This window comes from Brevibacillus sp. AF8, from assembly GCF_021270385.1.
Classification (GTDB): Bacteria; Bacillota; Bacilli; order Brevibacillales; family Brevibacillaceae; genus Brevibacillus.
In genome coordinates this window covers 1-115,343 of sequence record NZ_JAGQDN010000006.1, presented here as the reverse complement: position 1 = coordinate 115,343, position 115,343 = coordinate 1, and the positions used below count along the sequence as shown (strand labels likewise).

General features: G+C 46.6%; 120 protein-coding genes, 2 riboswitches and 1 other annotated feature (1 of these 123 running past the window's edge). Of the genes, 44 read left to right on the top strand and 76 right to left on the bottom strand.

The genetic code is table 11. The features are described 5' to 3' along the window. Window positions 1–142: the start of a cytochrome aa3 quinol oxidase subunit II gene (gene qoxA, locus KB186_RS11075; protein ID WP_173609010.1), read on the bottom strand. 845 nt of this gene lie to the left of the window's left edge; the window shows 142 of its 987 coding nt (coding positions 1–142); the start codon lies at window positions 140–142; the stop codon falls past the left edge of the window. A gap of 543 nt (window positions 143–685) precedes the next feature. Continuing rightward, window positions 686–898, bottom strand: coding sequence for a hypothetical protein (locus KB186_RS11070; protein WP_173609011.1), 213 nt, complete (start codon window positions 896–898; stop codon window positions 686–688). Between the two features lie 266 nt (window positions 899–1,164). Here KB186_RS11070 and KB186_RS11065 point away from each other — a divergent pair, with 266 nt between their 5' ends. Together KB186_RS11065 and KB186_RS11060 are read left to right on the top strand one after the other, a co-directional pair. Further along, window positions 1,165–2,772, top strand: a complete 1,608-nt coding sequence (locus tag KB186_RS11065) for an ATP-binding protein (protein ID WP_221867483.1) — start codon at window positions 1,165–1,167, stop codon at window positions 2,770–2,772. A gap of 14 nt (window positions 2,773–2,786) precedes the next feature. Then, window positions 2,787–3,506 carry a response regulator gene (locus tag KB186_RS11060; RefSeq protein ID WP_173609013.1) on the top strand — a complete coding sequence of 240 codons (720 nt, stop codon included), beginning with the start codon at window positions 2,787–2,789 and terminating at the stop codon, window positions 3,504–3,506. A gap of 27 nt (window positions 3,507–3,533) precedes the next feature. Here KB186_RS11060 and KB186_RS11055 read toward each other — a convergent pair whose 3' ends face one another. The 14 genes from KB186_RS11055 to KB186_RS10990 all read right to left on the bottom strand — a co-directional run bounded on the left by KB186_RS11055 (window position 3,534) and on the right by KB186_RS10990 (window position 15,581). Then, entirely contained in the window at window positions 3,534–4,499 is a 966-nt protein-coding gene (locus KB186_RS11055; RefSeq protein ID WP_232773605.1) for an EamA family transporter, read from the bottom strand. Window positions 4,500–4,518: 19 nt separating this feature from the next. Further along, on the bottom strand, window positions 4,519–4,971 hold the full coding sequence (locus KB186_RS11050; protein WP_173609015.1) for an Lrp/AsnC family transcriptional regulator: 453 nt from the start codon (window positions 4,969–4,971) through the stop codon (window positions 4,519–4,521). A gap of 235 nt (window positions 4,972–5,206) precedes the next feature. After that, on the bottom strand, window positions 5,207–5,989 hold the full coding sequence (locus KB186_RS11045; RefSeq protein ID WP_232773604.1) for a class I SAM-dependent methyltransferase: 783 nt from the start codon (window positions 5,987–5,989) through the stop codon (window positions 5,207–5,209). Window positions 5,990–6,004: 15 nt separating this feature from the next. After that, window positions 6,005–7,528: a tripartite tricarboxylate transporter permease gene (locus KB186_RS11040; protein WP_173609017.1), complete on the bottom strand. Its 1,524-nt coding sequence runs from the start codon at window positions 7,526–7,528 to the stop codon at window positions 6,005–6,007. A gap of 12 nt (window positions 7,529–7,540) precedes the next feature. Further along, entirely contained in the window at window positions 7,541–8,002 is a 462-nt protein-coding gene (locus KB186_RS11035; protein ID WP_173609018.1) for a tripartite tricarboxylate transporter TctB family protein, read from the bottom strand. A gap of 81 nt (window positions 8,003–8,083) precedes the next feature. Further along, entirely contained in the window at window positions 8,084–9,118 is a 1,035-nt protein-coding gene (locus KB186_RS11030) for a Bug family tripartite tricarboxylate transporter substrate binding protein (protein WP_173609019.1), read from the bottom strand. A gap of 201 nt (window positions 9,119–9,319) precedes the next feature. Continuing rightward, entirely contained in the window at window positions 9,320–10,387 is a 1,068-nt protein-coding gene (locus KB186_RS11025) for an AbrB family transcriptional regulator (RefSeq protein ID WP_173609020.1), read from the bottom strand. Window positions 10,388–10,567: 180 nt separating this feature from the next. Then, window positions 10,568–11,440, bottom strand: a complete 873-nt coding sequence (locus tag KB186_RS11020; protein WP_173609021.1) for a LysR family transcriptional regulator — start codon at window positions 11,438–11,440, stop codon at window positions 10,568–10,570. A 2-nt stretch (window positions 11,441–11,442) separates the two neighbouring features. Beyond that, window positions 11,443–12,144, bottom strand: coding sequence for a TerC family protein (locus KB186_RS11015; protein ID WP_173609022.1), 702 nt, complete (start codon window positions 12,142–12,144; stop codon window positions 11,443–11,445). A gap of 103 nt (window positions 12,145–12,247) precedes the next feature. Next, window positions 12,248–12,547 (bottom strand): hypothetical protein, encoded by a 300-nt coding sequence (locus KB186_RS11010; RefSeq protein WP_232773603.1) that lies wholly within the window; start codon window positions 12,545–12,547, stop codon window positions 12,248–12,250. Between the two features lie 12 nt (window positions 12,548–12,559). Continuing rightward, window positions 12,560–13,015 (bottom strand): hypothetical protein, encoded by a 456-nt coding sequence (locus KB186_RS11005; protein ID WP_221867477.1) that lies wholly within the window; start codon window positions 13,013–13,015, stop codon window positions 12,560–12,562. A gap of 85 nt (window positions 13,016–13,100) precedes the next feature. Beyond that, complete coding sequence (locus tag KB186_RS11000) at window positions 13,101–13,928, bottom strand: hypothetical protein (protein WP_221867476.1); 828 nt, start codon at window positions 13,926–13,928, stop codon at window positions 13,101–13,103. A 23-nt stretch (window positions 13,929–13,951) separates the two neighbouring features. Next, window positions 13,952–14,482 (bottom strand): hypothetical protein, encoded by a 531-nt coding sequence (locus KB186_RS10995; RefSeq protein ID WP_221867475.1) that lies wholly within the window; start codon window positions 14,480–14,482, stop codon window positions 13,952–13,954. 838 nt (window positions 14,483–15,320) lie between these two features. Then, window positions 15,321–15,581, bottom strand: a complete 261-nt coding sequence (locus KB186_RS10990; protein ID WP_221867474.1) for a hypothetical protein — start codon at window positions 15,579–15,581, stop codon at window positions 15,321–15,323. Window positions 15,582–15,734: 153 nt separating this feature from the next. Here KB186_RS10990 and KB186_RS10985 point away from each other — a divergent pair, with 153 nt between their 5' ends. Beyond that, window positions 15,735–16,004 (top strand): hypothetical protein, encoded by a 270-nt coding sequence (locus KB186_RS10985; protein ID WP_064201727.1) that lies wholly within the window; start codon window positions 15,735–15,737, stop codon window positions 16,002–16,004. A 67-nt stretch (window positions 16,005–16,071) separates the two neighbouring features. Here the strand turns inward: KB186_RS10985 and KB186_RS10980 are convergent, their stop codons facing one another. The 4 genes from KB186_RS10980 to KB186_RS10965 all read right to left on the bottom strand — a co-directional run bounded on the left by KB186_RS10980 (window position 16,072) and on the right by KB186_RS10965 (window position 20,314). Then, window positions 16,072–16,413, bottom strand: a complete 342-nt coding sequence (locus KB186_RS10980; RefSeq protein WP_173609025.1) for a GRAM domain-containing protein — start codon at window positions 16,411–16,413, stop codon at window positions 16,072–16,074. Window positions 16,414–16,508: 95 nt separating this feature from the next. Beyond that, a complete protein-coding gene (locus KB186_RS10975) occupies window positions 16,509–17,045 on the bottom strand; it encodes a GNAT family N-acetyltransferase (RefSeq protein ID WP_173609026.1) in 537 nt (178 codons plus the stop codon). A gap of 114 nt (window positions 17,046–17,159) precedes the next feature. Then, window positions 17,160–19,139 carry a methyl-accepting chemotaxis protein gene (locus KB186_RS10970; protein ID WP_232773602.1) on the bottom strand — a complete coding sequence of 660 codons (1,980 nt, stop codon included), beginning with the start codon at window positions 19,137–19,139 and terminating at the stop codon, window positions 17,160–17,162. 242 nt (window positions 19,140–19,381) lie between these two features. Continuing rightward, on the bottom strand, window positions 19,382–20,314 hold the full coding sequence (locus tag KB186_RS10965; protein ID WP_232773601.1) for a 3-hydroxyacyl-CoA dehydrogenase family protein: 933 nt from the start codon (window positions 20,312–20,314) through the stop codon (window positions 19,382–19,384). 201 nt (window positions 20,315–20,515) lie between these two features. On the opposite strand from KB186_RS10965, the gene KB186_RS10960 reads away from it, so the two are divergent. The 3 genes from KB186_RS10960 (at window position 20,516) to KB186_RS10950 (ending at window position 22,862) form a co-directional block, all read left to right on the top strand. Next, window positions 20,516–21,217: an SDR family oxidoreductase gene (locus KB186_RS10960; RefSeq protein WP_232773600.1), complete on the top strand. Its 702-nt coding sequence runs from the start codon at window positions 20,516–20,518 to the stop codon at window positions 21,215–21,217. Window positions 21,218–21,245: 28 nt separating this feature from the next. Continuing rightward, a complete protein-coding gene (locus KB186_RS10955; protein ID WP_173609030.1) occupies window positions 21,246–22,013 on the top strand; it encodes an SDR family NAD(P)-dependent oxidoreductase in 768 nt (255 codons plus the stop codon). 474 nt (window positions 22,014–22,487) lie between these two features. Then, window positions 22,488–22,862 (top strand): hypothetical protein, encoded by a 375-nt coding sequence (locus tag KB186_RS10950; protein ID WP_173609031.1) that lies wholly within the window; start codon window positions 22,488–22,490, stop codon window positions 22,860–22,862. 180 nt (window positions 22,863–23,042) lie between these two features. Here the strand turns inward: KB186_RS10950 and KB186_RS10945 are convergent, their stop codons facing one another. Next, window positions 23,043–24,464, bottom strand: a complete 1,422-nt coding sequence (locus tag KB186_RS10945; RefSeq protein WP_232773599.1) for a SpoVR family protein — start codon at window positions 24,462–24,464, stop codon at window positions 23,043–23,045. Window positions 24,465–25,294: 830 nt separating this feature from the next. Between KB186_RS10945 and KB186_RS10940 the strand changes: the two genes are divergently transcribed. Beyond that, window positions 25,295–25,870, top strand: coding sequence for a hypothetical protein (locus KB186_RS10940; RefSeq protein ID WP_232773598.1), 576 nt, complete (start codon window positions 25,295–25,297; stop codon window positions 25,868–25,870). A gap of 503 nt (window positions 25,871–26,373) precedes the next feature. On the opposite strand, the gene KB186_RS10935 is transcribed toward KB186_RS10940, so the two are convergent. Next, complete coding sequence (locus KB186_RS10935; protein ID WP_173609033.1) at window positions 26,374–26,556, bottom strand: hypothetical protein; 183 nt, start codon at window positions 26,554–26,556, stop codon at window positions 26,374–26,376. Between the two features lie 197 nt (window positions 26,557–26,753). On the opposite strand from KB186_RS10935, the gene KB186_RS10930 reads away from it, so the two are divergent. The 6 genes from KB186_RS10930 to helD all read left to right on the top strand — a co-directional run bounded on the left by KB186_RS10930 (window position 26,754) and on the right by helD (window position 32,942). Beyond that, the gene (locus tag KB186_RS10930; protein WP_173609034.1) at window positions 26,754–27,128 is read left to right on the top strand and encodes a DUF423 domain-containing protein; all 375 of its coding nucleotides are present in this window, start codon (window positions 26,754–26,756) and stop codon (window positions 27,126–27,128) included. A gap of 133 nt (window positions 27,129–27,261) precedes the next feature. Further along, a complete protein-coding gene (locus KB186_RS10925) occupies window positions 27,262–27,831 on the top strand; it encodes an RNA polymerase sigma factor (RefSeq protein WP_173609035.1) in 570 nt (189 codons plus the stop codon). Continuing rightward, on the top strand, window positions 27,800–28,930 hold the full coding sequence (locus tag KB186_RS10920; RefSeq protein ID WP_232773597.1) for a DUF4179 domain-containing protein: 1,131 nt from the start codon (window positions 27,800–27,802) through the stop codon (window positions 28,928–28,930). Before KB186_RS10925 ends, KB186_RS10920 begins: the two co-directional genes overlap by 32 nt. 12 nt (window positions 28,931–28,942) lie before the next feature. Next, the gene (locus KB186_RS10915) at window positions 28,943–29,578 is read left to right on the top strand and encodes a hypothetical protein (RefSeq protein WP_173609037.1); all 636 of its coding nucleotides are present in this window, start codon (window positions 28,943–28,945) and stop codon (window positions 29,576–29,578) included. Between the two features lie 125 nt (window positions 29,579–29,703). Beyond that, complete coding sequence (locus KB186_RS10910; RefSeq protein ID WP_173609038.1) at window positions 29,704–30,327, top strand: DUF6143 family protein; 624 nt, start codon at window positions 29,704–29,706, stop codon at window positions 30,325–30,327. Window positions 30,328–30,581: 254 nt separating this feature from the next. Continuing rightward, window positions 30,582–32,942 (top strand): RNA polymerase recycling motor HelD, encoded by a 2,361-nt coding sequence (gene helD, locus KB186_RS10905; protein ID WP_232773596.1) that lies wholly within the window; start codon window positions 30,582–30,584, stop codon window positions 32,940–32,942. 46 nt (window positions 32,943–32,988) lie between these two features. On the opposite strand, the gene KB186_RS10900 is transcribed toward helD, so the two are convergent. The 7 genes from KB186_RS10900 to KB186_RS10870 all read right to left on the bottom strand — a co-directional run bounded on the left by KB186_RS10900 (window position 32,989) and on the right by KB186_RS10870 (window position 41,531). After that, window positions 32,989–33,327: a DoxX family protein gene (locus KB186_RS10900; RefSeq protein ID WP_173609040.1), complete on the bottom strand. Its 339-nt coding sequence runs from the start codon at window positions 33,325–33,327 to the stop codon at window positions 32,989–32,991. Window positions 33,328–33,380: 53 nt separating this feature from the next. Further along, window positions 33,381–34,553 carry a bis-aminopropyl spermidine synthase family protein gene (locus tag KB186_RS10895; RefSeq protein WP_232773595.1) on the bottom strand — a complete coding sequence of 391 codons (1,173 nt, stop codon included), beginning with the start codon at window positions 34,551–34,553 and terminating at the stop codon, window positions 33,381–33,383. A 371-nt stretch (window positions 34,554–34,924) separates the two neighbouring features. Beyond that, window positions 34,925–36,172, bottom strand: coding sequence for an MDR family MFS transporter (locus KB186_RS10890; RefSeq protein WP_232773594.1), 1,248 nt, complete (start codon window positions 36,170–36,172; stop codon window positions 34,925–34,927). A 51-nt stretch (window positions 36,173–36,223) separates the two neighbouring features. Next, window positions 36,224–37,144, bottom strand: a complete 921-nt coding sequence (locus KB186_RS10885; RefSeq protein WP_232773593.1) for an ArsR/SmtB family transcription factor — start codon at window positions 37,142–37,144, stop codon at window positions 36,224–36,226. 386 nt (window positions 37,145–37,530) lie between these two features. Then, window positions 37,531–38,493: a metal-dependent hydrolase gene (locus tag KB186_RS10880; RefSeq protein ID WP_173609043.1), complete on the bottom strand. Its 963-nt coding sequence runs from the start codon at window positions 38,491–38,493 to the stop codon at window positions 37,531–37,533. 180 nt (window positions 38,494–38,673) lie between these two features. After that, complete coding sequence (locus KB186_RS10875) at window positions 38,674–40,464, bottom strand: M3 family oligoendopeptidase (RefSeq protein ID WP_232773592.1); 1,791 nt, start codon at window positions 40,462–40,464, stop codon at window positions 38,674–38,676. Between the two features lie 125 nt (window positions 40,465–40,589). Beyond that, complete coding sequence (locus KB186_RS10870) at window positions 40,590–41,531, bottom strand: MBL fold metallo-hydrolase (protein ID WP_221867770.1); 942 nt, start codon at window positions 41,529–41,531, stop codon at window positions 40,590–40,592. A 165-nt stretch (window positions 41,532–41,696) separates the two neighbouring features. Here KB186_RS10870 and KB186_RS10865 point away from each other — a divergent pair, with 165 nt between their 5' ends. Then, window positions 41,697–42,206: a Crp/Fnr family transcriptional regulator gene (locus KB186_RS10865; protein ID WP_173609045.1), complete on the top strand. Its 510-nt coding sequence runs from the start codon at window positions 41,697–41,699 to the stop codon at window positions 42,204–42,206. A 27-nt stretch (window positions 42,207–42,233) separates the two neighbouring features. On the opposite strand, the gene hmpA is transcribed toward KB186_RS10865, so the two are convergent. After that, window positions 42,234–43,451, bottom strand: coding sequence for an NO-inducible flavohemoprotein (hmpA, locus tag KB186_RS10860; protein ID WP_232773590.1), 1,218 nt, complete (start codon window positions 43,449–43,451; stop codon window positions 42,234–42,236). A 232-nt stretch (window positions 43,452–43,683) separates the two neighbouring features. Here hmpA and pdxR point away from each other — a divergent pair, with 232 nt between their 5' ends. Next, window positions 43,684–45,126, top strand: coding sequence for a MocR-like pyridoxine biosynthesis transcription factor PdxR (pdxR, locus tag KB186_RS10855; protein WP_173609047.1), 1,443 nt, complete (start codon window positions 43,684–43,686; stop codon window positions 45,124–45,126). On the opposite strand, the gene KB186_RS10850 is transcribed toward pdxR, so the two are convergent. The 7 genes from KB186_RS10850 to KB186_RS10820 all read right to left on the bottom strand — a co-directional run bounded on the left by KB186_RS10850 (window position 45,104) and on the right by KB186_RS10820 (window position 52,481). Continuing rightward, window positions 45,104–45,640 carry a pyridoxamine 5'-phosphate oxidase family protein gene (locus tag KB186_RS10850; RefSeq protein WP_173609048.1) on the bottom strand — a complete coding sequence of 179 codons (537 nt, stop codon included), beginning with the start codon at window positions 45,638–45,640 and terminating at the stop codon, window positions 45,104–45,106. The genes pdxR and KB186_RS10850 overlap by 23 nt on opposite strands. Window positions 45,641–45,802: 162 nt before the next feature. Then, window positions 45,803–46,291: a DUF2199 domain-containing protein gene (locus KB186_RS10845; RefSeq protein ID WP_173609049.1), complete on the bottom strand. Its 489-nt coding sequence runs from the start codon at window positions 46,289–46,291 to the stop codon at window positions 45,803–45,805. 130 nt (window positions 46,292–46,421) lie between these two features. Then, complete coding sequence (gene mobB, locus KB186_RS10840) at window positions 46,422–46,937, bottom strand: molybdopterin-guanine dinucleotide biosynthesis protein B (RefSeq protein ID WP_173609050.1); 516 nt, start codon at window positions 46,935–46,937, stop codon at window positions 46,422–46,424. Between the two features lie 3 nt (window positions 46,938–46,940). Next, window positions 46,941–48,200 (bottom strand): molybdopterin molybdotransferase MoeA, encoded by a 1,260-nt coding sequence (locus tag KB186_RS10835; RefSeq protein WP_173609051.1) that lies wholly within the window; start codon window positions 48,198–48,200, stop codon window positions 46,941–46,943. Window positions 48,201–48,242: 42 nt separating this feature from the next. Further along, window positions 48,243–50,591 carry an FdhF/YdeP family oxidoreductase gene (locus KB186_RS10830; protein WP_232773589.1) on the bottom strand — a complete coding sequence of 783 codons (2,349 nt, stop codon included), beginning with the start codon at window positions 50,589–50,591 and terminating at the stop codon, window positions 48,243–48,245. Between the two features lie 196 nt (window positions 50,592–50,787). Then, entirely contained in the window at window positions 50,788–51,153 is a 366-nt protein-coding gene (locus tag KB186_RS10825; protein ID WP_012684864.1) for a Na-translocating system protein MpsC family protein, read from the bottom strand. Window positions 51,154–51,206: 53 nt separating this feature from the next. Continuing rightward, window positions 51,207–52,481 carry an L-lactate MFS transporter gene (locus KB186_RS10820; protein WP_285862619.1) on the bottom strand — a complete coding sequence of 425 codons (1,275 nt, stop codon included), beginning with the start codon at window positions 52,479–52,481 and terminating at the stop codon, window positions 51,207–51,209. Between the two features lie 403 nt (window positions 52,482–52,884). Between KB186_RS10820 and fdhD the strand changes: the two genes are divergently transcribed. After that, window positions 52,885–53,682 (top strand): formate dehydrogenase accessory sulfurtransferase FdhD, encoded by a 798-nt coding sequence (gene fdhD, locus KB186_RS10815; protein ID WP_173609054.1) that lies wholly within the window; start codon window positions 52,885–52,887, stop codon window positions 53,680–53,682. A 154-nt stretch (window positions 53,683–53,836) separates the two neighbouring features. Beyond that, complete coding sequence (locus KB186_RS10810; protein WP_232773587.1) at window positions 53,837–54,298, top strand: hypothetical protein; 462 nt, start codon at window positions 53,837–53,839, stop codon at window positions 54,296–54,298. Window positions 54,299–54,394: 96 nt separating this feature from the next. On the opposite strand, the gene mobA is transcribed toward KB186_RS10810, so the two are convergent. Further along, window positions 54,395–55,027, bottom strand: coding sequence for a molybdenum cofactor guanylyltransferase (gene mobA, locus KB186_RS10805; protein WP_173609056.1), 633 nt, complete (start codon window positions 55,025–55,027; stop codon window positions 54,395–54,397). 87 nt (window positions 55,028–55,114) lie between these two features. On the opposite strand from mobA, the gene KB186_RS10800 reads away from it, so the two are divergent. After that, a complete protein-coding gene (locus KB186_RS10800) occupies window positions 55,115–55,552 on the top strand; it encodes a Dps family protein (protein ID WP_232773586.1) in 438 nt (145 codons plus the stop codon). 97 nt (window positions 55,553–55,649) lie between these two features. On the opposite strand, the gene KB186_RS10795 is transcribed toward KB186_RS10800, so the two are convergent. The 6 genes from KB186_RS10795 to KB186_RS10770 form a co-directional block, all read right to left on the bottom strand. Continuing rightward, complete coding sequence (locus KB186_RS10795; protein WP_173609058.1) at window positions 55,650–56,111, bottom strand: hypothetical protein; 462 nt, start codon at window positions 56,109–56,111, stop codon at window positions 55,650–55,652. Between the two features lie 414 nt (window positions 56,112–56,525). Then, a complete protein-coding gene (locus tag KB186_RS10790; protein WP_232773585.1) occupies window positions 56,526–56,915 on the bottom strand; it encodes a hypothetical protein in 390 nt (129 codons plus the stop codon). A gap of 188 nt (window positions 56,916–57,103) precedes the next feature. Continuing rightward, a complete protein-coding gene (locus KB186_RS10785; RefSeq protein ID WP_232773584.1) occupies window positions 57,104–58,270 on the bottom strand; it encodes a dicarboxylate/amino acid:cation symporter in 1,167 nt (388 codons plus the stop codon). A 190-nt stretch (window positions 58,271–58,460) separates the two neighbouring features. Then, window positions 58,461–59,393: a hypothetical protein gene (locus KB186_RS10780; protein ID WP_221867458.1), complete on the bottom strand. Its 933-nt coding sequence runs from the start codon at window positions 59,391–59,393 to the stop codon at window positions 58,461–58,463. 94 nt (window positions 59,394–59,487) lie between these two features. Next, window positions 59,488–60,465: a homoserine kinase gene (locus KB186_RS10775; RefSeq protein WP_173609062.1), complete on the bottom strand. Its 978-nt coding sequence runs from the start codon at window positions 60,463–60,465 to the stop codon at window positions 59,488–59,490. 192 nt (window positions 60,466–60,657) lie between these two features. After that, a complete protein-coding gene (locus KB186_RS10770) occupies window positions 60,658–60,852 on the bottom strand; it encodes a BhlA/UviB family holin-like peptide (RefSeq protein WP_012684855.1) in 195 nt (64 codons plus the stop codon). Window positions 60,853–61,032: 180 nt separating this feature from the next. On the opposite strand from KB186_RS10770, the gene KB186_RS10765 reads away from it, so the two are divergent. The 3 genes from KB186_RS10765 (at window position 61,033) to KB186_RS10755 (ending at window position 62,510) form a co-directional block, all read left to right on the top strand. After that, on the top strand, window positions 61,033–61,479 hold the full coding sequence (locus KB186_RS10765) for a helix-turn-helix domain-containing protein (protein WP_173609063.1): 447 nt from the start codon (window positions 61,033–61,035) through the stop codon (window positions 61,477–61,479). Between the two features lie 72 nt (window positions 61,480–61,551). Further along, window positions 61,552–62,076: an ImmA/IrrE family metallo-endopeptidase gene (locus KB186_RS10760; RefSeq protein WP_173609064.1), complete on the top strand. Its 525-nt coding sequence runs from the start codon at window positions 61,552–61,554 to the stop codon at window positions 62,074–62,076. Window positions 62,077–62,111: 35 nt separating this feature from the next. Next, window positions 62,112–62,510 (top strand): hypothetical protein, encoded by a 399-nt coding sequence (locus KB186_RS10755; protein WP_232773583.1) that lies wholly within the window; start codon window positions 62,112–62,114, stop codon window positions 62,508–62,510. Here the strand turns inward: KB186_RS10755 and KB186_RS10750 are convergent. Beyond that, window positions 62,488–63,240, bottom strand: a complete 753-nt coding sequence (locus KB186_RS10750) for an alpha/beta fold hydrolase (protein WP_173609065.1) — start codon at window positions 63,238–63,240, stop codon at window positions 62,488–62,490. The two genes, KB186_RS10755 and KB186_RS10750, sit on opposite strands and share 23 nt — an antisense overlap. Before the next feature lie 264 nt (window positions 63,241–63,504). Between KB186_RS10750 and KB186_RS10745 the strand changes: the two genes are divergently transcribed. Next, complete coding sequence (locus KB186_RS10745; protein ID WP_173609066.1) at window positions 63,505–64,305, top strand: inositol monophosphatase family protein; 801 nt, start codon at window positions 63,505–63,507, stop codon at window positions 64,303–64,305. 32 nt (window positions 64,306–64,337) lie between these two features. Here KB186_RS10745 and KB186_RS10740 read toward each other — a convergent pair whose 3' ends face one another. Further along, a complete protein-coding gene (locus tag KB186_RS10740; protein WP_173609067.1) occupies window positions 64,338–64,895 on the bottom strand; it encodes a CGNR zinc finger domain-containing protein in 558 nt (185 codons plus the stop codon). A 168-nt stretch (window positions 64,896–65,063) separates the two neighbouring features. Here KB186_RS10740 and KB186_RS10735 point away from each other — a divergent pair, with 168 nt between their 5' ends. The 6 genes from KB186_RS10735 (at window position 65,064) to KB186_RS10710 (ending at window position 70,216) form a co-directional block, all read left to right on the top strand. Then, a complete protein-coding gene (locus KB186_RS10735) occupies window positions 65,064–65,558 on the top strand; it encodes a DinB family protein (protein WP_173609068.1) in 495 nt (164 codons plus the stop codon). 84 nt (window positions 65,559–65,642) lie between these two features. Continuing rightward, a riboswitch (Lysine riboswitch) is annotated at window positions 65,643–65,828 on the top strand. A gap of 112 nt (window positions 65,829–65,940) precedes the next feature. Next, on the top strand, window positions 65,941–67,389 hold the full coding sequence (locus KB186_RS10730; protein ID WP_173609069.1) for an amino acid permease: 1,449 nt from the start codon (window positions 65,941–65,943) through the stop codon (window positions 67,387–67,389). 218 nt (window positions 67,390–67,607) lie between these two features. Then, window positions 67,608–68,480, top strand: coding sequence for a hypothetical protein (locus KB186_RS10725; RefSeq protein WP_173609070.1), 873 nt, complete (start codon window positions 67,608–67,610; stop codon window positions 68,478–68,480). Window positions 68,481–68,616: 136 nt separating this feature from the next. Beyond that, window positions 68,617–68,808 carry a hypothetical protein gene (locus KB186_RS10720; protein ID WP_173609071.1) on the top strand — a complete coding sequence of 64 codons (192 nt, stop codon included), beginning with the start codon at window positions 68,617–68,619 and terminating at the stop codon, window positions 68,806–68,808. Beyond that, window positions 68,801–68,947 (top strand): hypothetical protein, encoded by a 147-nt coding sequence (locus KB186_RS10715; RefSeq protein WP_173609072.1) that lies wholly within the window; start codon window positions 68,801–68,803, stop codon window positions 68,945–68,947. Before KB186_RS10720 ends, KB186_RS10715 begins: the two co-directional genes overlap by 8 nt. 213 nt (window positions 68,948–69,160) lie before the next feature. Then, window positions 69,161–70,216: a TolC family protein gene (locus KB186_RS10710; protein WP_173609073.1), complete on the top strand. Its 1,056-nt coding sequence runs from the start codon at window positions 69,161–69,163 to the stop codon at window positions 70,214–70,216. Between the two features lie 71 nt (window positions 70,217–70,287). Here KB186_RS10710 and KB186_RS10705 read toward each other — a convergent pair whose 3' ends face one another. The 5 genes from KB186_RS10705 to KB186_RS10685 all read right to left on the bottom strand — a co-directional run bounded on the left by KB186_RS10705 (window position 70,288) and on the right by KB186_RS10685 (window position 75,815). Then, entirely contained in the window at window positions 70,288–71,199 is a 912-nt protein-coding gene (locus KB186_RS10705; protein ID WP_232773582.1) for an aminoglycoside phosphotransferase family protein, read from the bottom strand. 347 nt (window positions 71,200–71,546) lie between these two features. After that, window positions 71,547–72,725, bottom strand: a complete 1,179-nt coding sequence (locus KB186_RS10700; RefSeq protein ID WP_173609075.1) for an aminotransferase — start codon at window positions 72,723–72,725, stop codon at window positions 71,547–71,549. Next, complete coding sequence (locus KB186_RS10695) at window positions 72,722–73,222, bottom strand: Lrp/AsnC family transcriptional regulator (protein WP_232773581.1); 501 nt, start codon at window positions 73,220–73,222, stop codon at window positions 72,722–72,724. The genes KB186_RS10700 and KB186_RS10695 overlap by 4 nt, the downstream gene beginning before the upstream one ends. Before the next feature lie 125 nt (window positions 73,223–73,347). Next, window positions 73,348–73,589, bottom strand: a binding site (T-box leader). Window positions 73,590–73,638: 49 nt separating this feature from the next. Beyond that, complete coding sequence (locus KB186_RS10690; RefSeq protein ID WP_232773580.1) at window positions 73,639–75,135, bottom strand: sensor histidine kinase; 1,497 nt, start codon at window positions 75,133–75,135, stop codon at window positions 73,639–73,641. Next, on the bottom strand, window positions 75,132–75,815 hold the full coding sequence (locus tag KB186_RS10685) for a response regulator transcription factor (RefSeq protein ID WP_221867450.1): 684 nt from the start codon (window positions 75,813–75,815) through the stop codon (window positions 75,132–75,134). The genes KB186_RS10690 and KB186_RS10685 overlap by 4 nt, the downstream gene beginning before the upstream one ends. Window positions 75,816–76,094: 279 nt before the next feature. Between KB186_RS10685 and KB186_RS10680 the strand changes: the two genes are divergently transcribed. The 4 genes from KB186_RS10680 (at window position 76,095) to nadD (ending at window position 78,961) form a co-directional block, all read left to right on the top strand. Continuing rightward, window positions 76,095–76,781: a YceI family protein gene (locus tag KB186_RS10680; protein ID WP_232773579.1), complete on the top strand. Its 687-nt coding sequence runs from the start codon at window positions 76,095–76,097 to the stop codon at window positions 76,779–76,781. Between the two features lie 149 nt (window positions 76,782–76,930). Then, window positions 76,931–77,719, top strand: a complete 789-nt coding sequence (locus KB186_RS10675; RefSeq protein ID WP_232773578.1) for an NUDIX hydrolase — start codon at window positions 76,931–76,933, stop codon at window positions 77,717–77,719. Window positions 77,720–77,747: 28 nt separating this feature from the next. After that, complete coding sequence (locus KB186_RS10670; protein WP_173609081.1) at window positions 77,748–78,293, top strand: cysteine hydrolase family protein; 546 nt, start codon at window positions 77,748–77,750, stop codon at window positions 78,291–78,293. A gap of 29 nt (window positions 78,294–78,322) precedes the next feature. Then, a complete protein-coding gene (nadD, locus tag KB186_RS10665) occupies window positions 78,323–78,961 on the top strand; it encodes a nicotinate-nucleotide adenylyltransferase (RefSeq protein WP_232773577.1) in 639 nt (212 codons plus the stop codon). A gap of 59 nt (window positions 78,962–79,020) precedes the next feature. On the opposite strand, the gene KB186_RS10660 is transcribed toward nadD, so the two are convergent. The 6 genes from KB186_RS10660 to KB186_RS10635 form a co-directional block, all read right to left on the bottom strand. After that, the gene (locus tag KB186_RS10660) at window positions 79,021–79,926 is read right to left on the bottom strand and encodes a DMT family transporter (RefSeq protein ID WP_173609083.1); all 906 of its coding nucleotides are present in this window, start codon (window positions 79,924–79,926) and stop codon (window positions 79,021–79,023) included. 112 nt (window positions 79,927–80,038) lie between these two features. Beyond that, the gene (locus KB186_RS10655) at window positions 80,039–82,165 is read right to left on the bottom strand and encodes a bifunctional diguanylate cyclase/phosphodiesterase (protein WP_173609084.1); all 2,127 of its coding nucleotides are present in this window, start codon (window positions 82,163–82,165) and stop codon (window positions 80,039–80,041) included. Window positions 82,166–82,377: 212 nt separating this feature from the next. Next, window positions 82,378–83,523, bottom strand: coding sequence for an alpha-hydroxy-acid oxidizing protein (locus KB186_RS10650; protein ID WP_232773576.1), 1,146 nt, complete (start codon window positions 83,521–83,523; stop codon window positions 82,378–82,380). A 124-nt stretch (window positions 83,524–83,647) separates the two neighbouring features. Then, window positions 83,648–83,917, bottom strand: a complete 270-nt coding sequence (locus tag KB186_RS10645; protein ID WP_232773575.1) for a spore germination protein — start codon at window positions 83,915–83,917, stop codon at window positions 83,648–83,650. Between the two features lie 153 nt (window positions 83,918–84,070). Beyond that, complete coding sequence (locus tag KB186_RS10640) at window positions 84,071–84,814, bottom strand: SDR family NAD(P)-dependent oxidoreductase (RefSeq protein WP_221867447.1); 744 nt, start codon at window positions 84,812–84,814, stop codon at window positions 84,071–84,073. 41 nt (window positions 84,815–84,855) lie between these two features. Next, window positions 84,856–85,611, bottom strand: coding sequence for an SDR family NAD(P)-dependent oxidoreductase (locus KB186_RS10635; RefSeq protein WP_232773574.1), 756 nt, complete (start codon window positions 85,609–85,611; stop codon window positions 84,856–84,858). A 136-nt stretch (window positions 85,612–85,747) separates the two neighbouring features. Between KB186_RS10635 and KB186_RS10630 the strand changes: the two genes are divergently transcribed. Continuing rightward, complete coding sequence (locus tag KB186_RS10630; RefSeq protein ID WP_173609089.1) at window positions 85,748–86,674, top strand: LysR family transcriptional regulator; 927 nt, start codon at window positions 85,748–85,750, stop codon at window positions 86,672–86,674. A gap of 52 nt (window positions 86,675–86,726) precedes the next feature. Here KB186_RS10630 and KB186_RS10625 read toward each other — a convergent pair whose 3' ends face one another. The 3 genes from KB186_RS10625 to KB186_RS10615 all read right to left on the bottom strand — a co-directional run bounded on the left by KB186_RS10625 (window position 86,727) and on the right by KB186_RS10615 (window position 90,243). Continuing rightward, the gene (locus KB186_RS10625) at window positions 86,727–89,021 is read right to left on the bottom strand and encodes a glycoside hydrolase (protein ID WP_173609090.1); all 2,295 of its coding nucleotides are present in this window, start codon (window positions 89,019–89,021) and stop codon (window positions 86,727–86,729) included. A gap of 138 nt (window positions 89,022–89,159) precedes the next feature. Next, a complete protein-coding gene (locus KB186_RS10620) occupies window positions 89,160–89,912 on the bottom strand; it encodes a VanZ family protein (protein WP_221867444.1) in 753 nt (250 codons plus the stop codon). A gap of 4 nt (window positions 89,913–89,916) precedes the next feature. Then, window positions 89,917–90,243 (bottom strand): PadR family transcriptional regulator, encoded by a 327-nt coding sequence (locus KB186_RS10615; protein WP_088906130.1) that lies wholly within the window; start codon window positions 90,241–90,243, stop codon window positions 89,917–89,919. Between the two features lie 465 nt (window positions 90,244–90,708). Here KB186_RS10615 and KB186_RS10610 point away from each other — a divergent pair, with 465 nt between their 5' ends. Beyond that, entirely contained in the window at window positions 90,709–90,972 is a 264-nt protein-coding gene (locus KB186_RS10610; RefSeq protein WP_173609092.1) for a KTSC domain-containing protein, read from the top strand. Window positions 90,973–91,036: 64 nt separating this feature from the next. On the opposite strand, the gene KB186_RS10605 is transcribed toward KB186_RS10610, so the two are convergent. From KB186_RS10605 to KB186_RS10585, 5 genes are all read right to left on the bottom strand, one after another. Further along, window positions 91,037–91,783 (bottom strand): amino acid ABC transporter ATP-binding protein, encoded by a 747-nt coding sequence (locus KB186_RS10605; RefSeq protein WP_255688650.1) that lies wholly within the window; start codon window positions 91,781–91,783, stop codon window positions 91,037–91,039. A gap of 14 nt (window positions 91,784–91,797) precedes the next feature. After that, on the bottom strand, window positions 91,798–92,457 hold the full coding sequence (locus KB186_RS10600) for an amino acid ABC transporter permease (RefSeq protein WP_173609093.1): 660 nt from the start codon (window positions 92,455–92,457) through the stop codon (window positions 91,798–91,800). Between the two features lie 73 nt (window positions 92,458–92,530). Next, window positions 92,531–93,307 (bottom strand): amino acid ABC transporter substrate-binding protein, encoded by a 777-nt coding sequence (locus KB186_RS10595; protein WP_173609094.1) that lies wholly within the window; start codon window positions 93,305–93,307, stop codon window positions 92,531–92,533. A 160-nt stretch (window positions 93,308–93,467) separates the two neighbouring features. Next, entirely contained in the window at window positions 93,468–94,175 is a 708-nt protein-coding gene (locus tag KB186_RS10590) for a DNA alkylation repair protein (protein WP_232773573.1), read from the bottom strand. A gap of 122 nt (window positions 94,176–94,297) precedes the next feature. After that, window positions 94,298–94,483 (bottom strand): hypothetical protein, encoded by a 186-nt coding sequence (locus KB186_RS10585; RefSeq protein ID WP_173609096.1) that lies wholly within the window; start codon window positions 94,481–94,483, stop codon window positions 94,298–94,300. Window positions 94,484–94,588: 105 nt separating this feature from the next. On the opposite strand from KB186_RS10585, the gene KB186_RS10580 reads away from it, so the two are divergent. The 7 genes from KB186_RS10580 to KB186_RS10550 all read left to right on the top strand — a co-directional run bounded on the left by KB186_RS10580 (window position 94,589) and on the right by KB186_RS10550 (window position 102,525). Beyond that, on the top strand, window positions 94,589–95,428 hold the full coding sequence (locus KB186_RS10580; RefSeq protein WP_232773572.1) for a DNA alkylation repair protein: 840 nt from the start codon (window positions 94,589–94,591) through the stop codon (window positions 95,426–95,428). After that, window positions 95,428–96,105 (top strand): Crp/Fnr family transcriptional regulator, encoded by a 678-nt coding sequence (locus KB186_RS10575; protein WP_173609151.1) that lies wholly within the window; start codon window positions 95,428–95,430, stop codon window positions 96,103–96,105. The genes KB186_RS10580 and KB186_RS10575 overlap by 1 nt, the downstream gene beginning before the upstream one ends. An 84-nt stretch (window positions 96,106–96,189) precedes the next feature. Further along, window positions 96,190–96,852, top strand: coding sequence for a peroxiredoxin-like family protein (locus KB186_RS10570; protein ID WP_232773571.1), 663 nt, complete (start codon window positions 96,190–96,192; stop codon window positions 96,850–96,852). A 181-nt stretch (window positions 96,853–97,033) separates the two neighbouring features. Continuing rightward, window positions 97,034–97,117, top strand: a riboswitch (cyclic di-GMP riboswitch). A 189-nt stretch (window positions 97,118–97,306) separates the two neighbouring features. Next, the gene (locus tag KB186_RS10565; protein WP_173609099.1) at window positions 97,307–97,861 is read left to right on the top strand and encodes a GNAT family N-acetyltransferase; all 555 of its coding nucleotides are present in this window, start codon (window positions 97,307–97,309) and stop codon (window positions 97,859–97,861) included. Continuing rightward, on the top strand, window positions 97,854–99,344 hold the full coding sequence (locus KB186_RS10560) for a methyl-accepting chemotaxis protein (RefSeq protein WP_221867440.1): 1,491 nt from the start codon (window positions 97,854–97,856) through the stop codon (window positions 99,342–99,344). Before KB186_RS10565 ends, KB186_RS10560 begins: the two co-directional genes overlap by 8 nt. A gap of 113 nt (window positions 99,345–99,457) precedes the next feature. Further along, window positions 99,458–100,507, top strand: a complete 1,050-nt coding sequence (locus tag KB186_RS10555) for an alpha/beta hydrolase (protein ID WP_232773570.1) — start codon at window positions 99,458–99,460, stop codon at window positions 100,505–100,507. A gap of 293 nt (window positions 100,508–100,800) precedes the next feature. Continuing rightward, window positions 100,801–102,525 carry a GMC family oxidoreductase gene (locus KB186_RS10550; protein WP_232773569.1) on the top strand — a complete coding sequence of 575 codons (1,725 nt, stop codon included), beginning with the start codon at window positions 100,801–100,803 and terminating at the stop codon, window positions 102,523–102,525. A 171-nt stretch (window positions 102,526–102,696) separates the two neighbouring features. On the opposite strand, the gene KB186_RS10545 is transcribed toward KB186_RS10550, so the two are convergent. From KB186_RS10545 to KB186_RS10535, 3 genes are all read right to left on the bottom strand, one after another. Then, window positions 102,697–102,984 carry a YiaA/YiaB family inner membrane protein gene (locus KB186_RS10545; protein WP_173609103.1) on the bottom strand — a complete coding sequence of 96 codons (288 nt, stop codon included), beginning with the start codon at window positions 102,982–102,984 and terminating at the stop codon, window positions 102,697–102,699. A gap of 93 nt (window positions 102,985–103,077) precedes the next feature. Further along, window positions 103,078–104,235, bottom strand: a complete 1,158-nt coding sequence (yhbH, locus tag KB186_RS10540) for a sporulation protein YhbH (protein WP_017251936.1) — start codon at window positions 104,233–104,235, stop codon at window positions 103,078–103,080. A gap of 70 nt (window positions 104,236–104,305) precedes the next feature. Then, window positions 104,306–106,204, bottom strand: a complete 1,899-nt coding sequence (locus tag KB186_RS10535) for a PrkA family serine protein kinase (RefSeq protein WP_173609104.1) — start codon at window positions 106,202–106,204, stop codon at window positions 104,306–104,308. A gap of 360 nt (window positions 106,205–106,564) precedes the next feature. On the opposite strand from KB186_RS10535, the gene KB186_RS10530 reads away from it, so the two are divergent. Beyond that, complete coding sequence (locus tag KB186_RS10530) at window positions 106,565–106,765, top strand: hypothetical protein (RefSeq protein WP_173609105.1); 201 nt, start codon at window positions 106,565–106,567, stop codon at window positions 106,763–106,765. A gap of 238 nt (window positions 106,766–107,003) precedes the next feature. On the opposite strand, the gene KB186_RS10525 is transcribed toward KB186_RS10530, so the two are convergent. From KB186_RS10525 to trmL, 3 genes are all read right to left on the bottom strand, one after another. Further along, a complete protein-coding gene (locus tag KB186_RS10525) occupies window positions 107,004–107,576 on the bottom strand; it encodes a hypothetical protein (protein ID WP_221867438.1) in 573 nt (190 codons plus the stop codon). 145 nt (window positions 107,577–107,721) lie between these two features. Then, the gene (locus tag KB186_RS10520) at window positions 107,722–108,447 is read right to left on the bottom strand and encodes an HAD family hydrolase (RefSeq protein ID WP_173609107.1); all 726 of its coding nucleotides are present in this window, start codon (window positions 108,445–108,447) and stop codon (window positions 107,722–107,724) included. 25 nt (window positions 108,448–108,472) lie between these two features. Further along, window positions 108,473–108,943 carry a tRNA (uridine(34)/cytosine(34)/5-carboxymethylaminomethyluridine(34)-2'-O)-methyltransferase TrmL gene (gene trmL / locus KB186_RS10515; protein ID WP_173609108.1) on the bottom strand — a complete coding sequence of 157 codons (471 nt, stop codon included), beginning with the start codon at window positions 108,941–108,943 and terminating at the stop codon, window positions 108,473–108,475. Between the two features lie 138 nt (window positions 108,944–109,081). On the opposite strand from trmL, the gene KB186_RS10510 reads away from it, so the two are divergent. Continuing rightward, a complete protein-coding gene (locus KB186_RS10510) occupies window positions 109,082–109,789 on the top strand; it encodes a ferric reductase-like transmembrane domain-containing protein (RefSeq protein WP_173609109.1) in 708 nt (235 codons plus the stop codon). On the opposite strand, the gene KB186_RS10505 is transcribed toward KB186_RS10510, so the two are convergent. The 4 genes from KB186_RS10505 to rnhA all read right to left on the bottom strand — a co-directional run bounded on the left by KB186_RS10505 (window position 109,790) and on the right by rnhA (window position 113,028). Continuing rightward, complete coding sequence (locus tag KB186_RS10505; protein ID WP_232773568.1) at window positions 109,790–110,758, bottom strand: amidase domain-containing protein; 969 nt, start codon at window positions 110,756–110,758, stop codon at window positions 109,790–109,792. It abuts the gene before it with no gap. A gap of 127 nt (window positions 110,759–110,885) precedes the next feature. Then, complete coding sequence (locus tag KB186_RS10500) at window positions 110,886–111,419, bottom strand: methylated-DNA--[protein]-cysteine S-methyltransferase (RefSeq protein WP_173609111.1); 534 nt, start codon at window positions 111,417–111,419, stop codon at window positions 110,886–110,888. A 26-nt stretch (window positions 111,420–111,445) separates the two neighbouring features. Next, on the bottom strand, window positions 111,446–112,597 hold the full coding sequence (queG, locus tag KB186_RS10495; protein ID WP_173609112.1) for a tRNA epoxyqueuosine(34) reductase QueG: 1,152 nt from the start codon (window positions 112,595–112,597) through the stop codon (window positions 111,446–111,448). Next, window positions 112,594–113,028, bottom strand: a complete 435-nt coding sequence (gene rnhA / locus KB186_RS10490; RefSeq protein ID WP_173609152.1) for a ribonuclease HI — start codon at window positions 113,026–113,028, stop codon at window positions 112,594–112,596. The genes queG and rnhA overlap by 4 nt, the downstream gene beginning before the upstream one ends. Before the next feature lie 115 nt (window positions 113,029–113,143). Here rnhA and KB186_RS10485 point away from each other — a divergent pair, with 115 nt between their 5' ends. Further along, on the top strand, window positions 113,144–113,815 hold the full coding sequence (locus tag KB186_RS10485) for a B3/B4 domain-containing protein (protein ID WP_173609113.1): 672 nt from the start codon (window positions 113,144–113,146) through the stop codon (window positions 113,813–113,815). 17 nt (window positions 113,816–113,832) lie between these two features. Here KB186_RS10485 and KB186_RS10480 read toward each other — a convergent pair whose 3' ends face one another. Next, window positions 113,833–115,164 carry a purine/pyrimidine permease gene (locus KB186_RS10480; protein WP_173609114.1) on the bottom strand — a complete coding sequence of 444 codons (1,332 nt, stop codon included), beginning with the start codon at window positions 115,162–115,164 and terminating at the stop codon, window positions 113,833–113,835. Window positions 115,165–115,343 lie beyond the last annotated feature (179 nt).

Below are 115,343 nucleotides of genomic sequence, written 5' to 3'. Positions count from 1 at the left end.
TAATGAGATTGTACTGCGTTTCTGCTACAGGTCCTTTTGGATTCAAGACGAGGTATTCGCTACCACAGCCTGTCAGCAGAACGGTGCCCAACACTGCCAAGATCCAAAACTGGATATGCCTCAGCATTTTTCCTCCGCTCATTCTCCTAATCCCTCCTAGTCACAAACAACGAGCATGTAATACTTTGAGAGCGCAGTTCTTTTCGGGTGAACTTTGCCTCACGTTTGTCGATAGTGCAGTCACTCTCTATGGAGAGGTCTCGAACGAGGTTTTGGAAAACCTTCTTTTTTTACGTGCATTCACACTTTTCGAGAGTTCCTCACAATAGGGGTTTTTTAACACAAGTGAACTTCACTATTTGCCGCATATACATACTATCAGAGTCTGCGAGCTTTTGTACTTGTTTTTAACGACGTTCAATATTTCGTAGCTTTTCTGTTACAAAGTGTTCACATACCAGTCACGAGTTGATCATATTCTTGTTAGGATTCTCCTGTAATGATCTTCAACACCCATTTTTGGTCATACCACCCAATTTGGATTGTCAAGATTTCTTTTCACTTTCAATAAAAAAAACAAAAAAACGCCAGCCTTATTTGGCTGACGGCAAATTTCCGTATAAATAAAAAACCTCTCATTATAATGAAGAAAATGAGAGGGATTATGGGACTATTTTTAACTAACTTAAGCGTCAGTTCTTTTTAGTGTCATCAAGCGAAACACCGTGCTCATAATGAAGATATTCATGCCAGCGATCAAAAATCCGATCGACACCATCAACGGCAAGTTCTCTGATCTGAAATCGTTTGCAGTGAAAGCCATAATAACGGCACCTACGAATAATACTGTCCAAGCCATCCATCTTAATACATCTGCTGCTTTTCGATCGTTATTCATAACACAAAACCCCTATCATCATAGATTTTTTGCGTGACCGTTTTTGTTTTATGCTCCTATTGTAACATAATATTCACTTGTTGTTCATATTTTGTTCAATTTTTTATAAAAAATTTGTCAAAACTTTTTTCATAAACCTATTGGCTATCGTATTGTTACAAATTTACTTTGTGTCACAAATGTGAAAGCGTTATTGTTATAATGAATAGAGTAAACGGTTTCATTCATTTATCGCATCTTGATCTGTCATCGAAGGTGGTTTGCCCATGGTTCATACACCAAAAAAAGCCCGCATCAGCCTCTTGACCCAAATGGTTCTCCTCATTTCCATCGTTGTCCTGATCAGCATGGGGATAGGAACTGCCTTATTTTCCCTCATATTAGATGACATTTTGGATCGCTATATTGGACAGCAAGCCATGACGGTCGCCAAGCTATCTGCCATGGACGAACGCATCATTGCAGCCTTTGGGACCGATCATCCTTCCAAGGTGATACAACCGATAGCCGAAACCATTCGAAAGGAAACGGGCGCCAGCTATGTTGTGATTGGAAACAAGGACGGTATTCGGTACTCTCACTACGACCCAAAGCAGATTGGATTACCAATGGGAACCAGCAATGACCCCGTCTTTTTAGAAAATCGATCGGTCATTTATCGTGGGACAGGCATTTCAGGTCCAGCTATCAAAGCGAAAACACCGATCGTCAACAAGAAAGGCGAAACCATTGGCGTCTCCTCTGTCGGCTATGTCATGAGTGATGTAGAGAAAAAGGTCGCGGAATACAAGGAAAGGGTCGTCGCCTTGTCTCTTATGCTGCTGGTTATCGGAATGATTGGCGCTTTTATCATTGCCAGAAGAGTCAAGCGTTTGATCTTTGGTCTTGAGCCAGAAGAAATCTCATTTTTGTTTACGGAAAAAGCAGCTATTCTTGAATCGATTCGCGATGCTACGGTAGCAGTCGATATGCAAGGGCGTGTCGTCTCGATGAATAAACGCGCACGTTCCCTCCTCCAAGAGGATTTGGCCGTAGGGAAATCGATTGCTAGCCCGCAATTGCGCGACATCATTCATTCTGTCAATCGAAATACACAAGAAATGAACTACAAAATTTTGCTGGGACACGAAATTTTTATAACCGACTACTCTCCTATTTTGAGCAATAATGAAATCAGAGGCGTGGTCTTCACATTTCGTCCAGAGTCTGAAATCGAGCAGCTGACCGAAGAAATTACCAAGATCAGTTCCTTTTCGGATAATATGCGTGCGCAAAATCACGAATATTTAAATCGTTTGAACACCATTTACGGTCTCCTCAAGCTAAAGGAGTACGACAAAGCAATCGAACTCATCACCGATGAAGTAAAAGAACGGCAGGATATTCTCGCCTTCATTATGAGTTCAGTCAAAGAGCCCTTCATCGCAGCTTGTCTGCTAGGGAAAATCAATCGTTCCAAAGAACTGAAGGTATTACTCGAAATTGATCAGGATAGCTATTTGGGAAATGTACCTGACAGCTTGGATACAAAGGTATTGGTCACTATTCTCGGCAATTTGATCGACAACGCGATGGAAGCTGCCCTCGAATACAAAGGCTCTGACGCAATGGTTCATGTGTCCTTTACTGATTTGGGTGGCGATATCATTTTCGATATCGAAGACAATGGACATGGGGTATCAAAAGAATTGGAGCCCCGCATCTTTGAAAGCGGTGTCACTACGAAATCAGGTGAAAATCGAGGACTCGGTTTGGCTATTGTGAAAAACGCCATCGAGCTGTTAGAGGGGCAAATCTCACTCGGGAAAAGTGATCTTGGCGGAGCGCGTTTCACCGTAGTCGTCCCCAAGAAATGGGACAAAGCAAGTAGATGAGGAGGCCATCCACCATGTCTGAGAAACCTATTACCGTCATGATCGTGGAAGATGACGAAATTGCAGCTAGAATCTATGAACAATTCACAAGTAAACTGGAAGGATTCCAGATTATTGCCACGGCCACGACCGGAAAACAGGCGCTGGAGATGCTTCACGTCGTTACGCCAGATGTGCTGCTCTTGGACATTTATTTGCCGGATATGAACGGGATTGACCTGTTGCGTGAAGTTAGGAAGCATTTTCGCGGGATCGATGTCGTGATGATCACAGCCGCAAACGATGTGGAAACCGTGAGAGAAGCGATACGTGGCGGTGCATATAGCTACATCATCAAGCCGATTATGATCGATAAATTCATGTCTACCTTGGAGCAATATGCAAATACGAGACGTCAGCTGCAGCAGCATACAACCATTGATCAGACAGCAGTGGACAAGCTGTTTACGAAAGCCGCACACACTCCTGCTGCCAAAACCGTTGAGACTGTCACTACGCTCCCGAAAGGCATCGACAAGCTGACATTAAAGCTAATCCGGGACAAAATGCAGGAGACCACCCAAAGCATGAATGCCGATGATCTGGCTGCACTGGCTGGCATGAGTCACTCGACCGTGCGCAGATACCTCGAATTTCTCGTCTCTATTAATGAAGTGACTGTCGAGACGTTCTATGGAACAGTCGGGCGTCCGGAACGAAAATACCGCTGGGTTCCGCAAAAAACGGCAAAATAATGCCAGATGGCAAAAAGAAGGGAAGCCTCATTTATGAACCTGAAGCTTCCCTTTTTCTTTTCTTGCTACCGGTTGTGTCGCACCTGGACTCTTTTCCCGAAACATCGTGATGATGGCAACGGATGCGATGATCATGACAGCAGCAATCAAGGTTTGGCTTGTCAATTGTTCATCAGCGATCAGCCAACCTAGAAATACTGCGACAATCGGGTTCACATAAGCGTACGTGGAGACCAGGGAAGGCTCTGCATTTTTCAAAAGCCAAATGTACGACGTGTAAGCGACAATGGAACCAAATCCAACTAAGTAGCCAAAGGCAATCCAGGAACGAAGGGTAATCTCCGATAGATGCAGCTTCGTCCAATCGTCGAGAAACAGCGACACGATCCCCAACAAAATTCCCCCGATGATCATTTGCAAGGCCGTTGCCATTACCGGTGATGCTGGGAGCTTTGCATGGCGCGAATACAGCGATCCCACTGCCCAACTGATTGAGGCAAACAGGAGCGCCAAGATTCCAATGGTATCGATCCCTTGATTGCTTGTGCTCTCGGGATGGATAACCATCACAGCGATCCCCGCCAATCCAAACAGGATTCCTCCCATGACTCCAACTGTTGGCTTTTTCTTGCTGCCACCGATCCAGTTGAAAACGAGAATCCATAATGGAACCGTAGCGATCAGCAAGGACGCGATTGCTGACGGTACCTTGAGTTGTGCCCATGCTACTACACCGTTACCCCCGAGAAGCAGCAACGCCCCAACAATTCCCGCTCCTCTCCATTCTGCAACACTGGGTAGGTCTGCCCCTTTCCAACGCCCAATCAGGAACAGGATCGATCCCGCCAGAAAAAATCGCGCACCAGCCATAATAAAGGGTGGCATCGACTCAATGGCGATCTTCATTCCAAGATACGTGCCTCCCCAAAACAGGTAGACAGCTAGCAACGCAATCGTAACGACAAATAATTTTGAATCTTTTTTTCCTGTCATTGTGTTTCCACCTTGGTTGTCAAATTTCTTTCCAGCCATCCTCGTAGATCGTCGACAAGATGAAAGTCGTAGATGTTTCCAGTATTTCGTCATACTGAACCATTTCATCGATCAGATTGGTGATATCTTCCGGTGCCGTCGCACGTACTTTTAGCATCATACACCACTCTCCAGCGAGCCGCTGGCATTCGATGATGGTCACGTTCGGTACCTGAACGTTCATAATCTTTGCGGTGATTCCTTTGAAGTCCTGACATCTTGCTTTGACGAAGATCAATACCTTGAGCCTTTGCTCTAATTTTCTCCAGTCAATGATGCCACGGTATCCCTTGATAACGCCATTCTTTTCAAGCTTGGCAACCCGTTGGTGGACAGCTGGTCGCGAGATGTGCAGCAGCTTGCTGATTTCCTCATGAGATATCCTTCCGTTTTCCTCGAGCAATTGAACAATTCTCAGGTCAACCTCATCCATCACATACCTCCTGTGGTTATAGTAGCATATTTTCCTTCATATAGACCATTCGTACTTTATATTGACCGAATTCAAACGAATAGTAAATACAGATGCAAAAAATTAAAAATATAATGCCAAAAACCGTCTCGAAAACCTCTTTATCATTACGAATCGTTACTTAGGTACCCATACAAAAAAAGAAAAAGCCCCCGCTTGATTGTAAGCGGGGACCAGCTTGGAAACATCGTCCGTATCATTCTGGTTTCTCAAACAACGCCATCCACTCATCAACTTGAATGGAAACGACTTGCTCTCCTTCTTTTTCAACCGCGAAGTAGGCTTGGATTACCTCATCAGCACTAGTGATATGGGCGGTTACTTGCTCAACCTGCTCCTCAGTCTCAGTCGTACGTCTGACCCAAGTCGCATACGGGAACGTCTTTTTACGGATGCGCGAATGACTCTCCACCAATCCCTCTTGCTCGATCCACGTTAACCATTCGGACCGTGAGTAGCTTCGTACATGACTGTGATCCCGAAGTTTCTCCAGCGTATTGACAAATCGATCGAGCTTTTCATCCTCTGCTGCGATATTGTCGATCAGCACGAATTTTCCACCCGGCTTCAGGACTCGGGCCACTTCTTTTACAAACGCCTCTGGGTTCGGGAAATGATGGGCCGCGATTCTGCACCCGACTGCATCAAAGGATTCACTCAAAAACGGAAGTGCCTCCGCATCCGCAACCACATAGAAGACATTGCTTGTGTGGGATCTCAGATGGTTTCGCGCCGCTGCAAGCATCGGCTGTGTCAAATCAGTCGCAAAGACTTGACCGACATGTAGAGCGATTGCCTTGGAAAGATGACCGCCGCCCGTTGCCACATCAAGAAACACCCAATCTGGCGAAGGATTCAGCCAAGGCGTGAGGAGAGAGAGATCCTCTCCCGTAGCATGCGTCTGGCTATTCACATATTTTTCAGCATTCGTACCGAACTGCTGTTTGACTTCCTCTTTGATCTTTTTGTCATCGCGCATGAGAATCTCCCTCCTCTATTCTTCGTTCACGATTACTTTCTTCCCTCTCATTTTCATGATCAAGGGAACGGTGATCCAGAGAACCGCAATGATCAGAAACACTAGCGAAACTGGTTTTTGAATAAAGATAGAAAAATCACCATTGGACGTCGTCAGCGCGCGTCGCAAATTATTTTCAATCATCGGACCCAAGACCAAGCCAAGAACGAGTGGAGCCATTGGGAAATCGTTTTTCGCCAAAAAGTAACCCACGAGTCCACAAAGGAGCAGCAAGACCAGATCAAAAACGGAGACACGGACTGCGTAAACACCGAACACGGAAATGGCAACGATCATCGGGATCAAATATTTAGGCGGCGTCTCAATCAGCTTCGCAAACACCTTTACGAGCGGCATATTGAGGATCAAGAGCATCACGTTTCCGATGAACATACTGGCGATCAAGCCCCAAGCGATGTTCGGATGGTCTTCAAACAAGAGCGGACCTGGCTGCACGTTGTACATAATCAGTGCGCCCATCAAAACCGCTGTCGTCCCTGTACCCGGAATCCCCAAGGTCAGAAGTGGGATCATCGCCCCGCCAGATGCTGCGTTGTTCGCTGACTCTGGAGCCGCTACCCCAGCGATTGCTCCTTTGCCAAATTTTTCAGGCGTTTTACTGATTTTCTTTTCCAGCAAATAAGCAAGGAAGGATGCCAGTGTTGCACCAGAACCAGGAACAATACCTTTAAAGAATCCAACCAGTGATCCACGGAGAATCGGTCCAGCACTTTCCTTCAAGTCTTCCTTGGTCGGTATGATTCGGGAGATTTTGGCGATCTCTCCCTCATTCACATCGCGCTCGAGGATCGTCTTGAACACTTCTCCAAGCGCAAATACCCCTACGGCGATCGTCAAAAATTCCAAACCGGAATATAGCTCAGGCATATCGAAGGTAAAACGCGCCACGCCAGATACATTGTCCAGCCCGATCGTCGCGATCAATAAGCCAAAAACCGTCATCATCAATGCTTTGGTCACGGACTTGCCTGCCAGCCCGCTCAGTGCACATAGCCCCAGGATCATCAGCGAAAACTCATCTGCCGGACTGAGCTTGAGCGCTACTTCTGAGAGTGGCTCTGCCAAAAATACCAGACCGATAAGCGAGACAAGCCCTGCAAAAAAAGAACCAATCGCAGCAATGGAGAGAGCGACTCCCGCTCTTCCTTGCTTCGCCATCGGGTATCCGTCCAGTACGGTAACGACAGAAGATGACTCACCAGGTGTATTCAACAAAATCGAAGTGGTAGAGCCACCGTACATCGCTCCGTAGTATACCCCTGCCAGCAAAATAATGGCACTGGTCGCCGCTGCTTCTGGCGGCAGTCCACTCGTCAACGAAGCTGTCACCGGAATCAACAAGGCCACGCCGCTGATTGGCCCAATCCCTGGCAATACACCGACTACTGTCCCGATCAAGACGCCGACAAACGCAAAGATGATATTTTGCCATTGCAGGGCAGTGGCAAATCCGTTCAGCAAATAGTCAATCGCACCCATTTCATCCACCTCCTACAAGCCTAACCATGTTGGTAAACCGGGCAATGTGCCATCGAGAACTTCCACGTACAACAAGTAGACACCGAACGAAAACGCACTGGAAATGATCACGCTGTTGAGCCATTTCCCTTTCTGCATCGTCTGGAATCCAACGAAAAGGAACAGGAAGGTGCTGATCACGTAGCCGATTTCCTCCATAAGCAATACGTAGAATAATGCCGCGACAAGAACGATGAGGAACCGTTTGTAATCGAGCTTTTCCTTCTCTTTCTTGCCCTCTTGCTTGTATTTGAACGTCTCATAAAATAATCGCAAGCTGAGCAGGATCAGAAGACTTCCAAGTCCCATCGGAAAAATGTTTGGTCCGACATTGCTGCCGTAAGCGCTCGCCGAGATGTTTTGGCTCCCGACCACAAATGCTACGCCCAACACGAGAAAAATCAGACTGGCGAAGCGGTCAAATGTTTTGCTCACGTATGTTCCCTCCTGTTCGTACAAGAATCCAGAATGAAGGAGGAGAAGAATCGCTCCTTCTCCATCCCCCAGCAAAACTTTTTATTTCGCCATTCCGAGCAAGCCCAGGATTTCCTTGAACATTTTTTCTTGCTCACCCAGGTAGCTCTTGAAGTCTGCACCGTTTTTGTAGCCATCGTCCCAGCCATTTGCCTCCAGCTCTGCTTTCCACTCAGGAGTCTCTGTCATCGCTTTCAATTTTTGCTCCCAGTAAGCAACAGCATCTGGCGTCATGTCTTTTGGTCCAAATACACCGCGCCAGTTGATCAGCTCCGTGTCATAACCGGATTCTTTGTACGTCGGGATGTCCTTGAACATACCTTTCAAGCGCTCAGGGGAAGATACACCCAGGATTCTTACTTTGCCGGATTTCAAGTATTCACCCGAACCGGATACATCTGTAGCCAGTACATCAGCATTGCCACCCAAGAGAGATGCGATCGCTTCCCCACCGCCATCGTAAGAGATGTATTTCACTGATTTCGGATCAATTCCCGCTTTAACAGCAGGCATCAAAAAGGTCAAGTGATCAAGCGAGCCAGGAGCAGAACCGCCTGCAACCGTTACTTTGGTTGGATCAGCTTTGATGGCATCCATTAACGATTTCAGATCCTTGTATGGAGAATCGGCAGCTACTACGATCGCGCCGTAATCTTTCGTCAATTGTGCCAACGGAGTCATATCATTGTAAGAATGCGGGCTGTTTCCTTCTTTTTTCACATTGTTGATGACGATTGGTGTAGAGGGAAGCAGGAGCTTGTAGTTGTTTTTCTTGTCCTGCGTTACGAAATCAGCCAAGCCTACTGCCTGTCCGCCACCTGGTTTGTTTTCGACCGAGATCGTCTTGTCTACCAGCTTCGTTGCTGACATCACCTTTGCGAGAGAACGCGCTGTTTTATCCAAGCCTCCGCCTGCGCCCGATGGTGCGATAACCGAGATAGGTTTTTCTGGGTAGGTAGAAGCTTCTCCAGAGGAAGCCGTCTGCCCACCGCCGCCTCCACAGGCTGCGAGGCTAAGTGCCATTGCCGTAGTGAGGAGTACTCCGCTCCACTTCGTCCATTTGTTTGATTTTTTCATCTTTATGACCCCCTCTGTTGATAGCGTTTTCAATTATGGTAAGGAGATCATAGCATCCGATGAAAACGCTTCCTAGTTTGTTCAGATAATTTGGATAAACGCTATATTTATGATTATTTTCATTTTTTTCACACCAAAAAGACCTGCCGTTCCGATCAGGGAACGTACAGGTCTTGCTATTAATTTGACTGTAATACTGTCTCAGGCGCTGGTCTCCTTTGGCTGTTTGATCCTGCTGTGGCGGTTCGTCCATGCACGAGCGCCGAAGGAAAACAGCGTAAGGACAAGGACCAAACGAAACAGATGAAACGCCGTCACTAAGAGCGGATCGGCTCCTGTCGCCAAGGCAGTCAAGCTCATTTCGGCGAGTCCACCTGGCACCGTCGCCAAAATCGCCGTCACGATATCGGTAGCAGACACGTAAGAAATGCCGATGGCAAGCACAATCACCATGACGAACAAGAACAGGGAATGCAGAAGACCGAAGAGAAAGAATCGGCGGTTTTTGGCGATGTCCTCTCGTTTGAAGCCAAGACCGATGCTGACCCCGATGAATATTTGAGCTCCTTGGACCAAGATGCTTGGCAACGCAGGACTCTCTCCCACAAGCGATGTATTCATCGAAATCAAAGCGGTCACGAGCAAGGCACCTAGCAAGAACGGGGCGGGTATATAACAGCGTGACGCAATCAACGCTCCAATGAGACCAGCCACAAGAATCATGACTGTCTGCCCAATCCCCAGCATGTGTTCTGTAGTAGCCGTCTGTATGGCAGCATGCGTAGGTAGAAATGTCACTAGATAAGGGGTACAAAGCACGACGCTGATCGCACGGATCGAGTGAAAAATCGTGATGACTTGTTGATTTCCTCCCGCCATTTGCCCCACCGACACCATTTCCGATAAACCACCTGGAATATTGCTGAAAATCGCCGTTATTCCGTCTACCCGGCAGACCTTGTAAAATATCCAAGCGTTCACCAAACTGATCAAGATGGTCAAAATCGTGGTGATGAGCATCAAACCAATGTGTCCCGTCATCGTCTCGACGATTTCAGCTGTCATTCGCAGACCCAGGGTGATCCCGATTACTGTCAATCCCGCTTGACGAAACCAACGGGGAATCCAAAGATTTTTGACCCCAAGCATATTACAGATCACTGTCATAACTAGCGCTCCGAGCAGCCAAGGAAGTGGGCTGTGAATGGTAGCAAACAGCCAGCCTCCCAGTGATCCGAGCAGCAATGTAAACAAAATGCGTAACAGCATAAGCGTTCCCTCTCCTACTATCCGACGTTGTATGAAGCTTCTAGGGTGGGGGTACACCTAGTGTAAAACAATTGTTCTCGCAGAAAAAATACAAAATGGTTATCGTTGGCGATTCCTTGTGTGAATAATAAAAACTGCTGGCTCCCATTCAGGAATTCCCAGCAGTTCCTTTTTCCTTGCTTAATCGATGAATGCTATCTCACCCTGCTCTATGAAGCGCACAAATGCCTTGACCATTTGCAATTCCATCGAGTCGGCATGATAAAACATCCAGGTACTTCGTTTGATCGGCTCCCCCTCGGCTGTGGTCAGCTCGATCATGTGCAGATCGTCTTTGCCATTCAGCACGCCTCGTGGAAGGATGGCGTACCCCAAACCGTTTGCTACCATTTCACTACATGTATCCGCTTTGTCGACCTCCATGCCGATCAGTGGTGGTTGAGAAAATCGTTCCGTCCACCAGCTGTCCACTAATGCCAGCAGCATAGGATCCGTCTCATAGTCGATTCGTGGCAGAGTGGGCAGGTCGTCGATATGAATACGTTCCGTGGAAACGACATAGACCGATTCCTCGAACAGCAAGTGCTTTTGATCGGACCAGTTGTAGCTTCCCCGGACGAAGCCTACGTGCACGTCCTGATTATACACGGACTTGTAGACGTCTTTGCTCCATCCGGTCATTACCTTGTACTCGACATTCGGATAAGCTTCCTTGAACTTTTTCAAGATCATCGGGAGCTTGTACCGTGCAAAATAGTTGGAAACCCCCAACCGGAGCGTCCCATTGACCTCGTTGCCCATGTTCAAGACATGCTCCTTGATATTGCGCAGTCTAAGGAGCATTTCATCCGCACATTTGGCCAAATACTCGCCTTGAGGAGTGAAATGAACGCCTCTGCTCCCCCGTTGCACGATCTGTACGCCAAATTCTTTTTCAATCTGCCGCAATCTTTTGGTCAGCGCAGGCTGGGACAAATACAGGCTTTCGGCTGTCTTTGTAATGTTTTGTTCCTGGTACAAGGTTTGGAGAATATACCAATCTCGATATTCCATAGCTATAGTGTCTCCGCATGGTTATTTGTCACTTCTTTATTTAATACATTTTTCCCCTTTCTTTTCAAATAGTTTCCAATCACAATGACCAGAAGTGCCAATGCTACCGGCAAAATCATATGCAGCGAAGGCATTACCCCCTCGAGGAAGCTGCCAACTGCTTTGTCTCCTACAATCATTTCTCCTGCTGTATATCCGAGCAAAGCCGCCCCCAACAATACGATGATGGGAAAACGGTTCATCAGCTTCATCAGCAACTGGCTTCCCCAAATGATGAGCGGAATGCTGATGGCAAGACCGATGATGACCAAAACCAGGTTCCCGTTCGCTGCCCCGGCTACAGCGATGACGTTGTCCAGACTCATAATCAGATCGGCAAAAATAATGGTTTTGAGTGCCTCAACAAAACTCGCTCCCCCACCAATGTGACTGTCCTCATCTTCACCTTTTAACAGCTTGACCGCAATCCAGATGAGCAAAAGCCCTCCGACGACCTGGACAAACGGAATTTTCAACAGCCAGATGGCAATGAAGGTAAGGATGATTCGCAATCCAATTGCACCGAAGCTCCCCCAAAAAGTAGCTTTTTTCTGCAGCTCTGGGCTCAGGTTGCGGCAGGCAAGAGCAATTACGACTGCATTGTCTCCGCTCAACACCAGGTTGATCATAATAATTTGTAGTAAGCTAAGTAAGTAATCTGTCATGATGTCTCCCTCCAAAATTGCTAATACTGACAATAATAGACCTATCTTTTCCTTCGTGCAGTATTATTTCTATTATTTGCATATATTTTTTTTGAAAGACAGACTACTTCTTGTATCCATACACCGAATAATCCGCCCGCACCTTTCGAATTGCCAGCCAAACCGGCAATCCTCTCGCTACCCAACGCAGGGCAGACATAATATTTTGTTCATTTTCAAACTGCTCGACAATGATGACGGTCTTTTCATTGATGTACGTCTGTAGCTCCTCCCATCCCATTGTCGAATAACGGTCATTTCCGTACGTTTTCAGCGCCAGAAAGTCTTCGCGTTTTGGGTCCTTCAGTTGGAGGAGATGTTGAATGGCTCTCGCGCATTCTGGATGAATGGTGTTATTCAACATAGATGCCATGCCTCACTTTGGAACTGGATGGCCTTTTTCCAGCACCTGATATTTTTTGCTTTCTTTCCTGACGATTTCAATTGCGATTTTGTTCTTATCTGGTATGCCTTTTATCGTGTAGTATGTACTGCCTGGGATGTAGTATGGAGTATCTCCCTCTTTGAACTCCTCCCATTCGCCTATTCTACTCACCGTTCCAAGTACTTTATCTATGTTGGTTTCAATAAGATCCTCATCAACCGGAAAATAGAAGTATCCATCATGGACAAGGTATTCATATGAATTGTCTTCCGATTTTTTGAGCCAATTCGGTTCTTCAGAATCAAATGCTGTATTCTCTATGGTGGAACGAGAACTTGTTGAATATTGAGCTCTAATTGAGTCTTCTATTTGAGAGATCCCCATACTGGCACTTAATATCCCAATAGCGCTCAACATTATGATAACAATAAGCCATTTTCTATTCATTAATCCCTCACCGCCTTGCAAAAAATAAAAAAACCTTACTCCATGTTATATGAATGAAGTAAGGTTTGCTATCCGGCATTTTATTCTATTTCTTGTCTTTCTTGTCGGATGGTTTTTTGTCATCAAATTTTATTTCTTTATACCCTTTGGTGTCGTCTGTATCAAATTTCCTGCTGGCGGTTTTCGCTAAATTAGTCTCAAAGTTTATATTTAAAACTTCAATACTGTTTTTTATATCCCCACCTTTATCTGTAGTTATTAATTTTAATAGAACCCCTGTTTTTTCATCTACCCACATTTCAAATGATGTTGAATTTAATTTCTTTGACAAATCCTCCGAGAGCTCACCCGATATAACTACTGCATTTCTTTCTAAAAACATTTCCTCACCAGTAATTTTGTAATTTTTGGCCTTGTCATCTAACCAAAAACCATACTCTTGTGGAAATGTTACTGTCTTTGCTATCAATGCCTTTGCGGGGTCTTGTCTGTAAATATATACATTTGCCTCTTTTCCATCAGGATCTTTTTCTTTTTTTACTCGTTCTCCTTTTGGTACTTCTACAGAACTTGAACTTTTCATTTTTAAATAAGTTTTGCTCGTATTATTTAACTGTAAAACAAATTCTTCATCTGCAACCAGTTCTTGGCTGGTTTTTCCAGAAGGATCTTTTAGGACTGTCCTACTTCCTGGATTTTTGCCCTGTTGCACCACAAATTCAGCCGTATATTTCTTTCCAGCGACATCATACTTAAATTCACCTTCTACATACTCGTAATAATCAATGGCATTTAACATTTTTTCTCGAATTGCCCCTTCGGGATTCTCGGCTTTCACTAATCCAGTCCCTAATTGAGAACTGATTAACATGAGCGCAAGAAAAGGAATAACTGAAGTAAATAATCGTTTCAAAATAATCTACCTCCTTGTTTAATCTATTCAAATGTTTCCTCTCTAACCTTAACGGCATCAGCACCTAGATTATCATTATCTACACCCGCAAACGCGTATACATATATAGTAGTAATATTGGAACCAAATCCAAGTTGCTCTCCTTCACCTATATAATTCCACCCCCCTGGTGCAGTATTTTGATCAATTGAACCTACCATTACTGTTCCAAAACCACTGTCGTCATATTTAGCCATATACATTGCATCAGCCCTAAATTTTGTTTCATTAAGGTAGACCCAAACTTCAGGGGACATTAATTGTATTGGTTCGTCCCATGTAAATTCCCACCAATATACACCTGCACCATCATAATTAATTCGGTAGTCATTCCCCCAAGAATCAGTATCATTTTCAAGATCAAAGTCTCCAGTAAACCAATCAGCACATTCAGCTTTTGTTGATCCATTATCACAAGTTTCCGACTTATATCCTGCACTCACAAGATTAACGTTAGAAAATACAATACATAGAAAAAGAACGAGATTCGTAAGGTAAATCCAACTTTTTTTCATAATTCTCCTCCGCATATAGTAGTAATAACATCAATTATTTATGTAAAAAAATGTTATTCCTACCTCCTTGTTTACTTGAAGTTCAGTCTTGCAGATTTGAATAGGTGTCATTTTCCTTTTGATGGAATATATTCAAATAATAACTTCTATATCTGCAAATTTCTACAATTTTCACTCAACACTTTTTGATATTACTCATATATCTAATTGTCGATCTACTATAATAATTGACGTATCTTATTCTTATATTAAGATTTCTTCACATGATTTCTCCCTTATCAAGAAGTATATGACCTTTCTTCCCCATTTTTAAATTCGTACTTCTAACGCAGTTTCAGTATCTTCACGAGGGGATTCGAGGAACTTGTAGCGATTTTTGAAACTAACCGATGAGCGGGCATTGAAACTGCTTCTAAAAGTAGTTCTTGCAGCGCATCAGGTCGCTTCTCTACTTCAATATATTGTTCCATAAGCTCCACATATCGAAATTCCCAAGATATCAGCAAATCACTTTAATTGTCATAAAATCTGGCAGTTTAATCTCCTTATTTCAATCCTCGAATCCGCCGCCTTACTAAGCCAGCCTTCCTTGCTAGCTCTGAAAGTGTTAAACCTGCTTGATCGCGGTAATTCTTTATACGTTCTCCCAAAATTGGATACCATAGTACTTTTTCTTTAACTTTCATACAGAATTACTTACTACCTTTATGCATCTTTTTTATAAATTTTCCATATGAAAAAATTTTATCACCAAGCTTTATTTTTAGAGCATTTGCATAAAAATTTCATTAATATGATTGATGATTTTAAATCATATTCTGCTGTTGAGCTCGGCGTACTAACCATCAGTTAAGTGATCGCTTACCAAAGATATATGAAGTAAGCTTTTACTAGAAGCTTTCATAAAATAAAAAAGGCCATCATCACTTTGGTAGGATAACGACCTTTTGTGCTTCTGCTGATTCAGTTTTTCTGTTCTCGTCTTCGTCGTCCGTTGTCTCATGTCTGCAAAAGCGAAAATGCTTCTGTTGAGCTCCGGGTTTCTTTTACCTTCACGAGCCAGTTTTTCCCGTTGCTTGCGTGCTGCGCTTTTTGCCATTGTCTTTCACTCCTTTTTGAATACCGTCCTTGATGTTATCATAGAATGCTTCCTCTGTTGTTGCAACGAAAATAGTAAAATCGCCTACAACTCTTGTCCATTCCTTTTTCTCTTCCATGAATAGGATAGATTGACAGGAGGTGTTGTTACTCGATGAAAAACAAAAGAATCACCGCGAGACGCGTAGAAAACCAAGTTTATTCCAATCGGGTTCTGCGCTCTGAATTCGATCGCAACTGGCGTACGGTAATCTCCCGAAGTGGTTACGTTATTTATATTGCAACAGCGAATCGGGCTAAAGTCACAGTACTGCTCTCAGATGGATCTAGGAAATTGCTCATCTTCAGACAAGGTGGAAGAGTTTTGGTTGGCGGTGGGGGTACCAGTCATTATAGCAAACCGCACATTGCAAGAAATTTGTAAGATGAGGGAATCGCCCTGCTCAGCTCAGGTATTGCTTGTGACAGGGCGATTTTTATTGAACGGACCGCTACCTCGTCTTAATGATTACCTTCATTTTTTGCTTCATTTTTGTATCCTGAATGATTCCGATGATCTCCGCTCGTTTCCATACAACAAATTTATGCTCTTGTCCGTTATGCATCTTGATTTTCATTCCGTTTGGGATCACGAATAGTGTATTTCGCTTTTCAACGGATGCAATATCATTCAAGTTTAATTCGAGAGGCTGTGTTTGAATATTGAGACTGTGTGGTTGAAAATAGAGTCTCTCACTCGTAATCGTTAACCTCCCACCTACTCCTTCCATTCCTCTGAATAGGTTTGCCGCTATATTCTCTTGCACGATCGATTCATTTCCCCTGAGTTCCATTGCTTCTTTTTTCCCCTCCGACATGCGATTCCATTTTTTCTCGAATTGGTAGGCAATTCATAGTACCATAATTAGGAATCATTAACGATCCCTACCTATTCAAAAAATGCACGAGAGTATTCAACAACTCCAGAAACATTGGCCAAGGCATTTTCTTGGAGCTCCAATGCCATAAATACTTCATCTGGTACTTCGAAAGGTGCTTTTATTCCCCAACGGGAGGCTTTTTGGAAGCCAAACTTCGGGTAATATTCGGGATGCCCGAGGACAACAACAGATTGGTATCCCAGTTCTTTGGCTTTTTGGAGGGCTTCGAGAATTAGTTTCTTCCCTATGCCTTTGCTTTGGTAATCGGGCAGGACTGACACTGGGGCAAGCCCGAGTGACTCTATGCTCTGATTGTCATTGCGAATGTTTATTTTCGAGAGAAGAATATGTCCCACGGTCTTTTGATTCTCATCATCAATCGCGACTAGAGATAACGCGGGGATGAATGCATCCGATTTTCTGATGCGAGACACCAACTCATGTTCTTTGCGATCGCTGAACTCAGCATTCGCGAATGCACTTTTTACGACCTGTTCAGTAACGGAATAATCATCTACTTGTTCTATTCTGATCCTCATGTTCATCGTTCACATCTCCTCCCATATCGCTTGTGTTGCCAATATGGTATCACATCTATACAGCAAAACGCCCTGCTCGTTTGCAAGAGACAGGGCGCTTCGTTTGTTTTCGGACACAGATTAATAGGTAAATTTATTGAGCAATACTTTCAGCTCTTCCGCCAGTGACGACAAGGATTGAGCGGAGGATGAGATCTCTTGCATGGAGGCGAGCTGCTCCTCGGTAGAGGCTGCTACTTCCTCGGCTGTTTCGGCGTTGCTTTTCGCGATGGTGACGAGCACATTGGCTGTCGCAGTTACTTCCTGAACAGCAGCCAAGATTTGCTGTGCGATCAAGGATACTTCTGCGATATGTGGGTTGGTCATTCTGGTGCTTTCCATAATGCCTTCAAACTTGTGAATCGTCTCCTCTGAAACGTTCAAGCCTGCTTCAACATCCAGTCTGACTTTTTCCATGTTGTCGACGGATTGCTTAGTTTCCCGTTGAATCTCTGTGATCAATTCAGAAATTTGCTTAGCCGACAATTGTGATTGCTCAGCCAACAGTCGCACCTCTGTAGCTACAACCGCAAAGCCTTTGCCATGCTCACCAGCCCGTGCCGCTTCAATCGCTGCATTCAATGCCAGCAAATTCGTCTGCTGGGCAATCCCGCTGATGACATCTGAGATCGTCCCAATTTCTTTCGAACGATCATAGAGCGATTTGGTCATGCGATCAGACTGTTCTACTGATTCATGAATCGACTTCATTTGACTCATGACTTGTTCGACAAAGCTGCCACCTTCTTCTGCCTGAACCGTCGTTTGCTGAGCAGTATCCGACAACACATTGACACTCTCTACAATCCGTGTGACCCCTTCCGCAATTTCCTGCAGTGAGCGCACATTTTGGTCGATTCCGCTTGTTTGTTGTTCCGCGCTACCAGCTACCTCCTGAACAGCAGTCGTTACATGCTCGGTTGCAATGCTCGTCTGCTGCGCGCTCGCAGTCAATTGCTCCGAAGACGCGGCTACTTGCTCTGCTCTAGTCTCGACATCTGAGATGAGCGCCCGCAGGTTATCCTGCATCGTATTAAACGCATGGCCGAGCTCACCGATTTCATCAGTTGACCGTACTTTAATCGGGTCAGTCAAATTACCTTGGCTCACTCTAACCGCATGTACCTTCACGTCCTGAATGGACCGGAGAAGAGAACGCAGTACAGCTGCTACAATGAGTGCTCCCAGCAGCAAGCAGATCGTAATCGTCCAAAACGTTTGCGCGAAAATCGGCTGTGCAGCATCCTCAACCTCTGACAAGTACATCGAACCAGCAATTTTCCAGCCAGTAGCCGGATTCGTTACATAGTAAATCTGTTTCGGGATGCTTTGCTCCTCGTAATTGAAATGACCTGTTTCTCCTTGGTACAAGTTGTCGTAAAAACTCTCTTGTGCCACAGTTCCTGCCTGATTTTCCGGGTGGACGACATACTTCTTATTGCTGTCCACTACGATGACATCTCCATCCGAACCGATGCTGACTGAGTTTGCCAGTTGTTTGATCTGCTCAATCCCAACTGTAATGCAGATAACCCCAGCGCCATCCTCCGTCGTTCTTGCTACCGCTACTAAAACCTCACCTGATACCGCCGAAATATATGGGTCCGTAACGACGACAGTTCCCTTGTTTTCCATCGCTCTCTTGTACCAGTCTCTCGTACGCGGATCAAACCCTGCCTGTACTTCTTGCTTGGGAGCGCGGAAGTATTGTCCGTCAACTGTTCCCAAACTGATACTGGACACGTCCGCATGCATACCCATATACATATCCAAATGGTGCATGATTTCTTTTTGAACATCAGCTGATTTCACGCCAGGTGTGATATCTTTTGCCAAATAGTCAGCATCCTTCTTTTTGCCCTCAAACGTACTGCTGACGATGGAGTTGACCAAATCGACGTTTTCGTTGGCACTATCCAAGATCTGTTTGGCAATTTCTTGTTTCGCTTGATTGTAAGCCAGGCTTCCAACGACAAGGGAAGGGACTAACAAAATCAAGAGAAATGTGATTATGAGTTTGGTTCGATAGCTTCGAAACCAATTTCGCAAGTCAACTTTCACTTCATTTCATCTTCTTTCTAAGTTGTATTTAGGGAAACGTTTCATGTTGGTGAAGTCCTAATTTTTTATATCGGTAACGAAGGTTGGTTAATTAAGCAAAAAATATATAGAACTGTAATAGGTATAAAAAAGCGGGGCCTATACCGCCCCCAAGGCCATAGAAAAACCGCCCTGCTTACGTATGATAGACAGGACGGTCGGTATTGACTGCTATTTAGTAGCGAAATTTATTGTAAGTTACTTCAAACGCGCTTCATTTTCGCTAAACGGATAAACTGTTCGTCACGTACACGCAGCTTTTCTGAGACAGATGCATCCTTATACGAGTAAATCCCTGCGCCCGTCTTGGTGCCGAGATTGCCTTCTGCTACTCGTTCCTCAATGATGGCGGGTGCTTTTGTCGAGCCATTCAGCTCTGGCGCCAGGTTATCTATCACGCGCTTCCACGTATCGAGTCCACCTAAATCCGCCGTCTCAATAGGCCCGACAAAAGCCCAACGAAAGCCAATTCCGTTCTTCATTACCGTATCGATCTGGGCTGCATCTGCCACACCTTCTGCGAGCAAATGAAAAGCTTCTCTCATCAAAGCTGTTTGCAGCCGATTGGCGATAAAACCCGGTACATCCTTTTTCAACAAAACCGGAGACTTCCCGATCTCTTCCATCAGTTGTATCGTTTTTTGAACCACTTCCTCCGCGGTCTTCTCGTGCCTGACTACCTCGACCAACGGAACCAATTGGGCTGGATTGAAAAAATGTGTAATGATAAAGCGCTGAGGCGTGGTTGCTTTTTCGATCAGTCGCGCAATCGAAAACGTAGACGTATTGGAAGCAATAATCGCATCTGGTCTCGCGTATTGCTCCAGCTTTTTAAACAGCTCCCACTTTAGCTCGATGACTTCTGGTACCGCTTCTGTGATGATTTCAGCAGCAGATACTGCCTCTTGCAAATCCGTGGTCAGGACGATTTGCTCGAGCGCTGCTACTTTAGACTCGTCTGCAATCACTCCCTCTGCAACCAGAAGGGAAAGGCTGTGCTCAATGCTAGCTCTTGCTTTCAGCAAAAACTCTTCCTGCAAATCGTAAAGAGAAACACGAAATCCAGCCAATGCGAATAGCTGCGCGATTCCATGTCCCATAACACCTGATCCGATGACAGCCGCATGCTTTTCCATAGAAAGAGCCCCCCAGGGTGAATTAGGTTTACTTACTAAGCTTTCCACGATGAAATACCTAGTTCCTGCCCAATAAACTCCTACTACTTTTATCGAAATTCATTCCTATGGCGCTTGTTGGCAGGAATAAAGTTTTGTACCATTAAAAAACGTTTAGTAAACCCAGTTATTGGAATGGACGTTTTATATACGGAGGCACACATGAAACTACTGAATAAAATCGTGGTCATCACAGGAGCCAGTCAAGGATTGGGCCTTGAGATGGCAAATGTTTTGGCAAAAGAAGGAGCGATCGTTTGGGCAACCTCTCGAACCGCGCCACATCCGAACGAAATTGAACAAGCTGAGCCGGGAAGTGTGACGAATGTACAGCTAGACGTGACCGACGAGCAAAGTGTCCTTGCCTTATTTGCGCAAGTACAAAGGTTATACGGACGTTTAGATGTCCTTGTCAACAATGCAGGAGTCGGCGTGTTTAAACCTGTCGAACAAACAAGCGTAGATGAATGGGAGCATGTTTTTCGCACCAATGTAACTGGACTCTTTCTTTGCAGCCGCGAAGGATACAAGGTAATGAAAGCTCACGGAGGCCGTATCATCAATATCTCTAGTGTCTCAGGGTATATTCCCATTGCAGAAAACGGTGTTTATGGAGCTTCGAAATTTGCCGTCCAAGGCTTTTCCCAAATTTGCAATGAAGAATGGAAAAACGACAATGTAAGAGTCTCCACCATTTTTCCCGGTGCCGTTCATACAAACATGACGGAGGAGCGGCATTTTTTTGATCCGAGTGCGATGCTCGTACCAAAAGATGTGGCGGATACCGTGTTAGATATCGCCTCCCGTCCGCTCCACGTTCGAATCGATGAAGTCAAAATCCTTCCGCCTAAAGGCGTTCTCTAAATGACAGATGAATAAGGAGAGTTTACAAATGCACCAAGTAGCAATCATCACAGGAGCAGGCAATGGGATCGGGGCAGCAACCGCAAAGCTTTTGGCTCAGCATGGGGTACGCGTCGCTGTTCTTGATGTACAAGAAGAAAAGGCACAGCTAGTCGCCAAAGAAATTAATCAGGCAGGCGGTCAGGCCTTGTCTATTCGCTGTGATGTCGGTCAACGAACGCAAGTAGAAGAAGCCATCCAGCTAGTAGAATCGCATTTCGGAGATATCACTATCTTGGTCAACAATGCCGGAGTTGGCGGTCCATTCCACCGAGTCGACGAAGTCTCCGATGAAGAGTGGGATTGGATCATGAATACCAACTTGAAGAGTGTATTCCTATTTTGCAGAAACCTGCTGCCCAAGATGAAAGATAGGAGCTACGGGAGGATCGTAAACATCGCTTCCATTCAGGGCTTGCTAGGCTCTGCACATTCATCCACCTACGTCGCTTCCAAGCATGGCATGATCGGTTATACAAAAACAATTGCTGCGGAATGGGGAGAGCATGGAATTACTTGCAATGCCATCTGTCCCGGATATGTGGATACCGCAATGGGCGTACGTCCGGAGGATATTTCGGATTACATGAATCGGGTCATCGCCAAAAGCCCGGTGAAACGGGTAGCTCAGCCGATGGAAATCGCCCAGATGATTTATCATCTCGCCGGGCCGCATAGCGGGTACATCAATGGAGCGAGCATCACCATGGACGGCGGGATCAGCAGTCATATTGGAATTACGGATCAGTTGTCCTAGTTCGGACACGTAGAAAAGGCCGCACGCTCGATCAGTTTCCACCGGGCATGCGGCCTTTCTTTCCTCTACCCTTATAGTCCAAATAAAACATCCAGAAAGCCACCGCAACTGTGATGACTACTGAAACCTTTCTATTTATTCCCATGCTAACGTCTAGATCGAAAAATCTGAATGCTAACAGCCCAAGAAGTAAAACCAAGAGAATTTTTCTGATAGTATCACCTCATTCATCAGTCTTCTTCCTTATATTAATGGTAATTGTTTGAAATTCACACAAAAAATTCAACCCATTTTCAAATAATTAGTGTAAATACCAATCCGAAGTCTGGCAACTTTCTTAGACCACCTCATATGTTATTGCAGGAGGTGGTCTAAGTGGCTAACAGATGTCTTTGTCGAGGCAATAGATGCACGATCTTTTGCAGATGTGGATGCAGGCGAAGAAGGAAAATAGCAGCGAATTAGGAGGATTATATGCTATTCCTAAACATGATTTTTCTCAGTTTAGTGACGGTTAGCAGTATCCTTTATACCTACAAAAATCGGTCCGAGCTTGCCTGTATGGATGGCATGATCATCGCTGTCGCAATTGGTATGGTGGTTGGGTTTATCTCGGGGAAAATGATCTCTCTTACCGCTTCTATTGAAGGAGTAATGGCTGGAGTAATGGGCGGGTTGATGTCACCTATGCTAGGTGCCATGCTTTCTCATCCCTTGGGGCTTATCTGGTTTCTCGACTTTGCCTACATCTTTGTTTTCATCCTGATTGTTTTCCTAGTAAAAGAAGCAAGGCAAGCCTTTTTGGAAGAAGCGATCGAGGTTGAGAAAAAAACAAGCAGTTTATCTTGAAACTCCTTAAAAATACGGATGCTCTCGCTACTTTGCGAGCTTTTTCCACCTCTTCAGGATTGAATAGTTGGTAGTTAACGTTTTAAAGCATTTTCATTCCACGTGTACTTAATAAGCGGTTCGGACACATAGAAAAAGCCGCGCGCTCGGTTAGCTTCCACCGGGCATGCGGCCTTTTCCCTATAAAAAGCGGCGATGCACTTTCTTGCCATCGTACGTAAACAACACTTGTCGATCCTCCACCATCGATTCCAGGTGAACGGATTTTCCCCACATGGTATAGATGTAAGGCAATGTTTTTTCTACGTATTTGACGTCCAGCTCCAGCCCCTCGAAATGATGCTTCAAGTACAACTCGCCGGAGCGTAAGTAATCCCCATCGTGCACGAGTACATAAGGGAACCCCCCGTTAACCCGTGTGCCCGCCAGACCATCGCGTACCTTCTCCCACTGCTTTTCCGCGACAACCCAATCGTTGCCCTGCTTCCCGAACATATACAAATCCAGATCACTGACGAGTTCCTTCGTCAGGAAGTTGCGTATAAAGCTGATGTCGGACTCCAGCTCGCGCACCTCGAAAATTTTCGCGCGTCCCTCTCCTGGCTTGCGTCCGAAACGCTCCTGCTCTTCCTTCGTCGGATTATCCCATCTCTTTTCAATGTCCTCCAAAATTTTCAGGCCCAAATGATACGGATTAATGCTCGTCGTCGAAGGCTGAATGACGGAGGAATGCAGCTTGGCAAACTCGATCGTCTCCGATTCTGTCAGCTCCATTTCCCGCAGGATGCGCATATGCCAGTAGGTAGCCCAGCCTTCGTTCATGATCTTCGTCTCCATCTGCGGCCAGAAATACAGCATCTCATCCCGAATGATCGTCAGCACATCCCGCTGCCAATCGTCCAGGATATTGCTGTATTCCATTATGAACAGCAGCAGGTCTTTTTCCGGCTCCGGAGGGAATTTGCGTGGTGCTTTTACCGGCTCGGCTTCCTCTTTTGCTTTGCGGTCCAGTCCCCAGAGATCGTCATAAGGGGATTGCCGTTCGTTCTTTGTCTTTTTGTTCGGCTCCTCTGGCTCTCGTTTCCAACGCAGCTTCGGACGCAGCAAGCTCGGATCGATGTGCTCTTGAATCGCCAAGCTCGCATCGAGCAAATTCTCCACAGCTTCCTTGCCATACTCGATCTCATACTGGCGAATCCGCTCTCCGCTGGCCGCCATGCTTTCGACCATATCCCGATTGGTGTTGGAGAAGCGCACATTGTTTTTGAAGAAGTCGCAGTGAGCAAGGACGTGAGCCACAATGAGCTTGTTTTGAATCAAGGAATTTCCATCCAAAAGAAACGCGTAACAAGGATTGGAGTTGATGACAAGCTCGTAGATTTTGCTCAGATTCAGGTCATACTGCAATTTCATCCTGTAAAAGGACTTCCCAAAACTCCAATGAGAAAATCTGGTGGGCATTCCATACGCGCCAAATGTATAAATGATGTCAGACGGGCATATCTCGTATCGCATCGGGTAAAAATCGAGATTGAACCCTTTGGCGATCTCGGTAATTTCGTCAATGGATCGCTCCAGTTCTTTTCGCTCGTCGTTGGTCAAATCGTTTCGCCTCCCCCTTTTGCCGTCGGTCTACTTTATGTATATGGGGGAGCGCGCCAAAAGACGCCAGCCTTCTGATAAAAAAAGCATCTTCATTATAAAGTAAATAATGTTTATAGACATTTAATAAGCTTAGCAATTCTAAGAAAATGATTTCAGCACCGATAGTTTTGTCAACATTTAGAAAAGCAATCTTAAGATAGACACCCTTACAACAAGTCCACCTTTCATTTTGCATCGGACTCATTTCCAAAAAGACAAAAACCCTCTTTTTAAATGGCATTTCAAATTCCTCAAAAGTTCATACACACTGAGCTAGCTGCCAGTTAGTTTAGTTCAAAGCTCCGCCCATTCTTGAGTTCACTAAACTGTTTAAAGATTCCCCTTTTGAATATTGGAGTTTAACTTTCATAAATTGCAATATTATTACTTTAACAGCCTTAGTGTATTATCCAATTGACTATGATACAGCTAATGAATTCCTGTGAGTTAATTGATCTCCATCTGTTTTAATCCCAGGAACGTCTCAACAAGATAATTACTATTTGTCCATATCTTTTTCGGAATATGCTCAACTCAATGCGTTTTCCTAGTTTTTCAGGTACTTCACCCACTCCTGAAAAATAATTTGCTTTGCTTGCAAAAATGGACCAAATTATTTTGCTGTCGCTCTACTATTATGCATGTGGGGAACGGGTTAAAAGACGCCAGCATTTAGAATAGTATCCCCTTTTACCATTGCCAAAAATATTTTCAGAGCCCTCTTTCATTTACTATTTTTTTCCATATATAATCAAAATTGTTAATACATTATGAGTGGAGGTCCTATAATGAAACGGTTATACACTCTATTTCTTGCCATTTGTTTAATGGTAGTTTTCAGTCTTCCTCATGCTTCTGCGGCAGAACTAAATGAAAAAGTAGCACCTATAACCAATGAAAGAGTTATCAGTATCTTACAGAAAAACAATATTGACTTTAAAATTGTAGATGGTAATTTAAAGTTAGTCGAAATCTCACCTGAATCCATATCTAAAGTCAACAATTTGCTTGTCTCAGAGTTTAAAACCAGCCTTAAAGCTGCTGCTTCTTATCCAACTCCCTACGTACACATGAAAACACATGACATTTACACTTCGAAGAAATTCAAAGCAGCAGTAAAAACAGCGTTGGGAGCAGCCGTGGTTGAGTGGGCAAAAGCTGGTGGATTACCAGATCCGCGTAGAGTTGGTGTAGCTGCTGCTGGTGGATTCGGTGTCTATTATTTCGTTAGTAGTGACACAGAAAACTTATATTTTGCTATTAAATACTTCTACAGAGAACTATCGGCTGGTAAATTTGATATGAATGGAAACTTCATTGGAGACTATGAAATCAAAAAAGAAATAAGAGTTACAAAGAATTAAAATTATACCGGTGGTAATCTTGAAGTAGATGTAAGAAAATCCACTATAATAGACCCTTGGTTCTGAGATGAGGTGAGATAATTAAAACTTTTGGGTACTTAATTACTTTCATACTCAACTTGATAGTAGCTTACTTTATATACGATCAATCTAGCTATGTAAAACCTCTATTGCAGTCTATTTTTATAGTTGCCTTGATCGTTATAATGGATTTCATTACAAATAAAAAGAGTAATCAAGTAAAGCACAAATAAGTTACATCTAAACAGCCTTAGTCCGGTAGTAGTTCGGACTAAGGCTGTTTACGTCAATTTGCTATGCTATTCATCCAGCATCGTTGAAGGAAACACAAGTGTTTTCGGGTTCTACCACGCTAGTTGGTGTTAAGAGGTAATCGTAATGTGTAAAACGATTTTCTATTGTGGAGACAAGACGCCAGCCTTTCGAAGAAAAAAGGCATCTCCGACTGGAGACACCCTTGATTTGTTTTTTGTCCTACCTTCTTAGCCTTGGAACCAGTCGCGTACACCAGAATAAATAAGAGCTCCCGCGAATACGACCACAGTGATCAGACCAACTCCATCCACCACCGGGTCCAACCCAGTTAGGAAGGAACCTTCCAGCGGCGCTTTCAACAATGCGTAGCCACCAAGAAGCCCTCCTACGTTGGAAATCCATTTGTTCATATTACGTCACCTCCCGTCGCAGTAGCCTGTAAGCGTTGCCACTGCGATACTTTACTCTATGTAGGAGGTTGACAAGCGGCTTGTATGGTAGTCCAAGGCGTGTTCACCAAATTACAATTGGGCAATGTCTACCTTTTTACGATAAAATAGAGGTCGGACAGATGTACAGGTTATGCGAAAAAAGGAGTGACGCACTCATGAAGCTGTTTTTGATGCTAGGCAGTATCAGTGGATTCCTTTCGGTTGCGTTGGGAGCATTCGGGGCACATGCACTGAAGGAAAAGCTGGACGAATATTCGCTGGGCATTTTCCATACGGGCGTGACCTATCAGACGACACATGCGCTGGCTCTCGTGCTGGTTGCTCTATTGCTCAAGTGGTACCCGGATTCTTCTGGCCTCGTCTGGGCAGGCTGGTGCTTTGCAGCCGGAACCGTGATCTTCTCCGGCAGTCTCTACACGCTGGCGATGACTGGTATTAAGGTTCTCGGTGCGATTACGCCGATTGGCGGAGTTTTGTTCCTCGCTGGCTGGGCGCTGCTTGCCATTCATGCCTGGAAAACGGTGTCGTAAACGAAAGAGTTCATATGCTTGCAAAAGGTTGGGATCTTGCTCCCAGCCTTTTTTCTATGCAAAAAATCGAAAGCCAGTTGTGTCGATTCTCCAACGCTTGACGTCTAATTCTGTTGAAGAAGGGAGGGAGAAAATGGAATCTACACCTTTTGATGAGAAGTACTGGATTTCGCGTGCCAAAGAAAATCGCGAGGACTTTGCTCCTATTTATGATCATTATGTAAAGCGAATTTACCGTTATTTTTCATTCAAAGTGGGGAAATTGCTAGCCGAGGATCTGACACAGCAAACCTTCTTAAAAGCAATGAGTCGGCTTGACAGCTTTCGGGAAGAGTCGCTTTTTTTCACCTGGCTGTTTCAGATTGCCAAGTACACGCTCATGGACGAACAACGCAAGCAAAAGCGGCGCCCGAGAGAATGTGAGCTTGATTCTCTCTCTGCCAATTCGTCTGCCTGCTATTCAGAGTATGCAACCACTCAACTTGATTTAACTTCTGCCCTACAGCAAATCAATGAGATCGAACGGGAAATTATCATGCTTAGATTTTTCGGTGAATGTACCTTTGCCGAGATCGCACAAATCATGCAAATGGGCGAAAGTGCCGTAAAAAATCGCCTGTATCGCGCCTTAGAAAAGGTAAAAGGAAATCTACGAGGATCGGAGGATTCTTATGAAGCGCAATTCAGACGAGATTGTTTCTGAACAAATCGAGAGCTTTGCCAAGTGGCTGGAGGCGCCTCACTCGGAGTTGCGCAACGGGGCTCTGGCCTATGACGCATCTGAGCTTATTGACATCGTCAAACAGCTTGAACGAGAAAACGGAATACACACCCCGGACGAAGAAACCGTAGCACGGATGAAAAGCAATTTATTCACAACCATGCCACAAGAGCAGTCATCCGGTTCCCGTATCCGCATGAAAAAGATTTTCATGGCCTCTGCTAGCGTTGCGTCCTTCCTGCTTTTCACCCTCCTGGCGCTCGGATTTTCCTCACCCACATGGGCAGAAAAGTTGAAGCATGTACCGGTCATCAGCTCTGTCTTTGAACTGTTTCAAGAAGATGCTCTACAAATCGCCAACGAAAAAGGGCTAATTACCGCAGTCAACCAAAGCGCAGTGGTCAATGGCATTACGATAACGGTCAACGAAGTATTTTACGATGGGATACAATTGGGTATTGGCTATTTGATTCAGATACCCAAAACGACCGAAAAAGCAGCCGCCAAGGAAATCGCAGAAAGAATCGTGCTAAAGGATTTTACCTTGGCTGAGCCCATCGATAGCACTGGAGCTGGCTGGAGCAGTAAGGTCAAACAGATGGAGGATTATTTGTTTGCAGGTGTTACTACCATTACCCTCAATGGAACTTGGCCCGATCAGTTTACGATGCAGGCGCAGTTATATGACTATCAAAATGCACAAAGCACATGGAACCTGAAACTTCCCGTTGTAAAGCAGTTTGCGAAGATTGACAGTAAGACCCTCACGCCTAACATCAGCCAAACCTTGCGGAGTAATTTTGCTTTTCAAGTCAAAGAGGTTACACTCACGCCGGTATCCACAACGGTTGTACTAAAAGAAATTCCGCCTGACGACAAACTATATGAGCCTTCGTATACTCTCCTCGATCCCAATGGTAAGGAAATTCATATTGAGGAGGAAAGCACTGATTACGACGAGAATGGGATTTCGCGAAAATTTATCGTTTCCTTCAAGGAAAAACCCGCTTACATCCATTTAATCCCGCATATGAACGGGGAAGCAGAACCGGATAAAGCAGTAAAAATTTCGTTACAGTAAAGGAGATCGACCATGAAAATACAACCTTTTCAAGCAATCGGCAGTTTATTGTTGGCAGCTGTTATCGGTTTGTCAGGAGTCGCGACTGTAAGTTCGGGGCATGCTCCCGCCGCGCAGCCAAGTGATGCAAGCAAGCAGGAATCATTACCTGCTCTCGTAGAGGCCAGTTTTCAAAAGCTGCTTGAAGTGGAGCCCTCGCTGAAAACGTGGAAAATCATGGGGATACATAAGTCTCCCCTGTCTATGTCAGGAGACATTCGGGGAGTATGGACGATTACCCTGCATGAGACAGGGAATGCAACGGATAGAGGGAAACGTTTTGCCGAAATGCAATTCGACAGCACGACAGGCATTTTGCTGCACTATCATGGTGGTCCCTTTCCCGCAGCGAAAGTAGCGTCCCGCCAAAAGGATTACTACCAGCAACGTGGACAAGAGCTTATGAACCAAATACTTGGCAGCGAAAATACGAAGCAGTTTAAAACCGTTAGCAACCAATTCATTGAAACAGGAGATACGAACGGATTTACACGAGAGCTAGGCGGGATTACTTTTAAAGCCGAGAAGGAGCAAATTGAACTGTCCATCGACTCAGACGGCCGCCTGGAGCAATACCACCGCGTTCGTCTTCCTAGCCAGAAAAAGTAATCCATTTCAAACTCGTTCAGACACCAGCTACAATGGTGTCTGTTTTTTGCTTCCTGACACCCTCCATGGACGATTGCCATATGCTGTAGGGTTAGCAGTTACCCTACACACAAGGAGAGGAAATCATGACGAAGCCCTCCTATACTCGCCCCTCGTACTTTTTTGGCGGAATACCGGATGTCTACATGCAGATGGGGTACTATCCGTTTCCCACTCCTTCTGCTACGGAACAGCTGAGCCGGAATGTTCACATTCCGTATGCGATGTCGATGGCGGATCAATGCAAATACTTCATGGGGCAATCGGATAAAATCACAGTGAGCGATGGAGCTCACGGGATCGCTGCCTTGTCGAACCCATTACGCTCTGGCGTTCATTTATTTGTCAACCACTGGATGATCACGAATCCATCCCCGCACCCGATAGAAGCACATTTCTTGTTTGGCAAAGCCTCCTCAATCACAGGTACGACTCTCTCACGTCAAGTGACTTCCGGCTATGTTCAACTCCCGTCTTGTCCCACCGCCCAAGGGCAACTTTTGCATGGCGCTGGTATGGCGGATACACTCTCTGATCACATTCATACCTCCACGCGAATCATTCCGGCCTCCTCCACCGTTGAGGCGACCCCTGGCGGACAGTGGATTCTCGGACCTGGAATGGCTCTCATCGCTCGCGTTCCAAACGCAGGTGAGAAGACATCCTTTTACTTTTCAATAGACTGGTGGGAACAACCCGTATATGGGTAGCTCTCGCCGGAATCCTTGGCGGACAAGTCTAACCGCAACAAAAAAGGGAACCCCCAAAGGAGTTCCCTGTCATTTCACTTTGTATTTTTCCTATACCATGTTGAAAAGCCAATTATCACATGATAAAATGAGAATTGGTCTGTCGGTCAATCGATAATATGTAGCTATTTTATCTCCAATATAATAGTATCACATTCACTTTCGATTGTCAAACCTTCAGGTCAAAAAATGGGGAACGAAAAAGGAGCGGTACCATGAGCGTGACTGATCAAGATAGGCAAAACGAACAACAACGTGTTGAACAAGTCATCTCAGAGATAAAGAACCGAATAGATGACCTCAAAGAGCATGTGAATGTCGTGAGCGAGGATATCATCGGAATTCGCAAGCATTTTTGGGACGACGTGACAGTCAACTTCGAGGATGCGATCGAAGCTGTAGAGACTTACGCCAGTATCAAGCAGCAAGCGGAAGTCCTGTCCGAGCGTGAACGCATCCATCGCCATGCCCAAAATCAGTTGCGTACGCTGCAGCGCTTGTTGCACTCTCCCTATTTTGGCAGGATTGATTTTCAAGAAGAGCTGGAATCGAAGCCAGAAGCCATCTATCTCGGCATTGCTTCTTTGCTGGATAAAAACGACGAGGAGTTTCTCGTCTATGACTGGCGCGCTCCGATTTCCAGTCTGTATTACGACTACTCGCCGGGGCCAGCAACGTACAATACCCCGAGCGGAAGCGTTAATGGAGAGATTACGTGCAAAAGACAATACATCATTCGCGACGGCAAATTGCTGCATCTGTTTGATACGGGGGTGACGATTGGCGACGAACTGCTTCAGGAAGTACTCGGCAAACAGGCTGATTCGCAGATGAAAAGCATCGTGGCCACGATCCAACGGGATCAAAACCGCATCATCCGAAATGAACGCAGCCGACTCGTCATCGTCTCCGGAGCTGCCGGTAGCGGAAAAACTTCTGCGGCCTTGCAACGAATCGCTTATTTGCTATACCGTTATCGCAAGACATTGACGGCAGAGCAAATCGTCTTGTTTTCGCCCAACTCTTTGTTTAACAGCTACGTCTCGACCGTTCTTCCTGAGCTCGGCGAGGAAAATATGCAGCAAACGACTTTTCAGGAATACGCGGAGCATCGTCTCGGTGACGAATTCCGCCTGGAAAACCCGCTTGAACAGATGGAGTATGTACTGACAGCAAGTGATCAGTCAGGATACGAGGCGCGGCTGGAAGGAATCCGTTTCAAATCAAGCTCCTTGTTTTTACAGGCCATGGATAAATACGCGAATAGCCTGAAGCAATCTGGTATCATGTTTCGCCCCGTTATATTTAGAAACCAGACTCTGATCAGTGCGGCTCACATCCATGAGCTGTTTTATTCTCTCGATACGAGTCTGCCAATCCCCAATCGGATGGTACTCGTTGCGAAATCACTGCTGACAGAGCTGAAAAAACTGGAACAGCGCGAACGCTCAAAACCATGGGTAGAAGATGAAATGGAGCTGCTAGACCGAGACGCTTACGTGGCTGCCTATCAATCGCTGCGCCGCAAAAAGCAGTTTCGGGAGGATACCTTTGATGACTTCGAACGCGAGCAGGAGCTCTTAGCCAACTGGATCGTCAAAAAACAGTTTCAGCCTCTGCGCGATTTTATCCGGGAACTCCAATTTATTGATACTCGCGCTATTTACCGCCAGCTCTTCTTGTCACCTGACTTGCTCGGGACGCTTGCTCCAAATACTCTCCAACATGATGGATTAGACAAGTGGCCCGCAGTGTGCGAACAGACAGCAGATCGTTTAGAGCAACAGTATTTGGCATGTGAAGATATCCCTCCTTATTTGTATTTGCAGGAACGATTGGAGGGCAAGCAGACGAACAACCTCGTCCGTCATGTCTTTCTCGATGAAGCCCAGGACTACTCCGCCTTTCAGTTTGCTCTCATCAAAAGCTTGTTTCCCCGTGCCAAAATGACCGTGCTGGGAGACTGGAATCAGGCGATTTACGCCCATGCGTATCACCAGAATAGCTTTGATGCTGTCACATCCCTGTTTGAGCCTGAAGAGACGGAGACCTTCGTCCTGACCAAAAGCTACCGCTCCACCTATCCCATCGTCTTGTTTACACGACAACTGCTACGAGATGGGGATATGATTGAGCCTTTTATGCGTGAAGGTCGCTTGCCAACGCTAACCAAAGTGACATCACCTCAAGCTCATACCGACCAAATCGAAGCACGCATACGTGAGCTCACAGATCGCGGTCATCAAACGATCGCTGTTATCACAAAAACACTAGAGGAAGCCCAAGTCGTTCATGACGCTTTGCAGGAGAAATTGCCAATTCGCCTGATCAAGCCCGCTACTCTTTCCTTTGAAAAAGGAATCTTGATCATACCCTCTTACTTGGCAAAAGGGGTGGAGTTCGATGCGGTCATCCTTTATGATGCTTCCGCTGCATGCTACGGCGAAGAAAGTGAACGCAAGCTTTTTTACACGGCATGTACACGAGCCATGCACGAGCTGCACCTATACTATTCGGGTGAAAAAAGTCCGTTTTTAGATAACGTTTCTCCTGCGTATTACGAGCTGTTTGTTTAAAAAAGAGATCCAGCTGACCGCTTACTGGTTCAGCCGGATCTCTTTTTCACCTTTTTAGCCCCACACAAATCGTGACAAGCAACAGGATCAAATCCATCTCATAACCGCCGACAAAGCCTTTCGCCCATTTCACTGTCACAATCGCACCTGCCATGATCGCAGCTAATCCCCAGGCAGCATATCTCGCCCCGACTCCGATGATCAGAGCGAGACCGCCGATCAATTCTACGATCAAAACCACATACGCCAGCCACCCCGGCAAACCGAGATCACTAAACGTCGTCACAACAGCAGCCATCCCTTTTTGAAGTTTGGCTATGCCATGGATGAAAAACAAGATTCCCGTCGCGATCCGCAATAAAACAAACGCTTTTTCGTAAGCCATCTTCTCTTTTTCTCCCTCCCCTCCACCACTACCTTATGCCCACTTGCGTACAATCAGTCTTGTGCTCTTCGGCGGGACAACAGCTCAAAGCTTTGGTGCTTGCAACGAGGGCAGCCGCGTTTTTTCAATTGTTCGATCGTCACTATTTTTGCCTGTGCCCCTACCTGAATCGATCTTTTGCAGCGCTTGCATTGATACTCACGCTTGGAAGGAGTCTCTTCGCCTGTGTACAGCGACTCCAGAAATGGATGCTTGATCGTCGGAGCCGTCAGCTCTGTTGTGGTAAGCACGATCATCTGTCCCTTGTTTCCAATTATTTGCGCCGCTTCGTATTCATTGAAATGACTGAGTACCTCTCGTACGGTCAAGCCTGCCCGCACGAACTCCCGTTGCATATTCAGCGTGAAATCAGGCGATTTATGTGCAAAGGACAGGAAGATGGACAGTCCTTTTTGCTTTTGCAGCCCACTAATTCCGCGGGATAAAAACAGAGCCATTCCTTGCAGTGTGTAAGGTGGATCAGTAAAAAAGCAATTGTACCCACCCTGCAGCTTCTTCGGCAGCGGCTGCCGCAAATCAGCCTGATGGCAGGCTACGGACAATGCATTTTGCTTTGACACATCCGTAATGTACTGGAGAAAGCGTTCATCGATATCGACTACGTCAATTTGCTCTGGACGTTGCTGATTCCCTGGAAACAAGCGCTTGAGCAAAAGCCCCAGTGAGATGCTGACCAAATCATCATCCCCGACGCATAATATTTTTTTGCCCACCAAGCTTTGATGCCGCAAGCATAAGATTGCCCTGCGCAAGCTCGTCTCGACTGTGCATTTGGACTGATCGATCTGTACATCGACTTGCGGACGCCCAGCAAAAATCGTCTCCATCTCCGCTTGCAAGTCAGCCAGTTCTGTTTTCCAAGCTTCATCGTCTCTCATCAGCTTTTCGTACAGCTCTCGATCCAGCCCACCATACCCTAGCTTTTGTTCAATGAACGCCTCCCCTTCTGAGGTGCATCTCACCCCGCTCCCCTGCTGTATGGCACCTGCCTTGATCAGCTCTTTTTTGATCGCAGTCGCCACAGGTACAGGCAAGAGTACCTTTCTCGCCAGCTCTTTCGTAGGCAAACCCGGCTGAAAATAACACGCAAGCAAAAATTGTTCGATCACTCGTTGTCCTTCTTGTAAACGGACTTTTTTATAGGTGTCTTCGATATAATTTTTCATGTAGAGAACCTCTTTTCAAAAGGGATGGACCCATCGATGCCATGCAAAAAGGCAGAGCATGAACATTCGTTCATCTCCGCCTTGAGGGCATACGTTCGCTACGTGCGTGTGGATAGTCACGCAAAAAAACCGTGCGTAAGAGCACGGTTCCCGTAGTCGAGCAAATGGGTAGATGGATGACCGTAAGTTCTTAACTAATCAAGGCCTCCCTTTTTCCATAGCAAATAAGCCGACATGAAATGTGGTTTTTGCCAAAATACTGGGAGTACCCTATCCAGTTGCTTAGTTAAGAACACACACCGACATCAAAACGTCCCCTTTTGAAAAAGATACTTTCCATTATACGGCAATCGCAATCAATCGGCAAGAAGCTACATGGAAGTCTCTACAATTGCATTTCTGGGCTGCTTCCGCTTTTCATGCAAGCTGCGCCCCAGCCAATAAAAGATCAAGCTGACCAGCGCCAATACTGCCATGACCATAAACATCACAGGGCCACCATATGCGGTGAGCACCATACCACCTGCCCATGGTCCAAGAAAACTGCCGAGCATCGTTGCGCTTTGTGCCCCGTAGTAAGTCCCTCTCATATTCGCGGGACTGATCTCGTCGATTTGCGCATACTCCGCCGGTATGATCAAGATTTCCCCAAGCGTAAAAACGATCATCGCTGTAATAAACCACGTCCAATCTGGCGAAAAAGCAAAGCCGACCTCTCCTATGGCCATCAATACAGCACCGCCTGCTATCCTCGCAAACAAGGAAAAACGCTCAACCAGCCTCGTTAAAGGAATTTGCAAAAGCAGGACAGTAAATCCGTTGACGCTCATCAAGGTTCCAAACAAGGCGACTCCCTCCGAAAAGTTTTCCCGCAAGTATTGGGAGAGCGTAACAGACATCTGACCATACACCGTCACTAACAGGATTCCACCTGTGACAAAGGTAAGAAGAACGACATCCCTTCTGAGTACTTGCCAGATCTCACCCAAACTGGCTCTCTCTACCTCTCCGTTCCCCCCACCGTCATCAGTGACGCCACATCTCCGACATGCCACTAATAAAATGACGGCAAAGCTCACCAAGGACACCGCAGTCAGAATAAACGCCAGATTGCTGCCGGAAATCCCCAAAAAAGCACCGAGCATAGGACCAATCGCGAAACCTAGATTGTTCGCAAGATAGCGATTCGAGAACACACGAAAACGTTTATGCTCAGGGGTCAAGTCTCCCATCAGCGCTTTTGAAACCGTCGCAAAAATAGATGCCGCCAATCCCATAACCAAACTGATTAACAGCAAACTGATCGGATGAGCCACTGTAATGAAGCCGATCATCGAGCACGCCATAGCAAGCAAGGAAAAGAACATCAGCTTTTGTCTGCCAAACAAATCCGAGAGAATCCCGCCAACAAATCCCCCTACTGTTCCAGCCAAAGGACCTGCCCCGATAATCAGTCCAATATAGGCGTGAGAGAGCTTCGTCGTTTCACCGAGATAGATGGCCAGAAAAGGGATGCTCATCGATTGGGTGAGCTGAACGAACACCGTCCCTGCCATCAACAGATGAACAATCGGGTGGTACGCCTCCCACACTTGCCTCATTTTGCTCACACTGCTCATTCTGATTCAACCTACCCTCTCAACAAAATCATGCTATTTTCAAAAGCAAAATTACTCTGATGTATGGAAGAAGGAACGAAGCAAGACCGGGAGACGCTCGACAAAGGCTTCTCGCAGACTGTAGTAGGAAACCGTCGTACTTCCTGTGTAATGAGCACGAATCAGTCCCGCTCTGCGCAACGCGGTTACATGATGATGGACGGTGCTTTTTGCTAAGGATACTTGCTTCTGTAGTTCCCCGAGAGTGCACGTCTTTTTTGCCAGGCAGCGCAAGATTTGCAGGCGCTTCTCATCAGCCAGGCACTGTGTGATGGGCAACAGCTCGAGGATCGGCTGTGGTTTGGCTGTTGCCGCATCTTTAACAGGGTACATACAAGTGGCAAGCCCCCGATAAAAGTCGAGGACAGAAGAATGGGCACAATGGTATTGCGGGATCACAACAACCTCTCGCAAATCTGCCATCGGCTCAATCCAAATGCCGTTCGTAACATGATCGACCAAATCAATTGGAGGCGTTTCTTTAGCGCGGACTGTCAGCTCATCAGCGCTCCGTTGCAAACTCTCCAAAATGCGTGGGTCCACCTTCGAAAAATAATGGTCATTCCACTGGGTAAGCAACACTAGGCTGCGATCACGGATTTCCCCCAAGTTCAGCGGGATCGTCTCCACCCATGGCGCGAGACGCTCATAAATTTCACCGGGAGGAATGCTTTCCAGCCACCCAAGAAATTCTTCAACGGATTTGGTCTGGGGTGATTGCGCTACTAGCAGCACCAAGCGGTGAAGTACTTCCCAGCGTTCATCTGCGAGTTCATCTGCAAAAGACGCCGGGAGTTTTTGTTTTGTCTCCTCAAACCAAGCCGTACCAAGCAAACAATGCTTGCGCTCCTTTTCGTGAATGTAAGTGTAGAGGCTAATGATACATTCATACGCAGGAGACCATTCTATTCTGATCGAATATAATCCATTCATTCTATCACCATCGAACATTTAGTTTTTTTCAGTGTATCATTCTTGTTAGATTTTGCCTAGCACCATTTCGTTAGAATAGCGATAAAGGTCCTTAATGGGGTCAACATAGTGGAGGAGAAGAAAAAGCCAGTGCTCTTCGACTCTGACACGCCAGCAGGGGGGATTCACTGTCCGTCTCCACTTCCAAAAGGGGAGGCGTTGTCAAGGTCTACGAGCCCTGTGCTTTTTCTTCTTACCAGCTTTGTTGGTTTATCGATACCACTTAAACCTTTGGCAAAAGCTTTACTGAAACAATGTAAGAAGCAGACGCTGAGGTGCCTTGTTCACACAAAAAAAGTAAGCCCCCAGCTTCACTAACTGACGAGGCTTACCTATACTAGCTTCCCTTATACAAACGGCGGGTCCCACGCTTTTTTTCGCCAACCCAACCGATGATTAACAACGTTCAAATCACGATCCAAAACAACATCTACGCCAAAAGGCAGCTTGCGGTTGTACCAAAAGCGCACATCGCTCCATGTGACTTCGTAACCGTCGGCAATCTCCTTCCACGTGACGTGGATTCGTTGAGCAAATCCGAGAAAAGCACGAACACCATCCACACCGACAGTAGCCTGAATGATTGCATCACGCTGCTGCTTCGGATACATATCCTCCACTATTACGCGTGCATACTCGATTCTCCCAGTGTAAAACCGTTCTTCCGTCTCTACGACGAATCGCCAGTGAAAAGGATGTATGCTCGGGAAGACATGGGATATGCCGCTTGTTTCCAATGCCCTTGCTACCCGTCTGACGTTACGGTGATGCTGCCAAGCCCGCACGCCAATATACACGAGCGTCATGCCATATGCTACCGGAAACAGCACGCTGGGATCTCCTCTAAAAGCTATCCACCATATCGCCGCTGCCAGATGGATCGCGAACACCAGTGGCTCAAAAATCGCAAGTACATCCAAATGCACCCAGCGCCTGCTAATAGGGCGAATACACTGGACTCCATAGGCGTTTAGCATATCGAGAAAAACATGCAGCACAACAGCCAACAGCGTCCATCCGTACAAAATCCCGAGCTGCCCCATGAGACCAAACCCCCAGGCAAGAGGAAGACTGATAATGAGGGGCCATAGAAACAAGGCGGGAATCGAATGGGTAATTCCCCGATGAAAGCGAATGTAAAAAGAAATACCGCGAAGTCTGGCCACAGTGTCGAAATCCGGGGCATGAGAACCCACTACCGTTGCGACCATCAGCGCCTGAGCAAGCGCCGGATCATGCGCCACTGCCGGCGTGATATGAGCTAACCCCGCCAGTGTGACACCCAACAAAAGATGACTACCAGTGTCCATTACGATGCCTCCCTTTACAAGTACTCCCTCCCCTTTTACTGTACGAAAAAATAGCGAGGATTCTATAAACCGCAGGTAAATGTTATCCGAAGATTTCTTCTGCAACATTAACAATCTCTCAACGAAAAAGCAGCCTGTCAGAATAGTGACAGACTGCTTGGTACTTATTTATTCGTGAATTTATGCTTCTTCTGTCAGGCGCAGGAATTCGTCGATGTCTGCCACAGCCAGATCAACAGCTTTTTGCCAGAACTCAACTGTCGTCATATCCTCACCGAGATGCTTCTTCGCCAAGTCTTCCACCATCAGGCGGCCCGTATCTTGGAGCAGTGCATCGTATTTCGGCGCGAAGCTCTCACCTTCTTCGAGCGCACGCGCATAGACACTCATGCTGAACAAGTACCCGAATGTGTACGGGAAGTTGTAGAACGGATACGACGTGATGTAGAAATGCAGCTTGGATGCCCAGAAGTGCGGCTCATAATCTGCCAAAGCGCCGTTGTACGCTTGCTTTTGCGCCTCTTCCATGATTCGGTCGAGATCAGCCGGGCTAACGAGACCTTCTTTGCGCTTCTCGTAGAAATTTTTCTCGAAAATAAAGCGAGCGTGGATGTTCATGAAAAACGCAACGATGGATTGCAGCTTATCTTCCAACAGCACCAGTTTCTCATCGTCATTCGCTGCATTTTTCACAGCAGCGTCAGCGAGGATCATCTCTGCGAAGGTCGATGCTGTTTCCGCTACGTTCATCGCATAGTTTTGGTTAAGGGCTGGCAAATCCCACATGACTTGCTGGTGATACGCATGCCCCAGCTCATGTGCCAGTGTGGATACATTGCTTGCGCTTCCCGCATACGTCATGAACACGCGGGACTGCTTGCTGACTGGGAAGCTCGTGCAGAATCCGCCTGGGCGCTTGCCAGGACGATCTTCTGCCTCGATCCACCCCTCATCGAATGCCTTTTGCGCAAACTCAGCCATGCTCGGATTAAAACGATTGAAGTGCTCAACGATCAGCGCAGCCGCTTCATCGTAAGACACTTCTTTATGTACCTTGCCGACTGGAGCTCCTACATCGTACCAGCTCAGCTTGTCTACCCCGAGGAGCTTTGCCTTGCGCTCCAGGTAGGCAACCAGACGATTCTTGCGATTGTCGATGGCCTGCCACATCGCGTCGAGTGTTTTTTCCTGCATCCGTCCAATATCCAGCGGTTCACGCAGGACGGAATCCCAGCCGCGATGACGGTACAGTGAGAGACGGAAACCACCCAAGTGATTCAGCGCCTGCGCGCACAACTCCGTTTCCTTGCCCCAAGCTTCTTTCCACTTTTCAAAAACCTGGGCACGAACAGCACGGTCAGGACTGCTCATCAGGTTAGAAGCTTGCCCGACGGACATCTGCTTCGTCTCGCCATTGACCTCAACCTCAATACTCATTCGTCCCACGACAGCATTGTACAAATCTTGCCAAGCGTGATACCCGTCTACGGCTAAATCGTTTGCCAGCACTTCTTGTTCAGGCGACAGCTTTTCCTGTGCACGGCGGCGGCGCTCATTCAGCACAAAAGCAAGAGGTTGCAAGTCTTCGTCTGCCAACAGATTCTCCCATGCAGCCTCGTCGATAGCCAGCAGTTGCTCTTCCCAGCGCGTCAATACTGCACCAAACGCAGCCGAGATACTCTTTACACGACCACCCAGCAGCTTGGCTGGCTCATCCTTTACATTTTGAGCAGTCAGGCAGGAAATAAATGCACCTGCTTGTCTCACACGGACTGCAATGCTTTGAACATGAGTGATCACTTCCTTGAAAGCGACTGTTTCATGCAAACCAGCGCCAGATTGCTCGAAACGCGCTTTTAGGTTCGCAATATCCCCTTCCACAGTCCCTAAAAACGCTCGAAAATCCTCTGATTCACTGCCACCAGGAAAAATTGCATCCATATCCCAGCGTTGTGGCAATGCTTTTGTCATATGTACCCCTCCTCAAAAAACTCCTTCGATAAAAATATTTCTATAATAAGGTAGCTATTCCCTCCCCATTTATTCATATCGTTAGAAAAGCGACTGCCATATAAGCAGTCGCCAACTTTTCACACCTATTGAACAGGGATCGAAAACGTCTCCCCTTGTTTTTCAACAACGATCCTATCCCTCTCGTCCCCCGCTGCTGCCAACAAACGCTCGAACGGCTCATCAACTGGCTCACGCGAGAGCACAAACGTATTCCAGTGAATAGGCACCAGCCACTTGGCTTTGGTCTCCTTGAACATCTGCCATGCTTGCTCTGGCGTACAATGCGCGGCTTGATAAGAGTCCGGCTTGTAGGCGCCGATCGGCATGAACACCAGATCAATAGGCCCGAATTGCTTCGGCAAATTTTCCATGGAGATATAAGCCGTATCGCCTGGATAGAGGATACGCACGCCATTTTTCTCAATCATATAGCCGTTGTAGCCATACTCATGATTCCATGGAAAGCGGTTGCCCCAGTGTCGGACAGGAATCGCCGTAATCGTCATTCCTTCTTTGGTTGTAATGACTTCTCCCGGCTGCATTTCCTCATATGAACCAAATGGCATATGCTTGAACAGTTTGCTCGTCTGGTGCGCTGTAATGACATGTGTGGAGCGATTCGCTAATTTCTGCAAGGTAGGCAGATCGACATGATCCAAATGGGCATGCGAGAGCAAAATGATATCTACCTCACCAATTTCAGCAAAGTCGAGGGCAGGAGGCGTAAAGCGTTTGGGACCAAAATGGACACCCGCAAGCTTAATCCCGAGCTTCTCGCCCAAAACCGGATCCGTCAGTATTTTCGTACCAAACATATTCAACAGAATCGTCGAGTGGCCGATCCATGTAAATGTAACCTCATCATGACTCCAGTCGGCAGGCATTGGCTTTTTCGTGTCCAGATGACGAAACTCCGGCTTCGGAAGCTGTCCCATATGGTACCAGTAGCGGTAAGCCACATAGCCAATCAATCCGAGCGTGAGTACCCCCACTACGAAGCCGACCCATGTAAAAAAGTTGAGCATCAGACAACTCCCTTTATCCATCTGTGATTTCCCCATTATAGCAAAAGGCATTATTGCTGTAGCAAGCCTAAAAAAGCGGCAAACTGCTTTTTACGCTTGCTTACTTCCTCTTGCCGGGCTTGCTATAATTGCTAGAGAAAAACGTAGAGAATCGAGGAGAAACCCATGATCCTGCACAAGGGAGAAGTCCTGTTTCGACAAGGAGAAACAGGACCGCTCTATCATCTGAAGAGCGGTCTGTTAAAAATCGTTCGGGTACATGCAGACGGAGCATTGACGCTGGTCAACATCATCGTTCCAGATGAGATCATTCCGCATCATTCATTGATGAGCCCGAATCCCTATTACGGGACAGCAATCGCTCTCGTGACCTGTGAGATCGAAGTGCTGTCTGCCCCGGATTGGTATCGCCATCTGGATGACAATCCTGAAAAGTGTCGTGATATCGCGCTACAGCTGCAAGGGAAGCTACGGATGATGCAGCAGCGTATCGACCAACTGACCGAAGTCTCTCCTGCTGAAAAGCTTCGCAAGCTCCAGCTTTGGTTTCAGTCATTCATCCCTGTCGCCTCGCTTTCGGAGTTACTGACTCAGGATGAAATCGGTCAACTCATCGGGCTTCGCCGCGAGACGGTAAATCGACTGCTGCGGGCTCAAGCTGCGAATCGCGAGTAAGCTTGAGTTTTTTTCGTGAGAGCCTCTTTATGCCAAGGTCGCTGCCGGACCAAAAAACTCAAAATGAATGTCTTCTGCTGGCACTCCCCATTCCAACAGAGCACCGTTGATCGTCTTCATGAATGGAATTGGACCACAGAAATAGTAGCTCGCCTCTTTTGTATCGATGACCTTTTGCAGCCACGGCAAATCGATATATCCTTCTTTCTGGAAAGCACCGTTCAATCGATCTTGTTCGGTCGGCTGTGTATAGCACCAGTGAACAGAAAGCTGTGGATGTTTTGCGGCCAGCTCCTCCACTGCCTGCTTCATGGCATGCACTTTTCCGTTTTTGGCTGCGTGAATGAAGGTGATCGGACGGTCTGTTCCCGATTTGATCAGTGTGTTCAGCATGCTGATCATTGGGGTCAATCCTACACCGCCACTGAGCAGCACAACCGGACGGCTGTCCTCTTGCTGCAAGGTAAAATCTCCTGCCGGAGCAGACAGCTGCAGGCTATCTCCTTCCTTCACTTCTTCAGACAAATAAACGGATACTTTTCCTGCTGGCTTATCCTGCATCGCATCCTCGCGTTTGACAGAAATGCGGTAGTACGCATTCCCTGGCGCATCAGAGAGACTGTACTGGCGAATGTGAGTAAATTCCTCACCCGGTAATTCTACCTTGACGCTGATATACTGCCCTGGCTCATAGCTGGAAATCGGTTGACCATCTGCCGGAACCAGATAGAAGGAAGTGATTACGTCACTTTCCTTCACCTTGCGTTGGACGATAAACTCTCTGAAATCTCCCCATCCTCCGGGCTGCCCGCTCGCCTCTTCATACATTTCGTGTTCTACACCGATGAAGGCATCCGCAATGACGCCATACGCTTCTGCCCACGCCTGTAAAATCTCGTCCGTAGCGGCATCCCCAAGTACGTCCTTGATCGCAGCAAGCAGGTTTTCCCCGACGATTGGGTAGTGTTCGGCCTTTACTCCCAAGCTGCGGTGCTTGTGTCCAATCTGCTTCACAACAGGCAAAATTGTTTCCAGCTTATCAATATACAAAGCCGCAGCATACACCGCATTGGCCAGAGCTGTTTGCTGTCTTCCCTGCTTTTGATTGGCATGGTTGAAAATATTAAGAAGCTCAGGGTGCTTGGCAAACATCATTTGATAAAAACGTTTTGTAATGGCAGTTCCGTGCACCTCTAGTACAGGAACGGTTGATTTTATGATTTCAATGGTTTTTTGGCTTAACATTGTAGAACCTCCTTGAAGTGCTTCGTTCTTTCTATATTTCAAGTGTACGGGAGGTTCACGCATGCACATGTGATTCTGGTCACAGGAAATAGAAACGATTTGTGACAATTTCAAAATGTCTTAAGAAAAAGTCGTCCCCCAACCGTCTTGTTGCAAAAAAAAGGTTTGCCATGTTAGCATATCAACCAATGGATTGTTATTAAATTCCATCAAAAATACTGAAGGTGAATGAATGCTAACCGTAAACCGAGATGACAAGCGTCCAATCTGGCAGCAACTGCTGGACCAAGCGATCCATAATATTACCTCTGGAAAATGGCAGCCAGGTGAATTGCTACTACCCTCCCGCGAACTCGCTTCTCTAATTGGCGTTTCCCGTTCAACCATACAGATTGTTTATGAGGAGTTATTCAGCCGCGGCTACACTGTCACCTCTCGCCGCGGTGGAACGAGAGTTAGCGAATGGATTTATGCAACTCGTCCTTTAGAGGTTGCTGCGCCCGAAGGACCTGCCCCTCCCGAATTGCCTTTATTAAACGCTACAATCGGTCATTTGCAAGGTTGGTTCGGGGACAGAGATCGTCAAAAGGTTGAGGTCGATTTCAGTCCCCATGAGCCATATCTGGACGAACATTTTCAAAAAATTTGGAGGCGTTCGTTTTTACAGGCTTCCACAGAAACGAATCTGGACAGTTGGGCTTATGGCAATGCCTATGGATACCAACCGCTACGAGAACAGATTCAACGTTACTTGTCACTTGAACGGGGCATTCATGTAAATATCGATCAAATCATGTTAACCTCAGGTGCACAACATAGCATCGATCTGATCGCCCAAGCCCTTTTACATGAAGGGGATACCGTTTCTGTAGAAGATCCTGGCTTCCCTGCTGCCTGGATGGCAATGAAGTATCGGCGTATGCAGGTTGTCTCCGTTCCAGTTGACGAGTACGGGTTATGCGCAGACCAGATTCATCCGGGGTCCAAGCTTGTCTATGTTACGCCATCGCATCAGTGTGCGGTTGGAGTCATTATGTCCGAACCTCGCAGGCAACAATTGTTACACATGGCTGCCGAGCAGCAGTTTTGGATTGTTGAGGATGATTACGACAGCGAATTTCGCTATCGCGGCGACCCACTTCCGACCTTGTTCAGTCAGCGACCTCAGAACACGTTGTATATGATGAGTTTTTCCAAAATGATTGCTCCTGGTATACGGATATCGGCAATCGTTGGTCCCAAAGAGGCCATTCGTCAGCTCGCCCACGTCCATGAATTAACCTATCGACATCTTCCGATTATGGAGCAATTAACGCTTACTCATTTTATTGAGCATGGTCATTTCATGCGCCATATGAGACGGGTTCGAAATGTTTATCGGCGCAGACATGAAGCCATGACGAAGGCCATCATCACGACAGGTCTCGTCGAACACTTCACACTAAGCGGCGTAGAAACGGGATTGCATATCCTTCTTGAAGCTGATCAATCGTTTGATGAAAAAGCCGCGACGATCCTGGCACTGGAAAAAGGAATCCGTGTTTATCCTCTTAGCAAGTATTGTTTGAGATGCGATCGAAAAGGATGGGTGCTGGGTTTTGCTAAAGTAGATGAATCCACCATTCAAGAAGGCATTTTTCGTCTTGCGGAGATTATACGTTTTTACCAGGTTTGAACATTTTTTCTTCTTCTATTGGGTTTTCTTTCGCAGTGATATGCTGTGGATCTATCCGGTACACCTGAACCGGACCACCGAATACTGCTGAACGGTATTTGTCTACGTGCTGCTTGGGTAAAGGCCGATTATAGTAGCCTGGCACATACTTATTCATCATTTCTTGCAGCATGTATGTAGCTTCATCCAGATCAACGATAGGCTGTGCCTTGCCAAAAATCATTACACTCATATACGCTGTGTCCGTCTTAGCTGGCACCGGATCAGTAATCGTTCCATATTCTTCGCAAACCGTAAAACAGACCTCTGGATTAGCATCCATAACCTGATTTCTTCTCCCGCCGGTGGCACCATGGAAATAAAGCTTCCCATTTGTCCAAACAAAATTGAGCGGAACTACATACGGCAGATGACCATCGACCATTCCAAGATGCCCGATTCTAGCTTGCTGCAAAAATGTCTCAATCTTGCTCTTATCTAATACTTCTCTTATTTTGTAACGCACTCCATCCATTGTTATCACTCCTATTTTTTTGAAATATGCTGCAAGTTTATCAGCCATTGGATTGAATATATACGTCCAAAACTGCCTAATTGAAGCAATCCATAAGCTATCGTCTAAGTCATGAGAAAACGAAAAAGCTGCCGGAACATCCCGGCAGCAGGCATTTTCTGATTACTCGGTATGATTGATGAAATGAGCAATTTCTTTCACTCTCTCCATTGTAATTCCTTCTCTTTGTTCAACCGCAAGTGGATGATTCGTTTGTTCTAATTCTATGAAGGGTACCACACCAACTTTTTGTGTATGTACCCATGTCTTTAAGGATAGGGTGGTTTCTGGATAGATGGAAAGTTCAGTCGATAACCAGCCAAAATACGGTTCTTCACTTTCTCTTCCTTCTACGTGCAGCAATTCATTCGATCTCAAAAAGTTTTCTTCACTAAGAGAAACCCAAACACTCCATATAAATTTCTCATGACTATCTATTATTGGTATTTCAATATGTCCTCTAATAAAGAAATGCTGTTCATCAATTACACAAAAGTCTCTGATTAATTCTGTTCGTTTCTCTTCTGGTACCATGTAAAAATAATGTGGCGCTTCTATTCCATAACAGAAAGGCAGTTCATTTAATTCGTTGTGACAATGAGGGCATTTCATGTTCTTTGCTCCTTATCATTTCTCGCCGATTTTTTATTTACATTACCACATTTTTCATTACATGGATCATCTGCCATGCTACAAAAAAAGATCATCCCCAATCAAGCTGGAATGATCTCAATGTTTCTAATCAGTTTTGACAACGCCAAACGGAAACCCGTTCCCTTACAAAATTGGCTATGTTGTCTATGTCATTAATATCGAAAAAGGGCAACCCCGGCTGAGGCTTTTCCGACCAACCTACGATCCCTACCAGATGCGTAACGATAGATAAGAGCTCTTCATCTTCTGGCCTGCGAAGCAGGACGAGCTTTGGATAGCCTTCACGCTTGAAGCCTTCGACCAAAACGAGCTGGGCCCCGGCATCTGCCAGACGCTGGATCAGGACGGACAGCTCTTGCGGCTTTTGCTCCACGATGGCCGTTTTCGTTTTGGATGTGATAGCCACTAGCGAGGCCCCGGCTTCACGATAACGCCAAGTGTCCTTCCCAGGTTGATCCCACTCAAAATCGTGTCCGCCATCATGCTTGATGACCCCAACTCTTATCCCAGCCTTTTCGAGAATCGGAATGAGCTTAGTGAGCAGCGTCGTCTTGCCACTGTTTGAATAACCGACCATCTGCAAAACACAAGGTGGCTTGACCATACGCTATCCCTCTCTTCTCCAGGTTGGGGCCGCATGGGTAAGAACATCAACCAGCTCTCCTGCTGTTTTCCCGCTTCCCCCGGCTGGTATGATCATAAAGCATTCGCTGTCCTTCAACGTCCCCAGATTCCCTGCCTTTTCATTGAAATCAGGGATTGCGTGCAAAGTCCCGTCTTTTTCGAGGAGCTTCCCTCGCAGATAACGCGGGTATGGACAAGGCTTCGTATAATCGACGCCGAGTCTCGCCTTAATCACCTGTTGCACGACGTGGGCTTCTCCCGAGATGCGACGAATGGCTGCTCGCGCAAATAATTCAAACCCGAGAAAACAGGCACCCGGATTCCCTGATAGGGCAATAAAAGGCTTGCCTTCCATAATCATGGCCGTCGTCGGACTTCCTGGACGTATTGCGATCCGGTTGAACAAAAGCTCCACCTCAGGCTCATCCACTAAAGCCGCGATCACATCAAAATCCCCAACGGACACACCGCCGCTTGAAATGACCAGATCCACGTCCCGCAAGCATTCACTAATTTTCGCCTTCGCCACCAACAAATCATCCGGCAATCTTGAAAACGAAACAGGGATGCCCCCTGCCTCGGCAATCAAGGCAGTCAGCATCACCGTATTACTGTTGCGAATTTTGCCTGGAGCAAGCGGCTGATCAATCTCCAACAGCTCGCTTCCAGTCGAAATCAGACCGACACGCGGCTTGCAGAACACCTCTACCTGCGAATAGCCAAACGTAGCCAAGCTGGCGAGAGTACCTGCGTTAATCCGCTCACCCGCCTTGGCAATGATCGTTTCTTTGGCCATCTCTTCACCGCGACGCGATACATTTTCCCCAGGCTTCATCTCACGCTTGATTCGCACAGCATCCGCCTCTTCGGCTGGGTTGTACGTTTGCTCAAACATGATGACCGCATCCGCACCCGCAGGCATCATCGCGCCTGTCATGATCCGAGTCGCGCAGCCCTTTTTCAATTCTTTGGTAGGTACTTGCCCGGCCGCAACCGTCTCTAGCACTGTTAGCGTAATCGGGTGATCAACGGAGGCCCCAACCGTATCGTCAGCTCTCACGGCAAATCCATCCAGCGGCGAGCGGTCAAAGTGCGGCAAATCGTATGTTGCACGTAGATCAGTGGCAAGTATTCGCCCGTATGCCTCCCCGATCTGCACTTGTTCCGTTCTCCCCGTTAGCAATTTAGCCAACAGCTTGCTCATCGCTTCCTCAACCGAGAGTGTTTGTCGCGAAAAACGCATGGCTTGTTCCCCCTAATCTTGACCACCCATTGCTGCAGCTCGTCAGCCGACGTTTACTTCCAAATCTTCTACTTCTCTCTCCACATATTTCAAATCTTTGTTGGCGTGGAAAGTGTCCGCTTTTTCAACCTTCACGGCTGTATTGTATTCGGGAATACCTGCGTATGTCTCGTATACACCCTTCGGAATGAGTACATTCCCTTCCGGCCAGTGCACTTGAATGTTTCCGCGTCTGGTGTCCTCGAATTTGGCACGTCCTTGGAACGTACCATATTTATTGTAAACGACGATGTTTTCGCCTTCTGCAATGCGCAGTTCTTTTGCATCCTCTGCATTGATCAGGATATCATAACGGTCTGCATTGTTGAACGGGTCTTTCTTGCTATAAATCATCGAGTTGAACTGCTTACCGCGACGAGTTGTTACATAGAAGTGTCCCTCTGGCTTGTTCAAATCCGGAATCTCAATCGGAATCAGATTCGCTCGGCCATCCGGTGTCGGGCATACGCCGCCTTCACACAACCATGCACCGCCCCATTGGAAAACATCTCCACGGTTTTTCAGATGCTGGATACCATCGTAGTTCGGATTGGCCAAGGCAATCTCTGCGCGAATTTCAGCTGCGCTTGAGAAGTGCATCAGATGCTTTTTCTCTGGATTGACCCGTGCCGCCAGATCTACGTAAATCTCCCATTCAGAACGAGCTTCTTCAATACGAGGCCCTTCCACTTCGGCACTGAAGTAAACCATACGCTCTGTACTTGTCGATGTACCGCCACCCGGCTGCTCGTAGCGAGTCATTGCTGGCAGTACGATGACTTCTTCCTTCGCATCCACCAGCGTGGATGTGTTGAAAATGATGTCCTGATGTACACGCACTTCTATGCTCTCCAAGCATTTTTGCATGAAGTCCGGATCTGGCATCGTCTCCAGGAAGTTGCCGCCACTCGTATAGAACAATCTCGTCTTACGCTCATGTCCATCCGGCAACACTGCATTTTCCAAAGAAATACCGACGATATCTCCTTGCCATTTCGGGATCGGGAAGTTCCAGATCTTTTCAATGCGGTTCCAGGATTTTTCTTCAAAATCTCCACCTGGCAAGCTGAACGGATCGGCACCCATTTCACCGGAGCCTTGTACGCCGGAGTGTCCGCGAATCGGCATGAGACCAGTGTGCTTGCGACCCAAGAATCCACGAAGGATGGCCAGATTGGCTACTTGAGAAATATTGTCCGTACCGAATTTGTGCTGGGTCAGACCCATACTCCATACGAATACACCATTTTTGGAGTTGGCGAGCAGTTCTGCGAATTCTTTGATACGCTCGCGGCTGAGACCGGAGGATTCTACGATCTTATCCCACGATTCATTCATCACATGCTTGCGCAGCTCCTCGATTCCGTTCGCGTGCTCCTTGATGAATTCATGATTGATCGCAGAACCTGGCTTGGCTTCCTCCATCTCGAACCAAATCTTCATCACACCGTTCATGAATGCGATGTCGCCGCCAATGTTCACTTGGTAGAAATCGTCCGCAATCTTCGTCCCGAACAAAGCACTATCCGGTACAGATGGAATCCAGTACTTCTCCATCGCTGGCTCTCTGTACGGGTTGATCAGGATAATTTTCGTTCCTGCTTTTTTCGCAGCATACATGTATTTCGTTGATACAGGCTGGTTGTTGCCTGGTACAGAGCCCCAGAATACGAGCACATCGGTACCGATCCAATCCTGATAGTTACAGCTCGATGCACCAATCCCAACCGACCGCTTCAGTGCTGTCTTACTCGGCGAGTGACAAATACGTGATGCGTTGTCGATGTTGTTGGTTCCGAGGAAACGAGCCATTTTAGCTGCTGTGTAGTATACCTCGTTGGTAATCCCACGAGCGGTCAAGAAAAAGGCCAGCTGTTTCGGGCTGATGTTTTTGATTTTTCTCGCGATGCGGTTTAACGCTTCATCCCAACTAATGCGGGTGAACTTGTTTTCGCCTGGTTTTCTTGAAAGCGGATACGGAATTCTTCCCAGCTTGCGCAATTCTGCGCTGGATAGCTTACGCAGCGCATTTACATCCTCAAACCATTTGGCATCCATGGCAGGCATGGTATTGAGACGCAGGACGTTCAGTCGCGTGGTGCACAAATGCGGACCAGTCAACGTCTGATCGTAGAGGCCGGATACGCCGAGAGCGCAGCCATCACATACCCCTTGGGTCAAAATGCGATAGGCATAACCCAAATTATCGCGATTGTCATAGGCCACCTTCATCGTATCCCGAATGTGATGCGGCTTGATTTTCCCGAGCCCCATCGGCATCAGTGAAGCCCATAAGGAAGGCTTCCACGAAGTATCCAGCTTAATTGGTCCGCCATGCTTGGTCTTGCCCATTTCTTTAGTCTCCCCTCTAATAAACTCCATTGAGACGAAAAAAACCACCATGAAACCGTCCCTTGTCCTATAGGAAAAGAGCGTGTTCACGGTGGTTGTCTACGGCAGGTTCGCTACCTAGTCTCAACTTCGTGTTTGCTTTTCGCGAATTCCGTTACGTCTAAGCCGGTGAACAGGGACGCTGCTTCGTTTAGACTTACGGTTCGTTTTTCATTTTCTTTTCGATGTCTTGATCAAAAACAAAGATCGACATTCCAAAATCCCGTTCGATGTCAATATCGACGAATAGATCAACGAGTTTTGCTCCAAGAAACGCTTCCATGTCAACTGGCTGGTGTTTCCGATAGATCTCTTTGACCATTTCGGTTCGGGCAGCTCGTAATGTCTGCTTTCCGTCTTCCGAAGTGGCGATGAACTTTTCCACCGGAGAAAGGTTGCCTTCCATCTCGCAGATCGCCCAGTTCTTGCAGAACGTGGTGCTGATCTTGCTAGGTCCCTTTCCCATATGGCGCTTTCGGAAAGCCCTGACCAAATTACTGAATTCTGCTTCGAACTTATTCATCGAGGAAAATCACCTTTACTTCAAATCATTCTCTATTTAAACTTTACCATTGATTAACTAGCCAATTCAACAGACTTTTCTCTTTGTTTGGCTTCTTCCTTCAGTTTTTTGATATCCAGACGGATTACTAGCGAGATCACCAGAGCGACAACGAACATTCCTGCGAAAACACTCATGGTTCCTGTATAGCTTTCTGTCGTCTTGCGAACCCATGCTGCAAAGATCGGTCCTGCCAAGCCGGCAGCAGCCCATGCCGTCAAAATATAACCGTGAATTGCGCCCAATTGCTTCGTTCCAAACAGGTCACCAATGTACGCCGGAATGGATGCAAAGCCACCACCGTAACAGGTCATAATGATGAACATCGCTACCATGAACAAGATCGGATTGGACATATTCGGCAACAAGAAGAACAGTACCATTTGGATAGCAAAGAAAGCTGTGTACGTATTTGGTCGTCCAATGAAATCAGACAGAGACGCCCAGCCGATTCGTCCACCACCGTTGAACAAACCGTTTAGCCCTACCATCAGTGCTGCTGTTCCGACAGACATCCCCACCATTTCTTGCGCCATCGGCGATGCTACCGAAATAACAGCGATCCCACATGTCACGTTGATAAACAGCATCAGCCACAGCCAGTAAAAACGGCGTGTCTTGATCGCTTCGTTGGCAGTCAATTGGCACAAATCTTTTTTGATTTGCTTGCTGCCAACTGTTCCCTCAGCGGAAAATCCAGCCGGTACCCAGCCTTTAGGAGGTGGAGCCAAATATTGAGCAGAAGCCAACATTACAACAAAATATATAAGACCCAAAATATAAAAGGTGTTCGCGATTCCTACATTTGCAATCAAAGCGTTCATAATCGGACTGGCAATCATGGAAGCAAAACCAAAGCCCATAATGGCAAGACCCGTTGCTAAACCGCGGCGATCCGGAAACCATTTGACCAGAGTCGATACTGGCGTAATATAACCTACCCCAAGTCCAATACCGCCCAGCACTCCATAACATACGTACAACAGAGGCAAGCTGCTCAATTGAATCGCCAAGCCAGCCCCGACAGTTCCTACTCCAAAAAAGATCGATGCGAGAATACCAGCTTTGCGCGGGCCGTGCTTTTCGACATAATGACCGAGGAAGGCAGCAGACAGCCCCAAGAACAAGATCGCAATGCTAAACGTAAATTGAACATCCGGCAAGTCCCAGCCGAATTGCTCAGTAATTGGCTTGGTGAATACACTCCAGGCGTATACCGACCCAATCGAGATGTGGATGCCTACCGCAGCCAACGCGATAAGCCAGCGGTTTTTCACTTTTTGTTCCAAATCATTCATCTCCTTTGCAATGGTCTTGTGCATGCTGTGGATCCATCAACAGCCTTCTCGAAAAAAAGAAAAACTGCCGATTTCACCGACTCACCCAGGTCTCCACAAATGGAAACGAGGACTACGATGAAACACAGCAGTTAATCATCAGCAGGAACGCTACATCAGCATCAACAAGCATTGTGTTCACTATGTAATTTTCGCTGCAAGGCTACAAAATAATCGGTGGCAGGGTCGCTGCTCCGTGTCAATCTGTCCTTACGCTATGAATACATGGAAAGACGAAAATTTTATGACACTTTTCATCTCACATAGTATACTACCATGTAAGCGTTCACTCGACAATATTTTCCTCACAAAATAGCCATGAAAACTTCATAATTTCGACAAAAAGGAGGCCCGTATGTCCGATCTAACCATCACCACCCGACTGCCCGTGTTAAAAATTTCGGCTGACCAACATGGCTGGGAAGACGACGAAATCGTCACCGAGTACCCCCTCACGATTTTTCTCAACGATGAGGAATTCGCTACAATCGTATGTACTCCGGCCGACCTGGAAGAGATGGTCATCGGTTTTCTCGCAGCCGAAGGCGTCATCAAGAGCTACTCGGAAATCAAGCAGCTTACGATTAATGAGGCCCAAGGATTTGCTTACGTTGATTTGCATAAAGAAACAATTTTGTCCCAGAGCTTTTACTCCAAACGCAGAATTACTTCCTGCTGCGGAAAAAGCAGACAGTCCTTTTACTTTTTTAGCGATGCGCGCACAGCAAAGCCTGTTGAAAGCACAACAACTGTCACCCCCGCTCAATGCATGCGCCTGATGAAGGAATTGCAAGCGTCGTCTGAGATTCACCGCCAAACAGGTGGTGTCCACAATGCAGCCCTCTGTACACCGGATGAAGTTTTGCTTCAGTACTCCGATATCGGGCGTCACAATGCGCTCGACAAAATCTATGGGAAATGCTTGCAAGATAACATTTCCACCACGGACAAAATTCTAGTATTTAGTGGACGCATCTCGTCTGAGGTGCTGCTCAAGGCTGCCAAGATTGGTGCTGGCATCATTTTGTCCAAGTCCGCTCCAACTGATCTCGCCCTTCAACTGGCAGATGAGCTGAAGCTCACCGCAGTCGGATTTATCCGCAATGACAAAATGAACGTGTATACACAAGCCGAAAGAATTCTTCTGCCTTAAAGAAGGAATCAATCAAAAGCGGGACAAGCTTAGAGCCTTCCCGCTTTTCTATATTTTTTCATCTGGTAATCTCAAAGCCCGAGTTAGCATCTCGGGCTTTTGTTCTTTCTTTCAACGTGGGAATTTTTTATTTGCAGCAGCAGCGTTTCTTTTTATGCTTGCAGTGGCCGTGGTCGTCTTCGTCTTCGTCCTCATCATCTTCTTCATCTTTGTCTTCGTCGTCGTCCTCTTCTTCGTCTTCATCATCTATGTCTTGCTTCTTGCAACAGTGGTGGTCATGTTTTTCAGTGCCTTTGCAATCATGGTCATTGCAGTAACAGCAGTGATCGTGGCAATGTTCATGCTTTTTGCAGCAGCATTGTGGCTCGTAATAATCGTCGTGTTTCTTGCAACAGCAGTGGTGACCGTAATACTTGTCACGTTTTTTGCAGCAGCAGTGGTGGTCGTAATATTTGTCGGTTTTTTTGCAACAGCAGTGGTGGTCGTAATTCTTTTCGGTTTTTTTGTCGCAACAGTGGTGGTCGTGTTTGTCGGGTTTTTTGCAACAACAGTGGTGACCGTGGTGTTTGCCTTGTTTTTTGCACTTTCTTGTCATTGCGCTCCCTCCTTTCGTTAGCCATCACTACTATTCATACGGTTTGTCCAGAGAAACGCTTGTATGATAGCCCTTTATGAAAAGCCCCTTTTTTCCAAACAAAAGACAGGACACGTCTCAAGCATGTCCTGTCTTTCTGCGTTTTTCTTCAAGTTTTGCCTGTTCGTACTCTTCAGGTGTGTTGACATTATATACAGCCCAAGGGTCCAAGCATTCATCAGGCAAGGGCACCACTCGCAGTTCATCTAAAGTTCGCATTAATCTTCGCTGTCCATTCAAAAGAGCCTGCTCCCAATTACTCTGCGTTCTCCGATGGTACACAGCACATAATGGATGGGTTCGGCCTTCTGATTGGGCAACAATCACATCCCACTCGTCCCTCTCTCTGGCAAATTCAATGAATTTCGCTATTTGTACACGATCCATAAAAGGTAGGTCGCAGGACAACACCAGCAAAGCATCCTCGGTACTTACGCGAAAAGCAGTAACCAACCCACTGACAGGACCGCAGGATGGTACCAGATCAGGAGTTATTGTGACGGGCTGTTCATCAATTTGTTCCTTTTGTGTCACTTGAGTGCCCGAAAAATCGTTCGCTACAATGAAACAAGACAAGCCAATCGCTTGTACCTCCTTTACCAACTCTGTTAAAAAGGTTCCGTCCCTCCATGGTAATTTTTGCTTTGGAGAGCCCATTCTGCTGCTTTTTCCGCCTGCTAAAATAACCGCACCGATACGCAGCTGCGACATAAATTTCCTCCTGGGTGTTGACAATAATCCTTATTAGTTTATAATAAGTTTAAACAAATAATAATTATAAATAAGGAGAGATTCTCGATGGAAAACACACTCTACAGCGTTCTCAATAAACAAGTGGCGAACTGGACAGTCCTCTATACGAAACTACACAATTTTCACTGGAATGTAAAAGGACCTCACTTCTTTACACTCCACGCAAAATTTGAGGAATTGTACAACGAAGCAGCAGCAAATCTCGATACCCTTGCTGAACGCGTCCTCTCCATCGGTGGAAAGCCTGTAGCGACTCTGGCTGCATGTCTGAACACTGCAAGCGTCACCGAAGCAGAAGGAGGCGAAACAGCTGATCAAATGGTAGAAACGATCACGAGAGACTTCTCCATTCTTGTAGACGAGTTGAAGCTGGCTATGGAAACAGCTGATCAAGCGGACGATGAAGGGACAGCCGATATGCTGTTGGGAATCCGCAGCAGCCTGGAAAAACACATTTGGATGCTCAAATCCTTCTTGCAATAAGCAAGACAATCATAGACACCAAAAGGCGATTGTGCATAGACACATCGCCTTTTTTGGGTCTTGCCTCCCGTGAAACTGCCTCTCTCACCCTGATTGCCTAGAGTGAAAAAATCAGTTTCCGCCCGTCCTTTTCTACTTTTACTTGGGGCAAATACTTTAATGACTTCTGTACACCAATGTAGGGACTCGCAAACTCTACCTGGTGCCGTGCTTTCAACACGGAGCAGAGATCAGCCAATGACATTGGAGACATCGCTTCCCGTAACAGGTTTTCGATGTGCTTCGCAACTTCCACATAATCATGACGAATGTGCGCCTTTCTCACCTTCATTCGCTTCATCAAATCATCCGAAAATTCCTCTGTTGCCAAAGTTACATCGTCAGGGCTCTCTTCGTCTCCGATTCCGGCTTCGTTATCCAACTCACGAATGCGGCTCAAAAGCTGCTTGATGTCAGCTCCCAACTGCTTGTCCTGATCGACGTAATGTCGACGCAGTGCCATACGCTGCTCTAGCATGGCCTGCAATGTCATTTGTAACGCTTTCCGTTCGTTAAACATTGCGTTATGTATTCCCCTTTTCGCAAAAAGTAGAATGATGGAATTATATCCAATGATAATATAATTCGAACTAGTTGGAAACGGGGGAATTTGGCCCCGCTCCATCCACACGTGCAAATTACACTCCACACGAACGTTTCCGAGCTTCAACAGTAATTCCTTTAACGATTACACGGTGCATCTTAATGATCGTCAATCTCGCTTCCGGATCAGCACCGCCGATATGAGCGATAATTTGCGAAAGTTATTTGTCCTATTATTTACAGAAAAAAACCCATCCACAATTGGACAGGTTCCTTCTGTAGATTATCAAGCTGTCTTCCTCAATCGATCCGTAATCACAAGTCGCATATGTCTTAATCCGTACCGAAGCTGTTCTGCAACTGAGTTTTCTATTTTTTAGCCAATCCTTGATTACAGATTTTCAGCGGATACAGTATAGGATGGGTAACCGATTATTCCCAATACTTGCACATAGTAATTTTTACCTGCAACTACATTGATCTCCATCGGGGTGCTGTAGTCAGAAGTTCCAATCTTAGTGCGGTCTTGTTCATATACTTGGAATGCTGGGGCCCCTTTGTCATTCGTATGTGTCAGGGTAACGCGAACTTTCCCAGTCTTGTTTGCTTGAAAAACAAAATAATCTCGGTCATCGAAATCAGTAGTTCCTGAAATGCTTGTGTTTATTGTAAAGGAATCAGCCGTTTCAAAGGTATTGTTAGGCTCTGTTTCCGAACTTGCAGCAAATGCAGAAGACGATACAGCAAATACTAGAGTCAATGCTAGTAGGACTTTTTTCACGAAAATAACCTCCTATATTTTGGATAAGGGAAATATACCATTAATTCCATAAATTGTCAAAATATAATATTTCTTGAATAACATTGTCGTTTTTAGTAAAAATTTGATAATGATAATTTCTCATGTCTTTATCTACAAAAAAGACCCATCCACATCTGGACAGGTTCTCGTTCCCAATAACAGCAATTTTATGCCGCCTTCTCCTCACTCAATCGATCCGTAATCACCGCAATCGCACCATCACCCGTTACGTTACAAGCAGTACCGAAGCTATCCTGCGCGATGTACAAAGCAATCATCAGCGAAGTCAACGTAGTAGTAAATCCAAGCATGGACTCCATCAATCCGAGTGCTGCCATGACTGCACCACCCGGCACACCTGGTGCAGCGATCATCGTTACGCCCAGCATCAAGATGAACGGAAACATCACGCTAAAGGATGTCGTCATGTCATTTAGCATCATGACTGCCATGGAACAGCTGACAAGCGTAATCGTGCTTCCGGAAAGATGGATTGTCGCACAGAGTGGAACGACGAAATCTGCGATCTTTTCGCTCACACCGTTTTTCTTGGTCTGATTCAGTGTCACAGGAATAGTGGCCGCAGATGATTGCGTTCCAATCGCAGTGAAGTAAGCGGGGAGCATATTTTTTATCAGCGTGAATGGATTTTTGCGTCCCATCTGGGCTGCTATCATGTACTGCACGAACAGATAGAATAGATGCAAGGCGATAATCATGACGAAAACTTTCACGAAGACGGACAGAATCATGGTGACTTGTCCACCATAGGTCAGGTTGGAAAATACAGACAGAATATGTAAGGGAAGCAACGGGACAATGACGGAAGCAATCAGCTTCTCGACGATATCTCTCAAGTCTACCATCACATTTTGGAGGGCATTCCCTTTGATGACAGTCGCTCCAAGACCAAGGGTAAAGGCAAGCAGTAATGCTGTCATCACACCTACAATCGGCGGCATGTCCACGGTAAAGAATGGCTTCACCAGTGCTTCCTCCGGGTTGGCATACTGATTCACCAGTCCACCTACCTCAAGAATGTGTGGAAAAATACTCGTACTGACCCAATAAGCAAGCGTTCCTGCAAGGATCGTTGACAGGTAAGCAACCCCTGTGGTTACCCCAAGCAAACGCCCTGCCCCTTTACCCAGCTCACCGATGCCTGGCGCGATAAATCCAATGATAATCAACGGAATCGCAAATCCGAGGAAATTTCCAAACAGGCCACTAAATGTAGCCAATCCTTTCACAACCCAAATCGGCGATATAGAACCGATCCCGATCCCAAGGATAATGGCGATCAGGATTTTGGGTAGTAAACCTAGATTTTTCATTAATATTGAACCTCCTTTAAATATTAATAAATAATGTCCATATGGAATGGACTTTGTCTCTTTTACGCGGACTAATGAATAACAAGGTAACACATTCGGGATGAGATTGTCATGAATCATAAAAAAGTAATAATATTCAAATTAAAGAAAACCCCCAATGAGCATTACTTACTCACTTGGGGGAACAATATTATTTGGCGCAAAGCACGTGGCGAAATTCCTCTTCGATGTCTGCCAATACGCGCATGGCATTTGCTAGCTCTTGCTCATTCTTTTCCACGATCAGTGTGTGACAACGTCCGAATTGCTTCGCTTGTTTCTCTTTAATTGCCGCCAGCTCTGGCGCATGTTTCGAGAAAAACACAGCGAAATCCATGGCTCGCCTCGCCCCTAATTGGAAAGCAAAATAGGAGAGATGACCAATTTCTGCTGGGGGGAGTCCACCCTCCTCTTCTATCCGTTTCACTACCCGCAGGATCGCTTCCTTTCCGTATAGGAGCGAAGCGCTTGGTTTAGCCGATGCACTTTCCTGATAAATCCCTTGGAATAAACGAAGGGCATTTGCAGCTTGTTCCTCCTCTGACGGACTGCCTACACGCTTTGGTGCTGTCCAGTAGTGATAAGAAAAGAGGCGATCGAAGATTTTTTCAGCTTTCCATGCCAAGACAAACTGGGACAATGGCAAGCTCACAAAAGGGAATCCTGCTGGATCATGCAGGTAGATTGCTTGCTCATCCATCCTGTATGCGAGAACAAAATGGTCAGCGCCCCCCAAATAAGCAGCATTGGGATTATACGTCAAATAGCTCATATCAAGTGGTCCGAGCAAAACGGGTCCATGTTCCACGTCACGCCGTAATTCCTCCAATGGTGGCTCTCCCTCAGCATCCGCTGACTTTTCCGTCCAGCTAAACCCTAGCAGCTCCAACGCATGACTGACACCACGGTCGGGAATCTCTTGACCGAAATAAATGACTTTCTGCTCCTCATGCCACATCGCCCCGATGCCTACGCCGGAGAGGACTTCGAGTACGGCAGGCGATACCTTCTCCCCGATTGTCTCCAAAAGCATTGATGATGAATTTGCGTAGCAGTAGTGGCCACTTCCGATGTACGATAGCATGCTTTTCTCCCTCTTTCTCGTCAATGTATGGCTTACCTATCATTGACTTCGGGCCGCATGTTTTTCTGACAACGCTTTGCAAAACGCTTCTCGTTCACGCGAAATATTTTTTAAAAAATTCCATCTTCTCACTCACGAAAGCATCATCCGAATCGCTGCTACCCATGATATGAGGATCATGCATGCACAGCCCCATTAGCCACAATTGGCGAATGCCTGTCATGAGCGACACCGCAGCCTGATCGTTTTCAGATAAAGGACGAACCTCTGTATATCCTTTTAGAAAAGCACTCCATAGCGCCTCGACCAGTTCGTCATCTTCTTCGATCAATATTCGGCTCAGCTTGAAAGCAGCCAGATCATACGCCCGCCAGCCATATCCGCACAGGTCGAAATCAAAGTGAGTATAAGTGTTGTCCTCACAAAAGTTCGTATTAAAATTCCCTTGAAGGTCTCCGTGGCAAATCCCCCAGTCGAGTCCGGCAAGGATATGCTCGTTCAGCTTGTCTTCCAGCTCCATCGCCAGCTTTTGGAGAAATTGAAAATCTTCCTTCCGATGCTGCAAACGTGTCTCGATAATGGCTAACGGGCGATGAATCAGCGCCTTGGCGTCCCAAACCTCGTGAGCTTGCTGTGTGAAAAAGCCTTCTGATTTGACATGCAGCTCGGCAACGGCTCTGCCGAATCGTTCGCTCAGTTCCTCGGTATCGATCTCCTGCTCCTTGCCACAGGCAAAAGTGAACAACACACCAAAGCGATTGCCCTCTGCTGCTTGCAGTCTCAAGACATGGTTTCCTGAACCGTCCGCAATTGGCACAGATACAGATACTCCTTGTCTTTTCAAATAGAGCAAGAGCTCCATCTCGAACGCGACAGCTGCTTCCTCTGTTCGCCAATCACTGCGATACAGCCTGAAGATTCGTTTTTGATCGATCGTCTGCACGAGGTACGTATCGTTCATGCCTCGAAGCATGTAGTGAACCGATTGTATTTGTTCGGTTGGATATGCTTCCTGAAGTACTTTCTGTAATGCTTTTTCACAGATGGTTGAGTAGACGACGGGTAAATGCATAGTCATGCTGCTCCTTTTTGCTAAGTATTGGTAAGTTATTATGGAAGACGTGTGAATGGGGAAAAGGACACAGCAAGAAAAAAAGACCTGGAAGGGCTAAAGGCCGATCAAGGTCTGACACAGGTTACAACGATTTGTCCCCTTTCATGAATAAGCTGTTCAAGGGATTGGGCAACATAAAGTCAAAAAGCGTTATTTCCTCACTTTTCCCTTGATTTCTCGCAATTCCTCGAGGATCAAATCATATTTGTCGCTGTATTTGTCCAGCAAGTCCTGCAAACGCCCCTCGCGTTCTCGATTTGCCTTCATAATATAAAACAACAACCAGACAAACAAAGCAGCAAATGGCCCTTGCTGAAGTAATACGGTTGTTACTTGATCTTCCATGTTTGATCTCCCCTTTTGTCACTGTACAGAACGAGTGTTCCCGCATCGTCCTTATCAGTATTTTGTACAAAAGGCTTGTACATAATTCGTTGAAAACAAAATTTATATCCATACTTTTCTTTTTCCTTCTCATTTAGTACAATAAATTTGTACATCCTCACAGGAAGGACTGGCACGCTCATGCTATCTCAGCGCTTACGCACAGCTCGTAAGACAAAAGGTCTGACCCAGGAAGAGTTGGCAGAGCATGTCTGCACGACCAAGGGGACGATCAGTAACTACGAGAACAATCACAGCACACCACCGAATGACATGCTGCGGCAATTGGCTGATGTGCTGGACGTCACGACTGATTGGTTGTTGGGCCGCACAGATGAAGTCACAGCCTATATTCTCCCCGCATCAGGAGAGACAAATCAACGTTCGTTGGACGAGCTCTTGCAGGAAAAGATCGATGACCCGGACGACTACTATTTCCTAGACGGGTACCTAGACGCTTCAGAAGAGGAGAAAAAAGAAATTCGCCGCTACTGGTACGACTTGAAGAAACAGTGGAAAGTCCGTAGAGTACGCGAAGAAAGACCTCCGTCCTTGTTTGACATCACGGAAGACATCAAAAAAAAATAACCCCAGTGCGGGTTTTTCTTTTCAGCAAAAAACAGAACGTACGTTCCTTACTATTCATTTAGGAGGTCCTTGATGCTTCACTCCCTTTTGCAAGAAATCTGCGAACCGCAAACATGGCTCGAGAGTCGCGTGTACTTATTGCTTCAGCATCACGGCATCGATTCGCCTGAACAAATCGATCTGCATCTGCTGTGCGAGACGTACGGCATCGAGGTCCATCGTATTTGCGGCAGGAGTCGTGCACACGCGCATCCGTTTTCGCCAGGACGTTATATCATTGCGGTGGACGAGCGACTTGATCTGGCTACCCAGCGGGTAAAAATCGCGCACGAACTCGGACATTTGCTCCTTCATGAAGGCATTCAGCCCCAAAGCAGCGAATGGATGATTGACTGGCAAGAATCGCAGGCGAATCATTTTGCCGAGCATTTGCTGCTACCCATTTACATGATGAGCCCCCTTTTGGCCGATTGCTCGCGATACAACGCACCGGCGATGTTGGCTCAGCGCTTTCAGGTGCCGATGCCTCTTGCCCGTGCCCGTTTTGAGCGCATACTTAGCCGTATGTATGCCAAAGGTTTTCCCGTCTATGGGTAAATTACGACGCTATTTTTATGCAGGAGGGATACCTGATGAAACAAGTCTTTATTGCCGGTGATGCATACACGACTCATTTTTTTGATCTCGCCTTGGACCAAGACGAGGAGCTGTCGCTGTTGCCCTCTTTGCAGGTAGCCAGCTATCACGTGGCCCGCTTTGCCCTCATCATGCGAGATGACGGTCTTAGTGGTCTCGGTATTTTTCCTGGAGACGCCCTATTGATCTCAGACTTTTCGATGGAGCCCGTAAAAGACAGACCTGTGTTGATCCGACAAGAGGGGCAGTTCCTTGTGCGCATCGCAGCAGACGTCAATCCATTGGAATGTTTGTTTACAACCACACGCGAGCAAGATACGCCTATGCTGCTCCCCTCGGAAAACATTCGCATTACAGGTGTTGTATCCGGTATTATTCCACGTTCATCATCATGACATCATTAAGCAGCCAATCCTTGATTGCTGCCACCGTTTGCTGCCACTGCTCCTGAGGAGTAATGGCAGCGGGCTTGTCGCCCTCCTGCGATCCATAGCTTCCGAACTGGGAGTGGTTTCCCCCTTCTATGGACATGTACACCGTACGCTCCGGCAAATATTGCTTGCTCTCCAAAAACTTTTCCATATTAATCACTCCATCGCGAGATCCGAGTAAAGACAGCACCGGCAAATTCACCTTCTTCAAGTTCCCCTGACTGTTCGGATACGCTCCCAGTAAAAACACACCGTTGATTCGGTCCGGATGGTTAGCTGCGAATTCAGCTGCCATGGTACCACCGAGCGAATGTCCTCCGATGACAAACGTTTTATTTGGGTAGGCCTTCAATACTTGTGTCGCTCGCGTCATATCGCTTACGGCCAAATTCAGCGGCATTCGCGCGAGAAAAACATGGTAGCCGTAGCCTGCCAAGGCACGGGCAATCGGAGCATAGCTCTCCGGTTTGACCAGTGCTCCCGGATATAAGATGAGTCCCGGTTCGCGTGATTCCCCGCCTTGGAAGATAATCCAGTCATTCGTATCCATGACCGTAATCCCTTCACCGCCTTGCATGGCCGTTAACGCTGCCTGATCGGGCTGATATGGCTGCAAATACCATATAGCCAGACAAATCGCCCCTAGTGTCACCAATACCAGTGCCTGTAACCATTTTTTGCGTGTTTGACTCATCCTACCCACCTCATTTCCGTTCCCACGTATGATGCTACTTATTATGTCTCAAACACTCTGCACATGTGCATAACTTGTGAATCTCGACATTTTCGTGGTGTTGACGAACTAATCCTTTCATAGTAGTATTCAAACATACTACTTAATTTCTCGTGCAGCATATCGAGACTGAGACTGATTTTGGTCCTGAACTTGCTGAAAAGTATGGAAACCATTAAGGAAACTACTCGATTTTTACCAAAAAGAGAAGGGATGAGAATTGTTATGAATCTACAAGATGTGCAATTTTGCGAGGAACTGGTAAGAAGTGTTGGAAAGGAGCTGCTAGTGGAATTTGAAAAAGGCGCGCCCTGCCACAGCAAGGAAGCAATGGCTAAACGCTTTGAAGAGGTAAATGCCGTGGTTGAAGCTCGATTGAAGCAATCATTATCCGAGCGTTTTCCCACCTATGAATTCTCTGACGCGGAATTCGATCTGGCTGCACAGGAACAGCCTGAATTCGCAAGTCCTTACTGGGTGATGGATGCAATCGATGGAGCAGTTCATTTTCTGCAAAATATGCCGATGTGGGCTACTTCCCTCTGCCTGATTGACGGAGGACGCACAGTTGTTTCTTTTGTCTATGATCCATGCCGTGATGAACTGTTTACAGCAATTGACGGGGGTGGAGCTTTTCTAAACGGACAAAAAATCAGTACCTCAGCCAAATCGCAGCTGAGTGAGTGCATTTTAGGTACACTCTTTGCTTCCTCCGAGCCAATGAACCACTTGGTCGGTAAGTATACAGCAAATTCCTTGACAAGAGTGATGCCAGAGGCTTTTGCCATCCGCATGCAAGGCGCAGTATCACTCCATCTGGCCTATGTGGCGTGCGGGCGACTCGACGGTTACTGGGAATATGGTGAAGGGGTGTATGATTGGCTGGCTGGTGCACTTTTGGTTCAGGAAGCCGGAGGCAAAATTACTGATACACAAGGAAACGATTTTTGCTGGAAAAGCTCAGGCATCGTAGCAGCAGGTTCGTCCATCTACCCTAAGCTGGTCCAATTGACCCCAGCTTCATAAATGAACAGATAAAAAGGGTGAGCTTTAGCGCTTCACCCTTTTTCCTTTTTCCGTTCACGAAAACGGCGGACCTTCATCAAGTTTCCGCACATTTTGTCATCACACCAGCGGCGCACCCGGTTGCGGCTTTCATCATAAAACACCCAGCGGCAATCCTCGTTGTCACATATTTTGATTCGCTCAAGATGCTGTGGGGCAAGCAACTCCGCGAAAGAAGCAGCAATTTGTGCCATCACGAGCGGCCAGCCCTCTGTTGAGCTAGATTGCTTTTGCCTGTAGCCGCCCTCCTCCTCTACAAACAACACCTGCCTATGAAATGGGGCGAGGGCCAATACTTTGTTCAATTCCACAAGGTCCTCCTCTTGGAATCGGTCCCCATGCACAACGGTTTCCAGCATACGTCTCAAACGTTCGCGCAACTGCAAAAGAGACGCGGCATACTCCTCATCCATAGGTAGCGGAGCGGTTAGCTTGTATGTTTGCAAAAAGGATGACAGCCATTCCTGGTTCTCCAGACGATTTTCCCAACGACCAGAACCGCGCCAATCCCTCCAATCACTATTTAAAAAATCGATACAAAGCCAGTCCATGGCATCATCTCTCCTGACGAAACCCTTCATTTTTCTCTCTTGTATGACCATACAGGATATGGTAATCTCTATTTGTAACCACCGTAATTAAATTAACTGGTTACACACTCATTTCTTACTGTTATTATAGCGTTTCATCAATCTGTTTCACAGACGAGGAGGAAGCGTATGAATCGGAAGGAATTGCTTTTGCACGGATGGGAATGTGCGTATGACAAGGAAGACTGGTATCCCCCCTTAAAAGAAGTGCTTTCCGGAGTATCAGCAGCGGAGGCTAGCTGGCGCCCTGTAGGAGAAGCAGCTAACACAATCTGGGAAAACGTCAGTCATCTTCTGTATTACAAAGAACGTCTGTTGCATCGTCTTTTGGACACCGAATTTCATGGCTCTGCCGAGACGAACGATGATACCTTCACCCCATCCGGCGGTCCTGATGACGAAGAAGCTTGGCAAGCTACCCTTTTGCGAATGGAAAGCGTCCATCGCAACATTCATGAACAGCTTTCCTTGCTGACGGATGAAGAGTTAAACCAGAAGGCTACCTATACACCGATTTACCAAAACGTCATGAGTCTTGTCTTGCATGATGCGTTTCATACGGGACAAATTGTCCAAATTCGCAAGCTGCAAGGCTCTTGGCCTGCCAGACGCTCATTTGAATAACAAAATTTCACATTGATTAATCCCGAACAATCCTTTATATTTGATGAATCACATAATTTCATACATGTTATCCTCATCTTTCACGGTGAGGATAGAGGTCGCGGCTTTTATATCATCCTGTACGAGATTCAGAGAAAATCAATGACTCCAGGTAAGGAAAATCCGCCGAAACTCATATCGCGTCTCTGTGCGATTGGGTTGGGGCTGTACTCGAAAGGGGCAGAACTGTCACGTTTGCATGCCAAGCAAACGTGGTGAGCTATCTTCAGTGAAGGCTTGGTGGGGATTGGATGATACCGCCCTATGCCATTTTTTGGCTATGGCGGTTTTTTAATTTCCGACCTTCCTTCTCAAAAATCAAGAAAGGTCGTGCAAGCAGCTTATGTCACAAAATCAATTGCAACGTGGTTTAAAAGCCCGACACCTGACGATGATCGCCATTGGCGGGTCGATTGGGACGGGATTGTTTCTCGCGAGCGGAGGCTCGATTCATTCCGCCGGGCCAGGTGGAGCGTTAGTCGCCTATCTCGCCATTAGTATCATGGTTTACTTTTTAATGACTAGCTTGGGGGAAATGGCCGCCTTCATGCCTGTTTCCGGTTCATTTTCGACGTATGCCACACGGTTCGTCGATCCATCTCTCGGCTTTGCTCTCGGTTGGAACTACTGGTACAACTGGGCCATTACCATTGCCGTCGAGCTGTCAGCTTCCGCACTCATTATGAAATATTGGTTCCCGGATACCCCAGCGATAGTGTGGAGCGCTTTGTTCCTCGGATTGCTGTTCGCCTTGAATCTCCTGTCTGTGAAAGCCTATGGAGAATCTGAATATTGGTTCGCCTTGATTAAAGTAATAACGGTTATCATCTTTATTATTGTCGGTGTGTTGATGATTTTTGGCATTATGGGCGGTCAAGCAGTTGGCTTCCAAAACTTCACCAAAGGCGACGCGCCATTCAATGGCGGCTTCATGGCCCTGCTCGGTGTCTTTATGATTGCCGGATTCTCTTTCCAAGGGACGGAGCTGGTTGGTGTCGCAGCTGGAGAGAGCGAAGACCCCGCCCGCAACATTCCGAAGGCCATCCGTCAAATTTTTTGGCGCATCCTGCTCTTCTACATCCTCGCTATTTTGATCATCGGGTTGTTGGTTCCATACGATAATCCAAATCTGATCAGTGGCGACCTGACGGATATTGCGATCAGTCCGTTTACGATTGTATTTGAAAATGCCGGATTTGCTTTTGCAGCATCCGTCATGAATGCCGTTATTCTCACGTCTGTATTGTCTGCTGGTAACTCTGGCATGTACGCATCTACACGCATGCTGTGGAACTTGGCGAAGGAAGGAAAAGCACCAAAATGGTTCGCAAAAGTAACAAGTAATGGCGTACCTATCAATGCCTTGATCTTGACTGCGCTCATCGGCGCCCTTGCTTTTCTGTCCTCTCTGTTTGGGGAAGGCGAAGTGTACGTATGGCTTTTGAATGCGTCTGGTATGTCAGGCTTCATCGCTTGGCTGGGAATTGCCATTAGTCACTACCGTTTCCGCAAAGCGTTTATCGCTCAGGGCCGTGACTTAAGCGAATTGCCTTATCGGGCAAAGTGGTTCCCGTTTGGACCGATTTTTGCCTTCATCATTTGCTGTATCGTTATTTTGGGGCAAAATTACTCCGCATTCTTGGGTGGAACGATCGACTGGTATGGCGTCGCGGTCTCTTACATTGGTTTGCCTCTGTTCTTAATCATTTGGCTCGCTTATAAAGTCACGCAAAAGACAAAGCTCGTCCCTCTTGAACAAGTTGACTTCAGCATGGATGAATACACGAAATAATCGAAGAAAAAATACGGACTTCCGTTATCTGAACGGGAGTCCTTTTTCATGCTAAACAGTATATTAATAATTGCCCGAAAAGAGCCGATAGTATAGAAAAGAAGCAATAGAGATCCGTTTCCTTCCGTTCTCGCAACTCATACTAGTCATCTGATAAAAGGTAACCATGATCTCCTGCCTTCACGACTGAACATGAATCCATGTGAGGAGAGTAGAACATGCACATCCAATCGAATAACCGCTACCTACCCCCCCAGCTATCCACTAACCAACTTGCACCCCAAATGGTGACAGGAACTCGTTTAGAATTGCCCAGATTGCCCGAGTACGATACAGTAGATCTTCGTTCTCACAAAGCACGCGAGCTCCCTGCTGATGCCATCGAACACCACAGCGTCCAATTTTTCTTTAGCACAGAGATTAACCAGCGCTTGGATAAAATTTTCGCAGATAAACCACCTGAAGCTCGTAAGGCCTTTGATCAGATCCTCGAACGTAATTTTTTCAACTCCCAATCCACCTACACGGATGAAGAAAGAGCTGCTTTGGTAGAGGTCGGATTAACCCAAGGCAAATATTTGGCAGACCAATACATGGCTGATGAAAAAAATGCTGCTGAATTTTTGGATACCCTCCATCTGCTCGCTAGCGTTGCCAAAACACGAAAAGTTGACCCTGCGACTGGCAGTGTCAGCTACGTAGAGCTTCCGCAAAAACCACATGGGGCGCCGGACGACTATGTCAATCCGTCCAAACTGATGGAACGATATGACCCGGAAGCCTACAAAAAAATGCAAGCGGCTACCACCAATCAAACAGAGAAAGTAAGCATGCTGATTCAATTCGTCAAAAAGCTGCAACATCGTCCAGACTGGATCGCACAATACCGGAACGAACAAGCTACACTTCTCTCTGATTTAAAAAATACTAAAATCACTAACCGTTTTGAGAATGTAAATACAAAGGACACCACGGAATTTGTTCGTCAAATGAATACGCTCGCTGAAAATGCTTCCTTTTCTTCCTTTACACCATTGCTTCAAACGAATCTTGCCTCTTTTATGAAGATCCTGTCCAAGAAAACGAGTTAACTGCACAAAGATGATCTACAGCCTCTGCCCGAGCTTCTCTGGGACTGGGGCTGTTTTTGTGTGCCGTTTCCTTTTCCAGTTTAGGAAATTGACAGGCAGATGGTGGACATACTAACCCGTAAAGGAGGAGACGAACATGGATGACAATCGCGAAAACGACCTGCCTGATTTTAAGCAACTGGATGACAGACTGATCGCTCAACCTCCAACTAGTCCAATCCTCGCGATCCGTACCAATCTGGACAAGGAACCAAATGACATCGACAATCCGTATGTGCAGCAAGACTCTACACCCACTGGACAAAATAAGGGGGAAGCAAATGACTGATCGTATCTCAAAAGAAAAGCCTGACATGGGTTATAACGGAAGCAATATGCATGGTTATTCCCTTACACCAAAGGAAGGGACATTGAACCAAACTGCCAAGTCGGCTGCGGAAAACAAAGAAAACAGGGACAAAGAATAGTTCTTTTCCCATTAGAAAAACAAATCCCCTTCTGGGAAACAGGCAGATGCTCCTTTTGCCTTTTCCGGAAGGGGATTCCTTTTGATTTCGACCAAGAACATGGTGAAAAACATTTTTTTATTGACGAAATTCAGTTGGAAATATATACTTTTCATGGATTTGATAATGAGAATCGTTATCAAATTCTTTTATATATGATCAGGAGGTTGCCCCATGAAATCCAGGCTCTTCAAACACATTTACAGTACAACATTAGTCACTTCTCTCCTCACAGGTGGCGCCCATTTGGCTCTGGCTGCTCCACTTGTGGCCACTGCTGAACAGACGGATGTTTCCCCTTTGTCGCTAGATTTCGCAGTCGAACAGGCAATAAAGAACAGCGTCGATCTGGAGCTGCTTCGGCTTGAATTAGATATTACGAAGTACGAAACCTCCATTACACTGAGAGAAAAAGAAGAAATCAAAAAAGCTGACATCATGACTCTGGCTGATGCCAAAAAGAAATTCGAAGACGCTGCCAAAGCGGTCAAAGAAGTGGTTGTCGATGAAGTCGCCCTGAATACGCAAAAAAACACCGTTCAATTGCAAGTGCAAAAAGCATTCTTCGAAGTCCAATCATTAGACGCCAAAATCAAAGCGCAAAAGAAAAGCTTGCAAAGACAGTACTGGTTGGACTCCCAAGAAACAGAAGCTCACAAAAATCTCGCTGCCCTTGAAGCCAGCTACAAACAAACATTGGCCAAGCTCAACGATTTATTGAACGAAAAAGCAGACAGACAATGGAAAATGATCTCCACTGATCTGACTCAGGACGAGCTGCTTTCCCTGGAGCAATGGCAAGCAAAAGCTTTTGAAAAACGTCCTGAGATGATCAAGGCACAAGCAGAAATAGACTTTGCCCAAGTTAGAATTGATTACACGGCAGAGTATTCCGCTCTCAGCACACATAAAGGTACAATCGCAAAAAATGAGCACAAAAAAGCAGAACTGCAAAAACAAAAAACACAGAAGAAAATCGGTCAAGAGGTAAGTGACAACTATACGAAGCTACTCGCAGCGAAAAAGGCATTAGAGGAAAGTACAACAAAGAAAGAAACCGCATTGGAGCGCTATCAGGCAACAATCGATCAATATAGATTAGGGAAAGCATCGATGAAAGAATTGATGGAAGACGAAGCAAACCTGTTTGACTCTGAAACAAAAGCAATCGAATCGGTTTACCAATACAATCTCGCTGCTGCCACCTTGAATCAGTCAACTGGCTATTAATATTTCGTATCACGAAAAATCTCATTTATTCATTTAAAATAAAGAAGGCTTCATCCCACAGGGTGAAGCCTTTACTCATTTAACAGCCTCTCAAAAACTCTCGGCATCACTAAACGCCCACCGTCTGCACCAAAATCCTCTATGAACCACCAAGCTGACAGCACACTGTGGCAATACGCCCATGCTAACACTCTCTCTTTTTGCAAGGACAGCGCCTTCGTCAGCCCATCGACCCGCTGTTTCATTACCTCTTCTAGCCCATCCTCTGGCAAATGGTTCAGCAAAAACGGAATCACCTCGTATTCCGTCTCCCCAATCAGTCCTTTCGGATCAATTGCCAGCCACGGCTCTCTTTCTGCACGCAAAATATTTTCATGATGAAGATCACCATGCAGCAAGCACGGTTCTTTTTGTGTGGGGAGAAGCTTTTTGTACCATTGCATGGCCTGCTCCACCATTTGCTCAGGAATTAGTCCTGTCCCCCCTTGGAAATGGGGGCGAATCTGTTCCAGTCCCACAGCCCAGTCTGCTATCGTCGGGAATCTCGACGCAAGCTTGCCAACCCTCGAAATGGGTGTATGCATTCTTTTGATTACGTCCGCCAAGCATTGAATTCGCTCGTCTTCGCTACTCAGCTTGTCCAGTGTCTCTCCTGGCATGATGCGCTCCAAAAGCATCATCCCTTTTTCCTCGTCAGCATCGAGAAGCTGCACCATTCCCCGCCCTGCAAAACCCCGAATCGCTGCCAGCTCTCTTTGCCATTCCACGCCAGGCACTCCCAGCTTCAGTACTGCGTTTGTTCCATCCTTCAACACAACTGGTGCGACAAAATTATAGGAGAGTGGAAATGGCTCTAGCACTTTTAATGACCACCGTGCTTCGCAATCTGCAATCAACTCATGAAAGGAATCCAGCCAGAGACACCCCGCTTCTTTATGTACGCCCGTAATTATTTTGGTAAAATGGGTTGGCAGTGAAATCATTAGGAAAACCCTCCTCGAACAACCTTCAAAACATCCTTTTGCATTTGCTTTCAAGCTGTTCCCTTCCCACAGCCGCGTAAGAAGAAGCGCATTTCCAGTCAAGCGCCTCTGGAGCCCATCCCAGCCTTGGAAAAAATGGTAGGGAATTTCAGCTTCACCTATGAAACACTTCATCGAAACTTCTACGTTTGAAGCGCTCCCACCATTTTTTCCGAGGCGGCCAGTGAATCCCCCCTTGCGGGGCGTAGGCCGAAGCGTAGACTGGAAATGCGCTTCTTCCCCACCACAACCACTCGTAAAAAAAGGAGCAGCTTGAAAGCCGCCCCCCCTTTATTTCCCGGAAAATGTTAGGACAGTCGTCCCATCAAGCGCTCCATACGTTCCAGCGCCTTCTTCAACTGCTCCATCGATGTCGCATAAGAGCAACGGATATGTCCCTTTCCGCTTTCGCCGAACACATCTCCAGGTACAACAGCTACCTTTTCCTCCATCAGCAGCTTCTCCGCAAACTCAGAAGAGCTGAGACCTGTAGAAACAACAGACGGAAATGCGTAGAATGCTCCATCCGGTTCATGGCAAGTCAATCCGATATGACGGAATCCATCTACTACATAATTGCGGCGCTGACGGTAGCTCTCGATCATTCGTTCCATATCCGACCGTCCATGACGCAGGGCTTCCAATGCAGCCATCTGAGCCATTGTCGGAGCACACAGCATGGTGTACTGATGGATTTTCAGCATGCCTGCGAGCAAATCAGGTGACGCGCAGACATATCCCAAACGCCAGCCGGTCATCGCGAATGCTTTGGAAAAACCGGAGATCAGGATCGTCCGATCTTTCATCCCTGGCAGAGCTGCGATACTATCGTGCATACGACCGTAGGTAAGCTCGGCATAAATCTCATCGGAGATCACCATGAGGTCGTGCTTTTCGATGATCGGCAAAAGTGTTTTCCACTCTTCAGCCGTCATAGTCCCCCCGGTCGGGTTATTTGGATAGCAGAAAATAATTGCTTTTGTACGTGCGGTAATGTGCGTCTCCAGCTCTTGCGGTGTCAGTTTAAACTGGTTTTCCATCGTCGTTTTCAGGAAAACCGGCACACCACCAGCCAAGCGAATAACTGGTTCATAGGAGACATAGCAAGGCTCCACGACCAATACTTCATCACCCGGATCGAGAATAGCACGCAGTGCGATATCAATCGCTTCGCTGGCACCGACCGTCACGAGAATTTCTGTCTCTGGATGATAGCTGACAGAAAAACGTTCTTCCAAGTATTTCTGAATTTCCACACGCAATGGCAGCATACCTGCATTGGATGTATAAGCTGTATGTCCACGCTCCAGCGAAGAAATCGAAGCTTCTCTCATGCGCCAAGGAGTAACGAAATCAGGCTCCCCAACCCCTAAAGAAATGACTCCCTCCATCGATGCTGCCAAATCGAAAAAGCGGCGAATGCCCGATGGCTTCAACGATTGAACTGTACTGGATAAACGGTTTTTGACTTTGACTTGTGTACTCACGGCGTAACCACCATCCTGTGATCTTCGTCACGATCTTCCAGCTCAATGCCATCGTGCTTGTAACGTTTCAAAATAAAATGTGTAGCTGTTGAGACAACCGAATCAAGAGTGGACAGCTTTTGCGAAACAAAAGTAGCTACCTCTTTCATCGTTTTGCCTTCCAAAATAATCGACAAGTCATAGCTTGCACCAGACATCAAGTAAACAGCCTTCACTTCTGGGAAACGGCAAATTCGCTCCGCCACTTCATCAAAGCCGACGTCGCGCTTCGGCGTCACTTTTACATCAATCATGGCGTTTACGTACGGATGATCTTCCACACGCTCCCAGTTCACCAGCGCTGGATATTTGACAATGACCTTTTCGGCTTCCAATGCTGCAATCGTCAGCTCAACGACCTCGGTTGGCTCACCGATCATTTTTCCGATTTGCTCAGCGCTCATGCGACTGTCTTCTTCCAACAGGTGCAACAGCTCTCTTTGCTTCAAGCGATCCATGCCCCACCACTCCAGTTTTCTCTTTATTTTTGTACATAAGTGCGTGTTCAAGTAGTCGACTTTTTGAACAACGTCATAAAGCAAAAAGCCCCAGCAACCAGACTCATGATTTCCATGAATCCGGTTGCTGAGGCGAAGGTATCGCGGTACCACTCAGCTTTTTTGCCTCTCTCACAAAAGGCAAACTCGTGCTGTCTACGTAGACATGCGCCCCATAACGTGGGCCATCCGCTGCTTTCTACTTGGCATTTTCAAAAGCAGAGCTCCAAGGTGGCTTTCAAAAAGAGTTCGCGGCTGCCCTCTCAGCTAACAGGCAACTCTCTGGACGTCAAAATCCCTTTTTTACTTTCCTTTTCACGGCTGTGTTGGTTGTTTTATTGAATGTCTCAGATTATAAATGACGTTTTCTCTCATTGTCAACCAACAACTTCTGTCTTCTGAACCTCTTTCAAACCGTTAGGCAACCAGACGCGAAACACCGTCCCTACTCCCAAGCTGCTTTGGACGTCAATTTTACCCCGATGATTTTCTACGATGGATTGGGTGATCGACAGCCCCAGTCCAGCTCCTCCGCTTTTGCGTGCGCGAGAGGATTCAATCCGGTAGAAACGGTCGAATACATGCAGGACATGCTCCGGTGCGATTCCGGCCCCATTATCCCTGATCGTCAGTTCAATCCCATTGGCAATCTTGCTCAATGTAAGCTCGATTTCACCGTTCACAGGGTCAGTATGCTGCACCGCATTTTGAAACAGATTGAGAATAACTTGCTTCATTCCATCACAGTCGAAAGCAACCGTAACATTCGGTTCTACGCGGAAATGAACGTTTCGGTCACCGGCCAGCACCATGAGCTGCGATTCCATACTGTGCACGACTGCGTCCAGCTCCCCCTCTTGCAGAAGGAAAGCCGGTTCCCGATCCATCCGAGCCAGGTACAGCAAATCGTTGACGAGTTTGTTCAGTCGCTCTGTCTCGCCGTGCATGCTTTTCAATGCTTTTTGCAAATGTTCGGGATTTGCCGCCGCACCGCGCAACAACACCTCCAAAAAGCCATGGATGGATGTCAACGGTGTTCGCAACTCGTGCGAAGCGTCCGCTACAAAGCGCCTCATCCGCTCCCCTGCTTCCTGCTCAGTTTTAAAGGAGGTTTCCAGCCGCTCCAGCATTCCGTTAAAGACCGCCGATAATTGATCAATCTCCATTTGGCCTTGATCCATCGGCAGTCGCTCATCCAAGTTACCCGCATTAATCCGCTCAATTGTAACCTCAATACGCGAAAGTGGGTTCAGCGTACGGCGGAGCACAGGCACATACGTTAACAAACCGATAAGCAAGGCGAGTGCAGATGCAGAAAAGAAAATGATCAACTGTGGAAACAGCACTTCTTGCATCGGACCGACAGGGGTGCTCAGCTGTACAATTCCTTGCAGCTGATCAGGAGAACGAATGGGTGCCAGTACGACCAAATAATCCGTACCAGTACTACCTTCCAAAATTTTGTATTTAAAAGTACATACGCCACTAGCCAAGATCTCGCGGTATAGACTCTCCGGAAAGCGCGGGGAATACCCTTCGCTCGGATTCGCAAACAGCTCCGTCACGTTCGCGTCGTTGTCAATAAAGGCATACTTGATATCGGGTGTACGCAAGGAGAGCAACGCGCTGACATACTGATCGTATTTCGGCAGTGTTTCCGTCTCCTCCAAGACTTGATAAGGAACAGTGACAGCCAGATTTAACAAGCTTTCCGCTTTGCTGCGATACAAGAACTGCTCCATCAATAAGTATTGAATCATGCCGATTAGAAGTAGCAACCCGGATAAGATAAATAACGAACGAGACAACAGTTGATAACGCAAAGAGTTCGGTTCTAGGAAAGGAGCCCATTGATTGTTTCGATTCATCTTCATACAAAATCAACCCGATAGCCCGCACCGCGCAATGTGCGAATAATCCGATGCTGACGATCATTCAATTTATCACGCAGGGAGCGAATATACACCTCGACAATGTTCTCCTCCCCACCGAAATCATAGCCCCACACGTTATCCAAAATCATTGGTTTACTCAGCACCAAGCCGTGATTCGTCACCAAATATTTCAGCAACGAGTATTCCGTTGGCGATAGCTCCAGAAGCGTGTCCTCATAGGTAATTTCCTTTCGCCTGTCATCGATCTGGAATGGGCCGAGGTGTACCTTGGAGAGCAGATGTGGGTAATGATTACGAATGCGCGCCTGGATACGGGCAAGCAGCTCTTCAAAGCTAAACGGCTTGATCATATAATCATCGGCACCGAGCGTCAGCCCTTTTACCCGATCCTCCACGTCTTCCCTGGCTGTCAGCATGATCGTTGCTACATTCTGAATCTTTTTCAGCATCCGGCATACCTCGAAGCCATCCATGCCAGGCATCATCACATCGAGAATGACGACATGCGGCTGATGCTCCTTTACCATGGTCACCGCAGTCATCCCATCTTGTGCCGTCATTACTTGGAAGCCTTCATTTTCAAGACCCATCTCCAAAAACTGCAGGATAGTCGGCTCATCATCGACAAGCAATATTTTAATGCCTTTATTTAGGCTCATTTCTTTCACCTCACCTCTATTTTACCTGAACAGGCCAAACGTAGCTGAATGTTTGCTGAATATGCCCTGAGTACGAGCTGAAAGCTTTTTGCAAAATAATAAACCAAAAAATGTAAATCCAATATATAAAACGTTGATAATTCCCTTACCATTGCGCTTTCAACAAACTTTCAGCCAGCTTTCAAGGCCCACTCAGCTTCCTCGCTCATAATGATCCCTGCGAAGCCAATACATACGACTCAAGTCTGAACACTTCAAAAACATGGAGGTTATCCAAAAATGAAAAAAAATTCGGTTATCCTGACTGCCTCAGTTGCCACACTCGTGGTTGGTATCGGAGGTTACATGCTCTATGACTATTTTGTGGGAAACCATGTGGAGATCCAGCCTGCAGCTGCGGCAACCACAGCCTCATCTACCGCTTCCTCAACGCCTCTGACAGCAGATCAACTGAATAAAAAATGGACGATCAATGACCAGTCCAAAGTCTATTTCTCCGTAACCACGTCAAAAGAAACGGTTAACTTTGAAATGGACGGTATTACTGGCAGTTGGGATGTGAACCTCTCTGCACCCGACCAAATGAAAGCAACCGCTTCGGCTGACTTGAATAAGCTAAACTCCGGTAATGCAAAGCGCGACACCCATATCAAATCTCCTGATTACTTTGATACAGCCGTCCATCCAGCTGCTACCTTTGAAGCGAAATCCTTTGAGAACTGGCCATCCACATGGACAGAAGGACAAAAAGCTTCGTTCACCATCAATGGCGTCCTGACCGTAAGAGGAATTGCCAAAGACGTGAAAATTGATGCTGATGCGATTTATTCCCAAGGCAAGCTGCAATTGGAAGGAACATCTGTCGTTACGTTTGGTGACTTCGGTTTGACTAGCCCTCATACGATCGTGGCCAAAACGGAAGAAAACATTAACATTACATTGCGACTTGCGCTGGATGCTGTTTAATCCTTTTCGCGCGAGCTGCTTCGAGAGACGTCTGATACTCACAGACGTCTTTTTTCACAGATTTTTACATTGTAATATTGACATTGTTAAAACGATACCATAATATAAAAGTATGAAAACAGACTCGAGCAAACGGAAAGGATGATTTTGTGAGTACGTCTCCCCTTCGAGCTAAACGCATCCACTTTCGGACCAAAAAGTACCGCTCGCCGGATGGACTTCCTACAGATATTTGCCTCTTTACGATCCTTTCCATCCCGCGCCAAACGAAAACCAAATCGCTGCCACTCAAGCAATTGGCCGTTCTTCTGATCAAGCGAAAAAGCGATACATTTGGAGAGCAATGGGCCTTGCCTGGCGGTTTTTCCCATGAATCGGAGACACTGGACGAATGTGCCTATCGTGAGTTGAAAGAAGAGACGAATATTGACCGTGACGTACACATCGAGCAGCTGAAGACCTACTACAAGCCGGGAAGAGACCCTCGTGGTTGGATCCCGAGTGTTGCCTATGTCTCCCTCGTTCATGAAGATTTATTGAAGCACGCACAGGCAAATGACGATGCATCAGACGCGCAGCTGTTTCCAATCGAGGAAGCTTTTGCCCTCAACCTTGCTTTTGATCATCGTGAAATTTTGACTGACGCCTTACAGCGCGTTCGGGAGCAGATGCTGCAAACGACAATCGCCAAAGCATTCTTGCCAGATGAGTTTACCTTGAGTGAACTGCTGCAAGTGATCGAGACCGTCGTTCCATCCTTTTCAGCAAAGGATCGCGGTAATTTTGAGCGGCGCCTGCTTGCGACAACCAGACGGCAAGGACTTCTCGAGCCAGTTCTATCTGCTGACGGACAGCCTGTCTACTCGACCGAGTTTTCGAATTCGCCAGCCAAGCTCTATCGCTTTACCGGCTTTACGCCAACTGCCATGATTTACTGATGAAATCCACATTCAGGAGGTTTATGCCATGAAAGCTTTGATTGTGATCGACTACACGAATGATTTTGTCGCGACAGATGGTGCATTGACTTGTGGAGAGCCTGGTCAGGCTATTGAGGGACGCATTGGAGAGTTAATCCGCGACTTCCTTGCAGAAGGCGACTTTGTCGTCATGGCAGTCGACGCTCATCGCGAGCAGGACCCGTACCATCCTGAGACTGGACTCTACCCACCACACAACATTATCGGTACGGCTGGCCGGAATTTGTATGGCAGCATTCAGGAGATTTACGAGGAATTCGAAGATACGATTCACTGGATGGATAAGACGCGCTACAGCGCTTTCCAAGGCACCGACCTTGCCCTATTGTTGCGCACAAGAGGTATTACCGAGATTCATCTGGTAGGTGTCTGCACAGACATTTGTGTGCTGCACACAGCAATTGAAGGCTTCTATAACGGCTTTTCTGTCGTCATCCATGAGGATGCTGTAGCGAGCTTTCTTCCCGAAGGTCACAAATGGGCTCTCGGTCATTTTCAAAACCAGCTTGGCATGACTGTTCAAAAGAAATAACAGGTTCATGACGATAGGAGGCAATTTTTATGCGAATCGGCATTTATGGCAGCAGCTTTGATCCCATCACGTACAGCCATTTGTTCACGGCTGCGACCGTCGCTCACCGAAGACGACTGGACAAAGTCATTTTCGTACCATGCTCTTCAAAGCGTCATGACAAAAAATTGCAGACAGAGGACGTCCATCGCTTGCACATGCTCAAACTGGCTTTGGCTGGCAGTACACACAAAACAAACAAATACGGCGAACCTCTTTTCGAGATTTCAACAGTTGAAATGGATGCCTTACCAGGTGAAACCTACACGTACGATACGATGATGCACATGAAAAGGAAGTACCCGAACGATGAGCTCTTTTTCATCATGGGCTCGGATTTGTTAGAGGGACTCTCGAACTGGGGCAACGCTGAAAAGCTGGTCGCAGGCTTCAACTTCATCGTGATGTCGCGCGAAGGCTATCCGACCGCTGACCTGATTGCGGAGGACGCGCTGCTGCGCAATCATGACGAGCATTTCCTCATCATGAGCAAGGGCATCAACATGGGAATCAGCTCTACCTACATCCGAGACGAAATCCGCAAAGGTGGCGACCCCAGCTTCCTGTTGCCTGATGCTTGCCTTCAGTACATTTATGAAAATGGAATCTACAAAGAGCCTTACCTATAATCCCAAAAAGGAAAACAGCCGCAACTGTGAAGTGTCGGCTGTTTTCTTTGTCGTTTCCATCAGCGATTGAGATGATTGGCAATTGCAGGCTGTCGTATCTTTTTCTGATAGTTCACCAAGCAAATACTGCACACGATCAATACCAGTCCGGCGATGAGCGAATACGTAACCGGCTCGTCCATAAAAATAGTGCCAGTGACGACTGCGATGAGCGGCACGAGAAACGTAAAGGCGGCCACCTTGCTTGCTTCGCCTGCATTCACAAGCCCAAAGTAAATGACAATGGCAATCGGCACACCAAATGTAGCACCGTAGCTGAGGCCGATCAAATAAGGTACATTCCAGACAATGTCGGACCAGCTTTCTACGCCTGTCCCCAAAAGAGTTAAGGCCGCGCCACCAATGATGCATTGCATGGCAACCATCCAAAGCGAATCTACCTTGGCACTGACTTTTTTCACATAGATCACGCCCATCGCCCACGTCAGAGCCGTCAACAAGCCTAAAATGACGCCCACGATGGAAACCTGTCCAGTCAGACCATCTGCACTGACCGCAAGTATCCCGAAGAATCCCATGATCAGCCCAATGATTTTGAGCACTGTCATGCTCTCACCCAGCCACAACCAGGCAAAGAGTCCAATCAGGATTGGCTGGAAGTACACCAACACAGAGAATAATCCACCTGGCAAATACACGAGTCCAACCGTCTGAATGCCGTAAAAGCACAATGTATTCAGAAAGGCAGATATACAATAGCTCAACCAGTTTTCACGCCAGTTGATCTTTTTCCATTTCGGTAAAATGAATAAAGCTAGCAGAAGTCCGCCAATCAGCGAACGCATTCCTGCGAATAAAATCGGTGGAGTATAAGCGAGTGACATTTTGTAAATCGACCAGCTTAATCCCCACATCAACACCAAACTTGCAATAGCGACTACAGTCTTACCCGAAAACTTTCCCACGAGGGGCCTCCCTTTCTAGCTGCACACTTGCACTTATGTTTTTGTCCGCCTCCTATAGTACCACACAAAAGAAACAGCCGGATGTTCTCACCCGGCTTTGCTTCCTGCCATTTTATTGCTGTTCTTGACGCAGGAACTGATCGAAATCATCTGTCGGAAGCGGTTTGCTGAACAAATAGCCTTGACCGTGGTCACAGCCATTTTCCTTCAATGCCGCTACTTGATCATGGAGTTCAATTCCCTCAGCGATGACATTCATATTGAGACTTTGTGCGATCGTGACAATCGCTTTTACAATCGCTTGACTCTCCTGATTGTGATGAATGTCGCGAATAAATGAGGCGTCAATTTTGATTGTATCGACTGGCAAGCTTTTAATATAACTAAACGAGCTATAGCCTGTCCCAAAATCATCAATCGAAATTTGGATGCCGATTTCCCGAATCTGTTGCAGGACTGCCGTCGCCTCTTCCATTTTGACAAATATGCTCTCCGTAATCTCGAGCTCCAGCCAATTAGGAGATAGCTTTGTTTCCTGAAGAATATCCTTGATCATCTCGACCAGATCTTTTTGATAGATCTGTCTCGCTGACAAATTCACAGAGACCTTCAGCGTATATCCTTCATCGTGCCAGATTTTATTTTGTTTGCACGCCTGTTTCAAAATCCATTCCCCAAGCGCCAGGATCATCCCTGTCTCTTCTGCGATTGGAATAAAGCGATTCGGCGGAATGATACCCAGTTCTGGATGCACCCATCTGACGAGCGCCTCCATGCCTGTCATCTCGCTTGTCGCGATATCAATTTTGGGCTGGTAGTAAATTTGGAACTGCTCTTGTTCAATGGCTTTCCGCATCTCATTTTCCATCAAGATACGCTCCAGCGACTTCGCCTCCATCGTAGGATCGAAAAAGTCATAGCCATTCTTCCCGCGTGATTTCACGGTATACAACGCTGTATCGGCCCGTTTCAACAAATCTTCTGGATTGTCCCCATCCTGTGGATACAAGGCGATGCCGATGCTGCACGACACGTTGAACACATGACCATCCAATTCAAACGGCCGCTGCAGCTGATACATGATCTGCTCCGCCAGCGCAGTTGCTTCATTGCGATCTTGCAGCTGGTTCTGCATAATTGTAAATTCGTCTCCACCCAACCTGGCCACGACATCTCCTGGCTTCAGACATGCCTGTAGACGCTTTGCTGCTTCGATCAGCAACATATCCCCTACATCATGACCGAACGAATCGTTCACATCCTTGAAACGATCCAAATCTAAAAACAGCACTGCCAGATTCGATTGGAAACGCTTGGCCTGCATCATTTCCTTGCTGAGCTGTTGGACATACATCCGTCGGTTCGGCAGATCTGTCAACGCATCGTGATAAGCCAAATGGTGAATCGTCTCTTCGGACTGTTTCCGGTCTGTGACGTCACGGGTAACGAGGAGGAGCTTGGTCACATTTCCTTCTTCATCCACAATCGGATTGATTTTACTCTCAGTCCAGATCACATCGTTTCTTTGGGTATTAATCCGGCATTCTACCATGTACTCTTTGCGCGTAGAGAAGGCATGCTGAATCGCATAAGCAAAAATATCCCGGTCATCCTCCACAATCCACTCGAACAGGTTATGGATTTCCTCATCCGGAACGGTATGCTCCCATACACGCTTGTGAGACGGGGACAAGTAAAGAAATTCCCCATCCAGGTTGATGATGCTGATGATATCCGACGTGTTTTCCGCGATGATACGATACTTTTCTTCACTCCGCTTTAGCTCATCTTCCATCTGCTTGCGAGCTGTGATATCACTGCGAATGGAAAGGTATTGATAGATTTCGCCCGCTTGGTTCTTAAATGGCACAATGGTGGTATCAACCCAATAATAGCTGCCATCTTTTGCGCGATTGCGAATTTCCCCTCGCCAGACCTGGCCAGATCGAATACAGGACCACATTTCTTTAAAAAAGCCTTTCGGATGGTAACCCGAATTAAGAATACGATGGTCCTTTCCAATCAATTCGCTTCGTTCGTATTTCGATATGCGGCAAAATTGTTCATTTGCCCGCAAAATAATCCCCTTATGGTCCGTAATTGCCAAGATCGTGGATTGGTCCAAAGCGTATTTGACATCTGCCAGCTCATTCACAACCATGTTCAGCTCACCATCTTTTTCGCGTAGTAGCCCAGCCCAATCTTGGGGTGTCAGTGAAGATATCATTTGGTTTTTCATTTTCCATCACCTGCTTTGAATACAGTCAAAAAAAATGATCCTTACAGAAGGATCGTAACGTTCTGAATACAAGTTCGTTCCATTTTACCATGTTTTACCGAAAGATCAACGAGAACAACTGCGATAGATACAACATTTTTGCGAAAAAAATGAACCAGTGCATGTAGCCTGGCTCACTTTTTTCAACAATGGGTATGAACGGGCTGCTTTGCTTACAACCGGGCAAGAATGCTGCGATTGAGGTCTGCGACAGAATTGCTGCCAGACAGCGCCATAGCGACGTCAAATTCATGGATGAGTGTATCTAACACACTCGCTACGCCTTGCTCTCCGGCAACAGCCAGTCCATACAGAAATGGGCGACCAATCAAAATGGCATTGGCCCCTAAAGCAATCGCTTTAACGACATCTGCTCCTGTACGCACGCCGCTATCGAGCAATACAGGTATTTTGCCAGCTACTACCTCGGCAATCGCCGGCAATGCATCCAGCGTAGAAATAGCGCCATCCATCTGCCGCCCACCGTGATTGGAGACGATGATTCCATCTACACCATGCTCTAAAGCAAGGCGCGCATCATCCGGATGCAAAATGCCTTTTACTAAAATCGGCAGACGAGTATGCTCACGCAAATAGGCGATGTCGTTCCAATTCAGCGCTGGATGATAAATGTTTTTCAACACTTCCTCCACTGCATTCTCCGGCGTTACCTCAGGGAGTCGCGAACAAAAAACAGGGTCTGTCAAGTAATTCGCCAGTCCTCTTCCTTCGCGCAGTGGCGAATACCCGTTGCGAAAGTCTCTGCGCTTCCACCCTAGCATGACGGTATCTACCGTGAGGACAATGGCAGAATAACCAGACTTTTCCGCTCGTCTGACCATGCTCGCAGAAACCTCTCGATCATTCGACCAATAGAGCTGGAACCAGCGATAGGCATCGCCCATCACTTCGGCAATCTGTTCGAGTGAATGAGCAGATACCGTACTGGCTACGAAAGGCACTCCGGCTGCTGCTGCCGCCTTGGCAGACGCCAGCTCTCCATCGGGATGTGAAATCGTCTGCATGCCTACAGGAGCCAAGAAAATCGGTGTGCGCAACGTTTGATTGTACATCGAAATACCGAGCGTGCGATTCGTCACATCCCGCATCATCCGCGGAATGATTGCCCAACGGGAAAAAGCTGTCCGGTTTTCTACGAGCGTTTCCTCTGCCCCTGATCCCCCGGCAACGTAATCAAATGGCCCATCAGGCAAAACCTCTCGCGCCTTTTTCTCCCAGTCTTCAATGGAAATCGGCAGTGCCTGCGTATCCTTGTTCACACGAGTAAATAAGAGTGATTCCTGATTAGCTTTCGTCATTTGGTTTGCTTCCTTTCTGCGATCGTCTTTCATCTTTTTTATCTCAATTCACATAAATTCGCAATAGTCTTAATCTCAACTCTATTATCGAGCTTGTCCATTTCACACATGGCCTTTTTCAAGGCTACTTTTTCTTTTTGCCTTTTCGGGCTGCGCGACGGACCCGTTTCTTTGCCTTTACTGTCTTCATCGTCTTCATTCCAGCGGCTCCTGAACCCACCCATGTATTGGTTTGGCTATTTTCATTGATGACCTTCACTACGTTGCCGCTATTGTTTCCACCCGAACCGGAGAACGCTTTGGTTACGCTTTTCGGAGAGTTGTTTGCCGTATCGCCAAAGTTGATATTCCCGACATTATTGGTAATGGTCACCTTGCCCACAAAAGTCGGCAAAACTCCTCCCTCCCCGTTGCATAGTCGCTTATTCCCATCCTATTCGAACGGTTTTGCGCCCGCTTGGACGATGATGTAGGGCATTTGTCCGATGTGGTTTTTGCCAAAAAAAATCTCCCCGTGTAGACAAATCTACGCGAGGAGAAAGACATTTTATTGCGCGGTATAACCGCCATCGACCAGCAAGCTTGTCCCTGTGACGAAGGAAGCATCGTCGCTGGCAAGGAACAGAACAGCCTTGGCGACTTCTTCTGGTTTGCCCAAGCGTCCCATTGGATGCAACCCAATCAGGTGCTCATTCAAAGCTTCATTGCGCCCAGCAATCAAGGGTGTATCGATGTAGCCCGGGCAGACCGCATTGACACGTATCCCTTGCTTGGCATACGTCAGTCCCAGTGTCTGGGTCAGGAGCTTCACGCCACCTTTGGCGGAAGAGTATGCCGTCACGCCCGCTTTTCCAGCATGGCTATGAATCGAGCCGCAGTTGACAATCGCGCCGCCAGTCCCTTGAGCCAGCATTTGCTCGATGACGTATTTATCACACAAGAACACGCCGGTCAGATTGATATCAATCGTTCTTTGCCAATCATCCACGCTCAACAGATGACCAGGTGCGTCTTTCGCAATACCTGCATTGGCAAACAGAATGTCTACCTTTCCATACTTTTCTACAGTGGTGCTCACCATGTTTTTCACTTCGTCTTCTTTCGTTACGTCCGTTTTCACGAACAACGCGTCGAAGCCCGCTTGATTCAGCTCTTCCGCCAATTCATTTCCACGTGGGGAGAAGTCAGCAATCACGACTTTCGCCCCTTCTTTTGCGAAGAGACGGACAGTCGTTTCACCGATTCCGCTTGCTCCACCTGTTACGATCGCTACTTTATTTTCCAATCTCATGGATAACTCCTCCTGTTTTCGAAAATGGTATTTGTACCGTTTTATCGCGCTGTTGCGCCGCCATCGATGACGAATTCCGCCCCTGTGACATGGGAAGATTCGTCAGAAGCAAGGAACAGCACCATATTGGCTACATCCTCGACAGTTCCAAGTCGACCTGTTGGAGTCGCCTGTGCCAACTCTGCTTTAGAATGCTTTGTCGTTTCCGAAGCATAGGACACCATGTTTGTATCGATATAGCCAGGGTGAATCGAGTTCACGCGCACACCTTGTGCCGCGTACTCCATAGCTGCATCCTTGGTCATGATGCGAACCGCTCCCTTGCTCGCTCCGTACAAGACGTGACCCGGCGCACCAAAAAGCCCGGCGATGGAAGAAGCATTGATAACAGAACCACCTTGTTGTTTTGCCATGAGTGGCATCACATGCTTCATTCCCAAAAAGACACCCGTTACGTTAATCGCCATGAGACGATTCCATTCTTCAACGGTAATCTCCGCCAACGGTTTAATGATATAAATGCCTGCGTTGTTGAACAGGATATCTACTTTCTCGTATTGTTCTACGGTGGTTGTCACTACTTGCTGCCATTGCTCTTCACGGCTTACATCATGCGCAATCGCGATGGCTTCTCCACCGGCATCCTTGATTTCGGCTACCGTCTGGGAGGCACTTTCCAGATTGATATCCGTAACGACTACCTTGGCACCTTCCTTGGCGAAACGAATCGCCGTTGTTTTCCCGATTCCTGTTCCGCCACCGGAAATGATCGCTACTTTCCCTTCGAGTCTCGCCACGGTAAACGCCTCCATTGATGATGTCTCTTGTACCTGATCTCTTGCCTTGCTTTCATTATAGGACTCTTTTATATTTAAAAATATGTAAACATACTTACCCTTCCTTAAGCACGACTAAAGGATGTGCTGTTACCAAATGCATCTGGAACAACTGGAATATATCGTAGAAATAGCAAAGGCAGGCTCCTTGACCAAAGCCGCTCAGAACAAGCATGTCACACTCTCCGCGATCAGCCAGTCGCTCTCGAGTCTGGAAGCAGAGCTGGGCGTTACTCTGTTTACACGTTCGCGTCTTGGTGCAGTACCGACCCCTGAAGGGCGCATTATCATCAAAAAAGCGTTTGAAGCCTTGGGAAAGATCCAGGAAATTTGGGAGGAAGCACAAAACTATACGAACACGTTGAGTGGAGAGCTGCGACTGGCGACCATTCCCGGTCCCATGAATCTTCTGGTCGATGCCGTCGCGAGCTTTAAAAAAGATTATCCTTACATCCGTACCGAAATTGCAGAAAAAGGCACACAGGAAATATTAGAGGACATTCTTCAGGACAAGCTGGACATTGGTCTGGTCATTATCCATGAGAACCTGCTCAAAAAGAGCGAAGGCCTCGGATTAGTGTTCGAACCGTTACTAGAGGGAAAAATGGTTGTAGGTGTAGGCAAAAACTCGCCACTTGCCTATCAGGATTCCGTCACACCTGAAGAGCTTCGCAAGCAATCCTTCGTCCTGTACAACGACGACTACGTCAAATGGTTCGTAGAGGATTTTGCCGCGACTTATGGTCCCGTCGACATTTTGTTTACGTCGAACAACACAGAAGCGCTCCGCAATGCAATCCGGCAAAATCTCGCGGTAACCATCGGACTGGACTACTCTTTTGTTCATGAACCTCATTTGCAGGACTCCGATTCAATTACGCTTGATTTGGATATTCCTTATCAACAACCCGTCTATTATGGGTGGGTTCGCTCGGAGGAACGGCATTATTCCCGTATTTCCATGAATTTCATCAATCGACTTCAATACGATTTGAAAAGCAAGAAATACCCACTCACTCCTTAGAAGAAAAAAGGCTGCCGCTTCATTTTCGCGGACAGCCTTTTTCAAATCGTTCTTACTGCGCTGGAGCAAAGAAGGTTTGTTTATCGTTTCCGTTCTTAATCAGCGCTGATCTGGCCTTCACCACTTGCCCCTCGTACGTGAAATCTTGCTTAGAGAAATTGACGATCACTTGCAGATCATCCCCGTAAACCGACTTCTGCACGAGCCTGTCTTCGGACAACACGCGATAATCCGTCATTTCCTGTTGCACAGCTTTTTTATGGAAAGGAGACCATACCTTCAAATAGTTTGTGATCAATGATTGGTTTGCATCCCACATCTTTTTATCCAAATGATAGAGCGGCGGTACATTGTAAAGCAGCTCCTTGAGCATACGAGTGCCGACTTCCCCCTTGATCTTCAGGCTGCTCCACTCCCAATGATGGCTCGTGATTACCGCGTTATTGTACACCAGCTTGTACAGTGGCAACGAATAGGCAGGATCAATGTATACATGACGATACTCTTCCTTGATCGGAACCTGTTTGGCATATCGTTCTGGGATCTCTCCCGCCGGGGACCAGTAGCCTCCTACATAATACGGGCTTTGCTTGTTTTTTCGCATGTCCGAATCTGCCCACTTGATGACAGGCGTTTCAATGCCATGGGCAAAGGCGATACTCCGGCTGGCAAAGTCATTTCCAGTCTCAGACCCGATGACCAATTTCTTTTCATCGCGAATGTAGTCCATACGCGCAAGCTTCGCCTTCATATCCTCTGCCTCAGTCGTCGTGTGCTGCGGCGAATAATCATCGTTGAAATCCCCTGCTGCATCCACGTCAATAAACCACGAATTAAAAGCGACATCGTTACTCATAATGTCATCCATGCGCTGTTTGACACTTGGTAGTGAGAGCGTTGGATTCAGCAATCTCCCCTGCTGGAGAAAACCAGCTTTTTTCTCTCCATTTTTCTTCGAGATCGTCGCGTTCTCATACAAGCTCTTATCCTTGAAAATAGCCGTATTCCAATCCGGATTTTCCTCCTGATGAATCGAGTGGTAGGAATCGTAGCTGGCGATCAAATAGCCTGTCTCATTCGCCTCTTGAATGAATGCTGGCTTCATGTAGGCAGCCGTCCAATCCGGCAAACCGATCCATGCCTGATCAATCCCAGCCGCTTTCATTTCTTTCAAGAGATCAGTAGAGTCGACATTCCCCCATTGTTCCACAGGTGGAACAACATCCTGCAGCACACTTTTCAGCAGCTTTTTATTCAAGTCGTACAGCTGTGATTCCGTCAACGAGTCGATCCCTTTTCCAAACGATTTTTTTACCTCTTCATCGACATGTGGAAATCGCTGCGGATTGTAAAACTCACGGGAACGCAAAGCGTCATTCAACCCGCTGAGTATCGCTTTCTTTTGATAATCTGCGACGTAATCCTGCTTCTGAATCTCGCGGAATTGCTGGATGCTCTCTTTTCCGTCCACTCCATTGGAAGTCAAGATTTTCTCAAGTGCCCCGATGAAGTTCTCGTTTAGTTTCGTTTTCAGCGCGTTCCAACTCACATCGTCGACCGATAGGAAGCTCTTATTCCACAAGTAAAAATGAGGAGCACCGTAAAGCTTTTCGATATTCGGATTGGCTCTGGCTTTTTCAGCCAGGGTTAGCAGTTCTCCCTGCTCCTTGACATATTGCTTGTAAACATCTGCTACGCTAACCGGATCGTTGTCTGTGACGTACAAGCGGAACCCGTAGGTCTTGTCCGGATTAATCGTCGGGAACTCGTGCGAAAACGTAAACGCAATCGTTGGATCAACGGCAAAATCGACAGTGTTGTTAAACAAATTGTCCACGACGTACATCAGCGCATACTTGCTCTTGTTCACAGCAAAAAAGCGCATGGCAAAAGACTCCGCAAAGCTAAGACTCTCTTCTTTTAAAAATGACTGCCACTTGCTGTCATCCGCAGGAATCCATTTTCCTTCTCCCAAGGGCACCATGTAGCTTGCTCCTTTTACTGTCGGCCAGGAAAAGCTATCTGTTCCTGTGGAAGTCAGGGTGATTTGCAAATGATCCTCTTTCTTTGTGATCGAGACATCCAGCTGATCGTCCGGATAGCTCCATGCAATCTCTTGTTCACCTTTCCGTACATTCATTACCTTGCGCGCAGGCATCGGCTCCGAAGCACTTTCCTTCACACCGTCTCTCTCGACAAATACTTCGAAGGTCTCCGGCTTCACATCAAAAGTAAAATCTGCATGCTGCTTTGGCTGCACCTGCTCGATAGCAAGGTTGTTCTCACAACCAACGACTACTTGGAGCATCAGTACAAATACCAGTAGTAAAATTCCTGTTTGTTTCATGAAATCCCCCTAAATTGAATCACTATGTATATCGTATCACGATGTTTTTGTGCAAAAAAAGCCAAAGCCTTTGCCAAGGCCGCCTCACATTGTGCGACCTCGCTAAATCAGAAGGCTTTTTCGACTCTGATTCTGTTGTTACGACGTTGCAGACAAATCATCATCGTATGGGATGCTTTTCCGTCGCCTGTAGATGAGAGCCGCTCCTAATCGGAACATTCCGTAGCCAATGAGTCCCCCGAGTACGTTTAGCAGCAGATCATCGACATCAAAACTGCCTAACGATAACAATAGTTGCAGAGTTTCAATGATGAGACTGACAAAGAGCGTGAGAAAAAATACGCGATGAATGTTTTGGAATCTAAGGAAAAGCAGTGGTACCAGCAACCCAAGCGGCACGAACAAGATGACATTTCCAGCCAGATTGAACACCAATATATCAACGTTGTATTTGTCATAACGGTATACGTAATCCACCAATGTATGAAATAGGTTCGTGTTTAGAAACGGCTGACTGTACTGCGGAGCGCCATATGCAAGCATCCTTTCCTTCCATTCAACCATAAAAGCTCTGCTTTCCCATCGCTCAGGCGACAACAACAAGTAATAGCTGAGGACGGCTACATACATACAGAATAAGCTCATGACCCATTTGCGGAAATATTTATCAATGAGCGGCATGGATTCAGACAGTTGCCGACTGATTGCTCCCATAGGCCCGAATCGTTGAAGGGTCAAAGATACTGCTTCCTTTTCTTCATAGCCTTCTTCAACGAGCTCACTTTTCATGCTGTTCAAATGATCCATCAGCTCATCTTTGACATCCCGCTTTTCCCATTTCGAGCACGGCAAGCGACTGACAACCTGCTCTGCATATTCTTCGAGCTTCATTTGTTTACTCACTTCCCTTATTGCACAGCATAATGAGTCGGCTTAAGCTCTGCCAATCCTTCATCTTGTCTTGAAGAAGGCCCTGGCCGGTCTTTGTAATCCGATAATATTTGCGGCGTCCGCCTTCGTTGGCTTCCCCCCAGTAAGACTCCACTGCCTTTTGCGTCTCCAGTCGCTTTAGGGCAGGGTATAGTGTGCCTTCACCGATTTCATACAGTTCATCGCTTTTATCGCGAATCTTCTTGGCCAACTCATAGCCGTACTGATCTTTCTGTGCGATCAGCGAAAGAAGCAATAGATCAATGCTTCCTTTCAACAACTCCTTGTTCATAAAAGCATCTCCTTCCCGTGACATGCCTAGAGATTATCACACTATACCTCGTGATACAAGGTAATTTAAAAAAGAAATTCGCGAGATGTAATTTTGGTTCTATGTAATTATTGACAATAATAAAATAGGTAATATAGACTATATTCGACAACGTTTTTCATGAAATTACATACTTTCGGATGATCGTTTTTTCTATACGCATCCAGATGATAGGCCCATAGAACGAAGCAAAAAGAAGATTTTCACTTTTTTGGAGCGGGTTACTTTCAATTCGTGACTTCATTCTCTCTAACAGGAGGCACTTACATGCTTGCCGACTTTTCGATGATCGTTCTGAATACGGTTCTCTTAGCCTATTTTGCAATCGGTGTGCTATTTTTGTATTCCGAATCCAAATTTTTGCGTAAAATGAAGACTCGTAGAAATAGATAAGCCGATTTTTAGATAAAGGAGTTTGCAGATACATTGAGATCTTTTTTCCGCCAATTTCTGCCACGTCAGAATCACCCCCAAGAAATTACCTACAAGGAACTGGATTCGAAATTGATCAAAGCTGCTCGGTACGATCTGGCTGCAAGCCACCTCTACATCCGTTTTCACGATGGACGCGAGCTCGTTTACTGTCGGGTCACTCCTTATGCCTACAATGCGTTTTTAAATGCTGACTCGTTCAGCGATCATTTTCATTCGTTCATCAGTCAACGGTACTTGAACTACCAGGTGATGTAGCCTGTCTATACAAAATGCCCTCAGTCTGTCTTCTCGACACTGAGGGCATTTATTGTTGATCATACTATTTTAAGGCGCGATGCAAAAAGGATTTGGTCCGCTCAAATTTAGCGTTTGTAAACAATTGCTCAGGTGTCCCCGACTCTACGAATTCCCCTTTGTCCATAAACATGATTTGGTTTGCCACCTCGCGTGCGAATCCCATCTCATGCGTCACCACCATCATCGTCATATGCTCCTGGGCAAGCTGCTTGATGACTTGCAGGACCTCGCCCGTCAGTTCAGGATCGAGAGCAGACGTAGGCTCGTCAAACAACAAAATTTGCGGGTTCATCATCAGTGCTCTGGCGATCGCCACACGCTGCTTCTGTCCGCCTGAGAGCTTCGCCGGATACGCGTCAGCCTTATCAGACAGGCCGACCTTTTCCAAGAGCTCTGCACTCTTTCTTTGGATGTCCTGTGCCGCCTCACCTTTGACTACGCGTGGGGCGATCTCCAGATTTTCCTTCACCGTTAGATGAGGGAACAGATTAAAATGCTGAAAGACCATGCCCATTCTCGCTGTGATCTGCTTGATTTCCTGGTTGCCAGCATAAACGCCATCCTTCACCAAATAATCATCCTGCACACGAATGCTGCCACCATTCACCTGCTCCAGATTGACCAAGCTGCGCAGCATCGTGCTTTTGCCGGAGCCAGAAGGCCCGATTACTGCCACGACTTCGTTCTTTTTCACCGAAAACGAGACATCTCGCAAAACTTCTTGATTGCCAAACGATTTCTTTAGATTCGATACTTGAATGATATCCATAATGCGCCAGCCCTTTATTCGAATTTAAACCTTTTTTCCAGCCACTTAAAGAACAATGTCAACAATAGCGTCATTAACAAATAAATGATTCCGGCAATAAAAAACGGAACGATGGTAAAGTCGCGATTCACGGCCGTCTGTGCAAAGTGAAGCAATTCTGGGACAGCAACCGCATAGAGCAGCGCTGTGTCTTTTACAAGGGTGATTGATTCATTTGCGACGGCAGGCAAAGCCACGCGAAACATTTGCGGCAAAATAATCTTGCTTGTTGTCTGCCATTTGCTAAAGCCGAGGACCTGCGCCGCCTCGTACTGTCCTTTGTCGATCGACAGCAGTCCCCCACGGAAAATCTCGGCGAAATACGCTGCGTAGTTCAGCACGAAGCCGACACATGCAGCGACGAACCGATCCATCACCAAATACTCTCCCACTACGGGCAAGAGAGGCAGCCCGAAGCAAATAAACAACAACTGCAATAGAAGGGGCGTCCCACGCATCACATACACATACGTATGCGCGCACCAGGACAGCGCCTTATTACTGCTCTTTGCCAGTAAGGTGATCAAAAAACCTAATGGAATGGAAAGCAGAATGGCGATGATAAACAACAGCACCGTCATCTGTGCCCCTTCTAGCATGGGCTTCGTAATGGAGAGAATGTAGTCTACGCTCATCTTGGTATGCTCCTAATCCTGAAAATAAAAGCGTGGCTTCGCCAATCAAGCGGCGAAGCCATCGCTGTTCTTCTTATTTCAATACACGATTTTCGCCAAACCATTTTTCCGATATTTTTGCAGCTGTACCATCCTGATTCAACGCATCCAGTGCTTTTTGCAGCTCATTCAGCAATGCCTCGTTGCCTTTTTTGACGCCTATTCCATATTCCTCAGGGGACAGCGATTCTTCCAACTCTTTAAATGTTCCCGGCTCTTTTGTCATATAGTAATCGGCCACAACCTGGTCGATGACGACTGCTTCTACACGACCAATTTTCAAATCACTCAGTGCCAGCACGTTATCAGGGAACTCGGTAATCGATGTGACCTGATTTTTGATATCACTCGCATTAATCGCGTCAGCTGCGGAAGACAGCTTTTGCAAACCAATTGCTTTACCGGCCAAGTCTGACAGCTTGGTCAAGTTGCTATTTGCCATGGTGACCACTACTTGTGCGTTTTTCAGATAAGGCTTGGTAAAGAGAACCTTCCCTTTTCGCTCATCTGTAATCGTATATCCATTCCAGATTAAATCAATACGACCGCTGTTTAGTTCAGACTCTTTTGCACTCCAATCGATTGGTTGAAACTCGACTTGTTTTCCCATTTTTTCGCCGGCTGCACGCGCATAATCAATATCAAAACCAACTAGTTCATTTTTCTCATCCCGGAATCCCATTGGTGCGAACTTATCATCAATTCCGATAATCAGCTTGTTCGCGTCAGCGCCAGTGTTTGCGCTGGAACAGCCCACTACCAATGAAACCATCGCACTCAACAACAATGACATCCATGCTATTTTCTTCATCGTGATGATCCCCCTCGTTTCCCTACTCTATGTTTTACTCTGATAAAGTGGTAATACGTTAACAAGGTATCATGATAGCACATTAGCAAAGAATAGTCGATACTTTAGTAAACAAAAGCACCCTAGAAATATACGCCAAATGATTGAGAAAAATGCCCGACTAGCAAATGCACGTCTTTTTCTTTTTTCCGACACTCCCTCGTTCCTCTATCTTTTTGATATACTCCGTAGCCAATGGAACCTTGCACGCTGTCTGTCCGACGTCCACATGTACTTTGCCAATCGCTGCTGCCACTTCCAGCGCTTCCTGAAGAAGTTCCCGTACATATGCGCCTACTGAAATAACGAATTGATTCATGGTGTACCGTACGCGGTTCTGTTCCTGATGAATTGTCTCCTTCACTCTCATGAGGAGCCGTTTGATTTCTTCCTTATCTAGTTGTTCATCAGGAGTAATCGACAAGTAGTTCGAATACGTGTTCCACCCACATGTGGCTACCATTTCTTCTTTTGACTCGATCCATTCTCGAGCCAACTCCATGGCAAAATGGCTCTCAGCGGCTACACTCGCAACCGTATATTCGGCGGGCGCGTACCAAGACGCTTCCTGAACCCAAGCCTGCAGCCGCTCTTTTGTCATGCTCTTTGGGTCAACTGTCAATCCGGCCAAGTACATGGCGTCGTAGTTTCCCGTATCGTACAGCGCCTGGACGAGCTGCTGATCATGCTTTACCTCCTTGACCAGCTTTTTCATATCGCCGACTCGCACGCCAAATAAAGGCTCTTTTGCCCCATGCCGCAAAAGCGTTTTTTTCGTCTGTTCTGTCCCCATCGCTTCGAGCTTCTGCATGACTTCTTCCAGCGTCATCTTGCCGCCCTCCCTTTTCTTCTATTAATAGGATAACCAGCAGCCCTACCCCCAACACGAAAAAGCCCTCCTCATTCAAAGGAGAGCTTTTTCGTGTCGGAGCTTGACGCTCTTTTCTTATCCTACGCCTGATTGCGAACTTTGATATACGAAACATTTCTTACGTTGATGACAACATCATCATACTGGAGCCATCCGTTGTTTTGATTAGCGACCATTTGAATGATCTCTTCCGGTTCCGTCGATTCGATGCTAATCGTTTCACCGCCTCCGGAAAAGTAAAATTGAATCACCTTTACTTCCTTCATAAAATCCCCTCCTATTCCTTCTAGTTATCGGATGGTTGGAAAATTTTTGTTATGGGCGATTTTTATGTATACTTTTACCATTACTGCGAAAAGGAGTTTGTTGAAATGCCAGATTCGGTACACACGAGAAAAGGAGCAAGTAAAGCCTCACTCATCCCTGACAATATATTAGCACTCCTTCATGCTGGAGAATTAGAAAGCGTCAATTTGACTGAATGGCAGGCTGTTGATCATATGCATTTGTTACGAATCGTTCTGCCTCATGTTACGTTAGGTGCGTATGTCCCTCAACTTGTTGGTCAATTAGAAGAGACCGGATCAACGAGCGGAATGAAAGCTATCCGTCTGATTGGACAAGAACTGCTTGCGATCTTACACAAATCGGGTGAACCCACAGCTACGTCTTCTGTTTTCCTATCGTTGGCCAACCACAAGTCAGACAGTGTACGTTGCTGGAGTGCCTATATTATCGGCCTGGACAACACCTTATCTTTAGAAGAAAAACTAGCCCAAATAAGAAAATTCGCGGCTGATCATCATTTTGGGGTGAGAGAGATCGCATGGATGGCGATTCGAGATTCTCTCTTGCATGATCTGAACCATTCCATTCAACTCCTGAGTGAATGGGTACTTGATACCGACCAAAATATTCGCCGTTTTGCGGTAGAAGCCACACGCCCGCGTGGTGTCTGGTGTAAGCATATTGACGCATTGAAAAATGAGCCCGCTCGCTGCCTGCCTTTGCTCACACCAGTGAAGTCAGATCCAGCCAAATATGTTCAAGATTCTGTAGGGAATTGGTTGAACGATGCGAGTAAATCACAACCAGACTGGGTGACACAACTTTGTGACGAGTGGCTAAAAACCTCTGATACAAAGGAAACAAAAAGAATTATCACCAAAGCGAAAAGAACGATCCTGAAAAGTCGCACTGAACAGAAATGATGAACCGAATCACACATTTATCCCAATTTTATTTGTTGAATTCATTATCCGAGGATAGTTTGCGCTTAATTGATCAATTAACCTCTCTAACCCCTTTCCCCAAAAATACGTGCATTCAAACACCAGAAACTTTTTCAGAAGGCTTCTACTTCATCAAACAGGGAAAGGTACGCTTATATAAAGTAAATCGGGATGGTCGGCAGTTCACATTCGATATCCTCGGGGAAGGCAATGTGTTTGGAGAAGTGGATCTCCTCTCATTAGGTACAAGGGAGATGTATATAGAAGCCATCGAAGACTGCCTCATTTGTAAAATGAGCAAAGCAAAATTTGAAAGCTACATCATCGAACATCCGCAACTGATGATGAAGATCATGAAGGTCATTAGCGATAGAATGGTTTCGATCAGCCAAGCAGCCGAAAATCTTGCCCTTCTCCCTTTACAAGATCGCATTATTTCCACGTTGGTAAAGCTTGCCGATCAATTTGGCAATCCTAACAGTTCGGCGTTTCAACAAATTGACTTACCTCTTTCCCATCAAGAAATCGCCAATTTTGTTGGGGCATCCAGGGAAGCTGTGACGGTAGCATTACGTGCTTTAGCAAGAGAAGAACTGATTCAAACAGGCTTTAAATCTATTTCTATTCAGCGGGACAGGATTTTGAAGAAAATGTAATCCAGTTTACATCTTTCGCTCAAAAAGAAAGATATCGTAAAGCCATGGCTTCTACTATTCTTTCGAAAAAGAGGGGAACGACATATGGATAAACCACATTTTCAGAGCCTGCGCGAAGAGCTAGATTTTACAACCATTCAAATAGCAGACTTCCTCACCCGTGAAGTAACAGATGCATTTACAAGATCAATCGAGGAGCTGCGGACCTCTGAACTGGCAAAGGGCTTGCCGATTGGTTCGATTGCGCCTGATTTCACGTTGAACGATCACACTGGCAAGAGCATTACCTTGTCGGAAGAAATCATAAAAGGTCCTGTCGTCCTCACATTTTTCCGTGGATCATGGTGCCCCTACTGCAATTTGGAGATGCAAGCGTACCAAAAACAGCTCGATACGATAACCTCTCTGGGTGCTCAATTGTTTGCCATTAGTCCACAATCTCCTGCACACTCTCTTACTATGCAAGAGAACAATCGTCTGAGCTTCCCCGTGTTATGCGATACCAATAATCAGGTAGCAGAAAAATATAGACTCATATTCAGACTGCCTGAGTATTTCCATGATACCTACCGATCATTGGATATCGATCTCAATCATTTTAATAGCGACGATTCCTGGACACTCCCCATACCGGCTACTTATATCCTCGATGAACAGGGCGTAATCCGGTCAGTATTCTTAGATCCTGACTACAAAAAGCGAATGGAGCCTACTGAAGTTATAGACATTCTGCGCACCCTAACTTAACCCCTACTCCCTATTTAATGAAGAACCAGTTGATACGGCAACTGGTTTTTTCGTACGTTCATATATTATGAACAATCAGTTACTTCTTCCTACCAAAACTTGACAAAGCTAATACAAATGGCTTATATTTTGCATGATTATGTCTAGCAAAATTCGACACAGTTTTACAATTTTTGCTAAAAAATGAAAAAGGCAAAGTCATCGAAAGGTGGCGACGCAAAACCACGGGTCTACAGTCTTTGACCATGATAGCCGGGTTGCCATCATCTTGAGACTATTTTTCGATGTTGGTAGCTTCGGTTGTTCCATTTCGATGGAACGGCCTTTTTTTGTGTTTCGTTTTTTGAAAGGAGGATGAAAGCACTTTCATTTTTGTAACAGATGGAAAAACATAACTTTTGAGACGTCAAACATACACAACACGGTAATCAGAAAATGATGGAGTGGAGAAGTTATGTACAAACAAGTAGAAACCGTACAAGAGTTAGCCAAATTTCATGAAATCAAAGAAACAGTATGGACAAGCATGGGCTTCGAGATGGAGTACGCGAAAGAAGGCTCGGCTCAGTTCCTCTTAATCGCCGAAGATGGTGAAGCAGGTGGAACATTTGAAATGACGCCCTTTTCCAAATCAAGTGCTTATATGAAATCACTTTTTCAGGATGTTGTTACAGAAGATATGAAAGTAATGGAGGTAGACAGTCTCGCTGTTCTGCCGAAATACCGCGGACAACTGGGGCAAAAAGGAATTTGCCTGATGATAGATTACGCTGAAAAGCATGGTTATACCCACGCAATCGGGGTAGCAGATCCGACCTTTTTTAAATTTATTAACACGAAGTATCAAGTAAAAGCAACTCAGACCAAAGATATCGTCTTTTACAAAGGGGCCGATGCGATTCCGACCCTTTTCCATCTAAAAGATGTCTATGACAATAAGCACGATCCGAAATATTCCTGGTACAATACGTCGTCATCCAACCAAGTAAAAGTCGAGGTAGGTGGGTAACATGGATAACATGGATAAAATTGATTTATTGAGAAGAAGAAACAATTGGGTCGTAATCGTATTCGCAAGTATTATTACGGTTGTTCAGGTCTTAAACCTCTTTCTAGGCGTTTCGTACACATTCGTTTTCACAATTCTGGGTATTTTGTATGGCGTACTGGCACCTTTTGCTTACATCTCTAATCGCCCGAGCTTCCGTGAAAAAGCAGCGCCCTTCATGAAGTTCTTTAACTTCGCCGTAATCGGGATCTTCATGTTCATCGTAGTCGGACTGGACCCGCATATGATCAATATCATGACCATTATGTTCTTCGTAGCAGTTATGGGGATTTATCAAGACCGACTCATCAATATTTTGACGATTGTATCGACATTGGGCATTGTCTCTTACTACTTCCTGACACAAAGAGAAACGATTTTCCATTCGACAAGCAATCTCGATCTGATGTACTTCCTGCTCACCTTCTGCTTTGTCTCTGTCACGAGCATGATGCATGCTGTATTCAATAACAAACTCCAAGAGGAAAGTGAGCAACAGAAGCAAGAAGCGATTGCCTCGAAGGAATCGTTGCAACGTGTTCTGGATAAGATCAATGAATCACTCACCTCTATGCAAGACTATCAAGAGAATTTGAACAAGGTAACGGACGGTGTCAATGTTCGCGCTGTCGAAACCGTCGCTTCCCTGCAAGACATCATGGAGTCCTTTACTGTCCAGACCAGCAATACAGACGAGCTGCGTCGGGAAATGAGCTCGACGAATTTGCAAGTTGAGGACATGACCCGCTCTGTTACAGAGATGCATGAGTACGTAGAATCGACCAAGGAAGCCACTAGCGAGAGTGGAAAACGCATTGGCAACATCGGTAATGACTTTGAACGATTCATCAAGGACATCCAAGGTACGAACCAGCTAATCCAAGAGCTCAATAAAGAAACCGAATCGATTGGAAAAATCATCCAAACCATTTCCGAGATTTCTGCACAAACCAATCTGTTGGCACTCAATGCCACGATTGAAGCGTCTCGCGCAGGCGAACACGGCCGAGGATTTGCTGTCGTCGCAGATGAAGTACGCAAGCTGGCAGAGTCCTCCAAGCTATCGTCCGAGTCGATCTCGAGCCTGCTCATGACCATCCGCGAAAAAATGAAACTCGTATCGGATATGATTTCCGAGTCGCAGACTTCTTTTGAGAAAAATAGCGAGGGCATTCTCGAAGTACAAGAAATGTTCACCAATGTAGACAACTACATGCAAAACTTCGCAGATAAAACGAAAAACCTGCAAGAGTTCATCGTCCATGTTCACAGCATGATTCAGGAAGTCGGCGCAAAAGTAGAAGTCAACGCAGATATTACCGACAAGAACAAAGAGAGCCTGGAAGAAGTGCTTGTGCTCGTTTCTGAGCAAAAAGACGAAGTCGTTAAGGTTTCTGGCGGCTTTGAGAAAATTGAACAGCAGATGCGTGGTCTCCATATGTAATCTTCCTGCAACCGCCTTTCACTGGCGGTTGTTTTCTTTTCTCATTTTGTAACCGAACAGGCATATAATAGAAATATTCTGATATTTTCACTTTGAAAGGAGGCACATCATTGATGGATGCAAGAATCGAAACCAAAACGATTCAGACCGATCGATTGCTCGTTTCCTACCTGACAGCAGGCGTACCGGAAGGAGAACCGCTTCTCCTCATTCACGGCAATGCATCAGCCAACCTGTTCTGGGATGATACCATTGCGGCTCTATGTGACCAGTACCGTCTGTATGCACCTGATATGCGTGGCTATGGAGCAAGTGAAGCATTGCCCATTGATGCGACACGCGGTTTGCGAGACTGGTCGGATGACCTTCATTCGTTTATTCGGGCATTGGACTTGCCAACGCCCATCCATCTTGCCGGCTGGTCGTTGGGTGGCGGGATCGCGATGCAGTTTGCCATCGATCACCCGCAGGAAGTCCGCTCTCTGATTCTCATCGCCCCCATGTCCCCTTACGGCTTTGGTGGAACCAAAGATATAGCTGGTACCCCGTGCTACAGCAGTTTCTCAGGCTCGGGTGGGGGAGCCGCCAACTCTGAGCTGGTCAAAAGGATTGCAGCCAAAGATATAGGCAATGAATCTCCCTCCAGTCCTCGCAATGTCATGAATCAGCTTTATTTCAAGCCCCCATTCCAAGTTGGCCCAGAGCAGGAAGACCGTTATGTGAACGCAATACTCTCTACGAGAATAGGAGAGGACTTTTACCCCGGTGCCTTTGAATACGTAAACGATTGGCCCGGTGTTGCTCCCAGAACGACAGGGATCACGAATGCGATTTCTCCCAAATACGTAAATTTGTCCGGTATTGTCCAGATGGAGCCGAAGTGTCCGATTTTATGGATTCGCGGTGCGGATGATGCCATTGTCTCGGATCAGTCGCTGGCTGATTTCGGTACGCTGGGCAAGCTTGGCTATGTCCCCGGATGGCCGGGGGAAGACGAATATCCCCCGCAGCCGATGGTCTCCCAAATTCGTGACGTGCTTGAACAATATCAGAGCGCTGGTGGTTCTTATCAGGAGATTGTCATGGAAAATGTGGGGCACGCTCCACACATCGAGAAAGCAGAGGAGTTTATCGAGCTCATTCGAAAAACCGTCAGGGCATGACCGTGACGGTTTTATTTTATGATACATTGGTTCCCCCAGCCTTACCTCCTTTAGGCGCATCTGGGGCGAATTTTAGCGGAGTGAAAGTGAGAATTTTGAAAGAGATCAAGTTTGTCGCCGCAAACGTGAATATTATGCAAATCGGCTAACCCCATTCTACTTCCTATCTTCCTATGCCATTCACACAAAAGATTGCAAATAATGATTTTGCCTGATTTGCTGCTGGAACCCCCGCATTCCGGCATGAATAGATTGAAAGTGCTAGGAAATTATGAAAAAAGGAAGTGCAACAATTGGGACAAAGTTCAAGCCCAGCAAGTGAAAAGTACGATTATATCGTGATTGGCGCCGGAACTGCCGGAGGAGTAATCGCCAAGGAATTGACAGATGACAAGAAGACTTCTGTACTTGTTCTGGAAGCAGGTACAAATATGCCGAACCCAAGCGCTTCTCTAGAGGCAGCAGTGAATATGGCAGATGATAACAAACTATCCTTCATTGCTGTCTCGAAAATCGAACAAGCAATTGGACGCCAGCTTCCGCTATGGAGTGGGAGAGTAATTGGTGGAAGCTCCGAACATAATTTTATGTATGCTGTCCGCGGAAGCCGCCAGCTATATGATCAGTGGGCAAAACTCGTCGGAGATCAGTGGGGCTACGATCATCTCCGCTCCCTATTCAAAAAAAACGAAACCTATACGGGAGATACACAAAGCCCAAAAGAACGCGGTAAAAAAGGCCCTATTTTTGTCAGGCAGCAACTGATTCCGAATAGTGGGCTTATCCAAACTTTGGCTGAAGCAACCTCTCAGGTTTTGGGTATCCCCATCGTGGAAGATTACAATACAGGTATCCGAGACTGTACCTTCTATCAATCACAGTATATTCAACAAGAAGTAGATGGGAAGTTTATTCGTTCCTCCACGAGAGCCGGGTATTTAAATAACCAAATCGTGACACAGGGCAATGAATTCCAGCCAGATGAGTTCGGGATTGGAGGCAGAAAGTTAGTCATTTTCGGAAAAACAACCGTAAATAAAATTCTCTTTGCATCAAAAAAGAACGTGCAGACTGCCGTTGGGGTCGAATTCGTTCGAAACGGCGTGACACAAATCGCTTATGCGAAAAAAGGAATTATTGTCTCTGCCGGTACCTACTCCTCGGTTATCCTGCAACGATCAGGGATTGGCAGAACGACGGATTTAGCTCAAGCAGGGATAGCAACATTGGTAGAGAGTCCAAATGTCGGTCACAATCTTCAGTCGCAATACAGTATTGGCATGGGCATCGAGGTAAAAACAGACCGACTCCTTCCAGTATTTGCTGCTGACCCTGATCAGCCTGTGGCACTTGGTGCATTTAAAAAAGAAAACGGACCGAGTCGCCGCCTGCAAATATTAGGTCTTCCCGTACCGTTCTTTATCCCTGTTCAAGACGTCCTTATCAATGGTTGGCAATTTGTTCCCACAAAGGAAAACAATATCATGAGTATTGGCCTAGCAGACTTGAACCCCAAAAGTAAAGGTTCGATTACGGTTGCACATAGTGATCCGGAAGCCTATCCATCGATTAGATTCAATGTCTTTGAAAATCCTGATGACCTAAACTTTTTGGTAGACCAATATATCGAAATGTTCAAAGTGATTACGAAGGCTCGTGAACTCGATCCAGAGGGCATTTACAAAGTAGTATATCCTCCCGAGCCCCTATTCCAAGTACCGGATGAAGCAGAAAAACGAAGCTTGCTCGCTGATTATGTGAGAGCATCTTGCAGCATTTTCGCTCACTATGGTGGGCAATGTAAAATGGGGAAAAGCATTTCCGAAGGTGTTGTGGATGGGTACCTGAATGTATTTGGCACGAAAAATCTCAAAGTCGCTGATCTATCCATCTCCCCTATTTTACCTGACGGCAACACTTCCACGGCGGCACAGATGATCGGTTTGAATGCGGCCCGGATTATTCGCGAAGAAGCGGAAAAACATCGAGGCGATGATTGTGACGACGATGATGATTAATTTACTCCATCCTATGTTGTAGTAGTCTGACCGTTACAATTCCCGAGGTTCTACCGCTTCCTTACAAATAACCCATGATTGATCCCTTGCTCAATGAACCGTTGTGAATTCATTTGACAAAGAATCAATCATGGGTTTCCTTTATCTACCATTCGTCCATATGTAACCAGGCTATTTCGGCGTGTCTTTCTCCGCTTTTGATACCTTCAAGTTAAATTCTCTTTCCTGCTCCTCAATAATCGCTCGATCCTCTGCATTATCTCTCACTACTTTTTGCGTCAAAATCGATCCAACTGCTACCAGAAGCATGCACGCGATATAATACCCCTTTTCGTGCAGCTGAAGACCTGATGCATTGTATAAACCGATGGAAAATAGCAGCACACCTGCGCCCAATGTAAAGTACGCCAAGAAAGTGAAGGCTCCCGTGTTGCGCATCCGATGCTTTTGTGGATACATAGTAACACCCCTCACATTATGTTCATGTGGCTCATGCAAACACTAACAAATATAAGTCAACCGGACGATTTCTCGCCCGGTTGCTTTTAAAGATTACTTCACAGCCTCTTTCTTGCCAAAGAAAGTACGCAACGCCTTGTATACCTCGCCCTTTTCCCGAATGACACAATGCATGAATTTCGGCTCTTTGATGTGGCGATACGCTGACATAAGGGTGCTGTGCCTATTATACTGATTCACCTCACCATAGCCAAACATATTGCATCTCTCCATGAGCTCTTTCACCAGCTTTACGCAACGCTCATTGTCAGATGTGAGATTGTCGCCATCGGAAAAATGGAACGGGTAAATATTGTACTGCGAAGTTGGGTAACGGCTATCGATGATCTCCAACGCTTTTTTGTAAGCAGAGGAGCAGATCGTCCCCCCGCTTTCCCCTTTCGAGAAAAAGGTGTCCTCCGTTACCTCCTTCGCATCCGTATGATGGGCAATGAAGACGATCTCGACTTTTTCGTACTTGGTACGCAGAAAACGTACCATCCAGAAGAAAAAGCTGCGGGCGATATACTTTTCAAACACACCCATCGATCCAGATGTATCCATCATCGCAATAATGACAGCATTGGAATGAGGCTTGATGATCTCTTCCCACGTCTTGAAGCGCAGGTCATCATCGGTGATCCCCAGCTCCATATCACTGTAGCCTGCCAGCGCATTTCGGCGGATGGCCGCGATCAGCGTGCGTTTTTTGTCAATGTTGCCCATCAAGCCTTTTTTCCTGACATCATTGAACCGCGTCTCTTCCACGACGATTTGTTCCTCGTCTTTTTGTTGAAGGTTCGGCAGCTCCAGCTCGGCGAAAAGCATCTCCTGCAATTCTTCTACGCTGATTTCAGCCTCGTAGTAGTCTACACCTGGCTGATCACCCGCTCCCTGACCTTTTCCTGGCCCTTGCGCCGGATCGCCGTCACGGGCTACGACATCGCCTACTTTACTGTTTCCTTTACCTTGACCGCCATGTTTTCCCTTTTGGAAGTTAAAACGCAATCGGTATTCATCCAGGGAGCGAATAGGGATCTTAATGACTTCCCGACCATTCGACATGATGATGTTTTCTTCGCTGACGAGATCGGGCAGATTTTTTTTGATCGCTTCTTTCACTTTTTCCTGGTGTCGATTTTGGTCCTGGTACCCTTTGCGGTGCAGCGACCAGTCTTCCCGGGAGACAATGAACGATGATTCATCTTTCATGCCGTCTCCTCCTAGCAACTGGCGCAATCTGCGCCGAATATGACGTGCCCCTTATGTCGCCAACGTTCTGTCATCTGTTCAACAGGCTTCCCACGTAGCGCAGCAGCTCATTTGCGCAAACCGGGCAATATTGATGCTCTTCGATAAGACGCTTGGTAACCTCATTAATTTTCTTGAGCTGATGCTCATCCGGTGTTTTATTCGAGGTCGTAATCTTGACGACATCCTTCAGATCAGCAAACAGCTTCTTCTCGATAGCTTCCCGCAGACGGTCATGCGTGCTGTAGTCAAAACGCTTCCCTTTACGCGCGTAGGCCGAGATACGGATGAGAATTTCTTCACGGAAGGCCCGCTTGGCATTTTCCGAGATGCCGATTTGCTCCTCGATGGAACGCATCAGGCGCTCATCTGGATCCATCTCCTCACCTGTAACGGGGTCACGGATTTTGTTCATGTTGCAATAAGCTTCCACATTGTCCAAATAGTTATCCATGAGCGTTTTTGCCGACTCTTCGTAGCTGTAGACAAACGCCTTCTGCACCTCTTTTTTCGCCAGCTCGTCGTATTCCTTACGCGCGATAGAGATAAAGTTCATATACCTCTCCCGCTGCTCCTTGGTGATGGACGGATGCTGGTCAAAGCCTTCTTTTAGCGCCCGAAGAATATCAAGCGCATTGATGCACTCCGTGTCGCGTCGGATCAGTGCACTGGAGATACGGTTGATGACATACCGCGGATCAATACCGGACATTCCTTCATCGGCATGCTCGTTACGCAGCTCTTCCAGATCGGCTCCCTTGAAGCCTTCCACCGATTCACCATCATATAACCGCATCTTTTTCAGCAGATCGGCCCCTTGCTTTTTCGATTCCTTCAGGCGGGTCATAATGGAAAAGACTGCTGCTGACCGGAGCGCATGCGGTGAAATATGCACATGCCCCAAGTCGGATTGCTTGATTAATTTCGCGTATATTTTTTCTTCGTCACTGACACGCAGATTATACGGCATCGGCATGACGATAATCCGAGATTGCAGTGCCTCATTTTTCTTATTTGAAATAAAAGCCTTGTACTCCGATTCGTTCGTATGCGCAACAATCAGCTCATCTGCAGAAATGAGGGCAAAACGACCTGCCTTGAAGTTTCCTTCCTGTGTCAGCGACAGGAGATGCCACAAAAATTTCTCGTCGCATTTCAACATTTCCTGAAACTCCATCAATCCACGATTGGCTTTGTTCAGCTCACCATCAAATCGATAAGCACGGGGATCGGACTCAGAGCCGTACTTCGTAATCGTCGAGAAGTCGATGCTCCCCGTCAAATCAGCAATATCCTGTGACTTTGGATCGGAAGGGCTAAATGTACCGATCCCCACCCGATTGGCTTCGGAAAACAAAATCCGACGAACAGGGAAATCCTCAATGCACCCTCCATATTCGGTCTCCAACCTCATCCGGTTATAGGGCGTCAGTTCTCCTTCAATCTTGATTCCCAGCTCTTCTTCTACCTCTGGACGCAGCTCGTGCGGGATGAGATGAAGTGGTTCTTCGTGCATGGGGCAACCATCAAGTGCATAGATCGCTCCGGCTTCCGTCCGTGAATACTCTTCCAGTCCTCGCTTGAGCATCGTCACGAGCGTAGACTTACCGCCACTGACAGGTCCCATCAAGAGCAAGATGCGCTTGCGGACATCCAGACGCCGTGCAGCCGAGTGGAAATATTCCTCCACTAGGCGCTCTACTGAACGGTCCAATCCGAAAATTTCGCGACTAAAAAATTGATACGAACGTGAACCGTCCTCGTTCTCTTCAACCCCCGCACTTTTAATCATGTTGTAGACGCGTGAGTGCGCAGTCTGGGCAATTTGCGGATTTTTACGTACCAATTCCAAATATTCGGCGAATGTTCCTCTCCACATCAAGTTTTCTTCGCGGGCCCGGTGCTCAGCGATCCGTTTTAAAATGTCCATGTTCGACACTCCTCCCTCTTAAGCCCCTCTCTCTTCCCAACGACAATGTACTCTCATGTATATGTCCGCCTGCGGTCACGCATTCACGTGCAAGCCGTTTTCTCCGGTTGCCAACAGGCTCTTACAGCCTTTACATATGTGTATGCGCGACATCAGCACAAGTTTCAGCAATCTTCCCATAAAAATTAAGGCAGACTGCTTTTTTATGGCTTGGAAGATTACGGAATTGTAAGGTTTAACGAGCGTAGCTGTAAGCTGATTCGATGGTTTGTAATCCCTACTCCCCTGTAAAATACAATCATAAGCAACATACACGGAAAGCCAATACGGATTGGCTTAAAAATAGCGGGAGGAACGAATATGGACATCCAAACAGAACGCATTCAAGTGAAAAAAGGACTTTATTTGACCGGCATCGCAACCTTGGTGATTCTTTCGGTATTTATTTACCAAGCAGTGACAGGAATGGAACTTGATACAGGAGAAATACTGAGTGTGCCCATTGCGATTAGTGCCTTCTTGAAACTCGTGAATGATCATCGAAAATTGTCACTTACGTAAGGGCGCAACAGCTTTAATTCGTTTGCAAAGTGGGCAGGCTACGCTATAATGGGAGTAGTTTGTTTACGAAAGGAGCTGTCAAACGTGGGTACATTTATCGTGGCATTGGTCTTCGGAGCTTTTCTGTTTTTCATTCTGACAGCTGGCTACAACGAGGACAAAACCTGGAACATGTAAGAATCATCCAGGGAAAAAAGCAGGCCGCCTACTGTGGCAACCTGCTTTTTTTGTTTTCTTGTTATTTTTTATTCTCTTTCTTTTCTGCTTTCTTCGCTTCGATTTCTGCCTTGATTTCTTTTGCACTCTTGCCTGCTGTGTCGACGCCCCACTTGGCAGCCTTTTCTTTCAGGTTCGCGAGCTGTTCTTGCTTCTTCACTTGTTTTGCTGCCTTTTTCTCAGCGTTTTCTGCTTTTTTTGCTACTTTTGCTTCTTTTATAGCCGCTTTTACTTCTTTCGCTGTTTTACCTGCTGTGTCAACGCCCAGCTTTACAGCCTTATCGTTTAGCTTGGCGAGTCGTTCTTGCTTCTTCGCTTCTTTTGCCGCTTTTTTTGCTGCTTTTTTCTCAGCGTTTTCTGCCTTCTTTGCTGCTTTTGCTTCTTGAATCGCTGCTTTTACTTCCTTATTTGTTTGATCCGTGGTTTCGACGCCCCACTTGGCAGCCTTCGCGTTCAGCTTTGCTCTGTTTTCTTCCTTTTTCTCCGCTTTCGAGTGCGTAACTGTAGAATCCGCTGCTGTATCCGCAGCAGCCACAACAGAGATACCACTAAACAGCAAGGTAGCCATTACCAGAGACGAAACAAGTTTTTTCATGCAAGATTTCCTCCTTTATGATGTAAACCGTAGTCGTACACACCTAGCCTACCTGATGATTTTGGGATAAGTATGTGAAAAAGCAGGCTTGGCCATTTTTTCAGACGGACAACCTGCTTCTCGCTTATACTTTCATAGTCATTTCTTAACCTGCAAACACACCGCTTTTTTCAGAAATCGCCGTAAACAGCTCTTCTAATGATCCCCGCTGATCGACCTGATACTGAGGCTCACCACGGTCTTCCATCCAATTGGTTACCAGAAACGTTTTCATTCCCAACTTGGATGCGACCATGTCCTCCTGCATGTGATTCCCGACCATGATACAGTCTGTCGGCTCAACCCCAAGCTTTTGGCAAATCTCCTTGTAATAACCAGGATTCGGCTTCGTGAAATGCGATTCCTCGTAGACAGTGACCAGTTCGAAATCATCCGGGGACATCCCGATCCAAGCGAGGCGATGGTGAATCGCATCCCGCGGGAAAACCGGATTCGTCGCTACTGCAACCCGAAACCCTTGCTCTTTGGCGGCAGCAACAATCTGCTTTGCCCATGGCGAAGGATATGTCAGGTGAGAAAGTGTCGGAAACACATCCCGATAAAACGAATCGAACAGTGGCCATATTTCCTCTCGATCCCACTCACTATGTTCCGTAAAATGTTCGATAAAAACTTGCTCGTTCGTCTTGTCAGGCTCTTGGTTCATGATCATTGCTTTGGTCGCATCCCAAACCAGCGCCAACAGCTTTTCGGTATCGTACTTATCTCCGACATGACGACCTACTTCAACCAAGTAACTTTTGACAAAGGGTTCTGTCTGCATCTCTAATAACGTACCGTCTAAATCAAACAGGATGGTATTCACAGTCATAATGGATCTCTCCCTCCCAAATGCCTTACGATAACGCTGGAAAACCTAACTGGCGAAGTCCCTCAAACAAGACAATAGCTGCACAATTGGACAGGTTCACAGAACGGGTCGCACCACTCATCGGGATACGAATAGTCTGCTCCCGATATTTTTCTGTCAGCTCTTCCGGTAAACCCGTCGTCTCCTTGCCCAAGATAATGTAGTCGCCATCCCGGAAAGAAACGTCCGTATACAGCTTTTCCCCCCAGGTCTCCACAAAGTAAAAAGTGCCCGCACCTTCTCCTTGAGCCGCAGCAAAGTGCTCAAAGCTCTCATGATGGTGAACGTTAACCGCATGCCAATAATCGAGACCAGCCCGCTTCAGGTAACGATCGTCCGTTGAAAATCCGAGTGGGTGAATCAAATGCAGATGCGCTCCTGTCGCTGCACATGATCGGGCGATATTTCCCGTATTAGCAGGGATGAGCGGCTCATGCAAAACAATATGTAACGGCATATCTGAAAATCTCCTTGTAATTTGCGAACTTGGTACCTGTACACGACCTATTATACCACCGTGCCCAGCTTCTGTAACAAATGGAGTGCCTGCTGCATCTAATCAGAAAACTTTAGCTATCAAAGGAGTGATGATTAGATGGGGACACCCATTTCATTTTGGCGACGCCTTATCGCACATGTGAGCATCCTGAGTTTGATCCTGTTAGGTGCCAGTTGGATGTGGGTTGATTTTTCTTCGTTTCCCGTCCTAGAAACATGGAGCATGCTTCTCGGCTATCTCTCATTTATTTTGATTGGCTGCACCTTATTGATTGGCTCACTCCAGTCCTTGCTCCCTGCTGGCTGGTTGACTATCAGCTCGTCCATCCGTCGAGATATCGGGATATGGGCTGGGCTAACTGGACTTCTGCACGTCATTCTTGTGCTCGTCCTTTTTGAAAATGAGCCTCGCCTAATGATCATTCAAGAAAACCGTTCCGAAAAGGCTGATGGCTGGCTGGGTCTGTTCTTTTTCGCTTCTTCTGATCCAACCATGTGGCCATCTCCCAACTGGACCCTTACAGGCGTTGCGAACTACCTTGGGTTGCTTGCCTTTTTCATTCTACTAGCCCTGTTGCTGACATCTTCTGCACGCGCAGAAAAATGGCTGGGTGGCTCCAGTTGGAAAAGGCTTCATCTCGCCAATCCATGGCTTTTTGTCATCGTCTTGTTCCATGGCTTGATTTACACCCAATCCATCAAAGGAGAACCGCATACCTTTTCAGACATGCTCGTTTTCGCAGCAATGATTTGGGTGATTCGCAGCATCTCTTTTATGCGAAGAGCTCTTTATCGCAAGCGGTAATTAGACTCCTCTTATATGAAAGAAGGCATAGCGCATTTTGGGCGTATAGGCTGTGGAATCCTCATATGCCCAATAACGCATGCTGCTATCTGTCGTATGGGCATTCACTAACGGCATTTGATTCGCATCTTTTGCGACCACAATCGTATTGTGCTGAAAACGCCCATCCCCGTCAAAATCATAACAAATGATATCACCTGGGACCAATTCCGCCGCGGAGCTTTTCGTAACCGCCCGCATAGGTGGTCCACCCGATTTCAAGAGTAAATACAAGCTATGGGCCACCGTCCAGCTATAGCTCCAAGAGGCGCCTTTTCCCGTGCGAATCCACCAGCCCTTGCCCATCTCTTTCGACATCAGCATAGGGATTCCGCCAGCATGTAAACATTGCGAGATAAAATTCGTGCAGTCATCCGTAAAACGAGGATATATCGGATTGGTCGTATTCCAGTAACGTTCCGCATACGCGACTGCATTTGCAGCTTTGTAGCCTCCCGCTCCATGCACAACCAGCATAGGTTGGTCAATGGCATCCTCGACGCCTGTCACAACGATGACAGGCTCCTCCTCTTCTTCGACCACCAATTTTTGATCACCGTTCGACTCCCTTGCCCCGATGATCGACCACTTTTCATTCGTTTTGAGCAACTGGAGCTGGAACAGCCTTTTGCTTACCTCTGTATACTTGGTTTGCTTGATCCCCAGCGTTTTATTTTCTTGCCATTGAACCGTTATTTCCATGGTGGCATCAGTGTCTACCCAGCACATAGGCGTTACTTGTCCCTGGACAGCCAATAATTTGGCTCCCCGCTCCTCAGCTCTCCGCTTCTCCCGTTTCAGTCGATCCCATTCTTCCTGCACACCTGCCTCTCCTGCGCAATAAAAAGGCAGCAGCCGCTCATACTTTCCGTCCATAGATGACTGGTGAACTGCTTGAAAGTATTGCTGAACAAATTCACGCCACTCCACTTTCCCCTCCTCCTTTCCGCCTCCAGACTGCGACAAAGCCCATGAACTGTTCATCTCAATGAAGAATATGTCGCTCGTGGAGCATTCAGAAGAAAAAGAAAAGCTGTCCGAGCAAGCAGACAGCTTATTAGGAAGAAGCGTGAGCAAAAAGTGGTCCTTCTTCTAGTGACAGCAAATATTCTTTAATGGATAAGCCACCGCCGTACCCGACCAAGGCACCATTCGAGCCAATGACGCGATGGCACGGTATAATGACAGGAATCGGATTACGATTGTTTGCACCGCCAATGGCCCGAACAGCTTTCGCCACTCCAATCGCCAAGGCAATATCTTTGTAAGAACGAGTTTCTCCATAGGGAATGTTCGATAGCTCATTCCATACAGCCTTTTGAAAGGGAGTTCCGTACAATACGGTTGGAACATCAAACGACTTACGCTTGCCTGCAAAATACTCTTCTAGCTGTATTTTTGCAGACTCATTGATCGCATCGTTACGCGTTGGGGTAATCCCTAAGAACGTTTTTTTGCACCAGCGCACAAGCGGCGCCAATCCGTCTTGTTCATTGGCAAACTGAATGTAGCACAGCCCTTCTTCTGTTGAAGCCAAGAGCAATGGTCCAATCGGTGAATCCATCATGGTATAGCCTAATTCCTTTGCCATTTAACGTCCTCCCTCTCTTGTTCAAACTAACCCTGTGCACGAAGCATGCTTATGCCTTTTTCTATCTCTTCCACCACTTCTGGTGACGCCTCTTTTGCTTTTGCGGTAATAAGTGCTTCTTGTGCCTGCTCTCCCCCGATTTTTCCAAGCGCCCATGCAGCAGTTCCCCGGATGACTGGACGAGGGTCTTCGAACAATAGACGCTCCAAATGAGGAATAGCTGTCCGATCCTTGAAATGTGCAAGCGCTAGTATTGCATTACGTTGAATTGGTTTTTTGCCTCTCCAAGATGAAGAGGATAGCCCAAACTTCTCCTTGAACTCCTTATTGCTCATCTGAAGCAGAGGAATTAACAAAGGCTTGGCAATCTCCGGATCAGGCTGAAATTCAGCATGATGGTCGTTGTCAATGCGCCGATTCTTAGGACATACCGTCTGACAAGTGTCGCAACCGTACAGCCGATTCCCGATTTTTCCGCGGAATTCATCTGGAATAAAGTCTTTCACCTGTGTCAAATAAGCTACACATCGCTGTGCGTCAAGCTGCCCCCCCTGAATCAAGGCTCCGGTCGGACAAGCGTCTACACATATATTGCAGTCGCCACAGCCTTCTTCGATTGGTTGGTCGCTTGGCAACGGAAGATTCGTTACCAGCTCCCCCAAGTACACCCATGATCCGAACTCCGGCGTTATGATGGCGCAGTTTTTACCTACAAACCCAATCCCGGCCCGCTCGGCTACCGCACGATCGGACAATGCTCCCGTGTCTACCATGGATTCGATCCGAGCCCCTGGCTCGAGCTCCATAATGAATCGCGTCAGCTTGTCCAGCTTGTCGCGCAGAACGTGATGATAATCGGTTCCCCATGCTGCACGGCATAAGATTCCCCGATACGCACCAGGCTCTGACTTTGGTGGATTTTTGAGCTTGGATGGATAAGCCAATGCTATCGAAATCAGCGAGCGTGCCCCGTCCAACAACAGTTCCGGGTTCGTCCTCTTTTCTAAATCTGGCTCTTCAAATCCAGATTCGTAGCCCTTTTCCCGATGTACAAGTAGTCGTTCCTTTAAGGTCGTGAATGGATCGGCACTGGCAAACCCGATCTTATCGATTCCGATTTCCTTGGCATAGTCAATGATGGACTGCTTTGTCTGCTCCCAGTACAGCAAGTCGTTCACAGTTGTCTAATCGCTCCTGTCGCCAATTCGTCGCAGCGGTTGTTCCATTTGTTGTCGGCGTGTCCTTTGACTTTTACATACTCTACCTTGTGGGTGTCCATCAATTGCAACAGTTCTTTCCATAAGTCCTGATTTTCCACCTGCTGGCCTTTGCTGTTTTTCCAGCCGTTTTTCAGCCAGCCTTTATACCAGCCTTGCTTGAAACAGTTGACCAAGTATGCACTATCACTGTACAGCGTCACCTTACAAGGCTCCTTCAATGTAGAGAGCGCCTTGATGGCCGCCAACAGCTCCATTCTGTTATTCGTTGTATGTGGTTCGGCACCGGACATTTCCTTGATGTGTTGGCCATACATCAGTACAGCTCCCCAACCACCTGGTCCTGGATTGCCGGAACATGCTCCGTCTGTATAAATATCAACCTCACGCATTGTCATCGTCAGGGGTTCCCTCCTCTGTTCTCTTCTATTGTATCGAAGCTTAGTCGCTTCCACAAAATTTTTTTGTTATACTACCAAAAATAGAATTAATAAGGAGTGTCTATTGATGAAAGTTCAGCTAGATTCTTCCGTGTCCGAGCGTTTGCCGCAATTTTCTCTCGGCATTTTACAATACAGCAATGCTTCCGTCAGTGACTCCCCCAAAATGCTGCAGGGACGTATCAATTATTATGTGGAGAGCTTGCGGCTCGATCATGACACCGCAAAGCTGACAGAAATCGAAGGCGTCCGCGAGTGGAGAGCTTGCTTTAAGCAAGTTGGCATTGATCCGTCTAGGTACCGCCCTTCCTCCGAAGCATTGCTGCGTCGACTGCTGCAGGGAAATCCTTTTTTCTGGATTAATAGCGCTGTTGATGTTAATAATTTTTTCTCTGTTTTGCACGCACTTCCTTTTGGGATTTATGACGTTAATCATCTAACGGGTGATATCACTTGTCGTCTTGGCCACGCCGATGATGTCTATGAAGGATTAAATGGACGAGAAGTCAACATGGAAGGGAAATTGCTGCTCGCTGATGGTAACGGCGCATTTGGGAGTCCCATTGTCGACTCCAAGCGCTCATGTGTAACGGAACAAAGCAGCACGCTCCTCCAAGTCATCTTTTTCCATGAAAAAATGGAACAATCTAAAAAAGAAGAAATTGTAGGTTCAGTTGGTCGCATGTTTACGGAAATCAACGGCGGCGAGCTGACTCACTCCTCTATTGTTACTGCCTAAGAAAAAAAGACGGCCCGTCATGCAGCCTGGCCGTCTTTTTTTACGCTATCTTCTTCCTTTTTTCTAAAAACGATATGTTCCAGGACCAGACACACAATAACTCCGAGCAATAAGCCATTGCCGAATAAGAAGCTTGCTAATGCAGGAAGTTTCTGCCAAGCTACAGCCGGTACGAACATAACTCCGATCCCAACCAATAGCGAGCTACCCCCAATAATAATCGTACGTTCGTCCATCTTCACATTCACGTAATCCTTCAACCCGAAGCCCAGCAGTTGCGTATAGGAAATGAACATCGCCGCATATGCCACTGGAGTAGGCAAAGCCGCCAAAAAATGGGCAACAGTGGGAATCAGCCCAATCAGCATCATCCCTAGCATTGCTATCACAAATGGCAGGCGCGAAGCCATTTTTGTGGTTTGAATAACCGCTGCGGCCAAGGAAAGTGGAATCATACCTACCACACCGCTCAAGCCTGACAGAAAATGGGATACCCCTGTAAAAATACCACCGCGATTGTACTGCTTTTCAGTAGGCACTGTATCTGTCGCTTTTCCCATGACCGACAAACTCGTCATGAGGTTTGTCAACAGAACGAATCCTGTCAGCATACTCGTTAATACAACGCCCCAATCCCAACGTGGAGGTCCCCAAAAGAAAATAGAAGGCCATGAAAGCAATTGTTCAGTAGGTCGAACTGGTTCTGTCCATCCAAGAAGCGCGTACACGATCCAGCCTCCAACCATACCAAACAAAACGGCAAAACTGGAGAATCGCTTCGTCCGCATAATGAAGACAACAAGGGCTACAATCCCTATGGACACAAGTGCTACTCCCGGCTGTACCTCTTTTGAATGCTGAAAACCAATACCAAGCATGCCCGTGAGAATGTTACTACACAAAGAAACAGCAAGCAAAATCATATACGTACCTGAAACCAACGGCGTAAACCACTTCTGTAATTTGCCAATCCAGCCTAATAAGCCAAAAATGAAAAAGAGTAGACCAGCTAATATCATACCTACTTGAAAGGATTGACCAATTTCTTGTGGATGAAGACCCATGCTCGTTCCGAGCTGAGCCAAAATGATAAAGATCCCCCACCATAGTCCAGCCGGACCTTCAATCATCGGATAGCGGTGTCCAATCCATACTTGCAGTAGTGACGCGAGTCCGATGTAAAACATGGTCTGCTGCATCAGCTTTCCAATTTCATCAGCCTGCAAGCCGTACATATCTCCAATCATTAATGGTACCGCCACACTGCTGGAAACAGTTACGATCATCCATTGTAATACGGATAGCGTCGTAACCCCCATTGGCGGCTTGTCTTGTAGCTTATAAAACACCTCAACCACCTCGACCTGTTACTTACACAAGTTGTCTATTTCCCCTCTACACTATGCTCATATCAAAGCAGAAAAAAACCCCAATCATCAAGAAATCTTGACATTCAGGGTTAGCTTGTAAATGTATGGTGCCGGTGAAGGGACTTGAACCCCCACGGTTTCCCTCACGATTTTGAGTC

Coding starts and splice junctions, on each gene's coding strand:
- KB186_RS10640 (WP_221867447.1), bottom strand. CDS start 84,814: ATGAGATTGGAAAATAAAGTAGCGATCGTAACAGGTGGAGCAAGCGGA.
- KB186_RS10745 (WP_173609066.1), top strand. CDS start 63,505: ATGAATCTACAAGATGTGCAATTTTGCGAGGAACTGGTAAGAAGTGTT.
- KB186_RS10520 (WP_173609107.1), bottom strand. CDS start 108,447: ATGACTGTGAATACCATCCTGTTTGATTTAGACGGTACGTTATTAGAG.
- KB186_RS10955 (WP_173609030.1), top strand. CDS start 21,246: ATGCACCAAGTAGCAATCATCACAGGAGCAGGCAATGGGATCGGGGCA.
- KB186_RS10650 (WP_232773576.1), bottom strand. CDS start 83,523: ATGACGAAAGCTAATCAGGAATCACTCTTATTTACTCGTGTGAACAAG.
- KB186_RS10535 (WP_173609104.1), bottom strand. CDS start 106,204: ATGGACATTTTAAAACGGATCGCTGAGCACCGGGCCCGCGAAGAAAAC.
- KB186_RS10730 (WP_173609069.1), top strand. CDS start 65,941: ATGTCACAAAATCAATTGCAACGTGGTTTAAAAGCCCGACACCTGACG.
- KB186_RS11065 (WP_221867483.1), top strand. CDS start 1,165: ATGGTTCATACACCAAAAAAAGCCCGCATCAGCCTCTTGACCCAAATG.
- KB186_RS11030 (WP_173609019.1), bottom strand. CDS start 9,118: ATGAAAAAATCAAACAAATGGACGAAGTGGAGCGGAGTACTCCTCACT.
- KB186_RS10510 (WP_173609109.1), top strand. CDS start 109,082: ATGGGGACACCCATTTCATTTTGGCGACGCCTTATCGCACATGTGAGC.
- KB186_RS10975 (WP_173609026.1), bottom strand. CDS start 17,045: ATGAACATGAGGATCAGAATAGAACAAGTAGATGATTATTCCGTTACT.
- KB186_RS10960 (WP_232773600.1), top strand. CDS start 20,516: ATGAAACTACTGAATAAAATCGTGGTCATCACAGGAGCCAGTCAAGGA.
- KB186_RS10620 (WP_221867444.1), bottom strand. CDS start 89,912: ATGAAGCTCGAAGAATATGCAGAGCAGGTTGTCAGTCGCTTGCCGTGC.
- KB186_RS10600 (WP_173609093.1), bottom strand. CDS start 92,457: ATGAGCGTAGACTACATTCTCTCCATTACGAAGCCCATGCTAGAAGGG.
- KB186_RS10775 (WP_173609062.1), bottom strand. CDS start 60,465: ATGCATTTACCCGTCGTCTACTCAACCATCTGTGAAAAAGCATTACAG.
- helD (WP_232773596.1), top strand. CDS start 30,582: ATGAGCGTGACTGATCAAGATAGGCAAAACGAACAACAACGTGTTGAA.
- KB186_RS10710 (WP_173609073.1), top strand. CDS start 69,161: ATGAAATCCAGGCTCTTCAAACACATTTACAGTACAACATTAGTCACT.
- rnhA (WP_173609152.1), bottom strand. CDS start 113,028: ATGCGTGAGGTTGATATTTATACAGACGGAGCATGTTCCGGCAATCCA.
- hmpA (WP_232773590.1), bottom strand. CDS start 43,451: ATGTTAAGCCAAAAAACCATTGAAATCATAAAATCAACCGTTCCTGTA.
- KB186_RS11045 (WP_232773604.1), bottom strand. CDS start 5,989: ATGCGCGATGACAAAAAGATCAAAGAGGAAGTCAAACAGCAGTTCGGT.
- KB186_RS10685 (WP_221867450.1), bottom strand. CDS start 75,815: ATGAGCCTAAATAAAGGCATTAAAATATTGCTTGTCGATGATGAGCCG.
- KB186_RS10770 (WP_012684855.1), bottom strand. CDS start 60,852: ATGGAAGATCAAGTAACAACCGTATTACTTCAGCAAGGGCCATTTGCT.
- KB186_RS10980 (WP_173609025.1), bottom strand. CDS start 16,413: ATGGAACTCAGGGGAAATGAATCGATCGTGCAAGAGAATATAGCGGCA.
- KB186_RS10565 (WP_173609099.1), top strand. CDS start 97,307: ATGTACAAACAAGTAGAAACCGTACAAGAGTTAGCCAAATTTCATGAA.
- KB186_RS10525 (WP_221867438.1), bottom strand. CDS start 107,576: ATGAAAAAACTTGTTTCGTCTCTGGTAATGGCTACCTTGCTGTTTAGT.
- KB186_RS10780 (WP_221867458.1), bottom strand. CDS start 59,393: ATGCTATCGTACATCGGAAGTGGCCACTACTGCTACGCAAATTCATCA.
- fdhD (WP_173609054.1), top strand. CDS start 52,885: ATGTCCGATCTAACCATCACCACCCGACTGCCCGTGTTAAAAATTTCG.
- KB186_RS10530 (WP_173609105.1), top strand. CDS start 106,565: ATGGACATCCAAACAGAACGCATTCAAGTGAAAAAAGGACTTTATTTG.
- KB186_RS10870 (WP_221867770.1), bottom strand. CDS start 41,531: ATGCTCAACTTTTTTACATGGGTCGGCTTCGTAGTGGGGGTACTCACG.
- KB186_RS10830 (WP_232773589.1), bottom strand. CDS start 50,591: ATGGGCAAGACCAAGCATGGCGGACCAATTAAGCTGGATACTTCGTGG.
- KB186_RS10890 (WP_232773594.1), bottom strand. CDS start 36,172: ATGAGCAGTGTGAGCAAAATGAGGCAAGTGTGGGAGGCGTACCACCCG.
- KB186_RS11060 (WP_173609013.1), top strand. CDS start 2,787: ATGTCTGAGAAACCTATTACCGTCATGATCGTGGAAGATGACGAAATT.
- KB186_RS10765 (WP_173609063.1), top strand. CDS start 61,033: ATGCTATCTCAGCGCTTACGCACAGCTCGTAAGACAAAAGGTCTGACC.
- KB186_RS11055 (WP_232773605.1), bottom strand. CDS start 4,499: ATGACAGGAAAAAAAGATTCAAAATTATTTGTCGTTACGATTGCGTTG.
- KB186_RS10720 (WP_173609071.1), top strand. CDS start 68,617: ATGGATGACAATCGCGAAAACGACCTGCCTGATTTTAAGCAACTGGAT.
- trmL (WP_173609108.1), bottom strand. CDS start 108,943: ATGCCGTTACATATTGTTTTGCATGAGCCGCTCATCCCTGCTAATACG.
- KB186_RS10825 (WP_012684864.1), bottom strand. CDS start 51,153: ATGAATAAGTTCGAAGCAGAATTCAGTAATTTGGTCAGGGCTTTCCGA.
- pdxR (WP_173609047.1), top strand. CDS start 43,684: ATGCTAACCGTAAACCGAGATGACAAGCGTCCAATCTGGCAGCAACTG.
- KB186_RS10785 (WP_232773584.1), bottom strand. CDS start 58,270: ATGAAAAATCTAGGTTTACTACCCAAAATCCTGATCGCCATTATCCTT.
- yhbH (WP_017251936.1), bottom strand. CDS start 104,235: ATGAAAGATGAATCATCGTTCATTGTCTCCCGGGAAGACTGGTCGCTG.
- KB186_RS11020 (WP_173609021.1), bottom strand. CDS start 11,440: ATGGAATATCGAGATTGGTATATTCTCCAAACCTTGTACCAGGAACAA.
- KB186_RS10605 (WP_255688650.1), bottom strand. CDS start 91,783: ATGGATATCATTCAAGTATCGAATCTAAAGAAATCGTTTGGCAATCAA.
- KB186_RS10935 (WP_173609033.1), bottom strand. CDS start 26,556: ATGAACAAATGGATTTCCAACGTAGGAGGGCTTCTTGGTGGCTACGCA.
- KB186_RS10850 (WP_173609048.1), bottom strand. CDS start 45,640: ATGGATGGAGTGCGTTACAAAATAAGAGAAGTATTAGATAAGAGCAAG.
- KB186_RS10735 (WP_173609068.1), top strand. CDS start 65,064: ATGAATCGGAAGGAATTGCTTTTGCACGGATGGGAATGTGCGTATGAC.
- KB186_RS11025 (WP_173609020.1), bottom strand. CDS start 10,387: ATGCTGTTACGCATTTTGTTTACATTGCTGCTCGGATCACTGGGAGGC.
- KB186_RS10810 (WP_232773587.1), top strand. CDS start 53,837: ATGCTTGCAGTGGCCGTGGTCGTCTTCGTCTTCGTCCTCATCATCTTC.
- KB186_RS10895 (WP_232773595.1), bottom strand. CDS start 34,553: ATGAAAAATTATATCGAAGACACCTATAAAAAAGTCCGTTTACAAGAA.
- KB186_RS10900 (WP_173609040.1), bottom strand. CDS start 33,327: ATGGCTTACGAAAAAGCGTTTGTTTTATTGCGGATCGCGACGGGAATC.
- KB186_RS10590 (WP_232773573.1), bottom strand. CDS start 94,175: ATGACGCTGGAAGAAGTCATGCAGAAGCTCGAAGCGATGGGGACAGAA.
- KB186_RS10575 (WP_173609151.1), top strand. CDS start 95,428: ATGAACCGAATCACACATTTATCCCAATTTTATTTGTTGAATTCATTA.
- KB186_RS10950 (WP_173609031.1), top strand. CDS start 22,488: ATGCTATTCCTAAACATGATTTTTCTCAGTTTAGTGACGGTTAGCAGT.
- KB186_RS10885 (WP_232773593.1), bottom strand. CDS start 37,144: ATGAATGGATTATATTCGATCAGAATAGAATGGTCTCCTGCGTATGAA.
- KB186_RS10915 (WP_173609037.1), top strand. CDS start 28,943: ATGAAAATACAACCTTTTCAAGCAATCGGCAGTTTATTGTTGGCAGCT.
- KB186_RS10485 (WP_173609113.1), top strand. CDS start 113,144: ATGAAAGTTCAGCTAGATTCTTCCGTGTCCGAGCGTTTGCCGCAATTT.
- KB186_RS10800 (WP_232773586.1), top strand. CDS start 55,115: ATGGAAAACACACTCTACAGCGTTCTCAATAAACAAGTGGCGAACTGG.
- KB186_RS11050 (WP_173609015.1), bottom strand. CDS start 4,971: ATGGATGAGGTTGACCTGAGAATTGTTCAATTGCTCGAGGAAAACGGA.
- KB186_RS11070 (WP_173609011.1), bottom strand. CDS start 898: ATGAATAACGATCGAAAAGCAGCAGATGTATTAAGATGGATGGCTTGG.
- mobB (WP_173609050.1), bottom strand. CDS start 46,937: ATGGTCAAGCCACCTTGTGTTTTGCAGATGGTCGGTTATTCAAACAGT.
- KB186_RS10795 (WP_173609058.1), bottom strand. CDS start 56,111: ATGTTTAACGAACGGAAAGCGTTACAAATGACATTGCAGGCCATGCTA.
- KB186_RS10595 (WP_173609094.1), bottom strand. CDS start 93,307: ATGAAGAAAATAGCATGGATGTCATTGTTGTTGAGTGCGATGGTTTCA.
- KB186_RS10925 (WP_173609035.1), top strand. CDS start 27,262: ATGGAATCTACACCTTTTGATGAGAAGTACTGGATTTCGCGTGCCAAA.
- KB186_RS10965 (WP_232773601.1), bottom strand. CDS start 20,314: ATGGAAAAGCATGCGGCTGTCATCGGATCAGGTGTTATGGGACATGGA.
- KB186_RS10625 (WP_173609090.1), bottom strand. CDS start 89,021: ATGAAACAAACAGGAATTTTACTACTGGTATTTGTACTGATGCTCCAA.
- KB186_RS10910 (WP_173609038.1), top strand. CDS start 29,704: ATGACGAAGCCCTCCTATACTCGCCCCTCGTACTTTTTTGGCGGAATA.
- KB186_RS10990 (WP_221867474.1), bottom strand. CDS start 15,581: ATGGCAAAAAGCGCAGCACGCAAGCAACGGGAAAAACTGGCTCGTGAA.
- KB186_RS10845 (WP_173609049.1), bottom strand. CDS start 46,291: ATGAAATGCCCTCATTGTCACAACGAATTAAATGAACTGCCTTTCTGT.
- KB186_RS11040 (WP_173609017.1), bottom strand. CDS start 7,528: ATGGGTGCGATTGACTATTTGCTGAACGGATTTGCCACTGCCCTGCAA.
- KB186_RS10580 (WP_232773572.1), top strand. CDS start 94,589: ATGCCAGATTCGGTACACACGAGAAAAGGAGCAAGTAAAGCCTCACTC.
- KB186_RS11005 (WP_221867477.1), bottom strand. CDS start 13,015: ATGAATAGAAAATGGCTTATTGTTATCATAATGTTGAGCGCTATTGGG.
- KB186_RS10500 (WP_173609111.1), bottom strand. CDS start 111,419: ATGGCAAAGGAATTAGGCTATACCATGATGGATTCACCGATTGGACCA.
- KB186_RS10985 (WP_064201727.1), top strand. CDS start 15,735: ATGAAAAACAAAAGAATCACCGCGAGACGCGTAGAAAACCAAGTTTAT.
- KB186_RS10555 (WP_232773570.1), top strand. CDS start 99,458: ATGGATGCAAGAATCGAAACCAAAACGATTCAGACCGATCGATTGCTC.
- KB186_RS10930 (WP_173609034.1), top strand. CDS start 26,754: ATGAAGCTGTTTTTGATGCTAGGCAGTATCAGTGGATTCCTTTCGGTT.
- KB186_RS10740 (WP_173609067.1), bottom strand. CDS start 64,895: ATGGACTGGCTTTGTATCGATTTTTTAAATAGTGATTGGAGGGATTGG.
- KB186_RS10940 (WP_232773598.1), top strand. CDS start 25,295: ATGAAACGGTTATACACTCTATTTCTTGCCATTTGTTTAATGGTAGTT.
- KB186_RS10690 (WP_232773580.1), bottom strand. CDS start 75,135: ATGAAGATGAATCGAAACAATCAATGGGCTCCTTTCCTAGAACCGAAC.
- KB186_RS10570 (WP_232773571.1), top strand. CDS start 96,190: ATGGATAAACCACATTTTCAGAGCCTGCGCGAAGAGCTAGATTTTACA.
- KB186_RS10545 (WP_173609103.1), bottom strand. CDS start 102,984: ATGTATCCACAAAAGCATCGGATGCGCAACACGGGAGCCTTCACTTTC.
- mobA (WP_173609056.1), bottom strand. CDS start 55,027: ATGTCGCAGCTGCGTATCGGTGCGGTTATTTTAGCAGGCGGAAAAAGC.
- KB186_RS11015 (WP_173609022.1), bottom strand. CDS start 12,144: ATGACAGATTACTTACTTAGCTTACTACAAATTATTATGATCAACCTG.
- KB186_RS10715 (WP_173609072.1), top strand. CDS start 68,801: ATGACTGATCGTATCTCAAAAGAAAAGCCTGACATGGGTTATAACGGA.
- KB186_RS10750 (WP_173609065.1), bottom strand. CDS start 63,240: ATGAGTCAAACACGCAAAAAATGGTTACAGGCACTGGTATTGGTGACA.
- KB186_RS10880 (WP_173609043.1), bottom strand. CDS start 38,493: ATGGACACTGGTAGTCATCTTTTGTTGGGTGTCACACTGGCGGGGTTA.
- KB186_RS10865 (WP_173609045.1), top strand. CDS start 41,697: ATGATCCTGCACAAGGGAGAAGTCCTGTTTCGACAAGGAGAAACAGGA.
- KB186_RS10630 (WP_173609089.1), top strand. CDS start 85,748: ATGCATCTGGAACAACTGGAATATATCGTAGAAATAGCAAAGGCAGGC.
- KB186_RS11010 (WP_232773603.1), bottom strand. CDS start 12,547: ATGTTGAATAACACCATTCATCCAGAATGCGCGAGAGCCATTCAACAT.
- KB186_RS10835 (WP_173609051.1), bottom strand. CDS start 48,200: ATGCGTTTTTCGCGACAAACACTCTCGGTTGAGGAAGCGATGAGCAAG.
- KB186_RS10755 (WP_232773583.1), top strand. CDS start 62,112: ATGAAACAAGTCTTTATTGCCGGTGATGCATACACGACTCATTTTTTT.
- KB186_RS10585 (WP_173609096.1), bottom strand. CDS start 94,483: ATGAAGGAAGTAAAGGTGATTCAATTTTACTTTTCCGGAGGCGGTGAA.
- KB186_RS10680 (WP_232773579.1), top strand. CDS start 76,095: ATGAAAAAAAATTCGGTTATCCTGACTGCCTCAGTTGCCACACTCGTG.
- KB186_RS10875 (WP_232773592.1), bottom strand. CDS start 40,464: ATGACAAAAGCATTGCCACAACGCTGGGATATGGATGCAATTTTTCCT.
- KB186_RS10670 (WP_173609081.1), top strand. CDS start 77,748: ATGAAAGCTTTGATTGTGATCGACTACACGAATGATTTTGTCGCGACA.
- KB186_RS10655 (WP_173609084.1), bottom strand. CDS start 82,165: ATGAAAAACCAAATGATATCTTCACTGACACCCCAAGATTGGGCTGGG.
- KB186_RS10725 (WP_173609070.1), top strand. CDS start 67,608: ATGCACATCCAATCGAATAACCGCTACCTACCCCCCCAGCTATCCACT.
- KB186_RS10920 (WP_232773597.1), top strand. CDS start 27,800: ATGAAGCGCAATTCAGACGAGATTGTTTCTGAACAAATCGAGAGCTTT.
- KB186_RS10760 (WP_173609064.1), top strand. CDS start 61,552: ATGCTTCACTCCCTTTTGCAAGAAATCTGCGAACCGCAAACATGGCTC.
- KB186_RS10995 (WP_221867475.1), bottom strand. CDS start 14,482: ATGAAAAAAAGTTGGATTTACCTTACGAATCTCGTTCTTTTTCTATGT.
- KB186_RS10615 (WP_088906130.1), bottom strand. CDS start 90,243: ATGAACAAGGAGTTGTTGAAAGGAAGCATTGATCTATTGCTTCTTTCG.
- KB186_RS10695 (WP_232773581.1), bottom strand. CDS start 73,222: ATGGATCGCTTGAAGCAAAGAGAGCTGTTGCACCTGTTGGAAGAAGAC.
- KB186_RS10705 (WP_232773582.1), bottom strand. CDS start 71,199: ATGATTTCACTGCCAACCCATTTTACCAAAATAATTACGGGCGTACAT.
- nadD (WP_232773577.1), top strand. CDS start 78,323: ATGCGAATCGGCATTTATGGCAGCAGCTTTGATCCCATCACGTACAGC.